Consider the following 114,390-nt stretch of genomic DNA (forward strand, 5'->3'; position numbering starts at 1 on the left):
CGACGCCTTGACCTTGTCGATCAGACCCGAACGGCCGTGCGTGCCCTTGTTCCACGCGTCCATGCCGTCGAGCAGCTCGTCGGACTGATGGATCACCAGCACTGGGCCTTCAGCCAGGATGTTCAGCTCCGAATCCGTCACCACCACGGCCACTTCGATGATGCGATCGTTGTCGGGGCTCAGGCCGGTCATCTCCATGTCGAGCCAGACAAGGTTGTTATCGCTCTTGGCGGCAACGCGGTTGGCGGGCGAGGAGGATGCGACGGACGAAACAGGGGTACTCACTGGGGTGCTCACTCAAGGGCCTTGAGAAAATGACTGAAGGCTATAATTTTCGCATATCTGATAGGTGTTTCCCCACATGCCCGCCTTTACCGCTGTCTTCCTGATCGCCCTTGTATTGATGTCCGCCACGCGCCTGTGGCTAGCCGCGCGGCAAGTCCGTCACGTGGCGCGTCACCGCGATGCCGTGCCTGCGCAGTTCGCCGAGTCGATCACACTGGACATGCACCGCAAGGCCGCGGACTACACCATCGCTCGCACCCGCCTGGCGATGCTGGAAGTGCCGGTTCAGGCCGCCCTGCTGATCGCCCTGACGCTGCTCGGCGGGCTGAACTGGATCAACCAGGCATGGCTGGGCGTGTTTGGCCCCGGTTATGCGTATGGCGTGGCGCTGATCGCATCGGTCATCGCGATCAGCAGCGTGATCGAGTTGCCGTTTTCGCTGTATGGCCAGTTTGTCGTGGAAGAACGATTCGGCTTCAACCGCATGACGTTCAAGCTATGGTTGGCCGACAACCTCAAGGGCTTGGCCATCGGCACCGTGCTGGGCCTGCCGCTGCTGCTGGCGGTGCTCTGGCTGATGGGCAAGATGGGCGCGTACTGGTGGCTTTACACCTGGATCGTATGGATGGCGTTCATGCTGTTTGTTCAGGCGATCTACCCAAACGTCATCGCACCGCTCTACAACAAGTTCACTCCGCTGCAGGACGAGGAAATGCGCTCGCGCATCGAAAGCCTGCTCAAGCGCTGCGGCTTCGCCAGCAAGGGCCTGTTCGTGATGGACGGCAGCCGCCGCAGCGCCCACGGCAACGCTTACTTCAGCGGCTTTGGTGCAACCAAGCGCATCGTCTTCTTCGACACGCTGCTCGCCCGCCTGAATTCGTCCGAAATGGAAGCCGTGCTCGCGCATGAGCTGGGCCATTTCAAGCGCCACCACATCACCAAGCGCATCGCCGTGACGTTCGTTCTGAGCCTCGGTGCACTGGCGCTGCTCGGCTGGCTCATGACGCGCACGTGGTTCTACCTGGGCCTAGGCGTCGCGCCGAACCTGTTCTCCGACAACCACGCGCTGGCACTGATGCTGTTTTTCCTGATGCTGCCGGTATTCACGTTCTTCGTCTCGCCGCTGGCGAGCCTGTCATCGCGCAAGGACGAATACGAAGCAGATGCCTTCGCCGCCGAGCACTCCGATGCCAATCAACTCGTCTCGGCGCTGGTCAAGCTGTTCCAGGACAACGCATCGACGCTCACCCCGGACCCGGTCTACTCAACGTTCTACTATTCGCACCCCACTGCATCGCAGCGTGTGGAGCGCCTTGTACAGGCCCGCACGGCATGACGCGCGGCAAACTGGGCCGCGCCCATAAGCAGGCCGCCACTGGCGAACACGGGCTCGTCATCGCCGCACACGGGCGCCATTACCTGGTAGAACGCGAAGGCGGCGGTTTCCTGCAATGCTTCCCGCGCGGCAAGCGCAGCGAATGCGCTGTCGGCGATCGCGTGGTCTATGAAGCCACCGCCGTCGACCAGGGCGTCGTCGTGCGCGTGGACGAGCGCCGTAACCTGCTCCACCGCTCAGACCAGTTCAAATCGAAGGTGCTGGCAGCGAACCTGGATCAGATCATCATCATGCTCGGCACCGAGCCGAGCTTTTCGGAAGACCTGCTCGGCCGCGCGCTTGTCGCGGCAGAGTCCCTCGGGATCACCCCTCTGATCCTGCTCAACAAGATCGACCTGACCGCGCGGTTGGAGACGGCGCGCTCGCGCTTGGCCCTCTACCGAGAGCTGGGTTACACGATCGTGGAATTGACCGTGCATGGCGCGCCGGACGCCGCGCACGCCGCGCTCGAACCGCACGTGGCTGCGCGCGCTTCGATCCTGATCGGACAGTCGGGCATGGGCAAATCATCGCTGCTGAATCTGCTGATTCCGGGCGTGGACGCGCAAACGCGGGAGATATCCGAGAAGCTGGATTCCGGCAAGCATACGACCACGTTCACGCGGCTCTATCACCTACCCGCTGAATGGGGCCAGGGCGGCGTGCTGATCGACTCGCCGGGCTTCCAGGAATTCGGCCTGCATCACCTGAGCGAAGGCATGTTGGAACGCGCCTTTCCCGAATTCCGCCCCCGCCTGACCGAGTGCCGCTTTTATAACTGCCGACACCTGCAAGAACCCGGCTGTGGCATTCTGGGTGCGATTACCGAAGGCAAGATCGATCCACGGCGGCACCAGCTTTACGCGCAACTGCTGCACGAATCGGAGCAACAGAAGCCTTGGTAGCGGCTTCGTAACACGTTCGGGGAGGCTGAGATGAAGTTGCTGATCAGCAGTTCATCGCTCGGCATGGCAGCACACTGGCAAAACGTGCTGTCTGCCGCCGGCATCCGCACCGAGCTGCGCAACATTTACCTGAGCAGCGTAGCGGGTGACGTTCCTCCGCAGGACTGCGCAGCGCAAGTGTGGCTCGTGAACCCGGCGCAGGAAGCGCAGGCCCGAGCGCTGATCGATCAAGCGCAGCATCCGCCGACCGGTCCGGCATGGCGTTGCGTGCATTGCGGAGAGAGCCACGAGCCGCAGTTCGCCCAGTGCTGGCGCTGCGGCAAAGACCGCGAGGATGCGGCCTGATTGATCGTTCAGCGGCTAGGTGACAGCCGCATCAGCCCAACCACACGGCAATCGACAGCATCGCCAGCAGCAGCATCCACAGCACCACCGCGCGCCACACCAGTCCCACAGCTGACTGCAGCGTGCGTACGTTCGGCTCCTGCCCCACTTCCATTGGATAGGCGCCGTCCTCGTCGGCAATGCTATCGACCGAATCGCGTTGCGGAATGGGCGTGCCAAGGCGCACGCCCAGTGCACCGCCGCCGGCCGCCAGCAGGATGCCATTCACTTCGTCGTTCCACTTGGCAGCGCGGTTGCGCCACGCGTACACGGCATCTTCAAAGTTACCGACGATGGAGAAGCCGATCGCAGTCAGGCGCGCGGGGATGTAGTCGATGACGAAAAATGCCTGACGGGCAAAGAGACCGAGCGCGGGGCTGCGCTCCGTCGACGTATCGCTCCAGTGGCGAGCGAGGTATTCAGCGCCGCGGTACAACACCACACCCGCGGGGCCGATCGGCACCAGGAACCAGAAGAACACGCCAAACACGTGACGATGCGCCGCCACGATCGCGCATTCGAGCGTATGGCGGACGATCTCATTGACAGGCATGTCGGTCGTGTCCTGCCCCGACCATTCGTTGAGGAGCAGGCGCGCAGTGACAACGTCATCGCTGCGCAGCGCCTCGTGGATATCGGTGAAGTAGTGGCTGAACTGGCGGAAACCAAGCGTCAGATAGACCATCAGCACGTTCCATAGGAACGCCAGCCCAAGGCTGATCGACGACAGCAGATAGTGCACCAGCGCCACGACCACCACGGCCGGTAGCGTGACCACACACCAGGCGAGCACGGCGTCGCGACGATGGCCCGTGTCGAACCATTCTTCTGCCCGCGCGGCCAGTGCGCGCACGACGTCGTAGATCGGGTTGTCCCGGCTGAGCGCACGGAACTGTTCAAGAATCAGCGCGCAGAGTACGGAGAAAAAAGTCATTGGAAGGGCGTTGCGAAGGCGTGGATCACGCCGTGGAGGCGATGTGCAAGACGATAGCACACAGCGTGCGCGCAACAGCGCACCTTGGGGCCCATATTCGCGCCGACGCTACGCTGCCAACAGGTGATACAAGTTGCGCAGCATACCCGCCGTCGCACCCCATATGAAGTGATGACCAGAGTCAGACTCTTGGCCAGAGCGCCGATATGGCATCGCATAGAAACGACGCACACGGTCTTCCCACCGCAGTTCGCGCACTTCGTGGTTGGCCGGGTCCATCAAAAAGGCCAGCGGCACTTCAAACACCTCGGCCACTTCACTTGGGTCGGGCTGAAGTGTGAAATCAGGCACCAGCAACCCGACAATCGGGCTCACGTGGAAACCCGTCCCGGTGATGTAGTCAGGCAAGCTACCGATCACCTCGATGTGATCCGCACTGATGCCGACCTCCTCCATCGTTTCGCGCAGCGCCGTGTCGACCATGTCCCGGTCAAAGTCCTCGCGCCCGCCGCCCGGAAAGCTGACTTGGCCAGCATGTTGGCTAAGCGACGCATTGCGTTGCGTCAGCAGCACCGTCAAACCCGCCTCGCGCTGCACCAGCGGCACCAGCACCGCTGCCTCGCGCAACTTGAGCGAAGCGTCGATCAGGCGGGATTCGTCCGTCTGCTCCGGCTGCCAGTCGGGCGGCATTTGCAGCCGTTCACGCACGAACTCGGCGGTCAGCCGCGTGACCCCGAGCGCCGGCAATGATGCCTCGGTCGGCACCACCGGCAACTGCTCAGGATCGAACACAGGACGGCGCATCGGATGGGAATGAATGAGTTGTGGGCGGAAGACACACATGTGGTCAATCTTCCGCCGCAAAAGAGAAAAAAGGCACCCGAAGGTGCCTTTTCGCAACGCGCGCAGATTACTCCGCTGCGGCTTCCTTGCGCTTGAAGGTCAGCTTCTCCTTGATGCGTGCCGACTTGCCCGAGCGTTGGCGCAGGTAGTACAGCTTCGCACGGCGCACATCACCGCGACGCTTCACTTCGATGCTGGCCAGCAGCGGCGAGTACAGCTGGAACGTACGCTCCACGCCTTCGCCCGAAGAGATCTTGCGAACGATGAACGACGAATTCAGGCCACGATTGCGCTTGGCAATCACGACGCCTTCATACGCCTGCACACGCTTGCGGGTGCCTTCAACGACGTTCACGTTGACGATCACGGTGTCACCAGGGGCGAACGGGGGGATCGTCTTGTTGGCCGTCAGGCGCTTGATTTCTTCCTGCTCGATTTGCTCGATGAGATTCATCTTTTTCTCCTAGACCATCATGCCGGCGTTTTGCCTGATCGGTTGACCGCGGCCCCGGTAGAGGATGGGAACTTCACTTGGCCGAACCTTCCGGTATGGAAGTCTCTGACCCCTTTGCCGTTATCGCCGCGGCAGCGAGGAAGACCTCATCGCTGCGGGACAACAAACCCTGCTTGCGCGCTGCCTCGATCAGATCGGGCCGCTTGCGCATCGTATTCAACAGCGCCTGCTGGCGGCGCCACTTCTCGATCTCGGCGTGGTGACCACCCAGCAGCACATCTGGCACACGCACACCTTCGTACTCTTCCGGCCGCGTGTAGTGCGGGCAGTCCAGCAAACCATTGACGAAACTGTCTTGCACTGCCGACTGCGCATCGCCCAGCACGCCGGGCAACTGCCGCACTACGGCGTCGATGATCGCCATCGCTGCAATCTCTCCGCCGGAGAGGACGAAATCGCCAAGGCTGATTTCCTCATCTACTCGACGGTCGACCAGACGTTGATCGATCGCTTCATAGCGCCCGCACAACAACGTGAGCGCCGGCAGCTGCGCCAGCTCCATCACCCGCTTGTGCGTGAGCGGCTTGCCTTGCGGCGACAGCAGCACCACATGCGACGCCGCCGGCGCTTGCGCCTCGTGAATTGCATCCAGCGCAGCTTCCAGCGGCTTGGCCAGCATCACCATGCCTGGACCACCGCCGTAAGGGCGGTCGTCCACGGTACGGTAGTTGTCCGTCGTGAAATCGCGCGGGTTCCAGGTGCGCAACGTGTACACCTGCTGTTTGGCTGCGCGGCTGGTGATCCCCCAGTCCGTCAGCGCCCGGAACATGTCCGGAAACAGCGAGACGACGTCAAACTGCATCGCCGAATTCTCCGGCCGCATGTTCAGTAATCCAGACCCCAGTCGACGACGATGCGCTTGCCTGCGACATCCACCGACTTCACGTAAACCTCGACAAATGGCACGAGCCGCTCGACCTCGCCTTCACCGACGATACGCAGGACTTGATGCGCACCGTTGTCGATCAGGCCGGCCACCGTGCCAAGCGTTTCCTGTTGCTCGTTGACGACCGTGGCGCCGATCAGATCGACCCAGTAGAACTCGTCATCGTCCGGCTCGGGAAAATCGGCCCGGCTGACCCACACGGCATAGCCGCGCAGTGCCTCGGCGACGTTGCGGTCGGGCGCGGCAGGCGAACCCGCCACCACCGTACCGCTATGCTCGCGCGACGTGCCAACGGGAAACACCAGCCAGTCTGCCGACGTTGCCAACGCGCCAGCAGGCGGCTTGAGCCACCACGTGCGGGCATTCAACAGCGCGTCGGCATCGCCGTGCAACTGGACCTTGATCCAACCGCGAATACCGTAGGCCCCACCGACATAACCCACCTCGACGAGATCGTCTGGGAGCGTCGGATTGGTGCCTGCCCCCGGGCGCATGGCTTGCAGCCGTTCAGCAACCTTTTGCGAGGTTACTTGCGTTGCGGCAGCCACAGGACCGGGCCGTGTCGATGCGGCGCGCGTCACAGCAGGAAGTGCTCGGACGGCACCGTCGATCGACGCATGCTAAAACTTAGGCAGCAGCTTTCTTGCCGTTTTGCTTCACCAGACGGGCAACCGTCGGCGAGAGTTGTGCGCCCACGCCTTCCCAGTAGGTCAGGCGGTCTTGCACGATGCGCAGACCTTCTTCGCCTTCACCGGCGAGCGGGTTGTAGAAACCGACGCGCTCGATGAAACGGCCATCACGGCGGTTACGCGAGTCGGTCGCAACGATATTGAAGAACGGGCGCTTCTTGGAGCCACCGCGGGCCAGACGGATCACGACCATGGATCTATTCCTTGAAAAACTGGGTATGCGTACAGAGAAACACGCAAGTATAGCGCAATTTCTCCGACCAAACAAACACTTAGGCGTAGCGAGTGGAGATGCCGGGCGGCACGCGCGGCAAGGACGGTACGTAAAGCCCGCCATTGTGGTCGCAGCTTGGCTTGGTGCAGTGACTGCGGCGCTCGCCAAGCTCCCCATCGAGACACTCCACGTACCGCCCGGCTTCCGTGTCGAGGTGCTGACCGACGCGATGCCGGCCGCACGTGAAATGGCGCTTTCTCCGGGCGGCATTCTTTATGTTGGGAGCCGCGTCGGCAAAGTCTACGCGATGCCATTGCAGACCCCGAATGCGCCGATCCATGTGGTGGCGTCCGGGCTGCAACTCCCTGTTGGCGTGGCATGGCGTGACGGCAACCTTTATGTGTCTGCGGTTTCGCGTGTGGTGCGGCTCGATGGCATCGACAAGCGACTCGGCAATCCACCCGAGCCCGTGGTCATCAACGACAAGCTGCCGACGGAAACGCATCACGGTTGGAAATTCATTGCATTCGGGCCAGACGGAAAACTGTATGTGCCTGTTGGTGCACCCTGCAATATCTGCCGCCCGGATGAAAACCGGTACGCCAACATCATGCGCATGAACGCCGACGGCAGCGGCTTGGAACTGGTGGCGCGAGGCATTCGCAACACGGTCGGCTTCGACTGGCACCCGACCACGCACGAATTGTGGTTCACCGACAACGGCCGTGATCTGATGGGTGACGACGTGCCCGACGACGAGCTGAATCGCATCACCAAACCCAATCCGCACTTCGGCTACCCGTTCTGCCACGCGGGCAACATTCCGGACCCGGAATTCGGGGCCGGACACCCATGCAGCAACTACGTGCCCCCTGTCGCCAAGCTCGGGGCGCATGTGGCGGCATTGGGCATGCGGTTTTATTCAGGGATCAGCTTTCCGGCTGAGTACCGGAACAACATCTTCATTGCCGAGCATGGCTCCTGGAACCGATCGTCGAAAGTGGGCTACCGCGTCATGCGCGTCGCACTGGACGCTGCCGGCAATGTGACGAAGCAGGAACCGTTCGCGCACGGCTGGTTGCAGGGCGAACAGCCGTGGGGACGTCCAGCGGATGTGCTCGTGGCACCCGACGGCAGCCTGCTGGTGTCCGACGACTTGGCCGGCGCTGTGTATCGCATCCGCTACACAGGGAAATGACCTCGGCGCCGCCCTTCGCCATGGCAAAGCGTGCACGAAACATCTCGTTACACGGGTAACGTTCGGACAGTGGATGCCTGCTGAGTGAAGCCTTACATTGACAAGCATGAACACGCGCTGCCGATCTCTGTTGCACATACCAGAAGCACGCGGCGCGTGGCGCTTTCGAATCCTTGCCCGACAGGAGATAGCCATGCCGATTCGCGCATTGCTTCGCCCCTTGGCGGCAGGCGTTCTGATCGTCGCCTCTGCGGGCGCTGTGGCTGCCAACGCATCGGCGCGTCAAGCCGCCGTCGCCTTTGCAAAATCCGCCCTGCCCGTCTGGACGCAAACGGCACAGACGATGCCGCAGGAGCGTCCGTTGGTGGCGCAATTCTTTGCCGACACGCGTAGCGAGCAGGCGGCCCGCATCCGCGCACAAATGGAGCGCATGGAAGCGCGTGCCCGTGCCGATGATCGCCTCAATGGCCGGGTTCAACCTCGGGATGGCGGCGGCCGCGGCGACTGGCAGCAGCAGGAACGCATGCGCCAGGAACGCGGCAACGGCGACCAAGGCAACTGGCGCGGCTCGCGCCGGGGCTAAGGCCCACGCGCCGCCGCATTTCACATCCCGGAACTTGCCGGGGCACGCCTGAGTCGTACTAGGATGCTACGTGCACACGTTTGGCATGCACGCATGCATCACACCAATCACAACGACAACAGGTGCTTCAATGTCATCCCCTCTCCACCGCCATGTGCGGCTTATCCTCGGCCTGATCTGGACCACGGCCTTTATGCTGATGCTCGCTCACCTGCTCTACGGTGAAGTCGGTTCGCGCCATCAAGCACCTCGGCTACAGCAAGACGCGACGGTTTCGATGAGCGTGCCATCGCTGCGTCCGGTTCCGATTTAGTGATCCTGCCTCTCCTGCCGCAAGCGCTCCGCAGCGTTGCGCGCATCCGGCCGAACCGACGGCCTCTTCTTCCAGTTGCTGATGCGTCTTTAGGACGCGCTCCCGGCGCCGCCATTTTGGCTGCGCCGCGGTTGATGTTGGGCGTAGAATGCGCGGCGCTGTCTCTTGCCGTGTGTCCACCGCCCGCTATGCCTACGACCGCTCTCCAGAAAAAATCCAAGCTGTTGACCGTGCTGCTCGCCTTCCTGTTCGGTAGCGTGGGCGCGCATCGCTTCTACCTCAAGGGCGGACGCGACTTCTGGGCGTGGTCGCAAGTGCTTGCCATGATGCTCGGTGCGGTTGGCGTGGCGCTGCTATGGTCGACGCAGCGTGCGAGCATCCCGGGCTGGGTCTGCGCAATAATCGGTGGATCTTCAGTGCTGGCGGGCTATCTGTCTGCGCTGGTCTACGGCCTGCGCCCCGACGAAAAATGGGATGCACAATTCAATGCCGACGGGACGCCCACGCATTCGGGCTGGCCTGTCGTATTGCTCAGCGTCCTCACGCTGATGATCGGCACGGGCCTGCTGATGGCCGGTCTCGCCATTACTTTCCAGACGTATTTCGAAACGCAGGTGCAGGCAGCGAAAGAACTGTCGCAGTAGTCAAAACAAGCTGCCCTGGCGCTCATCGACCGGTTTTCGCGGCTTGGCAGCGCGCGCCGGAGGTTTGAACTGCGAGGTATCAAGCACCAGTTCATTGTAGCGGTGGTAACTGAAGCCGAGCCTGTCGGCGGTCTTGTAGAAACGCTGCCGCAATAAGTCCGCCCAGATGCCGGTGCCGCGCATGCGCGTGGCGAAATCCGCCTTGTAATCCTGCCCGCCGTGCAGATCGCGGATGCGGTTCATCACGCGTTGCGCCCGGTCGGGAAAATGCGCCATCAGCCAATCCTGGAACACCGCGTTCAGCTCATTCGGCAAGCGCAGCACGATGTAGCTCGCGTACGTGGCGCCCGCCTCGTGCACAGCCTCCAAAATCTGCTCCATGTGGTCGTCCGTGATGAAGGGAATCATCGGCGCGACGCTGACTCCCACCGGAATACCCGCCTCGGCCAGCGTACGAATCGTGCGCAGGCGGCGCGACGGCGTGGCGGCGCGAGGCTCCAGCTTGCGCGCCAGATCGGCGTCAAGCGTGGTGATCGTAACGGCCGCTACGACGAGGTTCTTAGCCGCCATCGGGGCAAGCAGATCGATGTCGCGCTCAATCAATGTCGACTTAGTGATGAGCCCGACCGGGTGATCGCAATCGTGCAGCACCTGTAGCACGTCGCGCGTGATGCGCAACTCGCGCTCGATCGGCTGATACGCATCGGTGTTCACGCCCAGCGCAATCGCCTCGCAACGGTAGCCGGGCTTGGCCAGCGTCTCACGCAGCACCTCGGCGGCATTGGCTTTCGCGAACAGCTTGGTCTCAAAATCGAGCCCCGGCGACAACTCCAGATACGCATGCGTGGGCCGCGCAAAGCAATACACGCAACCGTGCTCACACCCGCGATACGGGTTCAGCGACACCCCAAACGGAATATCCGGCGACTGGTTATGGCTCAGGATCGAGCGCGCGCGTTCGATGGAGACGGAGGTCTGGATGCGCGGCGGCGCGTCATCCGGATCGAGGTGCCCGACAAGCGGTTGCCAGCCGTCGTCGACGCGCGTGCGTTCGTCGCGTTCGAAGCGGCCTTGCAGATTGGAAGTGGCGCCGCGTCCCTTGCGGGGGACGTGGCGATCGGACATATCGGACACAGCGGAACAGAATGGATGCGGGGGCTTGCTGATCCTATCGCATCCGCCCCCGCCCCGCTGCGGGTGACACCGGCTACGCCTCGGGATCGAGCTTCACTTCCCAGAGCGATTTGCCGTCTAGATCGTGAAGCGACACGTGCATCGTGCGCGTGGACGGATCAATCTTGGCGCGCCCGTAATACTGCTGCAGCGCCGCTGGCGACTGGTTCTGTGGGTTGTCCTTGGGAATGCTGATGTAACGCAGGTCCGGCCCAAAGGTTTGGTCGACTTCGTTCGGCCCGAACGTGCCCGCGTTGATCGGTCCGCCGACGAATTCCCAGAACGGCTTGAACTCCGTGAACTTCGCGCGCGATGGGTGGTAGTACGTGGCCTGTGCGTAGTGCACATCAGCCGTCACCCACACCACGTTCTGGATGTTCTCCTGCTTGATGAAGCGCAGTATCTCAGCCAGTTCCAGTTCGCGGCCCGACGGCGCGCCATCATCCGCATTGGCCCAGGCTTCGTAGGTGCCCTTGGGCACGTCCGGATTCAGATCGGGCACGACCAGCGAGATCGGCATGTCGCTGGCAATCACCTTCCAAGTCGCCTTCGACTGCTTGAGCGATTGCTTGAGCCATGCCGCTTGCGCCGGGCCGAGGAAGGCCGAATCGGCATCCAGCCAGGTCTGGCGGTTCGGCGAGTTGCGCCCGCGGTAGCTACGCTCGTCCAGCATGAACACGTCGAGCAGCGGCCCGTATTGGAACGCGCGATAGATTTGCTCGGGGTCGATCGGGTTGAAGCGGAACGGGTTGTACTCGAACATCGCCTGCTTCGCGCGCGCCGCCAATAGCGACGCGCTGCGCTCCTGGTAGCGCTTCTCTTCCGGGCCGATCTGCTGGCCGGGATACCAGTTGTTGCGCACTTCGTGGTCGTCCCACTGCACGAGGAACGGCACTTCAGCCGAGAACGCCCGCTTGTTTTTGTCGAGCTGGTTGTAGGCGAAGGCACCCCGATAATCGTCGAGCGTTTGTGCAACGTGCGACTTGGCCTCGGTGACGAGGTTGGTCCACATCGAGCCGTCGGGCAGCTTCACCTCGGCCTGGATCGGGCCATCGGCGTAGATCTGGTCGCCAGAGTGGATGAAGAAGTCGGGCGATTCGCGGCGCATCGCTTCGTACAGCCGATAGCCACCAAAGCGCTCGTTGATGCCCCAGCCTTGGCCGGCTTCATCGCCGGAGAAGACGAAGCAGATCGGGCGATTGGCCGACACGGGTGCCGCGCGAAACCGGCCAGTGACGGGCTCGCTGAAGACTTTGTCGTGCACGAGGTCCTGGAAGCGGACGCGGTAGAACATGTCAGCGCCAGCGGGCAGGCTCGTCAAGTCAACGCGGGCTGTGAGCCCGCCGCTTTCGAGGGCCGCTGGGCCAACGCGGCGCGCGACGTTTTTGAAGGCGGCGTCCGTCGAGTATTCGACGATCATGCGCGCAGGCCGATCGGTGCGGCTCCAGACGATGGCACTGTCGGCGGTGATATCACCGCTCATCACACCGCTAGGCAGTTGGGGGCGCAGGCGCTCGGACGTCACAGCAGCGGGCGCGACGCCCTGTGCCAGCACGTCGCCAATACGCGAGCCGAGCAGCGCGGTGCCGCTGGCGGAAACGAGGCCCTTGGTAAGCGTGCGGCGGGTCGGTTTGAAGATCGGCTGGTCGGACATGCGGGCTCCGGTGTCGGTGATGAAGGTGCCGGCCAGCCTAAGGCGTTTCCGTGACAACGCTACGTCACGCGGCCCCTTCCGTCACATCGATGGCGAGCGTCTCCTTGATCTCTTCCATCACGATGTAACTCTTGGACTGCACGGCGCCAGGCAACTGCAGCAGGATGTCGCCCAGCAAGCGGCGGTATTCGCTCATCTCGCGAATGCGCGCTTTGATGAGGTAATCGAAATCGCCCGACACCAGATGACACTCCAGCACCTCGGGAATGCGCAGCACCTCGCGCCGGAACTGCTCGAACATGTTGCCGGATTTGCTGCCCAGGCTGATCTCCACAAACACCAGCAGCGACGCGCCCAGCATGGCCGGGTTGAGCCGCGCGTAGTAGCCGAGGATGAAGCGTTCGCGCTCCAGCCGTTTAACACGCTCGATGCACGGCGTGATGGTCAGGCCGACCGCCTCGGACAGCTCCTTCATCGACAGCCGTCCGTCCTTTTGCAGCAGGTCGAGGATGCGCCGATCGAGCTTATCGAGGGCCCGGACGGGCTTGCGCTGGGTTCGCATGGTTGAAAACGCCTCGAAATCGAAATAGTTTCTGTTTCCGACAAATATACAGAAACAATTGCTGGTCTTGTACGAATACGATAGCGACATCTATCGCAAATGCATCTCTGGGGAGTATCACCATGCGCGTGCTCGTTCTTGGCAGCGGCGTGATTGGCGTGACCAGCGCCTATTACCTGGCCCGCGCGGGCCATGAAGTCACCGTCGTCGACCGGGAAGCCGGTCCGGCGCTGGAGACGAGCTTTGCCAATGCTGGCCAGATCTCGCCGGGCTACGCGTCGCCGTGGGCCGCCCCGGGCGTGCCGCTCAAAGCCATCAAGTGGATGTTCCAGCAGCACGCGCCGCTCTCCATCCGCCCCGACGGCACGCTCTTCCAACTCAAGTGGATGTGGCAGATGCTGCGCAACTGCGACGCCGCCAGCTATGCGCAAAACAAGGAGCGCATGGTCCGCCTGGCCGAATACAGCCGAGACTGCATCCGCGACCTGCGCGCCGACACCGGCATCGCCTACGAAGGCCGCCAGCAAGGCACGCTGCAAATCTTCCGCACCCAGCAACAGCTCGACGGCGCCGCGAACGACATCGCCGTGCTCGAGCGTGCTGGTGTGCCCTACGAACTGCTTTCACGCGAAGACCTCGTGCGCAGTGAACCAGGCCTGGCCTCGACCCGCCACAAGCTGGCCGGTGGCTTGCGCCTGCCCAATGACGAAACAGGCGATTGCCAACTCTTCACCACGCGCCTCGCCGCGATGGCGGAAGGGCTCGGCGTGCGCTTCCGTTTCAACAGCACGATCAACAGCCTCATCTTCAAGAACGACGCCGTACGCGGCGCGCTGGTCGACGGCCAGCCGATCGACGCCGATCTCGTGGTCGTGGCACTGGGCAGCTACAGCACGCCGTTCCTGAAGAATCTGGTGAACGTGCCGGTCTACCCGCTCAAGGGTTTCTCGATCACCGTACCGATGACCGACGCGGCGAAGAGCCCTGCGTCCACCATCCTGGACGAGACCTACAAAGTGGCCGTGACGCGCTTTGACGACCGCATCCGCGTGGGCGGCATGGCGCAGATCGTCGGCTATGACAAGCGCCTGGACCCGGGCAAGCGCAAGACGCTGGAGTTCGTGGTCAATGATCTGTTCCCGGGTGCCGGGGATGTGTCGCGCGCCTCGTTCTGGACCGGCCTGCGCCCGATGACGCCGGACGGCACGCCCATCGTCGGCCAGACGCCCGTGCGCGGCCTGTGGCTCAACACGGGCCACGGCACGTTGGGTTGGACCATGGCATGCGGCTCGGGCAAGCTGCTGTCGGATCTGGTGTCCGGCCGCTCGCCTGCCATCCGCTCGGATGACCTGTCGGTGTATCGCTACCTGGGCGGCACGCCGATGCCGGCAACCAAGCCTGCGCTGGCCTGATCACCTACGCTGCATGCAATAAAAAGGGAGGCCGAAGCCTCCCTTTTTTGTTCCGCTGATGCCGCTTAGAACTGCACTTCAGGCATCGCGCCGATCGTCTCGCCGCCCGTCAGCACGCTCTGCGCAATACCGGGTGCCTGCGTGAGCAACACGTCAGCGAACACGCGCGCGGTGGCGATCTTCGCGCCATAGAAGTTCGGGTCTTCGCTCTCGCGGTCGAGGGCCACCAGCAGCGCGCGCGCCATCTGCCAACCCGACAGCACGATCCCGCATAGGCGCAAGTAAGGCACACTGCCGGCGAACACGGCGTTCGGCTGCGTCTTGGTCTGGGCCACCACAAAACGCACCACCGATTCCATTGCCTCGCGGCCAGCAGCCAGTCGCGTACGCATCGCCTCGCAATGCGCACCGCCCTTGGCCGCAAGCGCCGCTTCCACCTTGGCGATTTCCGCGCAAATACCGAGTGCCACCGCACCACCGTCACGCACCGTCTTGCGGCCGATCAGATCGTTGGCCTGGATGGCGGTGGTGCCTTCGTAGATCGGGAGAATGCGCGCATCGCGGTAATACTGCGCAGCGCCCGTCTCTTCGATGAAGCCCATGCCGCCATGCACCTGGACACCAAGGCTTGTCACGTCGATCGACATCTCGGTGCTCCAACCCTTCACGATCGGCACCAGGAATTCGTACAGCGCTGCGTTCTGCTTGCGTGCAGCATCATCGGCAGCGTGATGGCCCGCATCGCACGCTGCAGCGGCCACGTAGGCCAGCGCGCGAGCGCCTTCGGTCATGGCACGCATCGTCAGCAGCATGCGCTTGACGTCGGGGTGGTGAATGATGGGCACGGCCTTGGCAGCAGAGCCATCTACCGGGCGGCTCTGCACGCGCTCGCGCGCATAGGCGACGGCCTTCTGATACGCGCGTTCCGACACGCCGATGCCTTGCATGCCCACCGCATAACGCGCCGCGTTCATCATGATGAACATGTATTCCAGGCCGCGATTTTCTTCGCCGACGAGCGTACCGATCGCCCCGCCGTTATCGCCAAATTGCAGCACGGCCGTCGGGCTCGCCTTAATGCCGAGTTTGTGTTCGATCGACACGCAATGCGCATCGTTGCGCGCGCCCAGCGAACCGTCTTCATTGACCATGAACTTCGGCACCACGAAAAGCGAAATCCCCTTCACGCCTTCGGGCGCGCCAGGCGTACGCGCCAGCACAAGGTGGACGATGTTCTCGGCCATGTCGTGCTCGCCCCAGGTGATGAAGATCTTCGTGCCGAAAATCTTGAACGTGCCGTCGCCTACCGGCTCGGCGCGCGTGCGTACGAGTGCCAGGTCGGACCCGGCCTGCGGCTCGGTCAGGTTCATCGTGCCTGTCCATTCGCCCGAGATAAGCTTGGGGACGAAAAGCTGTTTCTGCTCTTCGGTGCCGGCCGTCAACAACGCCTCGATGGCACCATCCGTCAGGAGCGGGCAAAGTGCGAACGACAAATTCGCCGCATTCAGCATTTCGATACACGCCGTGGCGATCAGCTTGGGCAAGCCCTGGCCGCCGTATTCCAACGGGTGCTGCACGCCCTGCCAGCCGCCTTGGCCGAACTGGGCGAAGGCCTCCTTGAAACCCGCGGTGGCCGTGACGACGCCGTCTTTCCAGCTACTCGGGTTGCGGTCGCCTTCCACATTGAGCGGCGCAACCACTTCACCGGTGAAGCGCGCGCTTTCTTCCAGCACGGCCTGGGCCGTATCGGCGGTGGCGTCTTCAAAGCCGGGCAGCTTGGCGACGTTGTCCAGGCCGGCCAGCTCGTTCATCACGAACAGCATGTCCTTGACTGGGGCTTGATAGGTCATGTCTCTCTCCAACTCTTGTTAAGCGCGATCAGGACAGTGCCTCATCGAGTGCGTGACGCACTCTCCTGATGGCGCTCGCGTACAAAAAAAGCCGTTTCCAAACAGGTCGGAAACGGCTTTGCGTCGGGCATTGCTGCGCGCTTCTCTTGATGCGCGCAGCGCGTTGCAATCAGCCCAGTGCGGTCACCAGCTCCGGCACGACGGCGTTCAGGTCGCCCACGAGGCCGTAGTCCGCCACCTGGAAGATCGGCGCTTCCGGATCCTTGTTGATCGCAACGATCACCTTGGAATCCTTCATGCCAGCCAAGTGCTGGATCGCGCCCGAGATACCGACGGCGATGTACAGCTGAGGCGCGACGATCTTGCCGGTCTGGCCGACCTGGTAGTCGTTCGGCACGAAGCCGGCGTCCACTGCGGCACGCGAGGCACCCAGCGCAGCGCCCAGCTTGTCCGCCAGCGGCGTCAGCACCTTGGTGTAGTTCTCACCGGAGCCCACGCCACGACCGCCCGACACGATGATCTTGGCAGCGGTCAGTTCCGGGCGATCGCTCTTCGTCACTTCGCGCGAGACGAATTGCGAGATGCCGGCGTCAGCCACGGCGGTCAGGCTTTCGGTTGCGGCGGAGCCACCGGTGGCGGCAGCGGGGTCGAATGCCGTGCCGCGCACGGTGATCACCTTCACCTTGTCGGCCGATTGCACGGTGGCAATCGCGTTGCCGGCATAGATCGGGCGCTCAAACGTGTCGGGGCTGTCGACCTTGGTGATGTCGGACAGTTGGGCCACGTCGAGCTTGGCGGCCACGCGCGGCAGGATATTTTTGCCGTAAGCGGTGGCGGGCGCCAGGATGTGGCTGTAGTTGCCGGCGATGGCCAGGGCCTGCTCGGCGACGTTTTCGGCCAGGCCATCAGCAAACTGGGGCGCGTCGGCCACCAGCACCTTGGCTACGCCGGCGATCTGCGCAGCGGCTTGTGCAGCGGCGCCGCAGCCAGCGCCGGCTACCAGCACGTGGACGTCACCGCCGCATTGGGCGGCTGCCGTCACGGTGTTCAGCGTCGCGGCCTTGATGGATTGGTTGTCGTGTTCAGCAATAACGAGTGCGGTCATCTTGATCTGCCTGTTCGGTGTGCTTGAAGTTGCGTGCAAATAGCGGATGACCGCTTACAGCACCTTGGCTTCGGTCTTGAGCTTGGCGACCAGCGTGGCCACATCGGGCACCATCACGCCGGCGCTGCGCTTGGCGGGCTCAACCACCTTCAGCGTCTTCAGGCGCGGTGCAACGTCCACGCCCAGGTCTTCCGGCTTGACTGTGTCGAGCTGCTTCTTCTTTGCCTTCATGATGTTCGGCAGCGTCACGTAGCGCGGCTCGTTCAGGCGCAGGTCGGTGGTGACCACGGCCGGCAGCTTGACCGACAGGGTTTCCAGGCCGCCGTCCACTTCGCGCGTGACCGAAGCCTTGCCGTCGGCAATCTGCACCTTCGAGGCAAACGTGGCTTGCGGCAGGCCGGCCAGCGCAGCCAGCATCTGGCCGGTCTGGTTGGCGTCGTCGTCAATCGCCTGCTTGCCGAGGATGATCAGCTGCGGCTGTTCCTTGTCGACCAGCGCCTTGAGCAGCTTGGCGACGGCCAGCGGCTGCAGCTCTTCGGCAGTCTCGACCAGAATGCCACGATCGGCGCCGATGGCCATGGCGGTGCGCAGGGTTTCCTGGCACTGCGTCACGCCGCACGAGACGGCGATCACTTCAGTAGCAATGCCCGCTTCCTTCAGGCGAACCGCCTCTTCCACGGCGATCTCGTCGAACGGGTTCATGCTCATCTTGACGTTGGCCAGATCGACACCGCTGCCGTCCGTCTTCACGCGAACCTTGACGTTGTAATCGATCACGCGCTTGACTGCGACCAGGACTTTCATGCGCTCACTCCACTAATTGATAAGACGATTTTGCAAAACGCCGGCCATTATAAGGGGGGCTGGTCGCTCGCGTAATTTTTCCGAACGGTCGTGCTATTTTAACCGCGAAAATTTGCCGGACGCCAGTCAAACGTCCGGCAATCTGTTCGGTAGAACCCTCTACCGGGTCACCGAGAAATCACAAAGTGATTACCAGGCCACAATCACCGCATCTTTGTACTTCGTCTTGACGAAGGACTTCACGGCGTCCGAATGATACGCCTTCACCAGCTTGGCGACCCAGGGTTGGTCCTTGTCGACAGCGCGGATGGCGATCACGTTGGCATACGGGCCTTTCGGGCTTTCGATGGCAATGCCGTCCTTGGTCGGGTCCAGGTTGGCCTTCTCGGCGTAGTTGCCGTTGATGGCGGCGGCATCCAGATCATCCAGCGAGCGCGGCAGTTGCGCGGCATCCAACTCGACAAACTTCAGCTTCTTCGGGTTCTCGGCCACGTCGCGGGGCGAGGCCTTGAAACCGGCGTTCGGCTTGAGCTTGATCACGCCTTGCGATTGCAGCAGCAGGAGCGCGCGGCCTCCGTTGGTCGGATCGTTCGGCAGGCCGAAGCGCGCACCGTCCTTCAGCTCCTTCAGCGACTTGATCTTCTTCGAGTAGATACCCATCGGGAAGGTGATGGTCTGGCCAACGCTTACGAACTTGTAGCCGCGCGTGGCAATCTGGTCGTCCAGATACGGCTGGTGCTGATAGCTGTTGGCGTCCAGATCGCCGGCAGCGAGGGCCGCGTTCGGCTGGATGTAATCGTTGAACTCGACGATCTGGAGCTTCAGGCCGTCCTTCTCGGCGACCTTCTTCACTTCTTCCATGATCTCTGCGTGCGGGCCGGCGGTCACGCCGATCTTGATCGGCTTGCTCTGCGCCAGGGCGCTGCCTGAGACCAACGCCAGTGCGGCACCAAGGCTCGCGGACCATTGCAGCAGTTGACGGCGATTCATTGTGTTTCCTCGTTGTGTCTGTCGATTGGGTGATTAACGGTGGCTCAGGCGGCGCACGAGCCAATCGCCCGTCGATTGCACTGCCTGCACAAAAACGATCAGGATGACGACAACCGCCAACATGATGTCCGATTCGTAGCGTTGATAGCCGTAGCGAATGCCCAGATCGCCCAGGCCGCCGCCGCCGATGGTGCCGGCCATGGCCGAGTAGCCGACAAGACTGACGAAGGTGATCGTCAGGCCGGCGAGAATGCCCGGCATCGCCTCGGGCAACAGCACCTTGTAGACGAGTTGACCCGTCGTCGCACCCATCGATTGGGCGGCCTCGATCAGGCCGCGGTCCACTTCGCGCAACGCGGTCTCAACCAGGCGTGCAACAAAGGGAATCGCAGCAATCGTCAGCGGCACGATGGCCGCGGCGGTGCCGATGGACGAGCCCGCCAACAAGCGTGTGAACGGAATCACCGCGACCAGCAGGATGATGAACGGCACCGAGCGCACGGCGTTGACGACAAGGCCTGCCACGCGGTTGAACACCGGTGCCGACAGCACGCCGCCCGAAGTCGTCAGATACAGCAGCACGCCCAGCGGCACGCCAAACAGCGCGCCAATGCCGCCCGACACGCCCACCATGGCGAGCGTTTCCCAGAAGGCCGGCAGGAACAGATCGGTCAGGTCAGACCACATGATTGATCTCCTCGACCACCACGCCTTGCTCGCGCAGGAAGTTCATCGCGTTATTGATGTCGGCGGTTTCGCCCGACGCCAGGATCGCCAGCGAGCCAAAGGCCTGGCCCTGAATTTCGTCGATATGGCCGTGCAGGATGTTGAAGTCGAGCCCGTAGTTGCGGATCGCCTGCGCCAGCACCGGCTGGTCTACGCCTGCGCCGGTAAAGGCGAGGCGGAACAGATGATCACGACCACCGTGCTCACGTGCGGTGAGACGGCTTTCCACGCGCGCCAGAACGGAGGCCGGCAATTCCTGCGAGATCACCTCGCCGATGAGAGCGCGCGTCACGTCATGCTCGGGCTTCAGGAACACGTCGATCACGCGGCCCAGTTCCACCACCAGGCCAGCGTCGAGCACCGCCACACGGTCGCACACCTGCTTGATGACTTCCATCTGGTGCGTAATCAGCACGATGGTCAGACCCAGTTCGCGGTTGATCTTGCGCAGCAGGTCAAGAATCGAGCGCGTCGTCTCCGGGTCCAGCGCGGAGGTCGCCTCGTCAGAGAGCAGCACATCCGGCTGGCTGGCCAGCGCGCGGGCGATGCCAACGCGCTGCTTCTGGCCACCAGAAATCTGCGCGGGGTAGCGGTCCTTATGCGCAGACAGGCCCACCAGTTCCAGCAGCGGCAACACGATCTCGCGTATGCGTTCACGCGACGTACCGGCCAACTCCAGCGGCAGGGCCACGTTGTCGTACACGGTGCGTGACGACAGCAAGTTGAAGTGCTGGAAGATCATGCCGATCTTGCGGCGCGCTTGGCGCAGGCCGTCGGCATTGAGTGCGGTGAGTTCCTGCCCCGCCACGGTGACAGTGCCAGACGTTGGGCGGTTCAGGAGATTGATGACGCGGACCAGCGTGCTCTTGCCCGCACCACTGCGGCCGATGATGCCGAAGATTTCTCCCCGGTCGATGGTGAGGTCCACCTCGCGCAGCGCGTGGACGTCATGGCCGCCCGCCCCCCGGAAGTGCTGCGATATCCCCTTGAGTTCGATCATGCGTACAGACAAAAACGGCAACCGCCCTGTGCCTAGGCCGTTGCCGTCTCTTTTTTGTTTGAATGAGGCGCTAGTGTAAGGCAGGCCCTACATGCGAGGAACGATTCTTTAACGATGTCTTTATTACTTTTTCGAATGTCATCGACGATTCGTCATCGTTGAGTGCTCAAAGCTCAGCCAGCGCCTTGACATGTGCCACCACGCTGCGGCCCAGCGCGCTGAGGTTGTAGCCGCCCTCGAGGCAACTGACAATGCGGCCCTTGGCGTGCGTGCGGGCCACTTGCATGAGTTGCTTCGTGATCCACGCGTAGTCGGCCTCGACCAGGCCCATCTGTCCGAGATCGTCTTCGCGGTGCGCATCGAAACCGGCGGAGATGAACAGCATTTCGGGCTGGAACGCATCTAAGCGAGGCACCCAAATGGTCTCCACCACTTCGCGTACGGTCAAACCGTTCGTGTAGGCCGGCAGCGGGATGTTCACCATATTGGCCGCCACCGCCTCCGTGCCGGAATACGGATAGAACGGGTGCTGGAAGATGCTGCACATCAACACGCGCGGCTCATCGATGAACGCCGCTTCAGTGCCGTTGCCGTGGTGCACGTCAAAGTCGACGATCGCCACGCGTTGCAAGCCGTGATGGTCCAGCGCATGACGCGCGGCCACAGCCACGTTGTTGAAGAAGCAGAACCCCATCGCACGGCCCGGTTCCGCATGATGACCAGGTGGGCGCACGCTGCAGAATGCGTTCTCCAGCTCGCCGGCGATAACCTTGTCGGTGGCGTCCACCGCGGCACCTGCGGCCAGTACTGCGGCCATATAAGTGTGCGGGTTCATCGAGGTGTCGGGATCGATCGGCATATAGCCGGCAATCGGCACGCTGGCCACCAACTCGCGCACGTATTCGGTGCGATGGACGCGACACAGCTGCGCCTCGGTGGCGGGCGGCGCCTCGCAGGGAACGAGCAGGTCGTCGATGCGGCTGGCGATGAGCTGGTCTTCGATCGCGCGCAGGCGGTCCGGGCATTCGGGATGGTGCGGTCCCATCTCGTGCCGGAGGAATTCGGGATGCGTGTAGAGGCCGGTCGCCATGTTGTTGTGATCCGGTGTGCTTCAGTGTCTCCAGCCGCTACGTTAGCACGGCTGCGCGACAACGCCGCGCACCCTGGGCGATCCAGCAGAGGCATCCGCTACAATGCCCCGATCCCGTATGAAGCCTGCCCATGAGCCAATCGCCTTCTTCCCGTCGTCCCATATTGCGCGCCCTGGTGGCTGGCGCAGCGCTCTCCGCGCTCTCTTTCCCGGCGCTCTCGCTGGCTGCCAAGAAAGCTGCCAAGTCGCCCAAGCGCCGCGTAGCGGTGCATGAAGAAGAGATCGACCCCGATCGTTATCGCAACAACCCACAAACGCAGGCCTTTATCGGCATGCTGGTCGCGCAGTACAACTTTGACCGGACATCGCTCGATACGCTGTTCGCGGGCACGGCCTATTCCGCAACGGTGGCGCGCCTGATCCTGCCTCCGGCCACGCCCGCGCGTCGCAGTTGGACGGCCTATCGCGGCCGCTTCATCGAGCCGATCCGCATTGGCGCAGGCGTGCGGTTCTGGCAGCAATACGGCGACACACTGCGCCGCGCCGAGAACGAATTCGGCGTGCCAGCCGACGTGATCGTGGGCATCCTGGGCGTCGAGACGATCTACGGCCGAGACATGGGCAATTTCCGCGTGATGGACGCGTTGTCCACGCTGGCCTTCGACTATCCCGACACGCCCAACCGCGAAGACCGCAGCACGATGTTCCGCAACCAACTCAAGGACTTCCTGCTCTGGTGCCGCGACACGGGCGCGGATGCGTTCTCGATCCTTGGCTCATATGCGGGGGCAGTCGGCATTCCGCAATTCATGCCGACCAGCATCCGCGAATACGCCGTCGATTACGACCGCGACGGCCATATCGACCTGCGCAACAGTGCGGTGGATGCCATCGGCAGCGTCGCGCGCTTCCTGCAGATGCACGGCTGGGAGCCGAACCGCCCTGTGATGTGGAACATTGCCGGCGATACCGACAGCCAGGGCATTGCGGCAGCGGCCGCAGACGGCCAGCCGTATCCTGGCATGACGTTGTCCAGGCTCACACGCGCTGGTCTGGCCCTGGCTCCGGGCGTCGATGCCGCCCGTGAGCAGGAAACCGAAGTGCTGATGATCGATCTGCCCACGCCTGGGCAGCCAACCGAATACCGCGTCGGCCTGCGTAACTTCTACGTGCTCACGCGCTACAACCGCAGCTTCTTCTACGCGGCCGCGGTGTATGAGCTGGGCCAGGCCGTACGGCAGGCGATGCAGGGGTGATCCGTCGCCCACGCAAAAAAAAGCGCAGCTTCGGCTGCGCTTTTTTCATGGCGACGCGGCGTGTCGTCAGGCGGGAAAGACACCCGTCGACAAGTAGCGATCGCCTCGGTCGCACACCACGAAAGCGATCGTCGCGTTTTCGACTTCCTCGGCCACGCGCAGCGCCACGCACAAGGCACCCGCCGCAGATATTCCACAGAAGATGCCTTCTTCGCGAGCCATGCGACGCGCCATGTGCTCGGCATCGGACTGACTTACCGGCTCGGTGCGATCGATGTACTTCGGATCGTAGATCTTCGGCATGTACGCCTCGGGCCACTTGCGGATGCCCGGGATGCGTGAGCCTTCTTCCGGCTGTGCGCCCACGATCTGGATGTCGGCGTTCTTCTCTTTCAGGAAGCGCGAGACACCGGTAATCGTGCCCGTCGTGCCCATCGCCGAAACGAAATGCGTGATGCGGCCTTCGGTGTCGCGCCACAGTTCAGGGCCGGTGGTCTCGTAGTGCGCGAGCGGGTTGTCCGGGTTGGCAAACTGATCGAGGATGACGCCCTTACCTTCCTTTTCCATCGCATCGGCCAGATCGCGTGCGTATTCCATGCCGCCCTTGACGGGGGTGAGGATGATCTCCGCGCCATAAGCGGCCATGCTTTGGCGGCGTTCCACCGACAGGTCTTCCGGCATGATCAGCACCATCTTGTAGCCACGCACGGCGGCGGCCATGGCCAGGGCAATGCCTGTGTTGCCCGACGTGGATTCGATCAGCGTGTCGCCCGGCTTGATGCGGCCACGCGCTTCGGCGTGCTTGATCATGGACAGCGCAGGGCGATCCTTGACCGAACCGGCGGGGTTATTGCCCTCGAGTTTGCCGAGGATGACATTGCCGCGGCGCGCGTTGCCTTCGCCGGGAATGCGCTGGAGCTGAACCAGCGGCGTGTTGCCGATGGTGTCTTCAATGGTGAGATAGGCCATGATGCGTGGGGGACGGGAATCAAAGCATTGTAATGCAGCCCAAATCCCTCCCCCGCACATGGCAAAACGCCCCGCTCGGGGCGGGGCGTTGTCGGCAGATGATCGCAGACTTATTTCTTCTTCGCGTCCTTGCCCTCCTTCTTGGCTGTGGCCGGCGCCGGTGCCGGAGCACCGAACGTCAAACCTTCGTTCTCCAGCTTGACGAGCGTCTTGTCGCCAATGCCGGACACGCGAGCCTTGAAGTCGGCGGCGTCCTTGTACGGACCGTTCTTGGTGCGCTCTTCAATGATCGACTTGGAACGCTTGGGACCGATGCCGGACAGCGTCTCGAGCGCAGCATGATCTGCAGTATTCACATCTACCGCGGCCCACGAGACCGACAGCATCGACAGCGACATCAATGCAGTGGCCAACAACTTCTTCAACATGTGCTTCTCCTTGGTATAGGGAACAAAAAAACCGCCACGTGAGCGGCGGTTTCGGCACATCTTAAAGAGCATCTTGGCGATGCTGCAGCGCGCAGACAAAAAGTCACACGCTGTCTTATTGTTGAGGTGCTATGCGATCAGGCCGGCTGCTTCAACAGCCACTCGCAGTAACGTTCGACGCCTTCCTGGACCGTCAGGAACGGCGCCGTGTAGCCCGCCGCGCGCAGGCGCGACTGGTCCGCCTGCGTGAAGCACTGGTACTTGCCGCGCAACGCATCCGGAAATTTCACGTACTCGATCAGGCCTTCCTGTGCCAGTTCTTCGGTGGAAAGCGCCGGTTTGCCTTCCGCTGCGCGCAACGTGTTCACGACCGTCGTGGCGATGTCGTTGAACGGCTGCGCGCGGCCCGTACCGAGGTTGAAGATGCCCGACTTGTCCGGATTGTCGAAGAAGAACAGGTTGACCTTCACCACATCTTCCACGGACACGAAATCGCGCATTTGGCCACCTTGCGGGTAGCCGTTGTACTCGCCGAACAGCTTGACGGTACCTTCTGCGCGGAATTGGTTGAAGTTGTGGAACGCCACAGACGCCATGCGACCCTTGTGCTGCTCGCGCGGACCGTAGACGTTGAAGTAGCGGAAGCCGACGATCTGCGACAGCGCCGTCGGCATGACACGGCGCACGATCTGGTCGAACAGCAGCTTGGAATAGCCGTACACGTTGAGCGGCCGCTCGAACTCGGGCTCTTCGCGGAACGTTTCCGACGCGCCGTATGTGGCTGCCGACGACGCATAGAGGAACTGCACGCCTTGGTCCAGGCACGCGCGCATCACCGCCAGCGAGTAGCGGTAATTGTTGTCCATCATGTAGCGGCCATCGGTCTCCATGGTGTCGGAGCAGGCGCCCTCATGGAAGATCGCGCGGACCTTGCCGAACTCGCCGCGGGCAAAGCGTTCGACAAAATCGGTCTTGTCCAGGTAGTCGCTGATCTGGCAGTCGACGATGTTCTTGAACTTGTCGGCCCGCGTGAGGTTGTCGACGGCGATGATGTCGGTCTCGCCGCGCTCGTTCAGGCCTTTGACGATGTTGGCGCCGATAAAGCCTGCCGCGCCGGTGACGATGATGGTCATGATCCGTTGATCAGGTGATCAGTTGAAGAGTTCTGCGTGGGTGACGACAGCCGTGCCCAGCTTGCCGACCACGATGCCGCCTGCGCGATTCGCGTACTGCACGGCTTCCTTGATGTTGGCGCCCGCGCCCAGCAGCGTGGCCAGTGTGGCGATCACGGTATCGCCGGCGCCGGAGACGTCGAACACTTCGCGCGCCTGCGCCGACACGTGCAGCACCTCGTGCTCCGTGTAGAGCGTCATGCCTTCTTCCGAGCGGGTGAGCAACAGCGCCTCGAGCTGCAACTCGCGACGCAGGTTCTGTGCACGGATGGTGAGGTCCTGCTCCGATTTCCATGAACCCACCACCTGGCGCATCTCGGCACGGTTGGGCGTAATCATGGTGGCACCCTTGTAGCGCGAATAGTCATCGCCCTTCGGGTCGACAAGCACGCGCCGGCCCGCTTGGCGTGCCGTCTCGATCATCTTGCCGACGTGCGTGAGACCGCCCTTACCGTAGTCCGACAGCACCACGACATCGTGCTGCGGCACCAGCGTGGCGAAACGATCGAGCACCGACATCAGCACTTCGTGCGTGGGTGCGTTCTCAAAATCGACGCGGATCAATTGTTGCTGACGTGCCAGCACGCGCAGCTTGATCGTCGTGTTGACCGCCGGGTCACGATGCAGGTGACCCGTAACGTGGCTCTCGCCAAGCAGCGTTTCGATGGTGCGGCCCGGCTCGTCGTCGCCAATCACCCCGAGCATGGTGGCCTGCGCGCCCAGTGCCGCCACGTTGCGCGCCACGTTGGCGGCACCACCCAGGCGTTCTTCCTGACGCTTGATCTGCACGACCGGTACCGGTGCTTCCGGCGAAATCCGATCGACGTCTCCAAACCAGTAGCGGTCGAGCATCATGTCGCCGACCACGAGAATACGGGCGGCGTGGATCTGTTCGGAAGCGAGCGTGGTCATGGGTCTGGGCGCCGGCAGCGGCCGGTGGGTCTCGGTGATTACGATTGGGTGGAGCGCCCGATGGCCTGGTATTCAAAGCCCGCGTCGCGCATGGCTTGCGGCTCGAACAGGTTGCGGCCGTCGAACACCATCGGGGTCTTCAACAGGGCCTTCACGGCGTTGAAATCCGGGCTACGGAACGCCTTCCACTCGGTCACGATGACCAGCGCGTCGGCATTCTTGAGCGCGTCCATCTGACCGGCACAGAACGTCACACGTTCCAGTTGCTCGGCAGAAAGATCGAGTGCCAACGCGTGGCGGGCTTCTTCCATCGCAACCGGGTCATACACTTGCACCCGCGCGCCACGCGCCAGCAGCGCAGCAATCAGGATGCGGCTCGGTGCTTCGCGCATGTCGTCGGTGTTCGGCTTGAAAGCCAAGCCCCAAATGGCGAAGGTGCGGCCGGTCAGATCGGCGCCCATGCGGTCTTCGATCTTGTCGACCAGCACTTCCTTCTGCTTGTCGTTGACCGCTTCAACGGCTTCCAGCACGTGCAGCGTCTGACCGTACTCCTGCGCCGTGCGCACCAGCGCCTGCACATCCTTCGGGAAGCACGAACCGCCGTAACCAGTGCCGGCGTAGAGAAAGCTGTAGCCGATACGCGGGTCTGAGCCGATGCCCAGGCGAACGAGTTCGATATCCGCGCCCACCTTGTCGGCCAGATTGGCCATCTCGTTCATGAACGAGATGCGCGTGGCAAGCATTGAATTGGCGGCGTACTTGGTGAACTCGGCGGAGCGCACGTCCATGTAGAACGTGCGTTCGTGGTTGCGGTTGAACGGCGCGTAGAGGGTGCGCATGATGGCCTTGGCGCGTAGGCCGTCGTTATCGCCATACGTGCCGAGCACGATGCGGTCCGGGCGCATGAAATCGTCCACCGCGGCGCCTTCTTTCAGGAACTCCGGGTTCGACACCACCGAGAAGCCGACGTCCGACTTGCCGCGCGTTGCCAGTACTTCACCAACCGCAGCGCGCACCTTGTCGCCCGTTCCCACCGGCACCGTCGATTTGTCGACGATCACCTTAAAGCCCGTCATGTGCTGGGCGATGTTGCGAGCGGCCGCGAGCACGTACTTCAGGTCGGCCGAACCGTCTTCATCTGGCGGCGTGCCCACAGCAATGAACTGCACGTCGCCGTGCGCCACGCTGGCAGCCACGTCGGTCGAAAACTGGATGCGGCCGGCCGCGCGGTTACGCTCGATCAGCTCCTTCAGACCTGGTTCGTAGATGGGCACGCCGCCGGCGTTGAGCAGATCGATCTTCTTCTGGTCGACGTCGAGGCAGAACACATCGTTGCCCAGCTCTGCCAGACAAGCGCCGGTGACCAGACCGACATAACCGCTACCGATGATGGTGATTTTCATACGAACACTTAAAGATTAAAAAAGCGCCAGCGCGGCCGCTACAAACACGCCACGCCGGACTGAATTACATGCTGGCGCCGCCGCTGCCGCCGAGCGTCTCGGTCCGGCGCGGTGCATACGTTTCCCAGCGGTTGCAGCCGGGGCATTGCCAATAGAACAACCGCGCCCGGAAACCACACTCCTGGCAGGTATAGCGCGCCAGATTGCGCGTACGGCTTTGCAGCAAATCGCGAATGGCACCGAGATCTTGCGCGCGCTGAATGTCGGCATTGCTGCCCGCTTCAACGGGGTCTGCGAGCGCACTTTCGGCGACGTCGGCCGTCGCGGGCGCTTCATGGCCAACCGCCTCAGACGCCCGTGTCGCTTCGGCTTCCACCAGCCGCGTCAACGCCATCAACGAGGGCTGACGACGGATCTGGTCGCGCATCAGCGCCACGGCATCGTCGATACCGTGGACGTCCAGTTCGTATTTGTAGACGGTATCGAGCAGTTCGGGGCCAAGGCGTGCGTCCATCTTGGAGCGCAGCCAAGCGAGTCCCTCGGCGGCACGGCCAATCTGCGTGTACGCCTTCATCAGGCGTTCAGCCACCAGCGGCAAGAACGCCGTGTTTTGTTGTTCAATGCTGCGCCAACGCTTGATGGCGCCTTCAACGTCACCCCGCCCTTGCGCCACATCGCCCAACTGGATGGTAGCGCGCACGTTCTTGGGATTTTCCTGCAGGGCACGTTCCAGCCACTCGACGGCAGTCGGCACGTCCTTGCGCTGCAGCGCTTCCTGCGCGACCTCGCAGCAGAACTGCGCAATCTGCACGGCGTAATCCTTGCCTTGCAGCTTTTGCAATTCGCGCGCTGCGTCAATGGCCTTGCGCCACTCCTTCTCGATTTCGTACAACTCGAGCAGCACGCGCTTGGCCGGCTCGGCAAATGTGCCTTCCATCAGCATCCGCAGGGATTCCTCCGCGCGATCCAGCAGGCCCGCGCGCAGGAAATCCTGTCCCAGTTCAAACAACGCGTGATCGCGCTCATTGGGGGGTAGATCGGGACGGTTGACGAGATTTTGGTGAACGCGGATAGCGCGTTCGGTTTCGCCGCGCCGGCGGAACAGGCTACCGAGCGCAAAGTGCAGCTCCGTGGTCTCCGGGTCGAGACGCGCAACTTCAATGAAAGCGTCGATGGCCTTGTCCGGCTGCTCGTTGAGCAGGAAATTCAGCCCCTTGAAATACGAGCGCGGCAGCGACGATTGTTCGGTGCGCAACTGGCGGGCATCAAGCCGAGCAGCCACCCAGCCCAAGCCAAACACCAGGGGGATGGCCAGCAGCCACCAGAGATCAAAATCCATGCGTCAGACCTTGGGGCCGGGAACGTGATACGGAGAATCGGCGACCACGGGCGTCGGCACCTCGGTCACCTCTTCGGCCTTCTTCATGCGACCGATCTGGCGACGCAAGCGGCTTGCCGTAAAGCGATGCCGCATCACGCGCGGTGCCATCGCCAGCATGGCCAACAAGATGCCGGCAACAAAGAATGCCAAGGCGATCAGGATCAACGGTGCATGCCATACCACGCCAAACGGGAGCACGAGCGAGACTTCCGCCGTGTTGTGCAGTGCCAGCACGAAGAGCAGCACGAACAACAGAATGCGGATGACCCAGACGAGAAATTTCATGCGGATTCGGAAACGGACGGCGGTGAACAGCCGGAAACGGCGCGATTGCCGGGTTGTGCCGCATTGTAGCGGATTCATATGGCGGCCAGCCACGCCGGGCTTGGCGGCAGACAAGCATCGTCGGAATAAAAAACGCCCCGACAAGCGGGGCGTTCTTGAAACTACCAAGTACTACCTAGGCTTAGCGCGACATGGCTAGCGGCACCACCGTGTCTACCGGAAAACCGGCAGTCTGGCGGGTGCTGTCAGTCTGTCGCACAGCCTTTACAGCCGCAAGCGACACGGCAGGCTCGCCCTCCGAAGAAGGCTCGCCTTGTCGCTCCAGGCTGCGGTCAACCCGTTCGCGCAACTCCTTGCCCGCCTTGAAGTGCGGCACCCGCTTCTCGGGTACCAGCACCTTCTCGCCCGACTTGGGATTGCGACCGACACGCGGCGGACGACGATTCAGACCGAAACTTCCGAATCCGCGGATCTCGATGCGGTGGCCGTCCGCCAAGGCGTCGGACATCGCATCCAGGATCGTCTTGACCGCGATATCGGCATCCCGCAGCAGCAGCTGCGGGAAGCGGGCGGCCAGCTTTTCCACGAGTTCGGACTTGGTCATGGGCATCTTGCGCGCGTCCTCGTCGTTCTTTAGGGTCGACCCGGTTGATGCTTACTGATTGGTTTCGTTCAGCTTGGCCTTCAGGAGCGCGCCGAGGTTCGTGGTACCAGCTGCGCCGGTATCCGCCGAGAACTTCTGCATCGCTTCCTGTTGGTCAGCGCTGTCCTTCGCCTTGATGGAGACGTTGATGTTGCGCGACTTGCGATCGATGTTGACGATCATCGCGGTCATCGTTTCGCCTTCCTTCAGCACGTTGCGGGCATCTTCCACGCGGTCGCTCGAGATTTCCGAGGCGCGCAGGTAGCCTTCAACGTCGTCAGCCAGCTGCACCACGGCACCCTTCGGATCAACGGCCTTGATCGTGACCTGCACGATCGAACCCTTGTCATTGGTCGAGATGAAGTTGTTGAACGGGTCGCCCGACAGTTGCTTGATACCCAGCGAGATGCGTTCCTTGTCGACGTCGATGGCCAGCACAACAGCTTCCACTTCGTCGCCCTTCTTGTACTTGCGAACGGCTTCTTCGCCAGTCTCTTGCCACGACAGGTCCGACAGGTGCACCAGGCCGTCAATGCCGCCCGGCAGACCGATGAACACGCCGAAGTCGGTGATCGACTTGATCTGGCCAGCCAGCTTGTCGCCCTTCTTCTGGTTGCGTGCGAAATCGTCCCACGGGTTGGCCTTGCACTGCTTCATGCCCAGGCTGATACGACGCTTGTCTTCGTCGATATCCAGAACCATGACTTCCACTTCGTCGCCCAGTTGGACAACCTTCGACGGGGCCACGTTCTTGTTGGTCCAGTCCATTTCCGACACGTGGACCAGGCCTTCGATACCAGCTTCGATCTCGACGAATGCGCCGTAGTCGGTCAGGTTGGTCACCTTGCCGAACAGACGGGTGCCTTGCGGGTAGCGGCGCGAGATGCCGACCCACGGATCTTCGCCCAGTTGCTTGACGCCCAGCGAAACGCGGTTCTTCTCTTGGTCGAACTTGAGGATCTTGGCGGTGATTTCCTGGCCAACCGACAGCACTTCGCTCGGGTGACGCACACGACGCCATGCCAGGTCGGTGATGTGCAGCAGACCGTCGATGCCACCCAGATCCACGAACGCGCCGTAGTCGGTGATGTTCTTGACGATACCGTTGACGATCGCGCCTTCCTTGAGCGTCTCCATCAGCTTCTGACGCTCTTCGCCCAGCGTGGCTTCAACCACGGCACGGCGCGACAGCACAACGTTGTTGCGCTTGCGGTCCAGCTTGATGACCTTGAATTCGAGGGTCTTGCCTTCGTACGGCGTGGTGTCCTTGATCGGACGCACGTCGACGAGCGAACCCGGCAGGAATGCACGAATACCGTTGACCATGACAGTCAGGCCGCCCTTGACCTTGCCAGTCACCGTACCGGAGATGATCTCGCCAGATTCCAGTGCCTTCTCAAGGTTCAGCCACGAAGCCAGACGCTTGGCCTTGTCGCGCGACAGGATGGTGTCGCCGTAGCCGTTTTCCAGTGCGTCGATCGCGACCGAAACGTAGTCGCCGACTTGCACTTCCAGCTCGCCCTGGTCGTTCAGGAATTCTTCGACCGGAACAAAAGCTTCAGACTTCAGGCCCGCGTTCACAACGACGAAGTTGTGGTCGATACGCACAACTTCCGCAGAGATCACTTCGCCAGCCTTCATATTGGACTTGGCGATCGACTCTTCGAACAGGGCGGCAAAAGATTCGTTAGTTTGGGACATAAAAAATAGGCATCCGCAGAACATGCCTCGCATTGCTTTCGCACAGAATGGGCGAAGACACGCATGCGGGGTTATAAGTTGAACAACCGCCGGCGGCGACATGCCACCGGCACCGATCGAACCGGTTCAGCCGAGTCAGTTCGCCTTGTTGGCGCCCTGCACTTGGCGGTACCAGTCCAGTACCTGCGCGACCACTTCATCGACCGTCATGTCGGACGAATCCAGTTGCCGCGCATCTTGCGCCGGACGCAGCGGCGCGACACTACGGGTGCGATCCCGCAAATCACGCGCCTCCAAGTCCTGCGAAAGACTTTCCACTGTAGCAGAAAAACCCTTTGCAATCAATTGTTTATAGCGCCGCTCGGCGCGTGCCTGCACGCTTGCCGTCAGGAACACTTTGAGCACCGCTTCGGGGAAAACCACCGTGCCCATATCGCGGCCGTCGGCCACGAGACCGGGTGCTTCCAAGAACGCCCGCTGACGTGCGTGCAACGCCTCACGCACCGCGCCATGCACGGCGATCGCCGAAGCCTGGTTGCCAACGGACTCATGGCGCAGCGCCAAACTCACATCCTCGCCCTTGAGCCAGATGTGATCTGCCTTGAAGCGCACATCGAGTTCGCGTGCGATACGCACAAGACTCTCAACGTCGTGGTCGTCGATGTTCTCGCGCATGCTGGCGAGCGCCACCAATCGGTACAGCGAGCCGCTATCTAGCAGGTGAAAACCGAGCAGATCAGCGATCTGGTGAGCGACCGTGCCCTTGCCAGATGCGGTCGGTCCGTCGATGGTGATGACCGGATACGGCATGGAAGCAGCGGTTTCGGACATGATGAACTCTGGCAGTTAATTGCGATTCAAGCGGTGATGCCGCCGAACGCCGTGAAATATTCCGGGAACGTCTTGGCGACGCAGCGCGGGTCATTGATACGCACGGACACTGGGCCGAACGCCGCCAGTGAGAAAGCCATCGCCATGCGGTGGTCATCGTAGGTGTCGATGCCGCCGGCCGGCGGGGTCCATTGCGACGGAGGCGTCACGCGAATGTAGTCGGGACCCTCCTCCACCTCGGCGCCAAGCTTGCGCAGTTCCGTAGCCATGGCGCTCAGCCGGTCGGTCTCCTTGACGCGCCAGCTCGCAATATTGGTCAGCGTGGTCGTGCCGTCGGCAAACAGTGCGGCCACCGCCAGCGTCATTGCCGCATCTGGAATGTGATTGCAATCCAACTCGACGGCGTGCAGCTTGCCGTCGTCCCGCTCGGCGCCCCGCACTTCGATCCAGTTGCCGCCGGCCATGACGTTGGCGCCCATGCGGTTAAGCGCGTCGGCAAAGCGGACGTCGCCCTGGATGCTAGACATGCCCACACCCTCCACACGCACCGGCCCACCACCAAGCGCGCCGGCGGCCAGGAAGTACGACGCGGACGAAGCATCGCCTTCTACAAAGATCTCACCCGGCGCCTTGTAGGCAACGCCGGTCGGCACGGTGAACGACGCCCAACCGTCGCGCACGACCTGCACGCCGAAGCGCGCCATCAGGTTCAGCGTGATCTCGATGTAAGGCTTGGAAATCAACTCGCCAACCACTTCGATGGTGACATTGCCGACAGACTCGACCAGCGGCAGTGCCATCAGCAATGCCGTCAGGAACTGGCTTGACACATCGCCGCGCACGCGGATCGGCGCGTCGATCTTGACCGGCGCGGCGTGGATCGCCAGCGGCGGATAGCCAGCGTTGCCCGTGTAGTCGATGCGCGCGCCAACTTGGCGCAGCCCGTCGACCAAGTCCCCAATCGGCCGCTCGTGCATGCGCGGCACGCCATGCAGCGTGTACTCGCCGCCTTGCAGCGCCAGCGCGGCCGTCAGCGGGCGGATGGCTGTGCCGGCGTTGCCCATGAACAGATCAGCCGACTTGTTCGGAAAGCGGCCGCCAGTGCCGGTGACACGGTATGCGTTGTCGCCCAGGCCCTCGACCGAGACGCCCAGCTTGCCAAGCGCATCGAGCATGACGCGCGTGTCGTCAGAGTCGAGCAGGTCGCGCACCGCGGTTTCACCCTGCGCGAGTGCAGCCAGCAGCAGCACACGGTTGGAGATGCTCTTCGAGCCCGGCAGCTTGATGGTGCCGCGCGCCGTCTTCAGCGGACCGACGTCCAGATATTCCATGAATCCACTCAGTTCAAAACAAACGTTATTCAGGTTGTGCGCCAGTGGCATTTCCTGGTGCCGCACGTTGCGGCCACGCCAAGCGCGCTTCGCTGGCACGGCGGAACACGCGCTCGAGCGCGACACCGTCGCGCTCCGCAATCATCGCCTTCAGACGCCCGATCACCGCTTCGTACGTTGTGAGTTCGCGCAGCAGCGCATCGCGATTCGACAGGCAGATGTCACGCCACATCTCGGGCGATGATGCGGCGATGCGCGTGAAATCGCGGAAGCCGCCACCGGCAAAATCGAGCTTGAGCGCCCCGTCTTCTGCATTGATGATCTGCGCGACCAGCGCATATGACAGCACGTGCGGCAGGTGGCTGACGGCGGCGAACACGGCGTCGTGCTGCACGGCCGACATGATGTGGCAATACGCTCCCGCCGCCTCCCACATCGCCTGCACACGGGCAACGTCGCTGCGCCGATTTTCCTGCAGGGGGCAAAGCACGGTCTTTTTGCCGACATAGAGATCGGGCAGCGCAGCCTCCACGCCGTTCAGCTCGCGGCCGGCAATCGGGTGGGCCGGAACGAACTGGCTGACCTGATCCCCCAGCGCCGTCTTGGCGGCCATGATGACGTCTGACTTGGTACTGCCGGCATCCGTGACGATGGTGTCCGGGCCCAGATGCGGCTGCATGGCGAGCAACAATGGCAGCGTCTGCGCGACGGGCGCGCACAGCACGACCATGTCGGCGCCGCGCACGGCCTCTTCCATCGGCAAGGCTTCGTCGATCACGCCAAGACGGATCGCCGCCTCAAGCGACGCGGCCGATCGCCCGACGCCTACGACGTGCCCAACCACCCCCGCGCGACGCAAACCCAGCGCCAGCGAACCGCCGATCAGACCGACGCCGACAATCACCAACCGGGAACTGGAAAAAGAAGAGGCCACAACACCGCCCTGCCAGAAAAAAGCAAAGCGGCATTGTAGCCCGATGTGCGCGGCGCCCGAGCCTGATACGGGGCGCTGCAGCGGTTGCGATAGAAGTTACGCGGCGGCTTTTTCCTGCGCCAGCGCCACTTCGAGTGCATCGATGAAGGTGGCGTTTTCTTCTGGCAAGCCGATGCTGATGCGCAGCCATTGCGGCAAGCCGTAGTTGCCGACCGGACGCACGATCACACCTTGCTTGAGCAACGCAAGGTTCACGCGCGCACCAGCACCGGTGTCTTCGCCCACGCGAACCAAGACAAAATTGCCCGAGGACGGCACGTACTGAAGGCCCAACCGATCAAACGCGTTCGTCAACTGCACGTAGCCGGCAGCGTTCAGTTCCGCCGATTGCCGCAGGAATTCCGCGTCATTGAGCGCCGCCACAGCAGCGGCCTGCGCTAGGCTATTGACGTTGAACGGCTGGCGGATGCGGTTGAGCAGATCGGTCAATTGCGGCTGCGCGATGCCATAGCCGACACGCAAGCCAGCCAGCCCGTAAGCCTTGGAGAACGTTCGCGACACCAGCAGGTTCGGGTACTGGCGCACCCAGGCAGTGGAGTCGTACTGCTGGTCGGGCTTGAGGAACTCGTTGTACGCCTCGTCCAGCACGACGACGACCGTCGGCGGCACCTTGGCCAGGAACGCCGCAATCTCGTCGGCCGACAGAAACGTGCCGGTAGGGTTGTTCGGATTGGCAATGTAGATCAGACGCGTGTCCGGCGTAATTGCCGCGGCCATCGCATCGAGGTCATGGCCGTACTCGCGAGCCGGCACCTCGATGGCGCGCGCCCCCACCTCCTGGGCTGCCAGCGCATACACGGCAAAAGAGTGCTGCGCATAAATCACAGCCTGCCCCGGCGATACCAGCGCGCGCGCCGCCAGTTCGAGGATGTCATTGCTACCGTTGCCGAGCGTGATCCATGTTTCCGGCACGCCAAACCTGGCATGCAACGCCGCCTTCAGGCTGAAGCCGTTGGCGTCCGGATAGCGCGCCAGCTCGTCAATGGCCGAGGCCATCGCGTTCTTGGCTGACTGCGGCATGCCCAGCGGATTTTCGTTGGACGCCAGCTTGACGATGCGCGCGGCATCCAGACCAAACTCGCGTGCCACTTCGGAAATCGGCTTGCCGGCCACATAAGGGGCGATGGCGCGGACATACTCGGGGCCGAACTGCAAAGACATGGGGTGCTCCTCTGTTATCGACGCTCTGCCCGTGCAGAGCGCCTTGAATCCCTCAATGTGCCGAGGGATAGGACCCCAACACTTTGAAATACGCCGCGTCGTGACGCAGCTTTTCCAGCGCGCGCGCCACCTGCGGGTCACGCTGATGGCCTTCTACGTCGACGTAGAAGTAGTACTCCCACGCGCCGCTGCGCGCCGGACGCGACTCGAAGCGGCACATCGACACGCCGTTCTCTGCCAACGGCGCCAGCAACTTGTAGACAGCGCCGGCCTCGTTCGGCACTGACAGGATCAACGATGTCTGATCGCGTCCGCTCGGCTCCGTCTCGTAGTTGCCGATCACGACAAAGCGCGTGCGGTTGTGCGGATCGTCTTCCACGTTGGCACGCACCACGTGTAGGCCGTAGCGGTTGGCCGCCTGCACGCTTGCCAGCGCCGCAACGGTTTCGTCCTCGCCAGCCATGCGCGCTGCCTCAGCGTTGCTCGACACAGCCTCGCGGGGCAAATTCGGATAGTTCGTGTTCAACCACCGTTGGCACTGGGCCAGCGCCTGCGCATGCGCACGCACCACCTTCACCTGCGACATGTCGCCCGTCTTGTGCAGCAAGTTATGGTGCACCCGCAGCGCGATCTCGCCGCTGATCTTCAGCGACGTCTGCAAGAACAGATCGAGCGTGCGCGACACCACGCCTTCCGTCGAATTCTCGACCGGCACCACACCGCAATCGACCGTGCCGGACTCCGCCGCACGAAACACCTCGTCGATGCTCGGGCACGGCATCGGCTGGATCTCGTGGCCGAAATGCGCGATCACCGCCTGCTCCGAGAACGTGCCCGCCGGGCCGAGGTAGCCGATGCGCAGGGCCTGTTCCAGACCACGGCAGGCGGACATCACCTCGCGCCAGATGGCGGCGATGCTCTCGTCGTGCAGGGGCCCTTGGTTGCCTGACTGCATCTTGCGGATGACCTGCAGCTCGCGGTCCGGCCGGAACGCCGGTGACGAATAGCGCTTCTTCACCTCGCCCACTGCCTGCGCCACCTTGGCACGGTCGGAGAGCAGCGTAAGCAGCTGGTTGTCAATTGCGTCGATCTGCGTGCGCAACGGCGCAAGCTCCGCCGCCAATGCGGCGTCCTTGTTTTGCTTCGTATCGTCTGACTGACTGGTCATTGTAGGAATCTGGTTCGGCAACGGATTGCAAATTGCCGCGCGAAGCGGGCGCTTCGCGCAATGTTCTGCCGTGATCGAGAGTCAGCCTTACGCAGACACTCGTTCAAACTCACGCATGAAGTCGACCAGCGCCTCTACGCCTTCCAGCGGCATCGCGTTGTAGATGCTTGCCCGCATGCCGCCCACGGACTTGTGGCCCTTGAGCTGCACCAACCCGCGCTCGCGCGCCTGCGTGAGGAACGCCTCGTTGCGCGACTCGTCGTTGAGGAAGAAGGGCACGTTCATGCGCGAACGGCACGTCGGATGGATTTCGTTGCGGTAGAAGCTGCTGGCGTCGATGAAGTCGTACAGCATCTTCGACTTGATGATGTTGCGCGTCTCCAGCGCCTCGACCCCGCCCTGGCGCTTGATCCACTGGAACACGAGCCCCGCGATGTAGATGGCGTAAGTGGGCGGCGTGTTGTACATCGAGCCGTTCTCGGCCACGAGGCGCCAATTGAATGCCGAGGGGCACAGCGGGTGGGCGTGCCCCAGAAGGTCCTTGCGGACGATGGCAATCGTCAGGCCGGCAGGGCCGATGTTTTTCTGCGCGCCGCCGTACAGGACCTGATAGCCGCTCCAGTCGATCGGCCGCGAGAGGATGTGGCTCGACACGTCGGACACCACCACACGCCCGTGCGCCTGACCGACGTCTGGCGTCTCCTGATATTCAACGCCAACAATGGTTTCGTTCGTGCACAGGTGCACGTAGGCCGCGTCCGACGACAACTTCCAGCTCGATACATCCGGGATCTTGTGGAAGCGCTCGGCCTCGCTGGTGGCAGCGATGTTCACCTCGCCATACTTGCGCGCTTCTTGCTGTGATTTGACCGACCACGTGCCGGTGACGACGTAGTCAGCCTTCGGCGCATCCGCCGACAGCCGACGCATGAGGTTCAGCGGCACGATGGCGTTTTCGGCGATGGCGCCGCCTTGCAGGAAGAGGATTTCGTAGTTGTCCGGCACCGCAAGCAACTGCCGCAAATCGCCAAACGCGGCTGCCAGGATGCTTTCAAATTCACGGCCGCGATGGCTCATTTCCATCACGCTCATGCCGCTGCCGTGCCAGGAAACCATCTCCTCTTTCGCCTGTTCCAGCACCTCGAGCGGCAACACCGCCGGACCTGCCGAAAAGTTGTACACGCGCGCCTGGCTGGCTTGAAGGGCTCGATCCGCTTGGTTCATAGGGCGAAGGGCAAAAGAAAAATGGCTGTCTGGGCGCAAACCCAAACAGCCATTATCTACCAACTGGCAGGGCGACGGGGATTGCGCCCCGATCGTCCGCCTATGCCGGCTAATTACTTCGCAGCGGCGGCAACTTCCTTGTCAGCCATGTCGCGCATCTTCTTGCCGACTTGCGGACCGTACTTCTGCATCACGTTGCCCCACACTTCCTGCATGGCCTTTCCTTGGTTGGCCATGAACTTCTGGCCGCTCGGCGTCTTCAGGAACGTGGTCAGGTCCTTGATTTCCTGGGTCGAGTAGTACTTGCCCAGCGAGTCATAATGGGCTTGCAGAGCGTCCTTGCGGAAAGCTTCCGTGTCGAAGTCCTTGCCAGCACCGTCGGTCATGCGCTGCACGGCGCCATTCTTCTTCAGCTTGTCGACAGCAGCTTGCTTCTGCTTGTCGTTCAGAGTCTTGTTCTCGACCAGCGCCTGCTCCAGCACTAGCGGGGCTTCCTGCTTAGCGCCATTGGCCAACACTTCACCCTGACCCTTGATGGCTGCATCAACGTTCATCGTCGTCAGCAGATCTTTGATGGCAGCCGTCTTGTCGGCGTCGCCAGCCTGCGCGAACGCAAACAGCGGAGCGAAACCGGCCACCACGATCAGATGTTTGAGTTTGAGACTCTTGTGCATTGTTGCTCCCTTGAGATAAGCGTTGCGTTTAGGCCGGGCGTGTGACGCAAAAGTTCCAAGCCCTTGCCGCGCACAGGTCCGGCATCATGACAGAACTGCGCCTAACGGCAAGCAAAAGATGTTTCTAATTATGTCTCGCTGCTGTCATCCGCCTGTGCATCGGCACCCGGGGCGGCATCCGCCGCATCGGCACCTTCGACGCCATCCACACCTTCAGCATCGGACTCCATCACACGTTGCAGCCCGGACAGCTTGTTGCCCTCACCCACCGAGATGAGCGTGACGCCCTGCGTGGCACGACCCATTTCACGGATCTCGTCCACCCGTGTGCGGATCAGCACGCCGCCCGTCGTGATCAGCATGATCTCGTCTTCAGGCGCCACCAGCGCGGCGGCCACCACCTTGCCGTTACGCTCGGAGGTCTGGATGGCGATCATGCCCTTCGTCCCGCGGCCATGTCGCGTGTATTCCGAGATCGGCGTGCGCTTACCGTAGCCGTTCTCGGTGGCGGTCAGCACGCTGCCAGCGCCCGACTGGGCACCGTCGCCTTCGGTTTCCGCTGGCGCGACCAGCATGGCAATCACTTGCTGGCTCTCTTCCAAGTTCATACCGCGAACGCCGCGCGCCTGACGACCCATCGGCCGCACGTCGTTCTCATCGAAACGCACCGCCTTGCCAGCGTCGGAGAACAGCATCACGTCATGCTGACCATCGGTAATGTCCGCGCCGATCAGGAAATCGCCCTCGTCCAGGTCCACCGCGATGATGCCGGCCTTGCGCGGGTTCGAGAATTCCGTCAACGCCGTCTTCTTGACCGTCCCCTTGGAGGTGGCCATGAACACAAAGTGCTGCTCGTCGAACTGCTTGACCGGCAGGATCACGTTGATCTTCTCGCCCGGTGACAGCGGGAACATATTGACGATCGGACGACCGCGCGAGTTACGGCTGCCTTGCGGCACCTCCCAGACCTTCAGCCAGTACAGACGGCCGCGATTCGAGAAGCAAAGGATGTAGTCATGCGTGTTGGCAACAAATAGCGTGTCGATCCAGTCGTCTTCCTTCGTCGCAGCAGCTTGCTTGCCGCGGCCGCCACGCTTCTGCGCACGGTATTCGGAAATCGGCTGGCTCTTCATATAGCCGCTGTGTGACAACGTCACCACCAGATCCTGCGGCGTAATGAGGTCTTCTGTATCCAACTCGGTCGCATTGTGCTCGATTTGCGAGCGACGCTCATCGCCAAATTCCGCGCGGATCGCGGTAAGTTCATCGACGATGATGGCGGTAATGCGTTCCGGCCGCGCCAGGATGTCCAGCAGATCGGCGATCTGCGCCATCACTTCGCGGTATTCCTGAACGATCTTGTCCTGCTCCAGTCCGGTGAGGCGCTGCAGGCGCATCTGCAGAATTTCCTGCGCTTGCGTATCCGACAGCTTGTACAAGCCGTCGCCTTGCATACCGAATGCAGGCAGCAGACCTTCCGGACGGTAGGCGCCACCGCCGCCTGAGGTTTCACTCTCGGCGCGAACGAGCATGTCGCGCACCAAGCCCGAATCCCAGCTGCGGGTCATCAACTCAGCCTTGGCAACCGGGGGGGTCGGAGCTGCCTTGATGATGGCGATGAATTCGTCGATGTTGGCGAGTGCAACGGCCAGACCTTCCAGGATGTGACCACGCTCGCGCGCCTTGCGCAGGTCAAATACCGTGCGACGCGTCACCACCTCGCGGCGGTGCAGCAGGAAGCACTCGAGCATCTGACGCAGGTTCAGCAGACGCGGCTGGCCGTCGACCAGCGCGACCATGTTCATACCGAACGTGTCCTGCAGCTGCGTATTCTTATAGAGGTTGTTGAGCACAACCTCCGGCACTTCGCCGCGCTTGAGTTCGATCACCACGCGCATACCAGACTTGTCCGACTCGTCGCGAATATCGGAAATGCCTTCGATGCGCTTTTCGGTGACCAGCTCGGCGATACGCTCGAGCAGCGTACGCTTGTTAACTTGATAGGGCAGTTCATCGACGATGATCGCCTGGCGCTGGCCCCGATCGATATCCTCGAAGTGCGTCTTGGCACGCATCACCACGCGCCCGCGGCCGGTGCGATAGCCTTCGCGCACACCCGAAATGCCGTAGATGATGCCGGCCGTCGGGAAATCCGGCGCCGGGATCAGCTCAATCAGTTCATCGACCGTCGCTTCCGGGTTGCGCAACAAATGCAGGCAGCCATCAACGACTTCATTCAGGTTGTGCGGCGGAATGTTCGTCGCCATACCCACCGCGATCCCGGACGACCCATTGATCAGCAAGTTGGGAATGCGGGCCGGCAGGACAGACGGTTCAGTTTCGGAACCGTCGTAGTTCGGCTCGAAATTGACCGTTTCCTTGTCGAGGTCGGCCAGCAGTTCGTGGGCGATCTTCGACAGGCGGATTTCGGTGTAACGCATCGCCGCGGCATTGTCGCCATCGACCGAGCCGAAGTTGCCCTGGCCGTCGACCAGCATGTAGCGCAGAGAGAAGTTCTGCGCCATCCGCACAATGGTGTCGTATACAGCAGTGTCGCCGTGAGGGTGATACTTACCAATCACATCCCCGACAATACGGGCAGACTTCTTATAGGGGCGATTCCAGTCGTTGTTCAGCTCGTGCATCGAGTACAACGCACGACGATGCACCGGCTTGAGACCATCCCGCACATCTGGAAGGGCGCGGCCCACGATCACGCTCATGGCGTAAGCGAGGTACGAGCTGCGCATTTCTTCTTCGAGCGATACCGGGAGTGTCTCTTTGGCGAATTGATCCATTGGGCGAACGGTGAGAGGTCCCCTAGTGAGCACAGTGGTGCCCACAGCGGGACGCTGCGGTTGCGCGAATAACAGAACATTTTACCATGCCGCAAGCCCCTCCCCCTCATACGCGCGAGCGACGCATCGTCAACCCCGGGCACGTTCCCTGCGAGGGAGGACAAAACCGGCGAGCCAGTCCCCATAAGGGTTTGCGAGCCATTTCCTGCCTTGTTGCGTACACACCACAAGGCCGTGGTGCCCCGTTCGAATCGCTTATATTTGCTTTTTAGGAGTGCGTGCTTGTGGCACAATCCCCCAGCGAAGAGGCAGACATTGTTCGAAGTGGAGCCTTCACCACACCGAGAATGTTATACTCCGAAGAATGTATGACTTGTTTTCGTCCCATCTGCTCGCAGTCTTCTGCGGTGATCTCATCCTGAGAGGAGAAATATGAAAAAATTTGCCAAGCTCGCGTTCGCTGCAGCTGCGGTAGCCATGGCTGCGTCCGCTTACGCTCAGTCGGTGCCCTACGAAAAGAAGGCCGTCAACGACAACTGGGGTAACGGCACGAGCGAGTGGGTCTGGAAGAACGGCACGAACGAACTGTGCTGGCGCAATGGCTTCTGGACGCCGGCAACCGCCAACGCTCAGTGCGACGGCGCTCTGGCTCCGGCTGCTGCTCCGACGGCTGCTCCGGCTGCTCCGGCTGCCCCGGTTGTGTCGAGCGAAAAGGTTACGTTCGCTGCTGACACCCTGTTCGATTTCGACAAGGCTGTGCTGAAGCCGGAAGGCAAGGCCAAGCTGGACGACCTGGTCTCGAAGCTGAAGGGCATCAACCTGGAAGTCGTGATCGCCGTTGGCCACACCGACTCGTTCGGCTCGGACAAGTACAACGACCGCCTGTCGGTCCGTCGTGCTGAAGCCGTCAAGGGCTACCTGGTCAGCAAGGGCATCGAAGCCAACCGTGTCTACACGGAAGGCAAGGGCAAGCGCCAGCTGAAGGTTGATCCGAAGTCGTGCAAGGGCACTCGCAAGGCACAAATCGCCTGCCAGCAGCCGAACCGCCGCGTGGACGTCGAAGTGGTCGGCACCCGCAAGGCTCAGTAATTCGGTTCACACCGGGAAAAAGCCCAGCGAAAGCTGGGTTTTTTTTCGCCTATATATCGGCAGATGCCCTCCGCTGGCCTGCTAAGGGAATAGGCACGAAAAAAGCGATGACGCTCAATGCGCCATCGCTTTTTCTATTTGGGGCACCCGATGCCCCTTTCTCATGACCGCCCTTCTTATTGATAGGAAGGCGTCGCCTGGTCGTTAGCAACCATGGCGCGATCGCCAACGCGCAGATTGTTCGGGTTTCGCTGCGTGACGGTCGCGACGCGGCCATCATCCAGGCGCACGGTGATGCGGTACACCGTTTGACCACCCGCTCCCGCGCGCTGTTCGACTTGGTTGCCTGCATAGGCGCCAAGTGCTGCGCCACCAATAGTCGCGACTGTGTTACCCGTACCGCCGCCAACCTGATGGCCTAGAATGCCGCCGGCCACGCCGCCGATGATCGTGCCCAAAATACCCGGACTATTTGCCGGGGCCTGCATCGGCTGGATCGATTCGACCCGGCCATAAAGGGCGCCCGTTTGCTGTGGCTGCCCGCTATAAGCCGGTTGCTGGCCATAGGCCGGTTGTTGAGCATACCCACCGTTATAGCCACCGCCGTAACCCGGCGCGGCGCAGCCCGCCAGAGCCGTCAGGCTCGCAACACCCAGTCCTATCAGAATTTGTTTGGATTTCATTGATCTCTCCTTGAGCGAAGGTGACAGTTGGAGGAATTGCATGCGCGTTTGTTCACTTCTGTTTCAATGTGAAACCTTTTTGCGAACCCCGTGATTTGGTCGGGGCGACGCTTTTTGGTACATTTCCTCACCTAGCAGATATGCCCTGGCGCAGCGCAACATGACGACCACTCACGCGAACGCCGATCCCGGCGAACTCGAAAAATTCAGCGAACTCGCCCACCGCTGGTGGGACCCGAACAGCGAGTTCAGACCCCTGCACGAAATCAATCCGCTGCGCCTTGACTGGATTCAGTCGATTGCACCGCTGGCTGGCAAACGCGTCGTTGACGTCGGCTGCGGCGGCGGCATCCTTTCAGAGAGCATGGCGCGTGCCGGTGCCAACGTCAAAGGCATCGATCTGTCCCGCAAAGCATTGCGTGTCGCCGACCTGCATAGCCTCGAGGCGGGCATTACCGTCGATTACGAGGAGATCGCCGCAGAAGCACTGGCCGCACGCGAGCCAGGTGGCTTCGACGTCGTCACTTGCATGGAGATGCTCGAACATGTGCCGGATCCGGCATCCGTTGTGCGCGCGTGCGCGACGTTGGTGAAGCCGGGCGGTTATGTGTTTTTCTCGACCATCCACCGAAACGCAAAAGCGTATCTGCTGGCAGTCATTGGTGCGGAGTATGTCCTGAACATGCTGCCGCGCGGCACGCATGACTACGCCAAATTCATTCGCCCCTCGGAGCTAAGCGCGTTCGTACGTGGGGCCGGCCTCCAAGCTCAAGAGATGCGCGGGCTGGAATACAACCCCATCACCGGCCGCTACGCCCTCACGCAGGACACCAGTGTCAACTACTTGATGGCGACGCGCCGTCCGGCCGAGGCATGACGGTGCGCCTGTTTCCTGGTCCGCTGGGTGCGGTGCTGTTCGACCTGGACGGCACGCTTGCGGACACGGCCCCCGATCTGGCTGCTGCGGCCAACAAGGTACGCACCGACCGCGGCCTCGAACCGGTGGACTACGAAGCGCTGCGCCCGGTTGCCTCGCATGGTGCTCGCGGGCTGATTGGCGTGGCCTTCGGCGTTGGGCCGGGGGATGCGGAATTCGAATCGCTACGGCTGGCGTTTCTCGCCAACTACGAGGCGGAAATCTGCGTGCGCACGCAGTTGTTTCCGGGCATGGCCGACGTGCTGGTCGAACTGGGCCGCGCGGGCATCCCTTGGGGCATCGTCACCAACAAGTCTGGCCGCCTAACGGTACCGCTGGTTGCACAGCTGCCATTGCCGGTGCCGCCGGCCTGCGTCGTTGCAGGTGACACCACGCCGCACGCCAAGCCCCACCCCGCCCCGCTGCTGCACGCAGCCGAATCCATCGGCGTCGATGCACAGCAGATCGTCTACGTGGGCGATGACCTTCGCGATATCGAAGCGGGCCGCGCTGCCGGCATGCCTACCATTGCAGCCAGTTACGGCTATTGTGGTAATGGACCATCACCCGTGGAATGGCGCGCCGATGCGCTGATCGCCAGCGCTGCCGAGCTGATTCCGCTGCTGCTCGAATCGCAACGCGCTTGACCACGATGCCCGGGTGAACGCCTGGGCCTCGCATCTTTCAGGACCGCCGCCTCCCATCGGGGACTTGGCGGTCGACCGACTGACGAAGTAGGCCACGCCATGGCCGGACCGACACCAGCATGAGCACCTCCCCCGATTCGCGCCCTGATAAGCAATCGAATACCAACGGCTGGCGCGCACGGCTTGACCGCGTGCGCGGTACGGCAGGCTGGCAACGCGCGGCTCAGGTCGGTACATCGCGGCGCACCAAGCGCACCGGGATCGGCGTGCTGATCTTCCTGGTGGTGTTCGGGCTGCTGGGCGCATTCGGCGGCCCCCCGTTGCTGCGCCACCTGGCTCAAACTCAGCTCAGCAAGCTGCTGGAACGGCCGGTTTCGGTCGGCAAGATCAGCATCAACCCATACACGCTGCGGCTTGATGTCGACCGGCTCCACATTGCCGAACGCGACGGCAAAACGCCGTTTGTCGACGTCGGCCATCTGCATGTGAACGCGTCGTGGAGTTCGATCTTCCGCCGCGCGCCCGTCATTGAAGAGCTCAGCATCGAGGCGCCGCAGGTGCGTATCGTGCGCACCGCCGAACAGCGCTTCAACTTCTCCGACATCGTCGATAGGCTAAGCCAGCCGGAAAACCCGCCCAAGCCCAAGTCGGACGAGCCGGCGCGTTTCGTCTTCGCCAATCTGCAGTTGACCAACGGCGCGATCGATTTTGTCGACCAGCCGCTCGGTACGCAGCACAAGGTGGATGGTCTGCAGATCGGTGTACCTTTCCTGGCGAGCCTGCCAGCCGACGTAGACATCTTCGTGCAACCGCTGCTGGCAGCGCGTATCGACGGCGCGCCGTTGCGTTTCGCTGGCAAGACAAAGCCGTTTGCCGATTCGCTCGAATCGAACCTCAACGTCAAGATTGATGGCCTGGATCTGCCCCGCTACCTCGGCTACGTGCCCGGCCCACTGCCGGTGGCGGTGCCGCAAGGCAAGCTGACGACCGACCTGACAATCGAGTTCCAGAAGCCGAAGAGCGGCGCGCCGGTGCTGCGCGTGCACGGCACGACCGGCCTCGACAACCTGGAAGTGGTGGATGCCAAGAAAGCGCCCCTGGTGGCCGCCAAACAGGTGCGCGCAACGTTGAGCGACGTACGCCCGCTCGACAACGTGTTCCACCTCGACGCGCTGACGCTGGATGGCGTGCGCGTCGATGCCACGCGTGGTGCAGATGGAGCGATCAATTTCGCGCAACTCGGCGGCAAACCCGTACCTGCCGAAGCGAATGCTGCCAAGGCAGAGCCAACGCCGACCGCCAAGCCGAAGCCCTTGGATGTGGTGGTCAGCAAGCTGCAGCTGGCGAACAGCACGGTCCATTGGCGAGACGCGACCACGCAGCCGGCTGCCGACCTGACACTGGAAGACCTCCACGGCGACATTGGCGTGCGCACGTTGGGCGGTCCGACCACGCTCGATGTGGGTGCCAAGCTGGCGCAAGGCGGCACGCTTAACGTCAAGGGGAACACATCGCTGGAGAAAAACACCGGCGAGCTGGAACTGAAGCTGGACGGCGTGAAGCTGGCCGGCATCGGCCCGTATCTGCGCCAGGCGGGTGCCCCGCAATTGCAGAACGGCGCGCTGTCGGCCGACGGGAAGGTGGCGCTCGACTTCGGGCCGGACAAATTCAACGTGCGCGCGGAGCCACTGACCGCAAGCCTGGCCGACCTGTCGCTGGCGCCCGCCACGGGCAAAGATACCGCGCTGCGCGCCAAGCTGCTGCGCGCCGATGTAAAGAGCTTCGACCTGAGCACCCGCACCATCGCACTGAACGAAGTGCGTGCCGACGGCCTGCAGATCGACGCGCTACGCAAGAAGGACGGTACGACCACGTTGACCCTGCTCGATGGCCCGCAGCCGGTGGCGGGCACGGCAGCGGGCAAATCGGCGGCGCCGGTCAAACCCAGCACCAAGTCGAACGCCCCGGCCGAAAAACCCTGGGCTGTGACCGTGCAGACGCTGAAGCTGGACAACAGCGCCGTCGGCTTTGAAGACCAATCCAATTCGCGCCTGGTCAAGGTGCGTGTCGAACCGCTGAACGTGGTCGTGCAGAACGCGTCGACCGATCTCGGCAAGCCCGTCAATGTGCAGATTGGTGCGGGGCTGGGCGCCAAAGGCAAGCTCGATGTGCGCGGCGAGGTGGTACCACAGCCGCTGAAGGCCGACCTGCGCGTGAACTCGCAGAACCTGTCGCTGGCGGGCTTCGACCCGTATCTGGACAAGTCTTTGAATGCGGCGATCACGAGCGCGCTGCTGTCGATGGATGGACGCCTTGTGCTGAATCAGGGCAAAGCGCTGACGGTGAACTACCAAGGCAACGCGACGCTGGGCAACGTGCGCCTGCAAGACCGCGTGAGCTCGGATGACTTCTTGCGCTGGCGCTCGCTCGCGCTGAACCGCATCCAGGCGAATTACGACGGCACCACACCGCGCGTGCGGGTGGGCGCCGTTGCGCTTTCGACGTTCTACGCGCGGATCATCATCAACCCGAACGGCCGCCTGAACCTGCAGGATATCCGCGTGCAGCCGACCGAGGAGCGCCGATCGCTGACGCAAAGCGAACCCGCATCGGCATCAGCCGCTGCGGCTTCGGCTCCCGTTGCGGCGCCTGCATCGGCCGTGACCGTAACCGCCTCCGCGCCCGCACCCAAGGCCGGCGGTGCAGACCTGCGCGTCGACGCCATCACGCTGCAAGACGGCAACATCCGCTTCACCGACAACTTCGTCAAACCGAACTACACCGCCAACCTCACGGCCATCGGCGGCTCGATCGGCACGATCAGCACCGCCGCCAACCAGACACCTGCCGACGTGACGTTGCGCGGCAGTGTCGATGGCACAGCACCGGTGGACATCCACGGCAAGGTCAACCCGCTCGCGCCCACGGCCTTTGTGGATCTCACTGCCAAGGCCGACGGCGTGGAGCTGACCAACCTCACGCCCTACTCTGCCAAATACGCCGGCTACCCGATCACCAAGGGCAAGCTCACGATGGATCTGCACTACTTGCTCGACCAGGGCAAGTTGACCGCCGACAACCACATCTTCATCGACCAGCTCACCTTCGGCGATCGCGTAGAAAGCAAAGACGCCACCAATCTGCCGGTGCGCCTGGCGGTGGCGCTGCTGAAGAATTCTCGTGGCGAGATCGACGTGCGCGTGCCAGTGTCGGGTTCGCTCGATGACCCGCAGTTCAGCATCGGCGGCGTCATCCTGCGTGCGTTCGTCAACCTCATTGCGCGCGCCGTGACGGCGCCGTTCTCCTTGCTCGCCAGCGCATTCGGCGGCAGCGGCGGCGAAGAACTCGGCTACATCGAGTTTGATCCGGGCACTTCGGACATCAGCCAAGCGTCCTTTGCCAAGCTTGACAAGCTCGCCACTGCGCTCAAGGACCGCCCGGCGCTCAAGGTCGACATCGTCGGCCGCGTCGACCCGGAGTTTGACCGCGACGGCCTGCGCCGGGAGGCAGTGAACCGTCAGATCCGTGAACAGAAACTCAAGGATGCAGGCGACGCCGCCGAAGCCGATACGACGGTCAAGCCGGAAGAAGAGAACAAGTACCTTGAACGCGCGTATAAAGCCGCAAAATTCCCGAAACCCCGCAACGTGATCGGCCTGGCCAAGTCCTTGCCGCCCGATGAAATGCGCAAGCTGATGGAAACCAATGTGCAAGTGACGGATGCGGATCTGCGGGAGCTTGCCCAGCGTCGGGCCAATGCGGTGCATGTGGCGCTGGCAGAACGTGTGGATCCTGGGCGCCTCTTCGTCGTAGCGCCGAAGCTGACCGCCGAAGGCATCAAGGACAAGGGCAAGACGACGCGGGTTGATTTCTCGCTGAAGTAGCCCATCTATGGGATAATCGACACTTCCTTACTGGGGCCGACCTGGTTTCGACGTGGGTTGCGAAGCAGTGGAGGGCATACCGAGGACCCGTCACCTCGTTAATCAATGGGAATGCAATAACTGCTAACGACGAACGTTACGCACTGGCAGCCTAAGGGCCGCCGTCCTCGCACTGGTTCGCTGACGGGCTAGGGTCGAAAGACTAGCGAGGTCATCTACGTCAGATAAGCTCTAGGTGAGTCACGGGCCTAGAGACGAAAACTTAGTGAATCGCCGTCGTAGAGCGTGTTCGTCCGCGATGCGGCGGTTAAATCAAATGACAGAACTAAGTATGTAGAACTCTCTGTGGAGGGCTTGCGGACGCGGGTTCGATTCCCGCCGGCTCCACCAAAACACCTTCCAAGTTGATCCAAGAAGATCGTGAAACCCGCGGCAGCTAAGCTGTCGCGGGTTTTTCTTTTTCCAGGGTTGCTTATAATATTCCACATGGATCCGGGGGTACTTGGGGGTACATCTCGGGGTACTTCAATGCCCACCTCGCATTGGTACCCCCACGCACCAAGACCCCACCGGGGGGACATCAATTAGAAGAACTCGAGCGATGGCACTGACAGATTTGCAGGTCCGCAATGCAACCGCGAAAGAGAAGCAATATCGACTTGCTGACAGCGGCGGGATGTATCTGGAGGTCAGACCAAACGGTGGGCGCTATTGGCGCCTCAAGTATCGGTTCGGAGGCAAGGAAAAAGCGCTGACGCTTGGCGCGTATCCCGGCATTTCCTTGAGGGAAGCACGAAACAAGCGTGATGCTGCCCGAAAGCAGCTCGCCGACGGAATCGACCCGTCGCTGGCAAAGCAAGCAGCCAAGCGAACGCAGCGCTTCAACGCGGAAAACTCTTTCGAAGCGGTTGCTCGGGAGTGGTGGGCCAAGTTTGCGCCATCCCTATCAGCATCCCACGCGCAACGAAACTTGCGCAGGTTGGAGGTGCACGCTTTTCCATATGTTGGCGGCCAACCCATCGGCCAACTTAGCTCGCCGGACGTTCTAGACGTGCTTCGCAGAATCGAGAAGAAAGGCACGCTGGAAACCGCCCATCGCGTACGTGTGTTGGTCGGGCAAGTCATGCGGTACGCGATCAGTACCGGGCGAGCTGCGCGAGATGTTAGCGCGGACTTACGCGACGCCCTTCCTCCGGCACGCGTTAAGCATCACGCAGCGGTGACAGATCCAACCCAACTCGGCGAGTTATTGCGAGCCCTCGACGGATACGCAGGAACGCCCGTTGTGTCGGCGGCGCTCAAAATTGCCCCACTGCTATTTCAACGGCCCGGAGAACTAAGGCAGGCGGAATGGCGAGAGTTCGATCTCGACGCAGGCATGTGGACTGTACCGGCCGGACGCATGAAGCGGAAAAAGGCCGGCAAGGAGAATGGGCCAGATCACCTGGTTCCACTATCCGGCCAAGTTGTAGAAATCCTGCGAGAGCTGCGCCTACTCACTGGAGAGGGACGCTTTGTTTTCCCAAGCCTACGCGGAGGCGATAGGCCAATGAGTGACATGGCCCTTTCAGCCGCATTCAAGCGCATGGGAATCGACTCGGAGACAGCGCTGCCCCATGGTTGGCGAGCAACAGCTCGTACACTGGCTGTGGAAAAGCTGGGCATACCTCCGGAAATCGTAGAGATGCAGTTAGCACACGAAGTACGCGACAGCCTGGGGCGAGCTTACAACCGCACCCAATGGCTTGATGCTCGAATCGAACTCATGCAGCGCTGGGCCGACTACTTGGATCAAATCAAGCGAGGGGCAACTTAGCTAACGCCAAATGGAGCCCCCAAGCCGGGGGCGAGTCAGTAAAACTCAAACCGAAGAGTTCTGCCGCCAGTCCGAACGCAGCATGCTTTGTAGCTCGCTGACCGAATACGGCGGTGATCGCCGATGGGCGACCGAATGGCAATCAGGGCAAAGCGGCACTAGATCGTTTCCCGGATCGATAACGTATCCTGAACCGAGCTCCGATACCGGGACAACATGGTGAACCTCGATCAAGCCCTCCGCAACTGGCCCATACCACGCAGCCATCTCCGTACCGCATGCCATACACTTGTGCCCGTGAATAGCGAGCGCCGCCGCACGGTTGCGCCGGTCACGCTCGTAGCGATTGACCTCAATCCGCATCCTCGCCCCCTCTGGCAAGCCTTGCGCTTCAGTACTTTCCTCGATCTCCTCTTCGACTGGCAACAGAGCAAGAACCGCAGCAGCTGCGCGAGTAGCCCATTCTTCGATCAGACGCATGTCTGCACTGTCGTTGCCTTCGTTGATCGCGAGCATTCCCTTGCTGATCACAAACTCGAAACTACGCCATGGTTCCACCCATATTGCGTCATCCCGGTGACTTCGAGTCGCACCGTTCACTTTCAAAACAACATCGGCTCCCGCGTTGCGACACGCGTCGAGCACTGAATGGAAAGCAAGGCGGCCAGCTTCGTCGGTGGCTCTCATAGCCGATAGTAGATCTCCCGCGAAATTGCCGAGACGAAATTGCGCGTCGATCCGGCGCCAACCAACTTCGAGGCGGATCACGAAAGTCCTGCTAGGCGGATGTCCCGCCGGCGACAGTTCAAACCAGTCAACACCGTTAGTGCTACGTCCCTCCGAGCCGATGAACCCGAGCCCCGTTTCTGCTGAAACAGCTTTCGCAAGTGCACGCGGGTCAAGCATCTTCATTCGTCCTCACGAATATTGGGGTCGGGCAACGTCTCGACCAGTTTTTCGAGAATACGCGAGATCTCGTAGCGCATGTCTTGGAACATCGCAGCTGTGCCGTCCTGCACCGTCGAGAGCTCCGCTACAGAAAGCGCCCACATTAGCGAGTCGAGACCTTGCATAGTCACGCTACGGCTGAGGTTCGGGACGTAGACCTTGTGGTAATAGGAATGGCTCGTATTGATCTGCACGGCCTTGTGTTGCTCGATGATCGCCGGCTGGAACAGAAGGCCGTTGTTGATGCCGTCGACCGGCTGCACGAAGACTTCACCCGGACGCTTCGCGGAAGCGATCGCTAGCTTCAGACGTGTCTTGCCATATTTGTTGTCGATCTCGGCCACACCTGCGTCCGGATCGACGACGCCAACCTTCGGACCACCAGCTACGGCCTCGCGGTTACGAATGTTGTTGTTCGAGGTATCGTGCGCGCCGTCGCCCTTCTTGGAGATTACTTTTTGCTGTCCTTCTCGAGATCGCCTGTTCGCCTCCCTCCTCGGCGCGGGCAAGAACGACTCTTGTAACCACGTCGCCAAGTCCTCGTTCAGGATGATCTGGGATTTTTTGATATCGAGATGAAAGGCATCGTCCAAGCGGTGATCGAACGAAAACTCGACGCGCAGCAGTGTGAGGTGTGGCTCTTTCTGATATAAGCCCAGCCAGTCGGCGTCGTGAATGAGCCGGTTCTCTCGATAGATGTAGATACCCTGTCGCTCGTTAGTGAGCATCGCCCTTTTAGCTAGTTCGTCCTGCGGGAACTCCTCTCGGCGAGGAAGGATGAAGGCGCGCACAACGAACGAAGCATTCTTGCCACCCTCCATTTGCACCTCCAGCGACTCCTCGGCGACGAGCTCGGATAGCCCTCTCTGGAACGGATCCCAAGCATCGACCGATACACCGTTGAGCTCTATGCTAACGTGCTGGGCGCGTTCATCGTTCCGATCGAGGAACCGCTGATAGACCATCGCAAGGTGCTGACGGAGCGCGTCCTCCTTTACCTTCAGTGCCTTCTGCGCCGGCTTTCCCGACGGGGCCGAGTAGTCCTTGATCAGACGATCGACGTCTTCCCAAAGTACGACGGTGCCGGAGCCGCTAGGAGCAACTTTTTCCAGCAATTCGAGGGACTCTTCATCGCACTCCTCGCGGAGGAGAAGCGCCCATTTGTTCACTTTAGCGACGTGGTACAGGTCCCACGTCGCCATAAGTGCTGGTGTTTCTCCGTCGGGACGAGAGATTACCGACAACCGCTTGCAGAACGCCGTCGAAGCAGTCTTGAGACCAAGACCATACTTGCCAAGGCTCGCCGGGCTCGGGCGCGCCTTCGAGCCGTACCGCATGGCATTGATCAGCCCTTGTCGGTCCATACCATCGCCGTCGTCCGCAATCATCAGTCGGATATTTCCTCTGAAATCGGCAGAAAGGTCGAGTACGACCTTCGTCGCGTTCGCCGCGATCGAGTTGTCCACGATGTCGGCGACAGCGGTGTTGAATTCGTATCCGGTGTCTCGGAGGCCGACGATGACACGCTCCGGGTCCGGTTGTAGTTCGATTTCCTCGAAACTGTTCATTTTTTTCCTTTGGTTCAGATCGGGACGACGCGCCAACCGGTGCCGAGCTTAAGCACGTTCCCGGAGCGCTCCGGCATCCTCCGACTACGATGAGATACCAGATAACGGTCGCCATCCCGCGAGAGGATTAATTCGTCCCCAGCGATGAGCCCTGCCTGCCGGATGTATTTCGTCATCCGCGTCAGTCGGTACTCGTTACGCGTCCCCTTGAAAAGGGCATTGTTGTAATAGATGAAGGCGAACTCCCAGAAGGCACCTCCATCGTCGAGGAAATGCAGGTGGACCCGAGGGTTGTACTGGTCCGCATCCAGCCCTGGGAAAAACGAGAGCAACTCAGGCTCCTTAGGGACGAGGATGCCTGCCTGATGAGCTCCCGTTTCGCCAGTGTCGTTCGCGCTCAGAATCTTCGCTATTCGACGCTCCATATCCTATTTCCTCTCCTGCTTCGACGGCGAGCGGCTGAGCGCCGCGACGATGTCGCCGTAATCTTCGTCCTTCCCCTCGATTCCGACGATCGCGGTACTTGAAAGAGTCCTTTTCCTCGTCAGTCGGTCATTCACGACGTCCTCGACGGTGTCCGCGATAAGCAAACGGTGAACGGTGACTGGCAGCTCTTGGCCGCGCCGATGCGCACGCGCCGACGCCTGATCCTCTAGAGCGGGATTCCACTCGGGGTTGTAATGAATCACGTGATTGGCCGCGACAATGTTGAGACCAGCCCCTCCTGCCTTCGGGTTAAGCACGAGCGCGGCACCGCCCCTTACGGCACCGAACCGGTCGATCATCGGTTGCCGCTCTTCGATTGAAAGGCGCCCGTCAATAACTCCGGCGAAGGTGCCGAAGCGTTTTTCGATATGCAGCGCAATCATGTCCGCCATCGCGGTAAACGATGTGAAGATCAGCACCTTCTCGCCCCGCTCGAATATCTCCTCGACGATCTCGTCGAGCCGCCGGAACTTGGAGAAGGCCATAGGATCGGACGCATCTAATCCTCCGCCCAAGAGGCTCGGGTGCGCGCAGAAACGCCGAAGAGAGGTCAGGGCGACGAGTGTTGCTGCAGAACCGTATTCGGCGTCTATACGTTCGCGCTCGGCGTCGTACGCCGCAGCTTCGGACTCGTCCAGCTCAAGCAATTGGGGAATGTCGATGCGGGGAGGTAAGTCCTGGGCAACCTCTGCGACGCGTCTCCGCAGCATCAAGGGAGAAATCAAGGGCTCAAGCTGGGCCGCGCCATCTGTGTTGTCGAGGAACTGCTTCTCGAAAGATTTTGCGTCTCCGAGGTATCCAGGAAACACGAAATCCATGATCGACCAGATATCAAGCAGCCTGTTCTCGATCGGTGTGCCGGTCACCGCAAGACCCGCATCCCGTTTCAAGCGCTTCACCGCCTTTGTGCGCTGCGCGTCGGGATTTCGGATGAACTGCGCCTCGTCAAGCACAACGACTTTCCAGCGGATCATATTGAGCAGACTATTGTCCCCAACCACGACGTCATACGAGGTAACGACCACGTCGTATTCGGATAGGTCTGCGGGACGGCCGGTCCGGAACGGTCCGTGATGCTTCAGGACTTTCAGATGCGGCGTAAATCTGCCGATCTCGCGGCGCCAGTTTTCGAGCAGCGAGCCCGGAGCGACGATTAACGAAGGCCGGAGTGGACCACCGCCAGCGTCGCTTAACGCCGCGATAATCTGCAGTGTCTTTCCGAGTCCCATTTCGTCGGCGAGCAGCCCTCCGCTCCCCTCCGATAACAGGAACTTCAGCCAACGCCAACCCAAAAGTTGATAAGAGTACAGCGTCGCATCGACGCCGAAAGGCGTGTCGTCGCCGGTCGGAACGAACGCAGAAGGCGATACCGGGTGCCCGGCCGTACGGTCATCAACCGGCCCGCCGGACACAGCCGCCTTGCGAACGCAAAGGAAAAACTTTAGCGAGTGAGCGGGACCAAGTTCACCACCTGCATCGCGTAACAGTTCAACGACCTCGGTACCCGTTGGCGAATCAATCGGATACCACATGCCATCTATAATGACATGGCCTCGCTCCAGATCGGAGAGATCAAGCGGAGAAGACAGACCACGGCTCTTCGCGGCGATTGAATAAATAGGAATCCCATCGCAGTCTTCTTCGACCACCAAGCACGGGATCAGGGGATAGCGTGAAACTCTTAGGCCCTCAACTCTCGTTGGGATCCATTCCTCAGCGGGTCGGCGTTCTACGAGCGCCCCATATGCTTCTTCTACAGAGGTAGCGCGAAGATTCCCTGCCGGATCAATTAGCCGGAGCTCTTTTCCGCTCACCTCCCATTTAGCGGTCTTCAAAAGGGTCTCCATTAACTGTTTTGACGCTGTCGAGCCAGACTAATGAATGCCTCCACGTCCATAAGCCATGCCTGCTGGGTCAGTGTGTAGGTTTGATGCAGGCCGCGCGGCAGAACCAGTTGCACCCGCTTTGCTGCCATTTCATCAGTCTGGTGCGTAGAGATTGCAGTTTCCAGCGTCAACAAATGCTTGTCATCAATCCGATCTGCCTCGGCGAGAACCTGTCGCCAGCGGTCCTTGCAGGTCGATTTCACGCCTAGCATGGTCAGTCTCAGCGAATCGAATGCCGGATTATGGTATTCGGCCACGCCGGGGAACAGAAAGTCTGGCTTGGCCTTGTTCTCTGTTATGGCTGTTCGCGTATAGCGCAGGCCGTTATCCGCAAACAGCAGTTCCAGATGATTTTCTAGGGCAAGGCCGACGCGGCTTTTTCGTCGATTCTGTACCGACAGCGAAAACGAAATGAAACTGTCAACATCGACCCCATTTATTTTTTTGTGGATTCCATTCAATTCTTCGTCTGAGTGAAAGAGGAATCCGGCAGGAGAAATCACCGTCTTTGAGGGGTCAATAAAACCAACCGATAGTCGGTCGGCGATAAGGTAGCGCTCAAGCGTACGGAAAAGGATTTCCTCGCGCTCCATCCACGTCATCAGAACAAGGTCTGGCTGATCCTGTGGGGAAAGGTCTTTGAGGGTTGAGCGTGCATAAGCCGAAAATTCTCGCGTAGTAGGGAAGCGACTGTCGAAGCGACTGAGCATTTCATCAAGATAGGTGTCCTCAGACGTTTCAACCGCAATGCCGATGTTTTCCAGAATAAACCGCGAGGCAAATTCGATGCGGTCCTGCTCTGTTTCCAGTTCGGACTTGACCGAGAAGCCGGGGTGCGCCAGATCAGCAAATCCAAACAACCATTCAATCTGTCGCCCAATGCTTGAACCGTTCTCGGCAATGATAACGAGCAGGTCACCGTCGCGCTTTTTGGCGATAACAAGCAGATCGCCTTCGCTGGCGTTCAGGGATACGTTCGTGGTCGGGAAGTACAGATGGTACTCTGGGGCACGTGGTTTGCCCTTGCGGCAGTTGTATAGCGTCAGGAACGCATCTTCCACAATGGGGTCGGGATCGTCGTCGGTGAGATAGAGGAAACGGGCGGGTATTCTCGTTTTCTCTTCAGGACTACCAAGGAATGCCTGCACCCTCTTTGTGGCGTGGTATTCGTGCTGGTTTGAACGTGTCTCGTCAGCCTCTACCGCACTCAGCCTCTTGGCTGCGACCCCCTCAAAATACTCCGACAGGTACCCTGGCTTCATTCCCTCACCTCGATGCATGGGGTGTCGCTACGAAGCCACTCTGCAAGGCTCTGTGCTACTCCCTCGATATTTTTCCCAGCACCGCGCAGGGCGCATTCCCATACGATGCCAACCCGCCAGCCATTTGCCCGGAGGGCCTCTATAGCCCGGTTGTCGTTTACCTTATTTCGTAGAATCTTCTCGCGCCAGAAGTCCGGGCGGGTTTTAGGCCACTTGAACAGCGGGCAGTCATGCCCATGCCAGAAGCATCCATGCACAAATATTACTGCATGGTAGCGGGGCAGTACGACATCCGGCTTGCCCGGCAGATCGTGAACATAAAGGCGAAACCGGAAACCATGACGGTGCAGCAGGCTGCGAACCACGATTTCCGGCTTGGTATTGCGCCCACGTATGCCGGACATCATCCGGCTACGTGTGACGCTGTCTACAACGTCAACCATCAGGTAAACAATGGCAACGCAAGCGGAGTGCCGTCTCGCTCGTGAGCGATCATCGCCTGCACGTGTGGCGTCATAATGCGGGCGACTTCCCGCATTACCGGCATCACGACACTGTTGCCAAACTGGCGGTAAGCCTGCGTATCGCTAACAGGTATATGGAAAGTGTCAGGGAAGCCCATGAGGCGGGCGCATTCGCGAGGAGTCAGGCGGCGCGGCCGTTTGTTCTTGCCCTGCGACACAAGGATTTCGGACCCATCCTTGTGATACCGGGCGGACAGTGTGCGGGTAACGCTATCGGGATAGGCCATACCGAAGCCGAACCCATTGCCAGCCGCACGGTGCTTTTCTGCATAGGCTTGCAGGTAGGTCCACAGATTTGGCGTCAGCGTGTACCGGGGCTGTACGCACTGCTTGTTGTGATCGAAAAAGCGGTCGCCGTCCCACGGAATGACCGGCTCTGTGCCATCGGTCTTGTGCAGGATTGATGCAAGGCGCGGCCCCTCGGTCGGCAGTTGCAGGTCATCCCATGAGAAGCCGGTCTTTTCGCGGAAACCGACAATGATGATTCGTTCACGGTGCTGCGGTGTGAAATGCTGCCCGTCGATTATCTTGTAATGCACGTCATAACCCAGCTCATCCCTGAGCGTTTGCAGAATCACGTCAAAGGTATTGCCTTTATCGTGCGACAGCAGGTTTTTCACATTTTCCAGAAGGAACGCCTTGGGGCGCTTGGTGGCGATGATGCGGGCCACATCAAAGAACAATGTCCCTTGTGTGGTGCACTCGAAGCCATGCGGGCGGCCCAGCGAATTTTTCTTGCTCACGCCAGCGATGCTGAACGGCTGGCAGGGGAATCCGCCAAGTAGCACGTCATGATCTGGTACGTCCTCGGCTGGGAACGGCACAATGTCGCCGACAAAGGGATGATGGTCGCCGTAGTTCTCGATATAGGTCTTCTTCGAGAAGTCATTCCATTCACTGGTGAAGACACATTCGCCGCCGTGGGCCTCGAAGCCCATTCGGATACCGCCGATGCCTGCGAAAAGGTCAATGAAACGGAAGCTATGGTTGCCGTCAATCGTGCCGGTCGTAGGCTGTTGCAAAAGGTCGCGCAATGCCGGTTCGAGCATCGCCGGACATGGCGTTTCACCTTTCTCCCAGCGCCTCACGGTCTTTGTGTCCTTCCCAACGTGTGCGGCGATTTGTCGCTGCGTGTATCTACTACGAGCCTGCTTAAGCAATTCCAATGGCTGGGCATGTGACATTTTTTGTATTCGCTGGGCAATATTGCGGACATTATGACCTGCTTTAGACCCAGCAGCAAGAATAGTTAGCTCCTATTGCGAGCAATAGGCTTGCTGCGTCGCGACAATTCGGCCAAATCGTCGCCTCCACGCCCTCGATGGATGTGCGTCACCATCCAGTTCGGAAAACGGATGCAGGTTTAGCAGGTCGCGCCCGAACTGCAGCACGATCGCCAGCGTCAGGAAGTACGATGATGGCCGTGCAGAAAAGGAGGATCCGCCAGCACGCCCAAGATGAAGCTCCGGTTGCTGAACAGCGCCATCTCGATGATGGGCACGCGCCCCGTCGTCGACAGCGCCCGCTCATACCTCACGAAGGTGCCGGAACATCAGCAGCGACGGCAGCGGCACTGCCCACGACCACCACGGGCAGCCAACCCGCGGCATTCCATGAACGGCACCATCAGCAGGACCATCGCCCCAGCGCTGGGCCATGCACGTCCGTCCTGCCGCCACCGGCGCCCGCGACTCCGCCACGAAGGCGCGCCACCAGCAGCAAATGCCGGACGCGCCTCTAGGCCGATCCATGACTGCATCCGCAGGCACCGCGACACCGGCCGCGCATGCCTGCATGACGTCATCGCGGCGACCCTGGCGGCCGGAGAATTGCGCGCAGAGCTTGATGCAGAGCAGTTGATCTTCCAGTTCGAGGACTATCGGGCGAACGCCAACGTGGCCATCCAGATGAGCGAGGGCGACATGTTTGGGCGGGCGCGACGCAGCACGCAGGAGCGATCGCCGCTGGCCGAACCACGCCGCCAGCCCGATGCCCTGCGCGCCAGTCGATATCACCGTCGGCTGAGTTTGATTTGTTTAACCGGTTCACGGCCGGGAGCGAACGCGCTGAGGTTGGTTCGAGACGCGCAGCGGTACACGGGCTCGGGAATACCAGTACAACGGCCATCGCAGAGCCAAGATCGGCCGCACAGTAACATTGTGAGCCGGTTCAGGCGTTGTGCAGTACGCGCAGCAGCAGATTCTCCAGCTGCTTGATCTCGGTCTGCGAGAACCCGCGGAGCAGGTGGTTCAGCACGTCGATGATCAAGGGCTGGATTTCCGGGTACAGCGCGCGGCCCTGATCGGTGAGCGTGACCACCACCGAGCGGCGGTCGGCATCGCTCGGGGCGCGCTTGACGATGTTCTTCTTCTCCAGCCTGTCGATCAGCCGCGTCATCGCGCCCGGATCGTAGTGCAGCAGGCGCGAGAGTTCAGCCGGCGTGGTGGCCAAGTCTTCGGCCAGGTAGATGACCACCATCCACTGCGCGGCGGTCAGGTCAATTGACGCCAAGGTGCTGTCAATCTGCGTCACCAATGCATGCCGGACCCGATGCACGAGCCGGCCCACGTTGGTGTCGCGATCCATAGTGTCAAGCTGATAGGCACCTTCGGTCGCGGTGGCGACCTCAGGCGGCGTCTGGACGTCAGTGCTCATGGTCGCGCTCCCCGTTCTGCCGGTGATCCGGCTTTTACGAACCGCCGTCCGCTCCGTAAGCGGATGGCAAGGTTCTAATATGCAGGCTAATCGCCGCTTGCTTGGGCCGTCAAGTCGAGGGGATACGGGCGCGATCGCGAGCCGGGCAGCCAAAGCGCCTTGGAAACCGCTCTAAAATGATTTCGGCTGCCCAAAAGCGGGGTGATTCGTATCATGGTTGAATCATCCGGGGCGATTCCTGCGTCGCCTCTCCTCCATCTTCCTGATTCCAACGCGGTGGACCCCCACCGTCAGAACAAGCTCGCGCTTGTGACCGGCTCCACCAGGGGCGTCGGCACGCCATTGCCGCCGCCTTTGCCGCCGAGGGTACCCGCGTCATCCTCAACCGACGCACCGATGCGTCGGTGGCCGATGCCGCCTGCTGGCCGAGGTGCCCAGCGCCTCCTCGAAGCCTTCGCCGGCGACCTGTCCGGTCCCGCCCAAGCCGCTGCGCTGATCGCGCTCTTCCCGCGTGTCGACATCCTCGTCAACAGACAAGGCATCTTCGACCTCAAGCCGTTCGAGAAGATCGGAATTACCAGTACCCGCACGTCGACCACTCGAGAGGAGGCTCAGCGACGGCTGGCAGCGTGCTAGATCAAACAACCGTTGCCCCGACCCGTTGAACGGCACGCGACAGGCACTCACTTGTCGAGCGACACGGTCTGCACAATGTCCTCGAACTCCGCAAACATGTCAGGCCGATTCTTCGTCAGAAAGCGCACGACCGCGTCGTTGCCGAGCAGCTTGGCGAGATACCCCTTGGCCAGCACAAGGTTAAGCACGTCCTGCCCGTAGGATTGTTCGATCAGTTTGAATTGGCCGTGCACGTTGCCCATCTCACGCTCCATGCGCGCCATCTGCTCGGCCGTGACGCCGGCCATCTTTTTCGGCTTCGCTTCCCCGACCAGCATTTCAGACGGTGTTGCCGCAAGCAGTGCCTGCGCATAAGCCACCGTGATGTTATTGGCGGCAAGCATCAGTTCCACACATTCAATTTGCCGCGTCGGTTTCATTTTGCGAAGTACAGCACTGAGATTCGCGGAAAACTGCTGGTCCTTCAGCAGCTCGGCTGCCTCTTTGCACAGGCCATCGAGCAGATTCATTTTCTTCACGATGTGGCTAACGTCAACGCTGAGCGCTTTGGCCAGCCGCTCGGGCGTCACGCCCCGGTCGACCGCGCGCCGGATCATGAAATGCTCTTGGATCGTGGACAGGCGATTGATCCGGTTGTTATAGGTATAGCTCTCGTCGTCGAGCGCGACGAAGCACGGCGCATCAACAAACTCGAGCTGCCGGAGTGCGAGCATGCGGATATGTCCGTCGAGCAGGACGTGCTGGCCGGATTTCGGGTCAGCCTTGCTGACGGTCAGCGGCTCGATCAAGCCCACTTCCTCCACCGAGGACAGTATCGTCTTATATTTCTTCGATTCGAGGACGCCATCGGGTGCCCTTCGCGACGGCAGGATCCTGTCGAGCAGGACGGTGATTGGTTCGGGAATGAACCCAAGAGGTGGCTGGCTCATACGACATGGCTCCCGTCCCAGACACGCTCACCCAAAAATTTCGGAAGCGTTTCCAGACCCTCTGCGCGCAGCAGGTTGGTGAAATTCTCATCCGCAAGCAACTGGCGCAGCGCCTCGACGATGAACAGCAACCGCTGTTGGGTCATCTCCGCCTTCTTGATCATCAGGCGCTGGCGCTCAACTTCCTGCTGGTAATTTCGCACCAGGCTCGACGACGTCACCTCCGCCTTTTTGCGAGGCGTGCCGCGAGCCAGCGATCTGCCTTGCGTGCGGCGCCGCTCGATTACGCGACGTGCTTGGATGAGCTGGCTTCCCCGCAAAGTCCCCGATTCGTACGCATCCTGTAGCGCGGCCTGAATTGCCTTGTCATCACTGCCGGCACCGGCGATCGTGATCGCGGCATTCAACGGGATGCGGCCACGTTCGACAGCAACCAGCAACCGCTCTTCGCCATTCTTCAGGAGATATAAGATGCCTTGCACATATTCGACGCTCAGGCCGGTTTTGTCGGCGATCGCCTTCTTGTCGTACCCTTGGTCGCGCAGGCGCTCGATGCCGGCGAGCAGTTCGAGCGGACGATATTGGCGCCGGGCGATGTTCTCCGACAGGCTCATGATGAAGGCCTGCTCATCGTTGACGTAATCGACGAGTGCCGGAATATGCGTTTCGCCGAGCGCCCGGAACGCCTTTAAACGTCCCTCCCCGCAAATCAACAGATAGCGTTTCGAACCGCCGCCCCCGTTTCGAGGCGTTACCCGGATCGGTTTCTTCAAACCGACGGCCTTAATATTCGCGATGATTTCGTTGAATACCCGGCTGTTTCGTTCTCGCGGATTCAGCACGTCGATCAAGTCGACTGCAATCATCTGCAATTCGATCGAGGGGTGTTCCTTGGTCATGCGGCCCTCCGGAGTCGGCTGCGCTCGGCCATGCCGTACAGATAGTCCAAGTTGTCGAAGCGATAGCTTTCGAACTCGATTCCGTTGTGATCGGCAAGACAGATGCGCGGCTGCGCGAAATCGAGGCGCGGCAACAGGTAATAATCGAGCGCAACCTGGTTGGTCTCGTCGAGCCGGACGGCGACCGTGATGTCGGGCAGCAGGCTGGTGTCGAACCGGACCTTCCAGCGCCGCCGGCCGTTTTCCAGAACGTGGCAGCGTGATAGCACCATCGACACGCTGAATTCGCGGTTCACGTCGAGCAGGTCGGTGGCCGGATCTCGGACAACGGAGCCTCCAAGGTCGGCGATCATGCGTTCGGTATGGCCGACGATCTCGGGATGCAGGCGACGCAAGAACTGGTTAATCTCCAGAAACTGGTAATCGCGATCCGGCGTGAATCCAACGGCCTGATAGGCGCGAAGCAAACTTCCGAAGCGATGAATGTACGCCGCAGTGGAGGGCATGCCTTCCGCTTCGTCGATGATGAGCCCCGATAGGAAGCCACGCTGCCGGTACAGGTTGCGCAGCTTCTCGAGAAGCTCCTCGTTGCTGAACCGGTGCGCCCGCGCTCGCAGAATTCCTTGGGCCGTATAGAAGATATCGGCAGGAACAATGGGTTCGAACGCGCCATCTTTCCGGATCCACATTTCGGGCTGGTTGATCACCCGGTGCTTCTTAAGCTTGTACGAGATCCGGTTATAGACGTTGTTGCCGATGTACTTTTCGTTGCTGAGCACCTGGCGCACGGTCGCGCGCGTCCAGTCCCGACCAAGGTCCGTGCAGATGCACTGGGCGTTGAGCCGGGAAGCGATTTCCGACTCGGTCAACCCGTCGTTGACGAACCAGCGATAGATCTGGTTGACGGTCGCCACCTCAGGCTCAGGGCCCGGCATCAGGATCACGCGGTCGGTCTGCAGGCTCTTGTGCTCGCCGCGCACCAACTCGCCCTTGAACGCGCCGCTTTGATCAATGAGTATGCGCCGCAGACCAAAGCCAGCGGGACCGCCCTGGCGATACCCCAACTCGATCAGGCGACACTGTCCTGCAAAAACCTTGGCCGAAAGCTCACGACTGTATTCGCCGGCCATCGCGCGCTTCACGCCTTTGACGATGGTGGAAACGGGCGAGCCATCGTTCTCGAACTGTTCTGCGCAGTACGTGACCTGAATGCCAGCCCGTCGGCAGATGTATTCGTAATAGGCACTCTCATCGGCATCCTGGAAGCGCCCCCATCGACTGACGTCGTAGACCAGGATCATGTTGAAATCGGTATGACCGGACTCGACATCGCGGATCAACTGCTGCAGCGCTTGCCGCCCGTCAATACTGAGGCCGCTCTTGCCTTCGTCCGCATAGGTTCGGACGATCTGGATGCCCCGAAGCGTGGCATATTCCCGGATCTTGTCCGCCTGGTTTTCGGTCGAGTACTGCTGATGCTCGGTGGACATCCGGACATATTCCGCCGCCCGATAGGTAACGGTCGTGGATGAGGCATCGCTCGAGTCTTCTTCTTGCCGCATGGCTGCCGATCGCCTGGTTGAAAGGTTGGCGCTCTCGGATTCCCGTTACCAGGCGGCATGACGGACATTGCTGCCCGTCATGGCGTCCCCCCGCTCAATCTCTATCCATACAGGGTGCTCGAGAGATCATTCGACAAACGGTAAGTTCTTGATTCCTATATGTCGATCACGTCCTCTCTTTGCACACGTCCTTTTTACAAGGACACCCCACGCAAACAGGTTCGATCGTGACGAGCCAGGAAACCCGATCCTCGCGCCAGGGCGTGGTTGCCGGGCGAATCCGGTACAGGCCAGGCGCGATTGGCGACACGTCCATCTTTGCAAAACCATCTACAGAGATGAGAGCCTTTTCTTGGTTCCGTGTGCGATTGCGCGCCCCGTAATCAGGGCGGTCACTTCGGTACTGGCGCCAGTAATCCGGGTGACGCTTCAGCCACGCCCTCTGCGCGTCACGCTGGTTATTGCGGTAGTCCGGGTCGTTGCGGAGCTTGTCCTGCTGCCATCGGCGCTTTCGGGCCCGCTGGCATGCCTGTGATGAGCAATAAGCCTGATGCGGAATCTGTGGACGTGGATCGAATAACTTGCCACAGCAGGCACAGAGTTTTTGTGGCATCCAGATCTCCCGTCGGAACGCGACCGGAGAGACTGTGTACGGATTTGGCGGCCCACGGGTAGCCACTCCAATGAACGAAATCCAGCTCGAGTTCTCAGACTGCCTGCGAGATCTGCCCAGATAGCTGTCAATCCCGGATGTCCATGCCTAGCTACGCCCACGGTGTCGCACGCTCAACCGATCCATGCATTGATGACGTAGTAGCTGCGTAATGCAGGGCGCCCCAACCCAGGTAACGCGCATGCTCCTTCGTCATGGCTACGCGGAGCCCGTGGTCTGCTGGGATTGGTCTGCGATCCATGCCAAGACATCGGCAACTCGCCATACATTCATGCGACTGGACAATTTTATCGGGCGGGGGAAAGTTCCGTCCCCGCAGCGCTTGTAAATGGTTGACTTCTTCATTCCGACCAATGCCTCGACGTTTGAAAGTCGCAGCAACCCCGCGCTCTGTAATAGCTGAAGAACTAGTGGTGAAGATTCAGTCGTAGACGATCGCTTCTCTGGATAAAAGGTGTTTTCCAACTTTGATCTCCTTAGAACAGATGGCGCCATAGTCGGTCAACATCTCGAATCAGACAATCCCCCTAGTTCTGCGAACTACGGCGCAAAATCCCGACTCAACCCCCTGTTGATCCGTAATAGGTAGACAAAAGAGAGGCCGGCGATTCTATCCCACCGGAAACGATATCGGGAGTGATGATGAGCTGTATGACACCATCAGAGTCGCAGAACGGGGGGATTTGCGCGAAGGCGGTGCACGTGGAAACTATTGTCCATCGTGTAATCTATGTCTCCAAAGATGAGGAATAAAAGCCTTCGCTTGATTTTCGGATCAATCCCTTACCGAAAGGAATTAATGCCTTACGCGGGCTCAATTGCGGCCTGCATACTCATGCAGCAGCTGGAGTACTGGTTCGATAGGCATCCGGACGGTTTCTACAAATTCCTCGAGCCAGCCCCACGCAATCAGCTTTATCGCGCAGGGGATAGCTGGCATGAAGAATTGGCGATGACCTGCGATGAGTTCCGTACAGCTTTCGACAAAATCGGACGACGGCACAAGTCAAAACGACAGTTCGATAGCAGTAAGGACAAGTTTGGCGAGAAACTTTACTGCTCATACTTTGACCGCCAAATCGGTTTGACGCGGTACTTCCGCAACCACCAAAAAGTCGACAGTATTCTCGACGAAATCGTTGTATCTGTTCAACAGTCCTTCCCAAAATCGAAGCCGCGACCTCTTCCCGCCGCATGCACTGAGTCTCAACGTACCGTAGACGGGACATCACAAGCCCGGGAAGCGGGGATGCCAGCTACGCTGGAAAGCGGGATTGCTGCTTTACATATATCAGAGACTACCGATTCTTCAGAAACGACACAGAGATCACCACTACCCCATCCTTCCCCCCTCTCAACGGCGACGACCGACTCAAACGAAATACGTGGTGGTGGTAGTCGACATGTTCGAATCGAACTGCTCGCACTTGCAGAGCAAGATCGTCATCTAATCGAGCAAGTGGTCGATCAGCATCAGTTGTCCATGCAGGCCGCCCAGGATCTAGCTGACGAGTACTGCGCGCGGCGCCAAGACGAAGTCAATGGCATCGGTGTGCGAATCAATTTGCCCGGTCGATGGTTACGAGACCTTGCGCGTAGGGCGAAACGCGGCGAGTCGATCCTGGACTGCGGACGCGCAGTCCAGGAGCGTCGCGACGCAGCGAGGCAAGCTGTACGCGCAGCAGAATCACAGCGCGTCTCGACGGCTGAACTGCATGCGCGTGCGAATGCGAACCAAGAGGCGTGGGTAGTGCAATTAAAAACGACCTCCATGAATGACCGAGAGCAAATCGCAAATCTCGCAAAGAAGTATTTGCTGCTCCCGGTTCACGGTCCGCAAGTTGTCGCGGCCATCATGAGTGCAGAGATCTCCGATCTAAGCGCACCAATGCGAATCGCCGCCCTTCAGGCTATCAAGCGCTGGGCGCACGCAGAAGGTGGCAGCAATCCAATGTATCAACTTACCTTGGGCGATGCCGAATTCGCCAGCCAGCATGATTCGGCTTCTATTTGCGTGGGCGATAGCACGTGACTGGCCAGTCTTATCGAAATCGTCTTTGGCGTGCTCAGCAATCAGATTCGAGCGCCTGCGTGGCGCCCACGTTGAGCTGGCCTCCCATTGCGCGCCGCCCGGTAGTTGCGGCGAAGTGCTGTTTTGGCTGCCGCCAAAGCCAGCCGGCGGGCGGGCACGCTATACGGCCGGAGTGCCGCTTTCGTGCCGTGCCGGCTATGCAGCCGGAACCTCTATTTGTGTCGTCACCCGTGACGACACACTTTCCAGCCGTGGAACCCATGAGATGCCAATGCGGTCCCTTTATGTTGTCGCTGCTCGCCAGAGGCTCGGCACCTCCTCATCGCCGCGGGGAACCCTACCTATCCGAAGACTCAATGAGCACTGAACACTGCGCAATGCGTAGTGCTCAATGCGCATTACACAGTGCACACTGATTGAGGTCGAATAGCATGCTCTACCCGAATACACTAGTTTTCCTACAGCGGCTCCAACAAGCTGCCACGCACGGCAATTACCACTACACATCCGGTGAAACTGATCCTGCGGGTTACAAGCGATTAGCCGAGAAATTCTCTGCAGCATATGAGACCGGGCTCAGCCGCCAAACAAAGCTCAGGCGACGGCGTGCGGGCGAAGCATCCAGCGCGCTGTATGCTGTGCGCACGTCCGTACGCACGGATCAAGACGGCAATGTTCGAGTCTATTGGGTGCTGGTGGCGAGTAGCGGCATGGGCCGTGTTCACGAGCGAGAAAAATTGCTTGATATGCGAGAGCGGAAGACTAGGCTCTCTGCGAGCAATGGGCGCTATGAACTCGTACACGACGGCCGCAGCTGGAGTTGGCGTCTGTCGCACAACGCCTATAGCAAATACGTTGAACGAATCCACCGGATCGCCTCCCTGCCGCCCAGTCGGCGTCGCACAATAGAGGTCGATGGCGTACTACGTGATCCCGACGCGGAGAAACTGCTCGACGACCTCTACTGCCAACCTGGATTCCGGCTGTTACGCCGGCAAATTGGCAAGCTGGTCGGCGACCTCCGGCATCAATGGAAGCGACTGCGCCCCGCGATTGGTCCCAAGCTTTCGGAACGGACATTCCTTCCGTATATACGATTCTTGCCGAATGAGCGCCGCAGCAATTCCATCGCCCTACCGGATTTATCGTCGCAGGCGGATAGACAGGAACTATTTCGGATCGCGTTTCGCTGTGACTAAGAGCTCCGGTAACGCCGAAGTATTCCTAAGCGCGTACGCCTTGTTGAGTTGCAAATTATGTTTCTCTGTTACGCATTACCCTTGGCGAGAACAACTCATGAGGAGACTTGCGTATGTACGACCGCGTTGTCCAACCCAACTTTGAACAGTACGATGTGACGCTGAAATCGATCCCATCCAAGAACACTGCTGTTTTCCTGATCAACAACAACGAATACACAGTGACGAGCATATTTCCTTTAAAGCAGAGTGCGCTGGGCATGACAGGCATCTTGCAGACGTATCTAAAACTGGGACAAATCGGCGATTGCTACCTGTTTCACCCATACAAGGTTCAGTCATTGCGCCGCTCCACGGTACACGACAGACCCGGAGAGTGGGCGTGGCGCTGCCAAGCTACCGGCGACATCGAGTGGCGTGCCAACGGCGTACCGCCCGAACACTGGATTCCAGTAATCTAACTTTGAGGCCGCCGGTTACTAGCTGGCGGCCTTTTTCCGTTTGGAACTTAGACCGTGCGTACTTCCAGACTTCGTAAAACGGCGGCAGGAATACGATACGGCGTTAAGCCTCATTCTTTCGGGGAGTGTGCCGTCATTACGATCGATGTATGCCCCATCTGTGCCGATACAGCCACGACGTCCACCCCTGACTCAATCAGTGCGGGTATAGACACCGCCACCCGGGATAAGCCAGGCAGGGACAAGGAAAAACCGCCGGGTGAACTACCCCGGCGGTCGTTGCGCTCGAACTGGAGCGACTTTGGCCATCTGGCCGTTGATCAAGTTTTGCACATCATTGTTTCTCCGTGAAAAGAGGGGAAGCGGCCAAGCCTCCCCGTTTGTTTCAGAACACACTCACAAACACTTCTTCATACCGCCCCCAGCTTTCGCTCCGCGTGGACAACCGTCAGGTCTGCCCTTGCCTCATAGCTACTTGCTGAGTCTCCCTCACCTGTGCCGCTGCCGGTGCCACCCGGAATTAATTGGCCGTCGGTGATTCCCACGTTAGTCCCATGTGTCAACTTGACACGCCGCCGCGCTCCACTATCAACGCATAGCCCTGAGGGCCTACCCCGCATGCGCGGGTTTCAGGGGGTCGAGGTTCCAGAGCACCTCCCCTACTACGTTGACGCTTCATCACGCCCTGACTAACCGACTCGCCTCCCAGCGAGCCGGCCAGCGGCTTGCCACGCCTAACCCAGCTGCCTGTTCGTGACAGGCACTTTATGGCTTAAGCTATCCAGCGATCTCACCAGCTTGCGCCTGTGAGTACCAGGTGATCCAGATTTCTCCTCACACCCCTGGCGCATTCCTGCGCCCTCAGCAGCCCACCACCTGGGGCACCGTCCGACCCTCACGAGCCGGCCGTTGCCGGGATTTCCACCCGTTCACACATGACAGGGTTACTCCAGTCGCCTGGAGGCCCGTTTCCGTGTCGCCCAACCACGTTGGTTCATAAGATTGGGTCGAAAGGAGCATTGCAGCTCCTAGCGCCCTGCGTAACGTGGCGAGCCCAATTACGGGCACCACGCTTCAGCGGTTACCTCTGCTCGATTGGCAGTCGGGCAAAGGCGAAGTGTTGCGAATGCGTCTGGGGTTGGCGGCCCCGGCACATTCAGTGGAGTGTGTGTGGACGCCATCCCTTTCACGGATCGCACAAGAATGTTATCAGCTCTTTGAAAATTCGCCTTGTAGATACGTGTTATCGATATGAGCTCTCGAACTCGATTAGATTGGTTCCACCGTTGGAGATATGGTTCGGATCAGGGCTGCGCCACTGCTCATATGAGTTATCGGCGAAAAGTCCCGAAAAAGAATCATCATCGAAAAATCTGGTGGAAAACGAAGAAAAATCGACGTCTGGTGACTCGGCGGGAGGTGACAAACAACGGTCACTCGACCTCTGACCGATATCGCCCCACAAGGCAACCCACAACGGCGACATCAGCAGTGCACCTAAAGCGAATAGCCAAAGGCGATGGTCTAGCCCGAGAATTATCGTAGCGACGACAATCGCTACTCCGCCCAATGTCATCAAGCATTTGGCACGCGGCCCCATCTTCTACCTCCAACAATCCAGCCATGCTGGTGGTTCGTCAACACTCGCGTTCCAGTCAAGCAACTCTGTAAGCGTCGGACATTCATCACTCAGTTCTGACGCTTTGAGACATTGCACAGCGAACCCAAACTCACCAAACAGAATGTGTGAGACGGCATCGTGTATGCACCTCACACGTCGGGAAATCGCCATCCTGGCAATCTCGGCGTGCAAATCTGCGAGCCCCTCAACATCGAGCCAGTCATCAAGTTCGCTACGTGGGTAGGCAGCGGCGTCCCCAGAACTAGCAAGCCATAGCGGCGGAACTCGACTTCCCAGGTCCTCTTGCAACCCTGAGAGAGGAGAGAATCGGTCGATCGATGCGATCGACGCCCACATAGCCTGGATTGCTCTACGAAAATCGAGGGTTATCACGTGATAGGCGGCGAGCTGGCGATATCGCTCACTGACCGACAGAGTGCCATCATCAGCAAGGCGCATGTGTTCCTGAGCGAGCCCTCCGGCCGCACTGACCCGAGCACCGCTTCCACGGGCTAAGCGGTAGATCGCATGACGCTGTTCGTACATCGCTGCACTCACCTTAGTATCCTTCCACATGATTCCAACGCTCCTATCAGCGTTGGCCTCGTAACTCTTCGCTGCGCAAGGCTCTCACGTTGGCACGCCCCTACCAAGCCTATCGGTATGCATTTCGGAGAAATGTTGCCGTATCACCGCGCGAACAGACCTTTCAGATCTGGAGGGCACGTACTTACTGATCTTCTGCGAGGCTCGCTTATAGTCGTTCTCCGTAGGCATCCCGCAGGAAATGAGATAGCGGGCAAACCTCTTAATTAGATTATTTATATAGACATCAATAATCTCCCCGACCTTTCTCTCATTTCCGGCGCCACCATTCATGCAAATCAACAACTGCTCCACCAAGGCATCTGGATCAATAACCTGCAAAGGAATCTGCTCCTCGTCGCTTTCCACCCAATCCGGAACCAATTTACTCGCCAAAGCGTGCATATGAAGCACGTGATGATCCTCAGCATAGTGCTTGAGCAATGCACTATCTCTACCGCGCACGTTTCCAGCACTGTGGCCCACTACCATCGGGTGCCGAGAAAAGTGCCATGCCTCTGACGCCATCTCGCAGCGCCTTACAGCTTCGTCGATTTGAACTGATAGGAAACCTCTCTCCTCCTCCCTGCCCCCGATCCTAACTATTTTCGAGCCAAAAATATCGACACAAAAATATGCGTACGCCAGCAAGGCTTCATAGGGAGTTGATTGAAGCTCCCGATTTACCCTGCTATTTCCGATATCTTCCGTCGCTGATGACCAGCTATCAAATAGACCCAGTAGCACCATAACTCCGCCATCGCTTTCCATGTAGCCTGCTGGCGTGGTCAATTTGAGATTTTCAGATGTACTCTTCAGAACACCGGCAGCGATTTGCTGTCTTGAAAGCTCCGCCCCGCGCCTCGACTCTTCCTCGATGAGGTGATGGACTCGCATTGCCAACTCCGTGGCTCGCAACTCCATAGCACCGCCCCAACCACACAACTCCAAGCTCTTGAAGATCTTTCTTTGGAGATTACGGCAGAAAACAACAATCTCGCTAGCGCACTCCAATTGAGCACCACGCAAGAAAGGGAGAACATGAGCTGTCAATTTATTCTTACGGCACCCCGACTGGCGAACGCCAGCCGGATGTACACGTCGCAAGTTTGCCGTTTCCGGCACGTCGCCCTCTGGAGATCAGGCTACCTTTAGCGCAAAATTTTCATGCGCCGTTTATAAATACTAGGCAACGATATCAATTGTCGTCAACAATTATTTAAAAATTAATTCTCGTTCTTCCACTGGAACAAATAGGTTCTCACTTGTTAATCCGGAAAAAGTAAGTCGCCCACGCCAAATAGCTGCCATCCGCATCATTGCGCCAGATTAATTGAACGCTTGGTGTCTTCGCGAGCGAGTTTCGCGAGCCGAGAAGAGGATGGCGAGCTCGCTAGGCAGGTTGATGGGACAGGTAAATCCACGTTTGATGCGTACCTTTGCCGCTGCGCGCAAGATTTGGCCGTCACGGCTGCCAGTTCGACGAGCAGGACATGATCCGGTACCGAAGGACAGGCAACGCCATCGTGAGTTGCTTAATCAGCACATGGCATGGGCGATAGATTTCGCGTCCCATTTGGACACCGTAGCGAAGCATCACGCAAAGTGTTCTGCGGCAGAGGTGCAGATTTGGGGGTACATCTGGGGGTACTAACTGCAAAATCATTCTATACAGCATTGTTTTTGCTAAAATTTTTTCATATATGAGGTTGACGCCGGCTCCACCAATATCAGAACCCCGACCCATTCCGGTCGGGGTTTTTTCTTGCGTGCTTCCATCGGCGGAACCTGCGCGGCCTCCCTCCCCCGAGGCGCATGCAACCGGCCCATCCCGTAGTGGTGGCAGACCACCGCCACGGTTCTGAAATCGCTTCCAGCAGTGCTTCGAAACAAGGTTGCAATGTGGCCGCGTGTCCGGATGGACTGCGAAGCCCACGGTGCCGCGCAAAGATGCACGGCCATAGCAGCCCGGGATTTATCAAACCACCTTGGGCTGGCTACTCGTAACTCATCACAAAAGTGACAGAACTGTTTGCCGTGCCCGGCCCAACCGCCGATTCGGTTTGACGGTAGGCCGCCTTCAGCGGAAGGTTGAAATTGCCGCCCAGTTTGCTGTATCCGCCGAATTGGATATTCGTCTTCAGCGGCAGCGGGTTGCCTGCATTGGTCAGCAACTGCAAGCCGACACCTTTGGCGGTGGAATCGGCATCAAGGGCGATGACCGAGCGCGCAGCATCGAGGATTTGCGTGTTGGGTACTAGCTGGTATGACACCTTGCTGATGCCCGCCGGACACTCATTGAGGGCAATCGAGAAGTTGACCGGTGCCAGCGTTGTGCCAGCGCCCTGGAACAAGCTCAAATAATTCTTATCGCCCATCTTTACCGTGACGCCGGGCGTTTTGCAGGTGAGCGCTGAAACAGAGACTGTATTGCCTGCCTTGATCGTATAGATCGCAATGTCTCCGCCCGCGCTCAGACTCCCGAGAACGCCCTGCTGAATGCTTGCCCCGGCTTTAATAGGACCGATCGCTACGATTTTGATGCTGAAACTCGGCGTGCCCGGCATCACATAACTATTATTTGGCTTCGATATCCCGTAAGCAATATCATTGTAAGTTTCGAAAACCCACGCCAAGCCGGTATTACCAATGGGAAGATAAGACGGGGTCGCTGCGTTTGCCGTGGCACCAACAGCGTTCACCATTCCAAGCATCCAGTATGTATTACATCCCCATTTCTGGGTGCTTGGCACAGTTTGCAGCGGTGACGTCCAAATAACCGTGCCAATCGTCGCATTACGCGGCACAACCAGGTTAGAAGGAAGCGTATAAGTCATGACCCCAGTGGAATAGCCTGAATCGAAAGAGCAGAGGGCGCGTGCTGGTGCCACAGAACCGATCAACAACGATAGTGCTAACGCCGTGCGCGTATGTCTCAACAGGGAATTGAACAGCATTATCAAAAGACTCGGGGTTTTACCCTTCATAGCCAAACTCCATATTCCTTCTTTATCGAAACACCCCTACCGCTTCTATCGAATTCCGCTAAGGCATAGCACATCACGAACTGTGCGTTGCCACTTGCTGTTCCTAGCTTGAGAAGCGATCTCGCTTATTGGCATCCCTCGTCGAAGAAGCCTTGCCGCTATTACCCTGCCAGGCGCCTCAGCAGGGTCAATGAGCGACTCCTACCCAGTCTTTCTGCGGGTGGGTGTTTCGAAACAGTGGTGCCCGCGTCCGCTGTTAGCCGCCCCCCTTTTTTGTAGTTGTCGTGGTGGTGGCGGTACTGCGTCATTCGACGCCATGGAGCGTGCCCCACGTTGATGTACGCGAAGCCCTCTTATGGAACGATCACAGCCCTCGCTAGCGGGCGAAGATAGATCGCGCTGTTTCATGAAGAGCTACGACGTTACTTGTAGTACATATCGATCAACACAGCCGCATTGAAGGGACCAGCCACGGGCTTCTTGCGCCAGATCAGTTGCGTGTTGAGATCGATCGAGGCCGGGGTCGATCCGCTCATGTCCGTCAACTTGAACCAATCGTTGAAGGCCAGCTTCTCCTGAGTCTCTGAGCGCAAGATCGAAATCCCGATGGAGTCGTTTTTTTCCGGGACCAACAGGCCGTCCACGACAGTTCCGGCCGTGGGCGTGAAACGCGCGTTGACCGTGTAAGGTGTCGTACAGGCGCGTTGCAGATTCAGGTTGACCCGCTTGCTCGCCGCGACCCCGCCCACTGTTGCACCCAGCACAAATACCTCACCAAAATCCACCGTGCCTGGTGAAATCGAAAGTTGGGGCGAACACGGAACAAAACGTACGTTATCCAAGCCAGTGAGTACGTAGTTGAGATTGCTGTCCTGTACATTGTTCAGCCCCCCAGAGCCGTCCAGCTGGAAGGTCCGATAGCTTGTGGCGGTTGTTGCCTGCCCTGTTGAGGGGGTCGCGCCATACTTCTGCACAAACACCGAGAAGGTCAGCGAAAACCGTGCTTCTCGCCAGCCCGTGCAGTTCGCCCAGGTGCATCCTTCCCACGTGTTATGGCCTGTAAAGTACCGCCCGGTCTCCAATGTAATCGGGACACCCTTGTAACGGATTCCCACGCGAATTCCGGTTCCAACGCTCACTTTGGCCGGGTTGACATAGAAATAGACCCCCTCCTGCCCGACGTCGAGGTTGTCGGAACAAATGACGTTGATGGTTCGGGTAGGCGACTCCCATATGATGGTTCCGTCGGGTGCGTCGGCCGGCACCGCCAAAACCACGCCGATCGGCTCCGTGATGGTGACGCTTTTCGCGCTGTCGTCCGCCTTACACATCAAGGCGAAACTCGTGGCAGGCAGCCATGTGAGCGAAAACACTAGAAGGAAAAGGATTCTGAACATATTCGTCGCAATTTCTCGTTGGGGGAATCGCGTTTAGTGAAGGTCAATTTCGTGTGGCACTTGCAGACCGACATCGTTGATCTCGACAAAGCGCAGGTTCTTGCGCCCTATCGCGCGCGGTAGCGTTACGTCAAACCGTTTGGTCGCGCCGGGTTGAAGCAACACATAGTCAGACACGAGCAGGTGCCCGTCTTGCCACTGCACGTCCAGATCGATCAATGACACATGAAACGGACTCGCGTTGACGACTTCGAGGCGGTCCCGATCGATCTGCCAACGCAGTGCGGCAACAGCGTCGGACACAGTGCCGTGCAGTGCCTTGGGGCGATAGAACAGTTTCAGTCGTTGCTTGATTGCGAACTGAACGGCGTTTTGCATTGCCGGTTTCACAGGAATCCCCACGATGTTCAGAAAGAACATCGACTCCCTGTCCGGCGGCATCCCGTCACCCGCGTAGAAGATGCGCACACCACTGCTTCGACCCGGCTCGATCTTGACCAACGGTTCGGCAATTGCGAACGGAATCGCGGGATGGGCCTCGTCACGCGCGTCGGTCATCCAGCTTTGCATCAGCACCGGCTCTTCGTCGTGATTACTCACTGACACGGTGACGCTTTTGTATGCTTCCGGATAGATGACCCGAGTCCCCCCAATCACAAGCGTGGCATGGGCCGGGACGATCAAGCCAAATCCCAGCGCAGGGATCAGGACCAACAGCGAAGATGTAGTCCGTCGCAGTGCGTGCAGCAAACGACCAAAGGCGCCGTGCGTTAGCTTGGTGGCGAGCATGCGTGGGCAAGCCGGCTTGTTGTCGGCCAACAAAACCGATCTGAGTTCCGACCGGTACGCGCTAATACCGTATCGTTTTCTAAACCTTCTCGACTCATGCATCTTCTTTGACTCCTATTCAGGCAGTGCGAGTACAAGGCGGTGTCTGAACAGAAACGCCCGCTGGCGCAATCGACGAAGCACTGCGATGTCCGGATGCCGGCACCGGTCCTGTGGATCGCTAGCGGCAATGCAGCGTTTGTCGCTGATAGTTCTGCCCCGCCTGCGCCTCGGACAACGCGTAGGGCGCCTGACACTGGCCGTCTTTCCACTTCACGGTCAACGTGCCTTTTTCCTCTTGCAGAAGGACGAATGCCTTGCCGGCGGGGTCTGCGATGCCAAGCTGCTTACCCGTTTGCGCGTCTTCCACGTTGGCGCCGAATGGCACCGGCTTGCCATCCGCCAGTTGCAGCGCGAACTGGGCACGTCGTCCGCTGACCCCGCGGAAGGTCGCCTGCACGATGGCACCACGGCGTGGCACCACCTGTTTGACCGTATCTTCGAGCTCGACGTCGGCACCCAGGTTATGCGTGTCAGGACGCAGTGCGTTCAAGCGGTATGGCTGCGCAAAAGTCACCACCGCGTAGCCATTGCGACTGACTGGAATACCGCCTTCGGTACGAACGTCCGTGCCCTTGATGCCCTCCATCTTCATCAGCGCAAAGGTGTCCCCAACAGTACGGCTCAGGTTGACGCCGCCGCCATGCACCACTACCGCGCCCATGGCACTCATGCTGGCGGACTGGTAGTCCTGTGCCACGTTGACGTTGGCCGAAAGCTGCCCCGCATCGGCGTCGTGGGTGATGCTTGCCCCGCCCGTAGCGCCGCGCCCACCGTTTGTGTAACCGGCCTGCACGGCGTACGACGTTTTGTCCGTCACGAAGCCATTGAGGCCGCTCTGAATGTTCGTGCTGCCGTTGCTGTCATGGCTGACGTTGGTATAGGCGCGCGGGGAGTAAAGCTTGCCGCCGAGCGGAACCGACATCGTGAGCATGACCTGCGTGTTGTTGCCGTAACCACCAAAGCGCGTGTCCTTGGTCTGGCTCAGGCTCAGGTTGTAGCTCAGCTGCTTCCAGGTGTTTCCGTAGCCCACACTGACACTGCGGCTGGATCCCGGCTGATTCCAATAGGTTTGCTGGCTGACGTTCAGGTAGACGCTGCCGTACTTGCGCTCGGGGCCGCCAAGATCCTGGCTGGTCGTCAAGTCAATGCGGGAGCGGCTACGGCCGGACTGGATGCCCCCAGCGTTGTTCACATCGTTGACGTGGTCGTTGAACGTGCGATAGCCCGAGGTCGAGTAGCGATAGGCGGCGAGCGTGAAATTGGTGTTGGTGCGTGTGAAGGTCTTGGCATACAGGATACGTACGCTCTGCCCTGTGTCGCGCTTGCCCTGCGCACGGCTGCTTGATTGTGTGATGTCCAACGACAGCGCGCCGATCGGGGTGTTTGTACCAACGCCCACGTTGACGGCCTGGAAGTCACGCGCGACCTGCAAGCCTCCCGCCACCGTGCTGTTGTCGGTCAGGCCATAGACCAGTGATCCACTGACCAGATTGGGCGACGTGTCTTGCTCACCATCGTACCGACCCGCAGCAAAGCTGTACTTCAGGCGCCCCTTGCGGAGCATCAGGGGCAAGCTGGAGAACGCCTGGTGGGTGACGCGCTTGGTGCCATCGGCCTCAATGACGGTGATTTCCAGATCGCCGTTGGAGCCGGACGGAAAAATGTCAGTCAGTTGAAACGGGCCCGGCGGTACGTTGGCACGGTAGAGCACGTAGCCACTCTGACGCACTTCCACAACGGCGTTGGTCGCCGCCTGCCCGCGAACAACCGGTGCATAACCGCGTTCGCTATCGGGCAGCATGGCGTCGTCTGAGCTGACTTGCACGCCGCGAAATCGCACACTGTCGAACAGGGTGGAATCGGAGTACTGCTCACCGAGCGTCAGTTGGCCCTTGATAGCGTCAAGGTCACGCTGCACCAGCGTGCGGTTGCTCTGGAAACGTGTCTGACCGTCGTTGCTGCCGCTCAGCGTCGATTCATTGCGCAGGCGCCAGCGGCCAATGTTCACGCCGTTCTGCAACCCCAAGTAATAACTGCTGCTGTCCTTGCCGATGCGCCCATGGCCGTAGGTTCCGCTGAACTGGTAGTTGACGTAGCCAGCGGTAACACCCTCGTCCCACAAGGCCGGATCCACATAGCCACGCGCTGCACGTGACAGGAATGCCTGCGGAATGCTCAGGTTAAGCCGCAATCGGCCCGAGTCGAAATCGACGGCCGCTTGATCCATTAGCCGAGGCAAGTCGATACACGCTTGGCTCTGCACATCCAGTGGCGGCGTGATGGCACCGAGATTGACGCCCACATCGTGCAGCATCCGGGCGGTTAGGCACGGACGGACCTTTCCGCCGTCCTGATGGAAATCGATGTCGCGGCGGCCGACGAGGTCGCCATTCACCTGCACCTCGACGCGGTATGTGCCAGGCGGCACGCTGTTGCCTGAAGACAGCACAGCGCTCAAGTCGGCCGGGCGGCCTTCGCCATGCAAGAAGTTGGTGTTGAACGCAAGGAGCGTCGGGTCTGCCTGCGCCACCAGCATGTCGCCTTCAGCCGCGTGCGCACTGTTGAACAATGCCAAACACAACGCCAGATACATCGGCGTCGCAATGGGGCGAGCCGCGAGCGCTTTTCCGCCGGTCTTTCTGGGAAAACGTTTGGTGGTCGGGCGTTTAGACATCGCAATGCTCGCTTCGGGCTTTGAGAATCGGAGGTGTCACATAGGCAAGCTCCGCTACGAAAGGGTGCGGGCTACACCAACCCATGCGGGTTGGCTGATCGAACCCACCGGCTCAATCAGTTACCGGCGGGAACCGGTTTGCTCAACTGGTTGCCGTGCAGGACGACGCGGAAGCTTTCACGGCCGCCGTAGTCGTTGATGATTTCGTAGTGCAGTTCCGGTGCGGCCGTCTGGCCACCGGGCAGCGTGATCGGCAGCGCCAGTGTCGAACCGGGCGCGATCATGTTGGCGTCCACAACGGTATGCTCCGCGCCGCCAACGCGCAGCTTGGCGTCCACCACCGTCACGTGATAGAGACTCGGATTGCTCAGACGGAGCGTGGCTTTACCTGCGTCCTGATTCAGTTGCCACTGCAGGCTTGCAGGTGCCTTCTGAGGGTCGCCCGCCAATCCAGCCGGTCGATAGAACACCTTGATGCGCTGGCGCACGGCAAGCTGCAACACGTTGTCGTTGTTGGCTGCCTGGGGAATCTCTTGCACGTTCAGCCAGAACGCAGACTCGCGATCAGACGGCATACCCACGCCCTCGTACAGCACACGCAGCAGTTGCTGCTGCTTCGCGCCCACCTTGGCCAGCGGCGGGGTGATGGCGAACGGCAATTGCGCATTGGCAGCATCATCGAGTGGGTCCAGCCAGGATTGAATGAGCGCTTCGCCGCCATCATTGCTGACCACCACGGAGCTTTCTTTGTTTTTGCCCTCGAAGATCACCCGTGTGGCATTCAAGGAAACGGCGGCGTGGCTCGCGGACGCTGCCAGCGCGCACGCCAACGCCGCGCCAGCGGCGAATCGTTTTGCTTTCATATCCGGAAGTGCCCGTGAAGAGAAAGAGGCGGCAGCGGCTAAAGCTCCGCTGCCGATTGATGCCAGCCAGATCGGCCGGCGTTTGGCTTACTCGTAGCTCAGCGTGAACGGCAGGCTTGCGTTGGCAATGCCGGGCTTGATCAGGGCAGCGTCCGGGGCCACGTATGCCGCAGCGAAACGCACGTTGATTGCACCGCCTTCTGCGGGCAGGGCGGTCTGTGCCAGGAGATTGCCGCTGCTCAGGTCGAACGCGGTTGCGCTGGCGCCCGTACCTTCGTACACGGCAATGCCCACGCCCTGGGCGAAGCCAGCAGAGGTGTTGCCGTTGTTCACGCGCAGCGTCTTCTTGTCGGCGCTCAATTCAGCCGTCTTGCCGGCAAACTTCATGCTGACCTTGGCGCCCGTCTTGCACACCACGTCGAAGTTTGCCGAGCCGGCACCGCTCGCCAGGCGCTTCGGTGCCGCCACCGTACCGATGTCGTCAGCGGCAATGGTGCCCATGTCCACGTTGATGGTGCCCGCGTCACCCGTTGCCGACGACACCTTGCAGGTGTCACTGACAATCGTGCCTTGGAAGTTGATGACGCCATCCACCGACGTGGGCGTCGTCTGTGCCATTGCAGCGGCCGACAGAGCAGACATGGCGACGCCAGCCAGGAACAGTTTTGCTTTCATTGACTTACCCTTTGATTGAATCCGGGGCACGAACGTGCCGGATTGGTCGAGAACAAATGCCTATCGAAGAAGGCAGGCGCAAGTATTCCAGCGCGATTCGCGGTGCCATATCAGACTGCTCTGAAAAGCGGTGCGAGATGGACGCAGATGTTTCGCGCGTCCTCCGCCTTGGGCATCTGACGTGCAGAGGCGATCTCGCTATGAACGCAGCGGGTCAACCGGCCAAGCCGCCGAGATGGAGACCTTGAGGCGGGACAAGGCGCCACGCTGCCGCAAGAGAGTCGGGCAGCGCATGTGGGGGGCGTCGGATCAGGACGAGGCTGCTCGCCCCCGGGAGGGAGATCAAGCGTTGGGAGTATCCGCCCCGTGCAAGGATTGGATTTCCGCCAAGAGGGCCTGCATGTCTGCGGTGATGTCGCCGGGCGAGTCCGAAAGACGCCGCTCCAACTCACTTGCCAAGCTGCGCGTCTGCAGATCGTCCACAACGGCGGCAGCACCGGAAATTCGATGAGCCGCTCGACGTGCCTGCTCAATGTTGCGATTGGCGAGGCCCTGAGCAAGCATCTCAAGATCGGTCTTCATGGTCTGCCGATAGATCGCAAGCACGTCAACCGCCGGCGCCACGTCGTGTTCCATTGACTCCGCGTTGGAGCCGGAATCGCCATGAGCACACCAGAGCTCGATCAGTTCCCGTAACGCGGCCAGACGCAATGGCTTGCCCAGAACACCGTCCATGCCGCTGTCGAAACACCGCACTCGGTGCGCGTCGTCTGTTGCAGCGGAGATGGCGACAATCGGCGTGCGCTCGCCTCCGCGCTGGCGCTCGATTTCTCGCATGCGTTGCGCGACGGTATATCCGTCAATGCCTGGCAGGTTGCAGTCGAGCAGCACCATGTCAAACGCTGCTGACGCAAACTGTTCGAGCGCCGCCTCGCCGGTGCCGGCAATGGCAGACCGGCAAGCCAGTGCGTCCAGCTGATGCTGAATCGCATGTTGCACCGCCTCGTGATCATCGACCACGAGGACAAGCGGGCCCTCTTTCGATTCCGGCGACTGCGGCTTTTGCGCCCTGGGAGACGATATCGCTGGGGCCACAGACGCCAACGACTTTCCTGCAGTCTTCGCCAACGCCGCCTCTGTATGCGCCTCGCGTGTCGGCAACATGACGGTGAACACCGTGCCGACCTCTGGGCTGCTGCTGACGGTGATCACGCCCTCCATCAGCTCGACCAGTTCGCGGCAGATCGACAAGCCCAGCCCACTGCCGCTGGCACCGCGATTGCCCGGGCTTTCCACGCGTGAATAAGGTTCGAAAATGTTCCGCTGGCGCTCCGGAGGAATGCCCATCCCCGTGTCTCTTACCTCGAGTACGAGCGTTCCGGTACCGCGTCGTTTTCCGGGCAGATAGTCGACGCGGAAAACAACCTTGCCGGCCGTGGTGAATTTGATCGCGTTCACCAGCAGATTCAAAACGATCTGCCGCACGCGCATGGCATCGATGTCCACGCTGAAGTCGGGTGCACAGGCAAGATCGAGTGACAGCGCCAGCGCCTTGTCTTCGGAGCGCCAACGCACCATGCCAAGCGTCTGCTCCGCCCAGGGTCCGATCATCGTTGGCCGGAGCGCGAGTGTCACGGTGCGGGACTCCAGGCGCGAGTATTCGAGGACATCGTCGAGCAGAGCCAAGAGTGTTTCCGATGCCGAGACGGCGGCGTCCGCACGGCTGGCTTGCTGACCGGTCAACTGCGAGCGCTGCAGCAGCTCCAGCGAAGCAAGAATGGTGTGCATCGGCGTGCGGATTTCGTGGCTGATGAACGCAAGGAACATCGCCTTGTCGCGCTCGCTGCGCACGGCAGCAATACGCGCGCGCCATAGCACATACGCCAGCACCGCAAAGGCCAGAACGACGCCCGCAACGAGGGCGACCTGCCGCCAGCGGTAATGCAGGATCGACGCGAGCGACGGCGCGCCGTAGTCGGTTGTCTCTTGCCATCGCTGCCTGATCGCGTCAGCATCGGACGCCGAAATGGCGGTCAGCGATTTATCGAGAATCGATGCAAGCACGGGATTGTCATCGCGCGTGACCATCGTCAACGCATAGGGCCGGTCCCAGATGCTGCCTGAGAGGAACAGCTGGCCCTTGAACTGCCGGTGCAGTTGCGGAACGATCGATGCGTCCGTCCCGAGTGCGGCGTCGGCATCGCCATCAACAACCGCCTGCAACGCCTCGGACTCGTTTTGAAACGTCACCAACTTCACCGGGACAGTGCTGCGGAGGATAGCGAGTTCAAGTCCGCCGCCGCCCTTGATCGCGACCCGTTTGCCGGACAATTGCGAAAAACTGGCAAACAGGTTTTCCTGCTCCGCTGTAACGATTGCGATTGTCCCGACATAGTACGGCGTACTCGCGATGAAGCCGTCCCGGTACGGTGCTACGGTTTCGTCCTTGCTCCAGTCCGGCAGCATGTCAACTTGGCCCAGCTTCAATGCAGCCATCGAGCCGTTCCAGCACGCACCGTCCACATATTCGAAACGCAGCCCGCTCAGATGGGCAACCGCGTCGAGGAACGATGGAACCATGCCGGCCGCCTTGCCGGCTTTGACAAACTCGAACGGACGCCAGTGCGCGTCGACGCACGTACGTACCACCGGATGCGCGGCAATCCAGGCATGCTCTTCCGGTGTGAATAGCGAAGTCTCGGCCGCGTGGCTGCCGGCGGACATCAAGCCAAGCCATACGCCCAAGATCAGCGCGCGCACCGCCACCGCTACATTGTTCACATCATCCCCAGTTTCCATATCGGAATCGATTGCATCGGCGCGTCGCGCTCGCGATGTTGCCGATCTTGCCAATTCAGAAGCTTAAAGCACGTCGACGGATAGGGCGCTCAGACGGATGCCCGGCACTCAATGCAAAGCAATAGCGCGCCGGCCGCCAACCCGGCCAGATGCGCAGCGGCAAGCGGCGGCGCTCCCAACCATGGCATCGCATCGGCGTTGCCAGTGTCGAGCCACTGCCAGAGCGCCCGTGCCACGAGCGCAAATAGCACGACGGCCGCAATCGGCTCATCAGGCACACGTGGCAGCAACGCGACCACGGCGAGACCGTATGCGATGCCCGAGAACCCGGCATAGTGCTGCAGCCCGGGCAGCGCGAGAAAAAGCACGAGACCGATCGACGCCGCAAGCCACAGGCAGCAGCGCCACACGCATAGCGACGCGGGAAGGATGACCGCCAGCACGATGAGACCACCGACATTGAGCAGGCAATGCGCCCAGTTGAAATGGACGAAGTGGCCGGAGATCAGCCGCCAGACTTCACCAGACGCGATAGCGGCGCGCTCGTAGCGCAGCGTGTCCGCGATCGTGACACCGCCGGCCTGCAAGGCGAGCATCAACAGCGCCGCCGCAAGGAAGCCGGGATGCACTCGCCCGCGCAACCACCACGCTGGACGGCGAAGTGTCGGGATGCTCAGGCGCGCCACGCGCGACGCCACACCAGGGCCACCACACCGCCCCCCAGCACGAGCCCGATCAGCGGATCTACCGCACCGGCGCCCGATTCCCCGGCACTGCCAGGGCCGCTACCCGTAGCAACATCGTTTTCGGGGGCAGTGCCGCCACCTGCAGCCTCCGTATTGAGCGCGAGGTCGACCAGCACCGGATCGTGATCCGACGAGCGATACGCGTCCGGCGCGTAGAAGGTCTGTTGCTGCTCGGCGCTCTTGTATGCGAATGCGTATTCCAACGCAATCGGTTCGTCGGCGTTGATGTGCCACTCGTGCACGGCGCGTACACGCTCGGCCAGGCCGGAGGTGGCAAGCGCATGGTCGATGTAGCCGGATTCGCCGCCGTAGACATAGCTGTAGGCATCCCTGCCAATGAACTTCTCCACCATGTCGGCGTATCCCCTGTCGGCAAGCAGCAAGACTGGATCTTCCTTGGCATAGCTGTTGAGGTCGCCGATGAGAAGCTTGCCTACGTCAGCCACACCGGTTGGCGAGGTCGCCAGCCAGTCGGCGATCAGACCGGCAGCACGCACCCGGGTGGGGTTCCAGCAGCTCTGGCCGTCGCCCTGGTCGGCGTCCTTACCGGTTGTGCCGGTGCAGCCCTTGGACTTCAGGTGATTGACGACCACGGTGAAGTTCTGCGCGCCGCCGATGCGTCGGAAGCTGCGCGCCAGCGGCTGGCGGTTCTTGTTGTCGATGGCAAGCGTGGCCGGCACCCCTACAGGCTCCACGGTGCGGCTGTTGTAGACGATCGCCACCGTAATCGCATCGCTGCCCAGCTTCGGCACGCCAGGATCGACATAGCGCCAGTCGGCGCCGAGCTGGCTCGTCAGGCGGCGGATGGCGCCGAGTTCACCGTAGCCGTCATTCTCGATTTCCATCAGGCCGACCACATCGGCATTGATGGCGCGGATAGCGGCGACGATCTTGGCTTCCTGGCGTTCGAACTCGGCCTGTGTCTTGGCGCCGCGGTTGGTCGGCCCATCGAAGCCGGCACCTTTGCCGTCACCGTTGAAGTAGTTCAGTACGTTGAACGAGGCGACGCGCACATCAGCTTGGGCATGGCGTGCAGGTGCACCCGCACGCGGGTTCGTGGCGGCATTGAAAGCCGGTGCGGCCGCGCCCGGCACAGGCTGCAGGCGCCAGGCGTTGTAGCGCATTTCCAGCACGCCCTGCACACCGCTCACGGTATAGCCGGCGCGCACGGAATTCGCCGCAGACAGGCCCGGCGCCGGGTAGCGCACGCTGGCAGGATTCTGCTGATTGGAACCGTCGTCAAGCACGATGCGGTTCAGGGCATTGCTTGCAGCCTGGGCCACAGCGCCGGTCCCGGGTGGGGCCACGTTGGTGGGCAATGGCAGGCGCCCGTTGCTGAGGAGCAGACTGCCATAGCGTCCGAGTTCGTACGTTTCGCTCACCGTCAGCGTCTGCGGCAGGCGCACGAGCATCCCTTCATACGCCGAGAGCGCCGTGGCATCGGCCACGGGCAGTGTCACGTCGACCGGCGTCACGCTGTTGCCGCTGGCGCAGCTTGCGATGCCGTTGGTGACCAGCGTCAATTGCGTCTGGCCGTACTTCTCCTCCACCTTGCCGACAAGGTGGAGGAGGTCACCTGCACGGGCGGTGACGCCGGGCGCGTAGACGAACAGCCCTTCCGACACGCCGGGCAGCCTTCGGCGCTGCGCGTCGGGCTGTTGCACGAAGAAGCCGTTGAACCCGTTGGTGCCGCTGTAGTCGGCCGTCACGACCGCTTCGACCTCGACGTTCTGGCCGGCCAGCGGCGAAGTTGTGCCAGCGCCCTGCACATCCGCAAGATGCGTTGCAGCGGCACCGCACACGGCAGCGGCGGGTGGCGGCGTGGCGGTGCCCTGCCCGTTGTACAGACCAAGGTCGGAGAAGTCGTCAACGTTGAACGCATCCCATTGCACGGATGGATCGAAGGCAGCGGTAGTGTTCGTGTCGCCCGCCTTCACCGTGCCTTTGCGGCGCAGCGTGTGGTCCTTGGTGCCGGCGCTGGCCGCACCCCAAAAGCCGGACGGCGGTTGATAGCCGACCTGCCCAATGCGATCGACAACGACGCCGGAACGCGTGAGCGTCAGCGCGTCGTCGCCGTTGAAGGAGAACGCCGCGGTCTGGTTGACGCGGGTGCCCAGCGCACTGGCCAGCGTGCTGTGGGCCATCACATGCACAGAGCCCGGCGCCAGCTTGCCCGAAAGCGCAAACGATGCGGTGGGCGTGCTGGCGCCATTGTTGTACTGCTCGATCTTGTAGACCGACAGATCGGCTTCTGCCCCATCAGGGTTGTAGATTTCGATGGCCTTGTTGTTCGAGCTGCCTTCTACGTACTCGCTGATAAGAACCTCAGCATGTGCAGGCAACGCCATGAACAGCACGGCGGGAAAGAGGAAATGCAGGCGCATGGGGACCAGGGGATGGGGGGGAGGAATGATCTCGGCATACCTTCAACAACGCCGATGACACACACATGGCGCGCGGTCGCCGATGGTTCAGCATTCTGTAAGCTGTCCCCTCCCCCCAGCCTGCCCGCACCAAAAAATGAAAAACCCGCGATGGCTTCCAGGCATGCGCCGCATGCGTTATCCAATGGTCGCGGTTGGCTCTCCTTGGAGGACCAATACAGAATTGCCGAAATTTGCGATTTTCTGTACCTGTCGGGCGGTTGGCGACGGGTGCTAGCCTGCAAGCTCTTCGTCCTTGCCGCTGACATCGAGCCCGCTATGCCTACCCTCACCAACCTGCTCACCTTTGCCCTGGTTGCTCTCGGCATGGTGCTGACGCCCGGCCCGAACATGATCTACCTGATCTCGCGTTCGATCTGTCAGGGGCGTAACGCCGGGTTGGTGTCGCTGGCGGGCATCGCCACCGGCTTTGTCTTCTACATGCTGTGCGCGGCGTTCGGCATCACAGCCTTGCTGATGGCCGTGCCGTTTGCCTACGATGCCCTGCGCTTTGGCGGCGCGATCTACCTGCTGTATCTGGCGTGGCAAGCCGTGCGCCCGGGTGGCCGCGCGCCATTTCAGGTGCGGGAGCTGCCGGTGGACAGCCCGCGCAAGCTGTACACGATGGGCTTGCTGACCAGCATGCTCAATCCCAAGGTGGCAGTGTTGTACCTGTCGCTGCTGCCGCAGTTCATCGAGCCGGCGCACGGCAGCGTGCTGGTGCAGTCGGTGTGCCTGGGGCTTACGCAGATCTGCGTAAGCTTGACCGTCAATTCGATGATCGCGGCCACGGCGGGCAGCATCGCTGCATTCCTCTCTCGCAAGCCGAGCTGGTTGTCGGTTCAGCGCTACCTGATGGGCACCGTGCTGACCAGCCTGGCGCTGCGCATGGCTATGGAAGCGCGCAAGTAAGCCACGCCCATTCGCGAAACGATCCGCAGCCAATGAAAACGGGGCGATCCGGCCAAACCGGATCGCCCCGTTTTCATTGAACGCGCTACCCGATCAGCGGCGGCGCATGTAGAACGTGAACACTTTGTCCTGCTCGCTGTGCTCCAGCAGCTCGTTGCCGGTTTGCTTGGCGAATGCCTGGAAGTCCCGCGTGGCGCCGGGGTCGGTAGCAAGAATCTTGAGCACGTCGCCGCTTTGCATGTCGGCAAGGGCCTTCTTCGTGCGCAGGATGGGCAGCGGGCAATTCAGGCCGCGCGCGTCGATTTCCTTCTGAAACTCCATGTCTTCCTCAGTGGTACGGGCAAGCGGCGCAGCGCCGCTCGCATCAGTTATTCCGTGATTGTAACGAGCCGTGTCGGCTGCCACTGGCGCGGCGGCGGCTCGGCGGGTTCGCCGGTGCGGATGTCGATGTAGCTGACAGGCAAGCCGCGCGCACTCAGGAAATCAGCGACGGCATAACCGGTGCCGGCCGTCCAGGGACGGACTTTCTCAAACGGCTTCAGACGGTACTCGACGAGTTCTTCCGACAGCGCGATTTCGCCATCGGCCACCACGTGGTACGCAATGATCAGCTCATTCTTGCGGATGAACTCATACACGCCGATCAGCGAGATCGACTGTGCATCGAGGTTCGTCTCTTCCTTCAGCTCGCGGGCAATGCCTTCTTCAGGCGTTTCATCTCGCTCCAGAAAGCCGGTGACGAGGGCAAACATGCCTTCGGGCCATAGCGCATTGCGCGCCAGAAACATCTGCCCGCGATACTCGACCACCGCCGCCAAGACCGGCAGCGGATTGTTCCAGTGGACGAAGCCGCAGTCCGGCACCGGACATGAGATGCGCAGGCGGCCGGCGTTGTGCTGCTCGACGAGCGGCGTGGCGCATTGGGGGCAGAAGCGGTAGTCGAAGCTCATGGCAGAGAGATGCGTTAGACAGCTTGCTCACAGGCCGTGCGGATGTCGGCGGCGAAGGCTTCCACCGTCTCGGGCTCCACATCCCACGAGCACATCAGGCGGCAGCCGCCGGCACCAATGAACGTGTAGAAACGCCAGCCGCGTGCACGCAGCGCCTCGATGGCGGGCACCGGCAACTCGGCAAACACGGCGTTCGATTCGGTCGGAAACATGATGCGCACGCCCGGCACATCGGCAATGCGCGCATGCAGAAGCTGCGCCATCGCATTGCCGTGACGCGCGTTACGCAGCCACACGTCGTTTTCAAGCAAACCCAGCCAAGGTGCCGAGATGAATCGCATCTTCGAGGCCAACTGCCCTGCCTGCTTGACGCGATAGGCAAAGTCTTCCGCCAGGCGACGATCGAAGAAGACCACGGCCTCGCCGACCGGCAGGCCGTTCTTCGTGCCGCCAAAGCACAGCACGTCCACGCCAGCGCGCCACGTGATCTCGGACGGATGCACGCCGAGCGACGCCACCGCGTTGGCAAAACGCGCGCCGTCCATGTGCACGCGCAACTGGCGACGCTTGGCAATCGCGGCAATGGCCCGCACCTCGTCCACGGTGTAGACGGTGCCGACTTCCGTCGACTGCGTCAGCGAAACGACCTTCGGCTTCGGGTAGTGGATATCCGAGCGCCGCGTAACGAGCGCTTCCACCGCGTCCGGCGTGAGCTTGCCGTTCTCGCCCTTGGCGGTCAGCAGCTTTGAGCCGTTGGAGAAAAACTCGGGGCCACCGCATTCGTCCGTTTCGATATGCGCCAGCTCGTGACAGATCACCGAGTGATACGACTGACACAGCGACGACAGCGCCAGCGAATTGGCTGCCGTGCCGTTGAAGACGAAGAAGACTTCGCAATCGGTCTCGAACAGATCGCGGATGCGGTCGCACACGCGCTGCGTCCAGGAATCATCGCCATAGGCCGGCTCATGGCCGCTGCCGTTGGCCTCCAGGAAATACTTCAGAGACTCCGGGCAGAAGCCCGCGTAGTTGTCTGAGGCGAAATGCTGCTTGGGCTGCATGGCGGGCCGGCAAATGTGAGTGGAAGACGGGTTACTTCTGTTCGGACCACAGCACGCCGCCGGTGGCCCAGTTCTCGCGCTTGATGTCGGTGATGATGATGTCGACGGCGCCCGGCGCGCAGCCCAGCGATTCGCAGGTGACGCGCGTTACCTCTTCGACGAGCTTCCGCTTCTGCTCAACGCTGCGGCCCTCGAACATCTCGATATGGAAAGTCGGCATGGGGTGTCTCCGTTTTGATGAGTGGCTTGGACCAGTCTCGTCAGTTGTGTCAGTCGCGATACGAAGCGTCGATTTTATCCAGTTTGCGCAAGAGCGCCGGCCACTCGATCACGCCTTCAATCGCGCCGCCATCTTCGAGATGTTCCGCCGCGCGATCGGCCACTTGCGGCGCGGGCAAGACGACCTCGCCGCCGGCCAGCGCCTGGATCTGGATCTCGCATGCCTTGATGAGTGTGGCCATCAGCACGTGCGCCTCGGCCACGGTACGGCCGACGGTGAGCGTGCCGTGATTGCGCAGCAACATGGCGAAATGGCTGCCGAGCGATGCGGTAAGGCGGCCGCCCTCTTCCGGCGTAAAGGCAAGCCCTTCGTAATCGTGATACGCAATGCGCCGGTGAAACCGCAGCGCATGCTGTGACAACGGCAGCAGCCCGTGCTTTTGCGCCGACACGGCAATGCCGGCCGTGTTATGCAGATGGATCACGCACTGCGCGTCGGGCCGGGCGGCGTGCACGGCGGCGTGCAATGCGAAGCCCGTCACGTTGACGGACGGACGCGTAGCTGCGTCGGGCCAATCGCCGACAAGCTGGCCGCGGCCATTGATCTTGACCAGGTTGGATGCGGTGATCTCGTCGAACGCGAGGCCGAACGCGTTGATCAGGAAGTGATCAGGCTCGCCCGGCACGGTGGCCGACAGGTGGGTGTAGACAAGGTCGTCCCAACCGTTGAGCGCGGCCAGGCGATATGCGGCGGCAAGATCGACGCGCACCGCGCGCTCGGCCTGGCTCATTTCGCCGCCAGACGTGACGGCATCGGGGCGCAGGGCAAAAGACATGGGGCTCCTCCAATGGAGGAGGCATTCTAGAACGGGTGCGCTGAGCGCGTTGTACACGCCTTCACATGCCGCGCATCACGCACGCGCCGGTGCCACGCGCTTCACCACAAGAAAGGTCGCCACGCCCGCCACGAGCGACACCGCTGCCACGGCCAGTGATGCATTGAAGCCGCCCGTGGCCGCAAACAGCCGGTTCGCAAGCGGCGGCCCGACGATCTGGCCGATGCCATACGCGGCCGTCATGAGCCCCATCAGACGCGGCACGGCATGCGGCCAGAGCCGGCGCGCCTCGCGCATGGCGAACAGCGTGATCGCCGTGAACGGCAGGCCGAGCAGCGTGCTGGAAAGCGCCAGCCCCGCCACCGTTGGCCACACGATGCTGGTAGTCACAGCAAGCGCCTGCATGGCGTAGGCCGTGGCCAGCAGCGAGCGGTTGTCGCGCGCCAGGCTGATCCGTGTGGAAAGGAACGCCCCGAGCGCCACTCCCGCACCGAACATCGGCCAGAACAGATCGGGCCAGACCGAACCCGCCGGCAGCACCTTGCGCGCGATCACGGGCAGGAACGTGGCGGTGATGATGTAGCCAAAGCCGGCCAGGCCGTAGGCGAGCGTCAGCGCGCTGGTGGGCGCATCCAGGCCGGGTGCCGTCCCGGATACAGCCGGCGCCGGAGCAGCATGCGCATGCGCTTCCGGCCGGATGGTCGACCACACCGCCGCCGAGAGCAGCGCCGACAGCACGCCAAACGCAATCCATGCCGACGTTGCGTGCCAACCCAGCGCCACCATCCCGCTGGCCGCCAAGCCCGGTATGGCGATGCCAAGACCCGGCCCGCAGAAAATGATGCCGCCGAGCGCCGCATGGCCCAGCTCGGTCAGCCGATGGAGGCACCAGCCCGCCGTAAAAACAAACACCAGCGCGCTGGCCATGCCGGCTGCAAAGCGCAGGAGAAGCCACGCCGGCTGTCCTTGCAGGACGCCCATTCCGGCGGTCAGCAGCACTGTCGCAACCAGGCCGATGCGGATGAGCCGTGCCGCGTCGCCGCGCACCGCCATGCAGGCCAGCGCGCCAACGAAATAGCCCAGGTAGTTGCCGGTGGCCAGCCAACTGCCCTGCGCCAACGTCAGGCTGCCGTCGTGAAGCATCATCGGCAGGATCGGCGTGAAGGCGAAGCGGCCGATGCCCATCGCCACGGACAGCGCCACCATGCCCGCAATCGCCACGCGCCATGCGGTGGCCCGCTGAGAACGCGCGGCGGACAAGGTAGAGGTAGACGACAGCGTGTGCTCCATGGAAAGGCCCGGATGAGGAAATCGGCACTTCATCGTACGCAAGGCCGTCCATTCTGAAAAATGAATTATATTGAACAAACCCATTAGCATTTGAGATACATCATGGATCTGCCCTCGCTTGAGATCTTTCGGACGGTGGTGCGGGAAGGCGGCGTCACGCGGGCGGCCCAGCAGTTGAATCGCGTGCAGTCGAATGTGACGACACGCATCCGCCAGCTCGAGACCTCGCTGGGCGTGCAACTGTTCGTGCGCGAGAGCAAGCGCATGGTGCTCACGCCCGCCGGTCAGACCTTGCTGACCTACGCCGACGACATCCTCCGCCTGGCCGCAGAAGCACGCCAAGCCGTGCAGCCGCGCGAGCCGCACGGGCGCCTGCGCATCGCCTCGATGGAAAGCACGGCGGCAAGCCGGCTTCCGGCCCTGCTGGCCACGCTGCATCAGCGCTGGCCGCGCGTGCAACTCGAACTGGTAACGATGACCACGCGCCAGTCCCTCCAGGCGCTGTCCAACTTTGAAGTCGATTGCGCGTTCGTTGCCGAAACGGCGTGCCTGAACAACACGCGCGCCGCCATGACGACGCTGCCGGCCTTTGCGGAAGAGCTGGTGCTGATTGCGCACCGCGCCCATCCGCCAATCCGCCGCGCTGTGGACGTGCAGACCGCCGGCATGCTCGCGTTCGAACCCGGCTGCGCCTATCGGCAATTGATCGAAGACTGGTTCGCCGCAGATGGCATGGTGCCGTCCCGGGTGCTGGAGCTTGGCTCGTATCACGCCATCATCGCGTGCGCGGCGGCCGGCATTGGCGTGGCGCTGGTGCCCCGCTCGGTGCTTGAGCTGTATACGAATGCCCCGGAAATCAGCATCCACGCGCTGGGTAAGCCTGGCCGTGTCGACACGCTGCTCGCCTGGCACCGCGACATGGCAGGGCCCGCCCTACAGGCGCTGGTTCAGTTGCTGAGCGAGCCAAAACCAGCGCCAAGCGCACCCACGCGCGAGGCCATTGCCGCCTAAACTGAAAGCGGATATCGGGACCGTGCCGCAGGTCTGATCAGGCAAAAACCGCGGCAATCACGGACGGAGGCGCGAATGCGGCCGTCGTTGCGGATGCGGCGTTGGATAGGATGGTTGGCAGCGGTCATCGCCGCGGTCTGGACCAGCCTTGCCGTGGCAGCCGCGCCGGTCGTGGTGTTGCCGGTCACCGGTGCCATCGGGCCAGCCAGCGCAGCCTATGTGATCCGCGGCCTGCAACAGGCGCGCGATCAAGGTGCGCAGCTTGTTGTGCTGCAAATGGATACGCCCGGCGGCCTCGATGCGTCGATGCGCCAGATCATTCAGGCCATCCTTGCGTCGCCCGTGCCGGTGGCAGGCTACGTGGCCCCCGGCGGCGCGCGGGCAGCGAGCGCGGGCACCTACATCCTCTATGCATGCCACGTTGCGGCGATGGCGCCCGCCACGAACCTGGGTGCGGCGTCTCCCGTGGCGATCGGCATGGGCGGCCACGCTCCCGGCCCCGGCGACAGTGCCAAACCGGCCAGCGCGCCAATCGTCTCTTCCAGCAACGAAGACACCCTCGCCCGCAAGCAGATGCACGACGCGGCGGCGTACATCCGCGGGCTGGCGCAACTGCGTGGTCGCAATGCGGAATGGGCCGAGCGCGCCGTGCGTGAAGCCGTGAGCCTCGACGCGCCCGAAGCCGCGAGCCAGCACGTGATCGATCTTGTTGCGGCAAACCTCCCTGATCTGCTCAAGCAAGTCGACGGCCGCGCGGTGCGCACGTCCGCCGGCGTGGTCACGCTGCATACGGCAGAGGCCACGATCGTCACGCTGGAGCCGGACTGGCGCAACCACTTCCTCGGTGTCATTACCGATCCAAGCCTGGCGCTGTTGCTGCTGACGGTGGGCGTGTACGCACTCATCTTCGAGTTCTCGACGCCGGGCATGGTTGTGCCGGGCATCCTCGGCGCAGTGTGCATCGTGGTGGCGCTCTACGGGTTGCAGATGCTGCCGATCAACTACGCGGGGCTTGCCCTCATCGCACTCGGCCTAGGTTGCATGGTTGCTGAAGCATTCCTGCCGACGTTCGGCGCGCTCGGCGTGGGCGGCATCGTTGCGTTCGTGCTGGGCGCGGTGATGCTGATCGACACGCAAACGCCGGGCTTTGGCGTACCGCTGCCCTTGATCGTATCGATGGCGTTCGTGAGCCTGGCGGTGATCCTGCTGCTCTCGAGCATGGCTCTGCGGGCACGGCGGCGCCCGAACGTGGCCGGTGGCGACATCCTCATCGGCATGACCGGCGAATTGCTGGAGCTGGACCCGACCGACCCAAACGACCCGGCCGCCGGCTGGGCACAAGTGCATGGCGAGCGCTGGCGCGTGCACTGCGACGGGCCCCTCGCACGCGGCGACCGTGTGCGCGTGACGGCGCGGCACGGCCTGACGCTGAACGTCGTCCCGGCGTCATTCTGAGGAGAAGAATATGGTCTACGGATTTTTCAGTGCAGGCGGCCTGATCTTCCTGGCCGTGCTGCTGGTCATCTCGTCGTTTCGGGTGCTGCGCGAATACGAGCGCGGCGTGGTGTTCCTGCTCGGCCGCTTCTGGCGCGTGAAGGGGCCAGGGCTGGTGCTCATCGTGCCGGCCATCCAGCAGATGGTGCGCGTGGACTTGCGCACGGTGGTGATGGACGTACCACCCCAGGATGTGATCTCGCACGACAACGTATCGGTCAAGGTCAATGCGGTGGTGTATTTCCGTGTAGTCGATCCGGAGCGCGCCATCATTCAGGTGGCCAACTATCTTGAAGCGACAAGCCAGCTCGCGCAGACCACGCTGCGCGCCATCCTCGGCAAACACGAGCTGGATGAGATGCTGGCCGAGCGCGAAAAGCTCAACCTCGACATCCAGAAGGTGCTCGACATCCAGACCGACCCGTGGGGCATCAAGATCGCGAACGTGGAGATCAAGCACGTCGACCTGAACGAATCGATGATCCGCGCCATCGCCCGCCAGGCCGAGGCCGAACGCGAACGCCGCGCCAAGGTCATCCACGCGGAAGGCGAGCTGCAGGCATCGGAAAAGCTGCTGGAAGCCGCGCGCATGCTGGCCCAGCAACCCGAGGCAATCCAGTTGCGCTACCTGCAGACGCTCACGCAGATCGCCGGTGACAGAAGTTCGACGATTGTCTTTCCGCTGCCGATGGATGTGCTGGGCGCAGTGAAGAAAGCCGCCGGCGGCTGACACGCATCACAGATCGATCTTCATGCCGAGCTTGAAGAGCCGTGGCGCGCCCATCGACAGACGGTTGTTGCCGGCGCCCGCCCAGTAGCGCTTGTCGGTCAGGTTGTCGACATTGAACTGCAGCGTTGCCCGCTTGCCCGAGACGCGCGTCACGTAACGCACGCCTGCACTGAAGAGCGTCGTGCCGCCCAGCTCTGCCTGGTTGGCATCATTCACAGGGCGCGGGCCAAGGTAATAGGCGCCTGCATTGAACGAGACCGAACGCAGCATCGGTAGCGTGTATTCCGCAAAGACGCTGGAGGTGCTGCGCGGCGTGTTCTCCGGCGTTTTTCCGTCGAGGCCGTTACCGACACCGCGGAACTTCGCGTCCGTCCAGCCTGCGGAGGCCAGCAGCGACAGGTCCTTGGTGACGCGGCCTTGGGCGGTCAGCTCGATACCGCGAATGCGCTCGCGCCCATCCTGCACGAAGACGTTCGCGTCGTTGGTGTAGCTCGCGGCGCGGTCGATGTCGTACACGGCAGCGGCGAGCTGTGTGCCGGCTGGCGTCTCGTAGCGCACGCCCACCTCCTTCTGTTCCGACAGCGCAGGCGGCATGGCCACATTGGCGTTGGCGGCCGTGTTGGGCGCGCGCGCACCGGCTTCCAGGCCCTGCGCGTACGACGCGTATGCCGACAGCGCCGGCGTGAACTTGTAGATGACCGCGCCCAGCGGCGTGGTCTTGCTGGCCTCGTACCGGTTGGGCGCCTGCTCGCTGGTGTAGCGCGTGTAGCGCAGGCCCGCGATCACCTGCCAGTGCTGCGACAGCGTCATGCGATCCAGCGCGTAGACCCCCGTATCCACGGCGCGCTGCTCTGCGGTGACGCCCGTGCCGGTGGTGGGCAACCAGCCGAGATCCACGGGGTTGTACAGATTCTGCGCGCCTGAAAAACGGTCCGAGTACACGGCCGCCTGGCGCATGTCGGATCGCGCAATGCCGAAGGTCAGGTCATGCGTGATCCAACCCGTTTTCCCGGTACCGGAGATGTCGGCACGCACGTGGCTGGTGTTCCAGCGGCCGCTCTGGCGCTGGCCAGAGACTGTGCCGGCGCCCGTCACCGCGTTGGTCAGGCGAAATTCCGAGAACGCCCGCGTGCGCGCCGTCTCCGACATGCCGCCTTCCACCGTCAGCAGCCACGTATCGGCGAGCGCGTAATCGGCACGCAGCAACGCATTGGTGTTGTTGCCGTCAAAGTCGGCCCACCCCGGCGCAATGCGTTTGGCCGGGTCGGGCATGGCCGGCAAGGTGATGACGCCGTTCTTGGCGGCGGGCAGCGTCACCACCGATTGTTCGGTGATGACCTTGCGCGAGTATTCCACGTCGGCCTTCAGGCTCAGGCGGCTGTTGACCTTCCAGTCGAAAGCCACGGCGGCAAGCTGGCGCGTACCGTCAATGCCGCTTGTTGGCGACTGCAGCGAGCCGCCCGCCGCATTGAAGCGCAGGCCGTACTGATTGTTTTCACCAAAGCGGCGCCCCACGTCGAGCGTGCCGACCACGGTGCCATTGCTGTCGAACTGCATGCCCAGCGTAGTGACCGGCGTGTTGCCCGCCCGCTTGGTGACGAGGTTCACTACCCCGCCCGGAGTCGTATAGCCGTAATACAGCGCCGACACGCCCTTGAGCACCTCCACGCGCTCCTTGTCCTCAAGCGGGATGGCCGTGAGCGCCGGAAGCGGCATCGAGCCGTTGAAGCGGAAATTGGTGCGGTTCTCCAGCGTCACGCCGCGAATGGCGAGGTTATCGAACGTCTCGCCCGAAAGCTGCTGGCGCGTCACGCCGGCCGTGTTGCGCAGGGCGTCGTACAGCGACGTGTCCTGCTGCGCGTCGAGCGCCTCGCGCGTGACCACGTTCACGGTGGCAGGGATATCGCGCAACGCCATGCCCCGAAACGCGCCGACCTGCGCCGTGCTGGCCGCAAAGCCGCGCTGACTGCCCGCAGTGACGGTCGTCTCATTCAGGTCGACCGTGGCGGCACCTGTGGCCGGCGGGCTCTCTTCGGCATGCGCCCATGTGGAAACGGCAAGAGGAATGGCGGCGAGCGCGCAGGAGAATGCGCGGGCCGCGAGATGACGGTTCATCGCAGGCAACAGGGTCGATCAGGATTAGCGAAACCGGACGCGCGGACATGCGCTGAGAGAAGAGAAAACGCGCCGCAAAACATCACGCGGCGCGTCGATCCGTTGGCTGGCAGGTGGCAACCCGCTGGCTCGCCCGGCAAGAGCGATGGTCAGCGGTCAGGCAAGTTACCCGTCGCCACCCATCAAATGAGAATGATTCGCATTATATAGATTGAAATGTGATGTCAGCAACTGTTAATTCGCCGGTACCCCCTGCTTCCACTGCGGCCAGTGCTGCACGATGTCGTCCAGCAACGGCTTGGCCGCATTGACGAGATTGTGCGTGGCCGGCACGAAACCGCCCTGCTGCGCGTAGTTGATGAGCCCGTCGGAGGCGCTCTGGCCATCGTAGGGGCGATCGAAGTCGGACCCGGCACGCAGCAATGCCACGCGGCTGAGGTCGACCTTGCCGGCACGGGCGCCGCGCGTGAGCACTTCCAGTGTGGCGTTGTCCTCCTGCGCGGTCGTGCAGTACGTGCCCTTGTTGTCGGTCATCGTCTTCACCCAGTCACGCGCCCGCTGGCCAAGGTTGCGGCCGGCCCACCACGTATCTGCGGAAGCCACGTCGCACTGGATGACAGCGGGTGGCTGGTTGGCCGGCGCATAAGGGTAGTTCTTGCGGAAGGCGATGGCCTCGGGGCTGTCTTCCAGCGTCGCCGATTTCGACAGCGTGTAGGCCCGCTGCAGCAGCGTCTCGTTGAGCTGGAACACTTCGGTGCGGTAGTCCATCGGCGGCTTCTCGCCTGGGCCCTTGGTGCCGATGCCGAAGTAGCCGTATGGCCAGCCTGCCGGCATCTCGCGCGCATCGATCTCGTGCGAGAGGCCGTAATCGACCGCATACCGCGCCCACGCCGCCGAGCCCACCGTCCCCTGCGCCGGATCGATGCCCGCAATGCCGGCAATCACAAAGTAGGTGTGCGAGAGGTCCAGCTTGCTGCGATAGAGCAACGCGGAAATCGTCGATGCGGCATTCGCATAGCCCATGCCCGTGGTGACCTGGCAGATGCCGTCGTAGTTGCACAGCATGTTGGGCGCGCCGGACGACAAGCCGGAGATGTAGACCTTCTCCTTCAGGTCGTAGCGGTCGATGAACGGCTGTGCCTCGCCCTGGAACATGTTGATGACGATGACCTTGACGCCATCGAACGCACAGCTGTTCAAGGTCAGCGCTGCGGCACCAACCGCACAGAGCTTGGCGATGGATCGCATGGGGGTCTTGAGTCGGGAATCGATCATGGCGAGGGCACTCCGTGTTTCCACACGCTCCAGCGCGTGACGATCTCATTGACCAGCGGACCGCCCGCCAGATACAGGTTGTTGAGCGACGGCACGAACCCGCCCGAGTTGCTGTTGACCAGCGAGTCATACGGCGTCTGCCCCGGATACGGCCGGTCGAAGTTCGATGCAGTGCGCAGCACGGCCACACGCTGCAGGTCGAGCAGGCCTGCCTTGGAGCCACGCGTGAGCGCCTCGAACGTGGCGTTGTCTTCCTGCTGCGTTGTGCAGTACGTGCCCTGCCCGTCCGTCAGCAGCTTGACCCATGCCGCTTCGCGCTCGCCCAGCTTGGCGCCGTGCCAGTACGTGTTGCCCGCAGCGGTGTCGCATTGCACGACGGATGGCGGCTGGTTGGCCGGTGCGCTCGGGTAGTTGGCGCGATAGGCGCGTGCAGTTGCGTTGTCGTCCAACACCGCGCCCTTGGAAAGCGCCAGTGCCTTCTGTAGCAGCGCCTCGTTCACGCGGAAGACTTCGGTCTTGTAATCCAGCGGCGGCTTCTGCCCCGGGCCCTGTGTGTTGATGCCGATGAAGCCGTTGGGCCAGTTGGCGGGCACCTCGCGCGCATCGATCTCCCACGCGATGTCGCTGTCGACCAGGAAGCGCGCCCACGCAGCGCTGCCAAGCGTGCCCTGCGACGGGTCGATCCCGGCAATGCCCGCCACAAGGAAGTACGTGCGCTGCAGATCAAACTTGCCGCTGTAGATCAGCGCCGACACCGACGACGCGGCATTCGCCTTGCCCATGCCCGTGGTGAGCTGGCAGACGTCGCTGGCGTTGCAATGCACGTTCGGGTAATCGATCGACAGGCCCGGCACCGGCACGTCTTGCGTCAGGCCAAGCTTGTCGATCCACGGCTGCGCCTCGGGCGCGAACATGCTGATGATCAGCACCTTGACCTTGCGCGCGTGCGACTCCGGCGCAAGTTGCGCAACCGGCTGTGTCGATGCACCGACGCCGGCCGCCAGCAAAGCGCCAACCGCGACGGCACGCGCCAATCGTTTGCCTTTGCGCCCGAGCAGCCGGTGCGGCGGCTGCGGTGGCGGGGCGTCGACCTTGTCAGATAGGACGCTCATGGTTCTCCTCGGATTTGGGGATAGGGATGGGATCAACCCGTGCTGTGGGGAACAGCACGCGCCACCGATGCAAATTGCCTGCCAAGCGGCACACAATCCCTACGCAATCGGCAACGTTTTCCCGGTATAGGCCATGGCGGGGCCTGTCTCCAGCCGGGCCGCGTTCCCGAGCTTGTTCTCACGGCGCAGACAAGCCCCAACGCGGGGCGCGCCGTGCCCTGAAAGCCGCGCGGCCTGCCCCACGGCAATCCGTTGCTCAGGTTTGTGAGGCGCCGCTCAGGGTCTCCGTAAGTTGTGCGTGATGTACTGCACACCGCCCCACCCGGACCGGATCGGGGCGTTCTGTCTGTCATCCAAGCCGATCGGCCCGCCACCTTCCGGGCCGCATCCAGCAAACCGGAAACCTCGCACCATGCAGGAACCCACACGCCCTGGACGGCGGAGCGCACACACGCCCGCCGCGACCACGCACGTGCGTGACTTCACAGCAAATCCTGCCCTGCTCGCCTCAGGTGGGGTGATCGCACCCGCGGCCCCATCAGTGCGCGCGTGGCCATGGCAAGCGTTGCGCAAATGGCTTCTCGTCGCGTTGATCGCCTGCGCCTACCTGCTGCCCGGCACCCTCGGCCACGACCCATGGAAGCAGGACGAAACCTATACGTTCGGCATCGTCCAGCACATGGTGGAAACCGGCGACGCGATCGTGCCGGTCAGCGCCGGCCAACCCTTTGTCGAGAAGCCACCGCTCTATGCGTGGACGGCCAGCGCGCTGGTCTGGCTGCTGGCGGACGTGCTGCCCGCGCATGACGCCGCGCGGCTCGCGAGCGCGCTGTTTGCCGGACTGGCCCTTGCGTTCACCGCGCGGCTCGCGCGGGCGACGACAGGTGCATCTTCATGGACAGACGCGCGCGTGCTGGGCACAGTGGCGCTGTGCGCAGGCTCGCTGATCGTCGTCAAGCACGCGCACGAGATGATCACCGACGTGGCGTTGCTGGCTGGCACTGCCATCGGCTTCTGCGGGTTGTTCGAATGCGCGCTGCCGGCAACGCGTTCACGCGGCTCCGCATGGCTGCTTGGCATCGGTATGGGAATGGCGTTGCTGGCCAAGGGCGTATTCATCCCGCTGGTGTTCTGCATCACCATCGCCAGCGCGTGCGTGCTGCTTCCCGCGTGCCGCAGTCGCGCGTTCGCAAAACAACTCGGCACCGCGGCACTCGTCTTCCTTCCATTCGCCACGATCTGGCCGACGCTCCTCTACCTACGCGCGCCGGACCTCTTCCATGTCTGGTTCTGGGACAACAACATCGGCCGCTTCCTGGGCTTTTCCGTACCCGTGCTGGGCGCGGAGAACGACGATCCGTTCTACGTCTGGCATTCATTGCTGACCATCGGGTTTCCAGCCGGCCCACTCGCGCTCGTCGCACTGGTTGGCGGCGCGTGGCGTGATTGGCGTACACCGCGTGTGGCGCTGCCATTGGCGTTCGCGGCCGTGGGGCTGCTTGCACTCCAGGTCTCGGCGACAGCCCGCCCGCTGTATCTGCTGCCGTTCATCGTACCGCTGGCGATGCTGGGCCAGCAGGCGATCGCACGGCTGCCGACGCGCCCGCACGCCGTGTGGGACTACTTCAGCCGCGCGCTGTTCGGCAGCATCGTGCTGCTTGCGTGGCTGCTATGGGCCGTCATGACGGAAAGCGCATCGCGTGCAGGCCTGCTCTGGCTCGACCGCTGGTTACCGGTCGACTGGATCTTGCCGATTCACCCCACGCTGGTGGCCGCAGCACTCGCCCTGACAGGGGGATGGATCTGGCTGCTGCCACGGCTGAAACAAGCCGGCGCATGGCGCGGTGCACTGTCGTGGGCAGCCGGCGCCCTGGTCGGCTGGGGGTTGATCGGTACCCTCCTGCTGCCCTGGTTGGACGAGGCCAAGAGCTATCGCTCCGTGTTCGACAGTCTCAGTGCCAAGCTGGCGCCGGCATGGCGCACCGATGATTGCATGGCGAGCCTGCATCTGGGCGAATCGGAAGCGCCCATGCTGCGCTACTTCACCGGCATCCTCCACCAGCCCGTTGCGCAATCCACCGCGCACAATTGCCGATGGCTGATCGTCCAGGACAGCCATTCGCACGCGCGAACGCCCGGAGATGAGTGGACCTTGTTCTGGTCGGGCGCGCGCCATGGCGATCGGAATGAACGGCTGCGCGTCTTCCGGCTGGAAACTACGCCGCCTCGCTGATCGCCCCAAAACAAAACGGCGCGCGCCCCGTTGCCGGGAACGCGCGCCGTTCAGCGCATCCGATGCGAAGGCGTTACATCAGACCTTCTGCTGCACCCAGGCTGCCACACCGGCCAGCGCCTGCGGCAGGTTGTCCGGCTCCGTGCCGCCGGCCTGCGCCATGTCCGGGCGGCCGCCGCCCTTGCCGCCGACCTGCTGGGCGACAAAGTTGACCAGTTCGCCAGCCTTGACCTTGCCCGTGGCGTCAGCCGTCACGCCGGCGATCAGCGCGACCTTGCCGTCAGTCACGCTGCCCAGCACGATGGCCGCGGTCTGCAGCTTGTCCTTGAGCTTGTCCATGGTCTCGCGCAGCGTCTTGGCATCGGCGCCATCCAGCTTTGCGGCCAGCACCTTGATGCCGGCAACGTCCACCGCCTGGCTCACCAGTTCGTCGCCCTGGCTTGCGGCCAGCTTCGACTTCAGGCGCTCCAGCTCCTTCTCCAGCGTCTTGACCTGATCCTGCACCTGGCCGATACGCTGCGTCAGTTCCGACGGCTGCGCACGCAGTGCGGCGGCCGCTTCGTTGATGCGCGTATCGAGCGTCTGCAGGTAATGCAGCACGTTGTCGCCGGTGATCGCTTCCACGCGGCGGATGCCGGCTGCAACGCCCGATTCGCTCACGATCTTGAACAGGCCGATGTCGCCCGTGCGCGCCACGTGCGTGCCGCCACACAGTTCCCTCGACGAACCAATCGACAGCACGCGCACTTCATCGCCGTACTTCTCGCCAAACAGGGCCATCGCGCCATTCTTGACCGCATCGTCAAAGCCCATGAGCTGGGCGCTCGTCGCAGCGTTGGCGAAGATTTCTGCGTTCACGCGGGCTTCCACTTCGCGAATCTGCAGCGGCGTCATCGGCGCGTTGTGCGAGAAGTCGAAGCGTGTCTTTTCCGCATCGACCAGCGAGCCCTTCTGCTGCACGTGGCTGCCCAGCACTTCACGCAGGGCTTTGTGCATCAGGTGGGTGGCCGAGTGGTTGCGCATGGTGCGCGCACGGCGCACGGCGTCCACTTCCGCCGCCACGGCATCGCCAACCTTCAGCACGCCGGTGCGCAGCTCGCCGTGGTGGCCGAACACTTCCGGCTGCACCTTGAGCGTGTCGGCCACGTCAAACCAGACGGTCGCGGCCTTGAGCGTGCCCTGGTCGCCAACCTGGCCGCCCGATTCCGCATAGAACGGGGTGTGGTCCAGCACCACCACGCCGGTCTGGCCCGGGTGCATTTCCTGCACCGACGCACCGTCCACAAACAGCGCCGTCACACGCGCGGTTTCGCGCACGAGCTGGTCGTAGCCGTGGAAGGTGGTCTTGTCGCCGGTGTAGTCGAGCGTGCCGGCGACCATCTTGAACTTGCCGGCCGCGCGTGCCTGCTCGCGCTGGCGGTTCATGGCGGCGTCAAAGGCGGCTTCGTCGACGATCACGTCGTTCTCGCGGCAGACGTCTTGCGTCAGGTCCAGCGGGAAACCGAAGGTGTCGTGCAGCTTGAAGGCGAGTTCGCCGTCGAGCATCCGCTCTTTCCCATCCTGGCCCGACGTCTTCAGCTCACCCAGCGCAGCGTCGAGGATCGACATGCCGTGCTCGATGGTCTCGAAGAAGCGGGCTTCTTCCGTGCGTAGCACCTCGACCACGCGGTCGCGCGCCTCGCGCAGTTCCGGATAGGCTTCGCCCATCTGCGCCACAAGATCGTCCACGAGCTTGTGGAAGAACGCAGCGCGGCAGCCCAGCTTGTAGCCGTGGCGGATGGCGCGGCGGATGATCCGGCGCAGCACGTAGCCGCGGCCTTCATTGCCCGGGATCACGCCGTCGACGATCAGGAACGAGCACGCGCGAATGTGGTCGGCAATCACGCGCAGCGAGTTGTTGGCCAGATCCTTGGTGTTGGTCTCGCGCGCAGCCGCTGCGATGAGCGCCTGGAACAGATCGATCTCGTAGTTGCTGTGAACGTGCTGCAGGATTGCAGCCAGACGCTCCATGCCCATGCCGGTGTCGACGCACGGTGCGGGCAGCGGGGTCAGCGTGTATTCGCCGGTCGCCGGATCGAGCTGGCGATCGAACTGCATGAACACGTTGTTCCAGATTTCGATGTAGCGGTCGCCGTCGGCTTCCGGGCTTCCCGGGGGGCCGCCCCATACGTCCGGGCCATGGTCGTAGAAGATTTCCGAGCAGGGGCCGCACGGGCCGGTTTCGGCCATCTGCCAGAAGTTGTCGGAGGCGTACGGTGCGCCCTTGTTGTCGCCGATGCGCACGACGCGCTCCGGCGGCAGGCCGATCACCTTGGTCCAGATGTCGTAGGCCTCATCGTCGGTCTGGTAGACGGTGGCCCACAGCTTGTCGGCCGGCAGCTTGTATTCCTGGGTCAGCAACTCCCACGCCCACACGAGTGCATCGCGCTTGAAGTAGTCGCCAAACGACCAGTTGCCCAGCATTTCGAAGAACGTATGGTGACGCGCCGTATAGCCGACGTTTTCCAGGTCGTTGTGCTTGCCGCCGGCGCGCAGGCAGCGCTGCACGGAAGCCGCACGCACGTACGGGCGCTTGTCGGTACCAAGGAAGACGTCTTTGAACTGCACCATGCCGGAGTTGGTGAACAGCAGCGTCGGGTCGTTGCCCGGCACCAGCGGCGAGGAGCGCACCACGGTGTGGCCCTTGCCCTCAAAGAAGGTCAGGAATTTTTGGCGGATATCGGAGGCTTTCATGTCGCGGGGTGCCGGAGTCAGCATTGCGCCTCGGAGCATCCGCTCCTGAGCGCCTTGGATTAGTGCAAACCGTTGATTATACGGGGTTCGCAACCCGGTCGCGTCCATTCTGCGCCGCATTTTCCCCGGTTGGTCGCATGGGGCTGCGGCCCTGCCGGGGCGTGGTGTAGAGTGCACCCGTTCCAATCGTGTCGATTCGTCAATCCATGGGCGCTCTGAGCCATCTCCGTGTTCTCGACCTGACCCGCGTGCTTGCCGGCCCCTGGTGCGCGCAGAATCTTGCCGATTTCGGCGCCGACGTCATCAAGGTCGAACGCCCCGGCGCCGGCGACGACACGCGCACATGGGGCCCGCCGTGGCTCAAGGACGAAGCGGGCAACAACACCGCCGAAGCCGCTTATTACCTCGCGGCCAATCGAAACAAGCGCTCGATCACCGTCGATATCAGCACGCCCGAGGGCCAGGACATCGTCCGCAAGCTCGCGGCACATGCAGACGTGGTGCTCGAAAACTACAAGGTCGGCCAACTCAAGAAATACGGGCTCGACTACGCATCGCTCAAGGCGGTAAAGCCGGACCTTGTCTACTGCTCCATCACGGGCTTCGGCCAGACCGGCCCTTACGCCGCGCGCGCCGGCTACGACTTCATCGTGCAAGGCATGGGCGGCTTCATGAGCCTGACCGGCGAGCGCGACGACCTGCCCGGCGGCGGCCCGCAGAAGGCCGGCGTGGCCATTTCGGATTTGATGACCGGCATGTACGCCACCGTGGCCGTGCTGGCCGCCCTTGCCCATCGTGACCGCACCGGCGAGGGCCAGTACATCGACATGGCGTTGCTCGACGTGCAGGTCGCGATGCTGGCGAACATGAACACGAACTATCTGGCCAGCGGTCAGGCACCCAAGCGCTGGGGCAACGCGCACCCGAACATCGTGCCGTATCAGACGTTCCAGGCCGCCAACGGCTGGATCATCGTGGCAGTCGGCAATGACGGCCAGTTTCGCCGCTTTGTCGAAGCCGGCGGCATGCCCGAACTGGCCGACGACCCGCGCTTTGCCACCAACCCGCAGCGCGTAGCCAACCGCGACGTGCTGGTGCCGATCCTGGCCGAGATGGTCAAACGCTTCGGCAAAGGCGAATGGATCGACAAGCTCGAAGCCGCCGGCGTACCGTGCGGCCCGATCAACTCGCTCGACGAGGTGTTCGACAACGAGCAGGTGCAGGCGCGCGGACTGCGCGTCGACCTGCCTCACCCGAGCGCCGGTAACGTCAAGCTGGTCGGCAGCCCGGTCAAGATGAGTGCCACGCCACCCAAGGCCGCTAGCCACCCGCCGCTGCTGGGCGAACACACCGAAACCGTGCTGCGCGACGTGCTCGACTTCTCACCCGAGCAGGTCGAAGCACTGCGCGCGCAAGGCGTCATCTAATCGCAACTTCTTCCACCCAAGACGAGGTCCTCATGTGGCTTGATGCGTTGCTGGCTTACCTGCATTACATCTCGATCTTCACGCTGATCGTCTTTCTCACCGCCGAGGCCGTGGTGCTGCGCCCGGACATGACGCCCGAGACGCGCAAGCGCCTGGCGCGTTATGACGCCGTGTTCGGCTTTGCCGCGCTCGCGGTACTGATAACAGGGTTGCTGCGCGTGGTCTACGGCGCCAAAGGCTACGCGTTCTACGTCCACAACCCGGTATTCCACGTCAAGGTTGGCCTGTTCGTCCTGATCGGGCTGATGTCGATCATTCCGACCGTCAACATCCTGCGCTGGAAGAAGCAAGGCAAGACCTTGCCCGACTTCGTGCCCACACCTGCGGAAATTGCGAAAACGCGGCGTTGGGTCATGATCGAGTCGCACCTGATCATCTTCATTCCGCTGGCGGCTGTGTTGATGGCGCGCGGTATCGGCATGTAAATGCACAGGGCCGCGCAACCGCATTGCTCGGCCCCAAGTTTTCCCCCAGGCAACGCTAGGGACAAACCCTGAACCGTTTGCCTAGGCGCCGCGCGAGGCCATGAGAACGCCCGCCTTCCCCTCCGCAAGGTGCTTGAAAGCCGGTCTGCTTAGCGTGCAAACTTGGCCGGCTTACAAGGCATAAGTCGGCCTGCCATAACCGGCGCTGCACGCCACCCCGAGGAGACCAGACTTGCAGAACGATCCACAAGGTCGTCCGGTGATCCGCAGTCACCAGGACTTTGCATCCGGCGTCATGTTCATCGTCGCCGGTGCGGCGTTTGCCATTCTGGCGCGCAGCTACCGCATGGGTACGGCCAGCAGCATGGGCCCGGGCTATTTCCCGTTCTGGCTGGGCGTTGTGCTCGTCCTGCTGGGCGTGGTGCTGGTCGTGCAATCCCTCTCGCGCAAGGGCGTGGTCGATCGCATTCCGCGCTGGGACGTCAAAACGCTGCTGTGGGTTCTCGGCTCCGTGGTGCTGTTCGGGCTGCTGCTGCAACCGCTTGGGCTGGTGCTCTCGATTGTGGTGCTCGTGCTGGTCTCCAGCATGGCTAGCCACGAGTTCACGCTCAAGGGCGCCGCCGGCACCGCCATCGTGATGGTGGTGATGAGCCTCGCGGCCTTCGTCTACGGGCTCAAGCTGCAGTTTCCGGTGTGGCCTGCCTTCATCGGCAATTGAGCGGGACGCGGACGACACCATGGACCTCTTTGCCAATCTCGCGCTCGGCTTCTCCACCGCGCTCTCCATACAGAACCTGATCTACGCGTTCATTGGCTGCGTGCTCGGTACGCTGATCGGCGTGCTGCCGGGCCTTGGCCCCATCGCCACGATTGCGATGCTGCTGCCCGCCACATACGCGCTGCCTCCGGTGGCCGCGCTGATCATGCTGGCCGGCATCTACTACGGTGCGCAGTACGGCGGCTCCACCACAGCCATCCTCGTCAACCTGCCGGGCGAATCTTCGTCTGTCGTCACGACCATCGACGGCTACCAGATGGCACGACGGGGGCGCGCAGGCGTGGCGCTGGCCACGGCGGGCCTCGGCTCGTTCTTCGCAGGCTGCGTGGCAACGCTGGTACTGGCAGCGTTTGCCACGCCGCTGTCGGAATTCGCTTTCAACTTTGGGCCGGCGGAGTATTTCTCGCTGATGGTGCTGGGCCTGATCGGGGCGGTGGTGCTGGCCTCGGGCTCGCTGATCAAGGCAATTGCGATGATCGTGCTGGGCTTGCTGCTCGGTCTGGTCGGCACCGATGTGAACTCAGGCACCGCGCGTTATTCGTTTGACGTGCCGGAGTTGGCCGACGGGCTGAACTTCGTGTCGGTGGCGATGGGCGTGTTCGGCTTTGCCGAGATCATCGCCAACCTCGAGCAGAAGGAGCACCGCGAAACCTTTGTCGAGCACGTGCGCAACCTCTGGCCCAGCCGCGAAGACTTCAAGCGCATGATCCCGGCCGTGCTGCGTGGCACGGCGCTCGGCTCGCTGCTGGGCATCCTGCCCGGCGGTGGCGCGACGCTGGCGTCGTTCGCGTCGTACTCGCTGGAGAAGAAGACGTCGAAGTATTCACACGAGTTCGGCAAGGGCGCCATCGAGGGTGTGGCTGGTCCGGAATCGGCCAACAACGCTGCCGCGCAGACATCCTTCATTCCGTTGCTCACGCTGGGCATTCCTCCCAATGCGGTGATGGCGCTAATGGTGGGCGCGATGACCATCCACAACATCCAGCCCGGCCCCCAGGTGATGACCAGCAACCCCGCGCTGTTCTGGGGCCTGATCGCCTCGATGTGGATCGGCAACCTGATGCTCATCGTGCTGAACCTGCCGATGATCGGCGTGTGGGTGCGTCTGTTGAAGGTGCCCTATCGCTTCCTGTATCCGGCCATCCTGGTGTTCTGCTGCATCGGCGTGTATTCGGTCTCGAATACGACGTTCGATATCTTCCAGACGGCGCTCTTCGGATTGATCGGCTACATGTTCGTGAAGCTGCGCTGCGAACCGGCGCCAATGCTGCTCGGCTTCGTGCTCGGGCCGATGATGGAAGAGAACTTTCGCCGTGCGCTGCTGCTCTCGCGCGGGGATTTCTCTACCTTCGTCACGCGGCCGCTGTCGCTGGGGCTGCTGATTGCGGCGAGCATCCTGGTCTTGCTGGTGGCGCTGCCGGCCATCAACAGAAAACGCGAGGAAGCGTTTCAAGAAGAATAAGAACGGCGACGTTGCTGCATCGCACCCTACGAAACCGGGGGCCCGCCCTCCGGTTTTTGTTTGCGCACGCGGCAACGCAGCATTAGAGCCAAACCTCCACTCCAGTTGACGTTGGACGCGGCGCTTCGGATAACGGAGGGCGATCGGCCCGTAGAGGTCGACCACCAATCCAATGTCCAGGAGACAACCGAATGTCACAGACTTCCCTGCTCCATGCTGTCTATGGATCAGCGCGCAGCTTCCTGCGCACGCACGCTGCAGCCGCCGTCTTGGCCACATCCGCCCTCACTTTGGTTGCGGCCGCGCCCGCTCAAGCCGCCAGCACGTATGCCGCCACCAAGTACCCGATCGTGCTGGTGCATGGTCTCTCGGGCACCAGCAAGTTCCTCGGCGTGGTCGATTACTGGTACCAGATCCCCGAAGACCTGCGCGCCAACGGCGCCAATGTCTATGTGGCCGATGTATCTGCTTTCAACGATGAAACCGTGCGCGGCGAACAGCTCGTCAGCCAGATCCGCAGCGTGCTGGCCACCACGGGCGCCGCCAAGGTCAACCTCATTGGACACAGCCAGGGCGGACTGACATCGCGCTATGCAGCCGCCGTGGTACCGAACCTCGTGGCCTCCGTCACCACCATCGGCACGCCCCACAAGGGGTCAGAGTTTGCGGACTTTGTGGAGTCGACACCCGCTCCGTTCCAAGCGCTCGTGAACCTCGGCGCGGACGTATTCGGCTCGGTGCTCGGCTGGTTCAACGGCAACAGCAATCCGCAGAATGGTTTTGCGGCGCTGCATATCCTGTCGACGTCGGGCGCCGCCGATTTCAACAAGGCATTCCCGAGCGCGGGCCTGGCCAGCGGGTGCAACACCGGCAGCGCCACCGACGTGCGCAACGGCAACGTGCAGAAGCTGTATTCGTGGACGGGCCGCTCCACCGCCACCAACCTTCTCGACGTGTTTGATCCGGTGCTGGTGTTCAGCGGCGGCGTCATGCAGGCGCGCGGCTCGGGAACAAACGATGGGCTCGTCTCCGTGTGCAGCGCGAAGTTCGGGCAGGTCTTGTCGACGGATTACGCGTGGAATCACCTCGATGAGGTCAACCAGTTGCTTGGGCTGATCGGCTGGGGCGCAGCGGACCCCGTTGCGGTGATTCGTACACAAGCCAATCGACTGAAGACGGCAGGCCTCTAACCCTCCACGCGCTGAACGCCACGATGAAGCCCCAATCGCCATCGATACAACCCATGACGTTTGTTGTTGCCGTGCTGGTGGCGGTGTCGGTCGCGGGCGGGGTCTACTGGTGGCACACGTCAGATGCGCCGCAGACCCCTGCGGCATCGCAGCCGCAGGCGGCCAAGGGCGCATTCATCGGCAGTGTGGGCGGCGAACCGTTGACGGCGGGCGCGCCGGCACCCGAGCTGGCCGACACACAGGCGCCGGACGGCCTGCACGTCGATGCACACGGCCACCTCATCGTCGAAGCCGCCAACCGCGCGGTGTTCGACTACTTCCTCGACGTGCCCGCGTCGCTGCCCGAAGCGCAGCGTGTGTCGATGGCTGAGGCGCATCTGCGCGCCAAGCTGGTCACGCCGGCGCTGGCGGAGGCGCAATCGCTGCTGCAGCACTACCTCGCCTATCGCAAGGCAGCGGCAGAACACGGCGGCGCAAGCCGCAACAAGCCGAGCGTAGAACAAGTCCAGCAGCGCCCCGAGCTGATCGCCACGCTGCGCCAGCAGTTGAGCGAGCGCACCGCGCAGCGCCGCCAATACCTGGGGGCGGACGTCGCCCAGGCCTGGTACGGCGATGACGACGCGATGGACGCCGCCGCGCTGGACCGCCTGGCCGTGATGGCCGACCCGTCGCTCACGCCGGAACAGCGCGCGGCCAGGATCGCCGCCATCGATGCCAACCTGCCGCCCTCGGTGCAGCAGGCGCGCCGCGATGCCTCTGCTCCCCTCAAGCTCGCCAGCGACATGGAAACGTGGACGAAGCAAGGCATGAGCGAGGCCGAGATGCGCCAGCGCCTGTCAGCCCGGGGCGTGGACAGCCTCGTGGCCGACCGCCTGATCCAGGGCAACCGCGAAGAAGCCGACTGGCGCAGCCGCTACGACACCTACACCCACGAACGCGATCGAATCAACGCCTTTACTGGCCTGTCGGAAGCCGATCGCGCAGCGCAAATCGCGCAACTGCGTCAGCAGACGTTCACCGCCTCGAATGAGCTGTTGCGCGCACAGGCGCTCGACGGTCTGGCCCAGCGCAAATAGCGTCCAGGGGCGTAGACCGCCGGGCACGGTAAAATCACGGGATTGCCGAATCACGCACTCCCATGAGCCAAGACAACGCCGCCGCCCCCACGTCCAACTTCCTGCGCCAGATCATTGACGGCGACCTCGCGCAAGGCACCTACGCCAATCGCCAGGACGCCACGGGTCAGCCGATCCCGCCGGTGGTCACGCGCTTTCCGCCGGAGCCCAATGGCTACCTGCACATCGGTCACGCCAAGAGCATCTGGGTGAACTTCGGCATGGCCAAGGATTACAACGGCCGCTGCCACCTGCGCTTTGACGACACCAACCCCGTCAAGGAAGACACCGAATACGTCGATTCCATCATCGACGCCGTGCACTGGCTCGGCTATTCGTGGAACGACGCCGGCGGCGAGCATCTCTATTACGCCAGCGACTATTTCGAGCAGCTCTACGGTTTTGCTGAAGTGCTGATCCAGCGCGGCGCGGCCTACGTCGACAGCCAAAGCGCCGAGCAGATCGCCGCCAACCGGGGCGACTTCACCCGCCCGGGCACGCCATCGCCTTTCCGTGATCGCTCGGTGGACGAAAACCTGGCGCTGTTCCGCGATATGCGCGCGGGCAAGTACAAGGATGGCGAACTGGTGCTGCGCGCCAAGATCGACATGGCCGCGCCCAATATCGTGATGCGCGATCCGGTGCTGTACCGCATCCGCCATGCGCATCACCACCGCACCGGCGACGCGTGGTGCATCTACCCGATGTACGACTTCACGCATTGCATTTCCGATGCGCTGGAGAACATCACCCATTCGCTGTGTACGCTCGAATTCGAGAACAACCGCCCGCTGTACGACTGGGTGCTCGACCACCTGCGCGACGCCGGCGTGCTGCCCGCGCCGTTGCCGCATCAATACGAATTCGCGCGCCTGCACCTGACGTATGCCATCACCAGCAAGCGCAAGCTGCTGCAACTGGTGACGGAAAACCGCGTCGACGGCTGGGACGACCCGCGCATGCCGACGCTCGTTGGCATCCGCCGCCGCGGCTATACGCCGGAATCGATCCAGCTCTTCTGCGAACGCGTTGGCGTGTCGAAGGCTGACAGCTGGATCGACATGAGCATCCTGGAAGGCGCCGTGCGCGACGACCTCGATGCCCGTGCGCCGCGCTCGGTGGCCGTGCTGGACCCGGTCAAGCTGGTGCTCGACAACGTGCCGGCCGATTTCAATGAGCCGTGCTCCGCACCCGTGCATCCGAAGCAGCCCGAACTCGGCCGCCGCGAATTTCCGCTCACACGTGAGCTGTGGATCGAGCGTGAGGACTTTACCGAGACGCCGCCCAAGGGCTACTTCCGCCTCTTCCCGGGCAACAAGGTGCGCCTGCGATACGGCTATGTGATCGAATGCACCGGCTGCGACAAGGATGCCGCCGGCAACATCACCGCCGTGCACGCCAACATCATTCCGGACACGAAGAGTGGCACGCCGGGTGCTGACAGCGTGAAGGTGAAGGGCAACATCCACTGGGTGAGCGTCGCACATGCGCTGGAAGCTGAAGTGCGCCTGTACGACCGCCTGTTCAGCGACCCGCAACCGGATTCGGGCGACAAGAACTTCCTGGATGCGCTCAACCTGGACTCCAAGAAGATCGTCACGGCCTACCTGGAGCCGACGCTGGCAACGGCCAAGGCGGAAGACCGCTTCCAGTTCGAGCGCCATGGCTACTTTGTGGCTGACCGCACCGACTCGCAACCGGGCAAGCCCGTGTTCAACCGCGTGGTCGGCCTGAAAGACAGCTGGGGCAAGTAAACACGGGCCCATGCGCGCCATGGGCCTCTGATATCGGAGGCATCATGCGTGCATGGATCCTATTGCTGGCCGGGTTGTTCACCACTCCCGCCTTCGCCACGTCATTTGCGCCAGACCTGACGCACACATCGGTTTACTTCGGCGCATCGCACTTCGATCGCAGCACAATGCGCGGCCGCTTCGACAAGATCGACGGCGCCATCAACTTCGATGAAGCCACCAACCAGGGCGGCATCGATTTCACCGTCGATGCTGCATCCGTCAACACGGGCCTGCGAGTGCTGGACGGTGTGCTGAAATCCGAGCAGTTTCTCGACGCGGCGCAGTATCCGGTCATCCGCCTGCGCAGCGACCGCTTTGTCGTGGAAGGCGGCAAGCTTGCCGCCATCGAGGCCAAGCTGACGCTGCACGGCGTGACGCAGCCTGTGCGGCTGGAGGCGCTCCGCTTCAGTTGTGGCGACGAGAAGATGCCCGGCAGCACACGCCACGTCTGCGGGGGCGATTTCCACCTCTCCATTGCCCGTAGCGCCTTCGGCATGACGCGCTTTCTGCCCGACGTGGGCGACCGCGTCGACCTCGACATCAGCGTGGAAGCCACGCCTCAATAAACCTCGCAATCCATCCATGCCCAATATTGATTTCGCCCTGACCACCGAATACATCGAGCTGCACAAGCTGCTCAAGCTCACCGGCGTGGTGGACAGCGGCGGCGCCGGCAAGGCTGTGGTCGCCGATGGCGCGGTCACGGTCGACGGCCAACCGGAGCTGCGCAAGACGGCCAAGATTCGCGCAGGCCAGGTAGTCATGCTCGGGGATGTGCGCATTGCCGTGCAGGGTGTCGACTAGCGCCTCAGGTGTTTGAAAACGCACCTTATGCTAGGGTGCGGCACCCTCACAACCATCCACATCCAGGAGACTGACCATGCCGATCGCCCTCTGGTGCGTTCTGGTGGCAGCGGTGTTGCCGATCGTGTGCGTCGGCATCGCCAAGGCCAAAGGCCCGCGGTACGACAACCGCAATCCGCGCGCGTGGCTTGCACAGCAAACCGGCGCAGCGGGCCGTGCCGCAGCCGCACAGCAGAATCACTTTGAAGCGTTTCCGTTCTTTGCGGTGGCTGTGCTGGTGGCCATCCTGGGCGGCGGCGTCATCGACCGCATCAACCTGCTGGCCATCGCGTTCATCGTGGTACGCGTGCTGTACACGGTGTGCTATCTCGCCAACTGGGCACCGCTGCGTTCGCTGATGTGGTTTGCGGGCTTTGCCTTGTGCGTTGCGCTGTTCGTTCAACCCGCCTTCGCGCACTGAACATCCGCTCTGCCAACAAAAA

102 protein-coding genes and 1 other RNA gene (1 of these 103 running past the window's edge) are annotated in these 114,390 nt (G+C 61.7%); 35 read left to right on the plus strand and 68 right to left on the minus strand.

The window, feature by feature from the left end; all coding sequences use genetic code 11:
* Window positions 1–297: the 5' end (the start) of an oligoribonuclease gene (gene orn / locus DOD19_RS10505; protein ID WP_024976236.1), read on the minus strand. It extends 360 nt beyond the left edge of the window; only the first 297 of its 657 coding nucleotides appear in the window; its start codon is at window positions 295–297; the stop codon falls past the left edge of the window.
* Between the two features lie 64 nt (window positions 298–361).
* Here orn and DOD19_RS10510 point away from each other — a divergent pair, with 64 nt between their 5' ends.
* From DOD19_RS10510 to DOD19_RS10520, 3 genes are read left to right on the plus strand one after another with little or no spacing between them, the layout of a single operon-like run.
* Window positions 362–1,621, plus strand: coding sequence for a M48 family metallopeptidase (locus DOD19_RS10510; RefSeq protein ID WP_112185379.1), 1,260 nt, complete (start codon window positions 362–364; stop codon window positions 1,619–1,621).
* Window positions 1,618–2,565: a ribosome small subunit-dependent GTPase A gene (gene rsgA / locus DOD19_RS10515; protein WP_112185380.1), complete on the plus strand. Its 948-nt coding sequence runs from the start codon at window positions 1,618–1,620 to the stop codon at window positions 2,563–2,565. The genes DOD19_RS10510 and rsgA overlap by 4 nt, the downstream gene beginning before the upstream one ends.
* 30 nt (window positions 2,566–2,595) lie before the next feature.
* The gene (locus DOD19_RS10520; RefSeq protein ID WP_024976239.1) at window positions 2,596–2,910 is read left to right on the plus strand and encodes a hypothetical protein; all 315 of its coding nucleotides are present in this window, start codon (window positions 2,596–2,598) and stop codon (window positions 2,908–2,910) included.
* Window positions 2,911–2,941: 31 nt separating this feature from the next.
* On the opposite strand, the gene DOD19_RS10525 is transcribed toward DOD19_RS10520, so the two are convergent.
* From DOD19_RS10525 to rpsP, 6 genes are all read right to left on the minus strand, one after another.
* Window positions 2,942–3,883, minus strand: a complete 942-nt coding sequence (locus DOD19_RS10525; RefSeq protein WP_112185382.1) for a CobD/CbiB family protein — start codon at window positions 3,881–3,883, stop codon at window positions 2,942–2,944.
* Window positions 3,884–3,991: 108 nt separating this feature from the next.
* Window positions 3,992–4,687: a CoA pyrophosphatase gene (locus DOD19_RS10530; RefSeq protein WP_112185384.1), complete on the minus strand. Its 696-nt coding sequence runs from the start codon at window positions 4,685–4,687 to the stop codon at window positions 3,992–3,994.
* A gap of 106 nt (window positions 4,688–4,793) precedes the next feature.
* Window positions 4,794–5,180 carry a 50S ribosomal protein L19 gene (gene rplS, locus DOD19_RS10535; protein ID WP_004629138.1) on the minus strand — a complete coding sequence of 129 codons (387 nt, stop codon included), beginning with the start codon at window positions 5,178–5,180 and terminating at the stop codon, window positions 4,794–4,796.
* A 73-nt stretch (window positions 5,181–5,253) separates the two neighbouring features.
* Window positions 5,254–6,042 carry a tRNA (guanosine(37)-N1)-methyltransferase TrmD gene (gene trmD / locus DOD19_RS10540; RefSeq protein WP_024976242.1) on the minus strand — a complete coding sequence of 263 codons (789 nt, stop codon included), beginning with the start codon at window positions 6,040–6,042 and terminating at the stop codon, window positions 5,254–5,256.
* A 23-nt stretch (window positions 6,043–6,065) separates the two neighbouring features.
* Window positions 6,066–6,620: a ribosome maturation factor RimM gene (gene rimM / locus DOD19_RS10545; RefSeq protein WP_024976243.1), complete on the minus strand. Its 555-nt coding sequence runs from the start codon at window positions 6,618–6,620 to the stop codon at window positions 6,066–6,068.
* A gap of 133 nt (window positions 6,621–6,753) precedes the next feature.
* Window positions 6,754–7,008 carry a 30S ribosomal protein S16 gene (gene rpsP / locus DOD19_RS10550; protein WP_024976244.1) on the minus strand — a complete coding sequence of 85 codons (255 nt, stop codon included), beginning with the start codon at window positions 7,006–7,008 and terminating at the stop codon, window positions 6,754–6,756.
* A gap of 145 nt (window positions 7,009–7,153) precedes the next feature.
* Between rpsP and DOD19_RS10555 the strand changes: the two genes are divergently transcribed.
* The 4 genes from DOD19_RS10555 to DOD19_RS10570 all read left to right on the plus strand — a co-directional run bounded on the left by DOD19_RS10555 (window position 7,154) and on the right by DOD19_RS10570 (window position 9,767).
* Window positions 7,154–8,227, plus strand: a complete 1,074-nt coding sequence (locus tag DOD19_RS10555; RefSeq protein ID WP_112185386.1) for a sorbosone dehydrogenase family protein — start codon at window positions 7,154–7,156, stop codon at window positions 8,225–8,227.
* Between the two features lie 193 nt (window positions 8,228–8,420).
* Window positions 8,421–8,810: a hypothetical protein gene (locus tag DOD19_RS10560; RefSeq protein ID WP_024976245.1), complete on the plus strand. Its 390-nt coding sequence runs from the start codon at window positions 8,421–8,423 to the stop codon at window positions 8,808–8,810.
* A 130-nt stretch (window positions 8,811–8,940) separates the two neighbouring features.
* Window positions 8,941–9,123, plus strand: a complete 183-nt coding sequence (locus tag DOD19_RS10565; RefSeq protein WP_024976246.1) for a hypothetical protein — start codon at window positions 8,941–8,943, stop codon at window positions 9,121–9,123.
* A 188-nt stretch (window positions 9,124–9,311) separates the two neighbouring features.
* Entirely contained in the window at window positions 9,312–9,767 is a 456-nt protein-coding gene (locus DOD19_RS10570; RefSeq protein WP_024976247.1) for a TM2 domain-containing protein, read from the plus strand.
* Here the strand turns inward: DOD19_RS10570 and DOD19_RS10575 are convergent, their stop codons facing one another.
* The 3 genes from DOD19_RS10575 to DOD19_RS10585 all read right to left on the minus strand — a co-directional run bounded on the left by DOD19_RS10575 (window position 9,768) and on the right by DOD19_RS10585 (window position 13,156).
* Window positions 9,768–10,892, minus strand: a complete 1,125-nt coding sequence (locus DOD19_RS10575) for a PA0069 family radical SAM protein (RefSeq protein WP_024976248.1) — start codon at window positions 10,890–10,892, stop codon at window positions 9,768–9,770.
* A gap of 82 nt (window positions 10,893–10,974) precedes the next feature.
* Complete coding sequence (locus tag DOD19_RS10580) at window positions 10,975–12,594, minus strand: alkaline phosphatase D family protein (RefSeq protein WP_112185388.1); 1,620 nt, start codon at window positions 12,592–12,594, stop codon at window positions 10,975–10,977.
* Between the two features lie 64 nt (window positions 12,595–12,658).
* Window positions 12,659–13,156, minus strand: a complete 498-nt coding sequence (locus tag DOD19_RS10585; protein ID WP_024976250.1) for an Lrp/AsnC ligand binding domain-containing protein — start codon at window positions 13,154–13,156, stop codon at window positions 12,659–12,661.
* 122 nt (window positions 13,157–13,278) lie between these two features.
* Between DOD19_RS10585 and DOD19_RS10590 the strand changes: the two genes are divergently transcribed.
* Window positions 13,279–14,568, plus strand: a complete 1,290-nt coding sequence (locus tag DOD19_RS10590; RefSeq protein ID WP_112185390.1) for a D-amino acid dehydrogenase — start codon at window positions 13,279–13,281, stop codon at window positions 14,566–14,568.
* Window positions 14,569–14,633: 65 nt separating this feature from the next.
* Here the strand turns inward: DOD19_RS10590 and DOD19_RS10595 are convergent, their stop codons facing one another.
* The 7 genes from DOD19_RS10595 to DOD19_RS10625 form a co-directional block, all read right to left on the minus strand.
* Window positions 14,634–16,418 (minus strand): acyl-CoA dehydrogenase, encoded by a 1,785-nt coding sequence (locus DOD19_RS10595; protein WP_112185391.1) that lies wholly within the window; start codon window positions 16,416–16,418, stop codon window positions 14,634–14,636.
* Between the two features lie 169 nt (window positions 16,419–16,587).
* A complete protein-coding gene (locus DOD19_RS10600) occupies window positions 16,588–17,523 on the minus strand; it encodes an FAD-binding protein (RefSeq protein ID WP_112185393.1) in 936 nt (311 codons plus the stop codon).
* Between the two features lie 54 nt (window positions 17,524–17,577).
* A complete protein-coding gene (locus tag DOD19_RS10605) occupies window positions 17,578–18,327 on the minus strand; it encodes an electron transfer flavoprotein subunit beta/FixA family protein (RefSeq protein ID WP_112185395.1) in 750 nt (249 codons plus the stop codon).
* Window positions 18,328–18,516: 189 nt separating this feature from the next.
* Window positions 18,517–19,317 (minus strand): MetQ/NlpA family ABC transporter substrate-binding protein, encoded by an 801-nt coding sequence (locus tag DOD19_RS10610; protein WP_024976255.1) that lies wholly within the window; start codon window positions 19,315–19,317, stop codon window positions 18,517–18,519.
* Window positions 19,318–19,350: 33 nt separating this feature from the next.
* Complete coding sequence (locus DOD19_RS10615) at window positions 19,351–20,004, minus strand: methionine ABC transporter permease (protein ID WP_012761567.1); 654 nt, start codon at window positions 20,002–20,004, stop codon at window positions 19,351–19,353.
* Window positions 19,994–21,043, minus strand: a complete 1,050-nt coding sequence (locus tag DOD19_RS10620; RefSeq protein ID WP_024976257.1) for a methionine ABC transporter ATP-binding protein — start codon at window positions 21,041–21,043, stop codon at window positions 19,994–19,996. Before DOD19_RS10620 ends, DOD19_RS10615 begins: the two co-directional genes overlap by 11 nt.
* A gap of 166 nt (window positions 21,044–21,209) precedes the next feature.
* Window positions 21,210–22,133, minus strand: a complete 924-nt coding sequence (locus DOD19_RS10625; RefSeq protein WP_112185397.1) for a histone deacetylase family protein — start codon at window positions 22,131–22,133, stop codon at window positions 21,210–21,212.
* 131 nt (window positions 22,134–22,264) lie between these two features.
* Between DOD19_RS10625 and mltB the strand changes: the two genes are divergently transcribed.
* Window positions 22,265–23,389, plus strand: a complete 1,125-nt coding sequence (gene mltB, locus DOD19_RS10630) for a lytic murein transglycosylase B (protein WP_112185399.1) — start codon at window positions 22,265–22,267, stop codon at window positions 23,387–23,389.
* 66 nt (window positions 23,390–23,455) lie between these two features.
* On the opposite strand, the gene cysM is transcribed toward mltB, so the two are convergent.
* The 17 genes from cysM to gyrA form a co-directional block, all read right to left on the minus strand.
* Entirely contained in the window at window positions 23,456–24,358 is a 903-nt protein-coding gene (gene cysM, locus DOD19_RS10635) for a cysteine synthase CysM (RefSeq protein WP_024976260.1), read from the minus strand.
* 110 nt (window positions 24,359–24,468) lie between these two features.
* The gene (locus DOD19_RS10640) at window positions 24,469–24,786 is read right to left on the minus strand and encodes a helix-hairpin-helix domain-containing protein (protein ID WP_112185401.1); all 318 of its coding nucleotides are present in this window, start codon (window positions 24,784–24,786) and stop codon (window positions 24,469–24,471) included.
* Between the two features lie 137 nt (window positions 24,787–24,923).
* Window positions 24,924–25,919 carry an ADP-glyceromanno-heptose 6-epimerase gene (gene rfaD, locus DOD19_RS10645; RefSeq protein ID WP_024976262.1) on the minus strand — a complete coding sequence of 332 codons (996 nt, stop codon included), beginning with the start codon at window positions 25,917–25,919 and terminating at the stop codon, window positions 24,924–24,926.
* Between the two features lie 18 nt (window positions 25,920–25,937).
* A complete protein-coding gene (gene rfaE1, locus DOD19_RS10650) occupies window positions 25,938–26,870 on the minus strand; it encodes a D-glycero-beta-D-manno-heptose-7-phosphate kinase (RefSeq protein WP_112185403.1) in 933 nt (310 codons plus the stop codon).
* A 38-nt stretch (window positions 26,871–26,908) separates the two neighbouring features.
* Complete coding sequence (locus DOD19_RS10655; protein WP_024976264.1) at window positions 26,909–28,273, minus strand: UDP-glucose/GDP-mannose dehydrogenase family protein; 1,365 nt, start codon at window positions 28,271–28,273, stop codon at window positions 26,909–26,911.
* A 64-nt stretch (window positions 28,274–28,337) separates the two neighbouring features.
* Complete coding sequence (lapB, locus tag DOD19_RS10660) at window positions 28,338–29,612, minus strand: lipopolysaccharide assembly protein LapB (RefSeq protein WP_112185404.1); 1,275 nt, start codon at window positions 29,610–29,612, stop codon at window positions 28,338–28,340.
* A 3-nt stretch (window positions 29,613–29,615) separates the two neighbouring features.
* Window positions 29,616–29,939 (minus strand): lipopolysaccharide assembly protein LapA domain-containing protein, encoded by a 324-nt coding sequence (locus DOD19_RS10665; protein WP_004629192.1) that lies wholly within the window; start codon window positions 29,937–29,939, stop codon window positions 29,616–29,618.
* A 181-nt stretch (window positions 29,940–30,120) separates the two neighbouring features.
* Complete coding sequence (locus DOD19_RS10670; RefSeq protein WP_024976266.1) at window positions 30,121–30,549, minus strand: integration host factor subunit beta; 429 nt, start codon at window positions 30,547–30,549, stop codon at window positions 30,121–30,123.
* A 45-nt stretch (window positions 30,550–30,594) separates the two neighbouring features.
* Window positions 30,595–32,283, minus strand: coding sequence for a 30S ribosomal protein S1 (gene rpsA, locus DOD19_RS10675; RefSeq protein WP_004629196.1), 1,689 nt, complete (start codon window positions 32,281–32,283; stop codon window positions 30,595–30,597).
* A gap of 135 nt (window positions 32,284–32,418) precedes the next feature.
* The gene (gene cmk / locus DOD19_RS10680) at window positions 32,419–33,114 is read right to left on the minus strand and encodes a (d)CMP kinase (RefSeq protein ID WP_024976267.1); all 696 of its coding nucleotides are present in this window, start codon (window positions 33,112–33,114) and stop codon (window positions 32,419–32,421) included.
* A gap of 26 nt (window positions 33,115–33,140) precedes the next feature.
* Window positions 33,141–34,445 carry a 3-phosphoshikimate 1-carboxyvinyltransferase gene (gene aroA, locus DOD19_RS10685; protein ID WP_112185406.1) on the minus strand — a complete coding sequence of 435 codons (1,305 nt, stop codon included), beginning with the start codon at window positions 34,443–34,445 and terminating at the stop codon, window positions 33,141–33,143.
* Window positions 34,446–34,470: 25 nt separating this feature from the next.
* The gene (locus DOD19_RS10690) at window positions 34,471–35,379 is read right to left on the minus strand and encodes a prephenate dehydrogenase (RefSeq protein ID WP_024976269.1); all 909 of its coding nucleotides are present in this window, start codon (window positions 35,377–35,379) and stop codon (window positions 34,471–34,473) included.
* Window positions 35,380–35,475: 96 nt separating this feature from the next.
* Window positions 35,476–36,600 (minus strand): histidinol-phosphate transaminase, encoded by a 1,125-nt coding sequence (gene hisC, locus DOD19_RS10695; protein WP_112185408.1) that lies wholly within the window; start codon window positions 36,598–36,600, stop codon window positions 35,476–35,478.
* Between the two features lie 52 nt (window positions 36,601–36,652).
* Complete coding sequence (gene pheA, locus DOD19_RS10700; RefSeq protein WP_024976271.1) at window positions 36,653–37,768, minus strand: prephenate dehydratase; 1,116 nt, start codon at window positions 37,766–37,768, stop codon at window positions 36,653–36,655.
* An 87-nt stretch (window positions 37,769–37,855) separates the two neighbouring features.
* Window positions 37,856–38,992: a 3-phosphoserine/phosphohydroxythreonine transaminase gene (serC, locus tag DOD19_RS10705; RefSeq protein ID WP_024976272.1), complete on the minus strand. Its 1,137-nt coding sequence runs from the start codon at window positions 38,990–38,992 to the stop codon at window positions 37,856–37,858.
* 113 nt (window positions 38,993–39,105) lie between these two features.
* A complete protein-coding gene (locus tag DOD19_RS10710) occupies window positions 39,106–39,666 on the minus strand; it encodes a DUF2059 domain-containing protein (protein ID WP_012761551.1) in 561 nt (186 codons plus the stop codon).
* Between the two features lie 128 nt (window positions 39,667–39,794).
* Window positions 39,795–42,464, minus strand: a complete 2,670-nt coding sequence (gene gyrA, locus DOD19_RS10715) for a DNA gyrase subunit A (protein ID WP_112185410.1) — start codon at window positions 42,462–42,464, stop codon at window positions 39,795–39,797.
* 432 nt (window positions 42,465–42,896) lie between these two features.
* On the opposite strand from gyrA, the gene ompA reads away from it, so the two are divergent.
* Complete coding sequence (gene ompA, locus DOD19_RS10720) at window positions 42,897–43,553, plus strand: outer membrane protein OmpA (RefSeq protein WP_024976274.1); 657 nt, start codon at window positions 42,897–42,899, stop codon at window positions 43,551–43,553.
* A gap of 176 nt (window positions 43,554–43,729) precedes the next feature.
* On the opposite strand, the gene DOD19_RS10725 is transcribed toward ompA, so the two are convergent.
* Window positions 43,730–44,236, minus strand: a complete 507-nt coding sequence (locus DOD19_RS10725; RefSeq protein ID WP_112185411.1) for a glycine zipper 2TM domain-containing protein — start codon at window positions 44,234–44,236, stop codon at window positions 43,730–43,732.
* 160 nt (window positions 44,237–44,396) lie between these two features.
* Between DOD19_RS10725 and ubiG the strand changes: the two genes are divergently transcribed.
* The 5 genes from ubiG to DOD19_RS10750 all read left to right on the plus strand — a co-directional run bounded on the left by ubiG (window position 44,397) and on the right by DOD19_RS10750 (window position 51,499).
* Window positions 44,397–45,113, plus strand: a complete 717-nt coding sequence (ubiG, locus tag DOD19_RS10730) for a bifunctional 2-polyprenyl-6-hydroxyphenol methylase/3-demethylubiquinol 3-O-methyltransferase UbiG (RefSeq protein WP_112185413.1) — start codon at window positions 44,397–44,399, stop codon at window positions 45,111–45,113.
* On the plus strand, window positions 45,110–45,799 hold the full coding sequence (locus DOD19_RS10735) for an HAD-IA family hydrolase (protein ID WP_112185415.1): 690 nt from the start codon (window positions 45,110–45,112) through the stop codon (window positions 45,797–45,799). Before ubiG ends, DOD19_RS10735 begins: the two co-directional genes overlap by 4 nt.
* Window positions 45,800–45,918: 119 nt before the next feature.
* Window positions 45,919–49,683: a DUF748 domain-containing protein gene (locus DOD19_RS10740; RefSeq protein ID WP_112185417.1), complete on the plus strand. Its 3,765-nt coding sequence runs from the start codon at window positions 45,919–45,921 to the stop codon at window positions 49,681–49,683.
* A gap of 32 nt (window positions 49,684–49,715) precedes the next feature.
* Window positions 49,716–50,073, plus strand: a transfer-messenger RNA (tmRNA) gene (ssrA, locus tag DOD19_RS10745).
* Between the two features lie 211 nt (window positions 50,074–50,284).
* The gene (locus DOD19_RS10750; RefSeq protein ID WP_112185419.1) at window positions 50,285–51,499 is read left to right on the plus strand and encodes an integrase arm-type DNA-binding domain-containing protein; all 1,215 of its coding nucleotides are present in this window, start codon (window positions 50,285–50,287) and stop codon (window positions 51,497–51,499) included.
* Window positions 51,500–51,544: 45 nt separating this feature from the next.
* Here DOD19_RS10750 and DOD19_RS10755 read toward each other — a convergent pair whose 3' ends face one another.
* The 9 genes from DOD19_RS10755 to DOD19_RS10795 form a co-directional block, all read right to left on the minus strand.
* A complete protein-coding gene (locus tag DOD19_RS10755; protein ID WP_204360049.1) occupies window positions 51,545–52,411 on the minus strand; it encodes an HNH endonuclease in 867 nt (288 codons plus the stop codon).
* A complete protein-coding gene (locus DOD19_RS10760; RefSeq protein ID WP_112185422.1) occupies window positions 52,408–54,015 on the minus strand; it encodes an ATP-binding protein in 1,608 nt (535 codons plus the stop codon). The genes DOD19_RS10755 and DOD19_RS10760 overlap by 4 nt, the downstream gene beginning before the upstream one ends.
* A 14-nt stretch (window positions 54,016–54,029) precedes the next feature.
* Complete coding sequence (locus DOD19_RS10765; RefSeq protein ID WP_112185424.1) at window positions 54,030–54,440, minus strand: EcoRII N-terminal effector-binding domain-containing protein; 411 nt, start codon at window positions 54,438–54,440, stop codon at window positions 54,030–54,032.
* A 3-nt stretch (window positions 54,441–54,443) separates the two neighbouring features.
* Window positions 54,444–56,150, minus strand: a complete 1,707-nt coding sequence (locus tag DOD19_RS10770) for a DEAD/DEAH box helicase (RefSeq protein WP_239498005.1) — start codon at window positions 56,148–56,150, stop codon at window positions 54,444–54,446.
* Window positions 56,151–56,347: 197 nt separating this feature from the next.
* The gene (locus DOD19_RS10775; protein ID WP_112185428.1) at window positions 56,348–57,649 is read right to left on the minus strand and encodes a type II restriction endonuclease; all 1,302 of its coding nucleotides are present in this window, start codon (window positions 57,647–57,649) and stop codon (window positions 56,348–56,350) included.
* Window positions 57,646–58,092: a DNA mismatch endonuclease Vsr gene (gene vsr, locus DOD19_RS10780; protein WP_112185430.1), complete on the minus strand. Its 447-nt coding sequence runs from the start codon at window positions 58,090–58,092 to the stop codon at window positions 57,646–57,648. Before vsr ends, DOD19_RS10775 begins: the two co-directional genes overlap by 4 nt.
* Entirely contained in the window at window positions 58,092–59,357 is a 1,266-nt protein-coding gene (gene dcm / locus DOD19_RS10785; protein ID WP_112185432.1) for a DNA (cytosine-5-)-methyltransferase, read from the minus strand. Before dcm ends, vsr begins: the two co-directional genes overlap by 1 nt.
* Window positions 59,358–59,699: 342 nt before the next feature.
* Entirely contained in the window at window positions 59,700–60,188 is a 489-nt protein-coding gene (locus DOD19_RS27880) for a hypothetical protein (RefSeq protein ID WP_239497981.1), read from the minus strand.
* Between the two features lie 154 nt (window positions 60,189–60,342).
* On the minus strand, window positions 60,343–60,828 hold the full coding sequence (locus DOD19_RS10795) for a MarR family transcriptional regulator (protein ID WP_112185434.1): 486 nt from the start codon (window positions 60,826–60,828) through the stop codon (window positions 60,343–60,345).
* 213 nt (window positions 60,829–61,041) lie between these two features.
* On the opposite strand from DOD19_RS10795, the gene DOD19_RS10800 reads away from it, so the two are divergent.
* Window positions 61,042–61,464, plus strand: a complete 423-nt coding sequence (locus tag DOD19_RS10800; RefSeq protein ID WP_239497982.1) for a hypothetical protein — start codon at window positions 61,042–61,044, stop codon at window positions 61,462–61,464.
* 47 nt (window positions 61,465–61,511) lie between these two features.
* Here the strand turns inward: DOD19_RS10800 and DOD19_RS10805 are convergent, their stop codons facing one another.
* From DOD19_RS10805 to DOD19_RS10815, 3 genes are read right to left on the minus strand one after another with little or no spacing between them, the layout of a single operon-like run.
* Window positions 61,512–62,393: a plasmid partitioning protein RepB C-terminal domain-containing protein gene (locus DOD19_RS10805; RefSeq protein WP_112185436.1), complete on the minus strand. Its 882-nt coding sequence runs from the start codon at window positions 62,391–62,393 to the stop codon at window positions 61,512–61,514.
* Window positions 62,390–63,292 (minus strand): plasmid partitioning protein RepB C-terminal domain-containing protein, encoded by a 903-nt coding sequence (locus DOD19_RS10810; RefSeq protein WP_112185438.1) that lies wholly within the window; start codon window positions 63,290–63,292, stop codon window positions 62,390–62,392. The genes DOD19_RS10805 and DOD19_RS10810 overlap by 4 nt, the downstream gene beginning before the upstream one ends.
* Entirely contained in the window at window positions 63,289–64,854 is a 1,566-nt protein-coding gene (locus tag DOD19_RS10815; protein ID WP_112185440.1) for a recombinase family protein, read from the minus strand. The genes DOD19_RS10810 and DOD19_RS10815 overlap by 4 nt, the downstream gene beginning before the upstream one ends.
* A 1,508-nt stretch (window positions 64,855–66,362) precedes the next feature.
* On the opposite strand from DOD19_RS10815, the gene DOD19_RS10830 reads away from it, so the two are divergent.
* The 3 genes from DOD19_RS10830 (at window position 66,363) to DOD19_RS10840 (ending at window position 69,219) form a co-directional block, all read left to right on the plus strand.
* Complete coding sequence (locus DOD19_RS10830) at window positions 66,363–67,559, plus strand: hypothetical protein (protein WP_162634361.1); 1,197 nt, start codon at window positions 66,363–66,365, stop codon at window positions 67,557–67,559.
* Between the two features lie 431 nt (window positions 67,560–67,990).
* A complete protein-coding gene (locus DOD19_RS27500; protein ID WP_162634362.1) occupies window positions 67,991–68,758 on the plus strand; it encodes a hypothetical protein in 768 nt (255 codons plus the stop codon).
* A 113-nt stretch (window positions 68,759–68,871) separates the two neighbouring features.
* A complete protein-coding gene (locus tag DOD19_RS10840) occupies window positions 68,872–69,219 on the plus strand; it encodes a hypothetical protein (RefSeq protein WP_112185450.1) in 348 nt (115 codons plus the stop codon).
* A gap of 1,603 nt (window positions 69,220–70,822) precedes the next feature.
* Here DOD19_RS10840 and DOD19_RS10845 read toward each other — a convergent pair.
* From DOD19_RS10845 to DOD19_RS10875, 7 genes are all read right to left on the minus strand, one after another.
* A complete protein-coding gene (locus tag DOD19_RS10845) occupies window positions 70,823–71,416 on the minus strand; it encodes a hypothetical protein (protein WP_239497983.1) in 594 nt (197 codons plus the stop codon).
* 54 nt (window positions 71,417–71,470) lie between these two features.
* Entirely contained in the window at window positions 71,471–72,322 is an 852-nt protein-coding gene (locus DOD19_RS10850) for a hypothetical protein (RefSeq protein WP_162634363.1), read from the minus strand.
* Between the two features lie 1,100 nt (window positions 72,323–73,422).
* Complete coding sequence (locus DOD19_RS10855) at window positions 73,423–74,412, minus strand: fimbrial protein (protein WP_239497984.1); 990 nt, start codon at window positions 74,410–74,412, stop codon at window positions 73,423–73,425.
* A gap of 422 nt (window positions 74,413–74,834) precedes the next feature.
* Complete coding sequence (locus DOD19_RS10860) at window positions 74,835–75,809, minus strand: fimbrial protein (RefSeq protein ID WP_024976280.1); 975 nt, start codon at window positions 75,807–75,809, stop codon at window positions 74,835–74,837.
* Between the two features lie 33 nt (window positions 75,810–75,842).
* A complete protein-coding gene (locus tag DOD19_RS10865; RefSeq protein ID WP_162634364.1) occupies window positions 75,843–76,598 on the minus strand; it encodes a molecular chaperone in 756 nt (251 codons plus the stop codon).
* A 220-nt stretch (window positions 76,599–76,818) separates the two neighbouring features.
* Entirely contained in the window at window positions 76,819–79,275 is a 2,457-nt protein-coding gene (locus tag DOD19_RS10870) for a fimbria/pilus outer membrane usher protein (protein ID WP_239497985.1), read from the minus strand.
* Window positions 79,276–79,490: 215 nt separating this feature from the next.
* Window positions 79,491–80,111 carry a fimbria/pilus periplasmic chaperone gene (locus tag DOD19_RS10875; protein ID WP_239497986.1) on the minus strand — a complete coding sequence of 207 codons (621 nt, stop codon included), beginning with the start codon at window positions 80,109–80,111 and terminating at the stop codon, window positions 79,491–79,493.
* Between DOD19_RS10875 and DOD19_RS27885 the strand changes: the two genes are divergently transcribed.
* On the plus strand, window positions 80,098–80,334 hold the full coding sequence (locus tag DOD19_RS27885) for a hypothetical protein (RefSeq protein WP_235193170.1): 237 nt from the start codon (window positions 80,098–80,100) through the stop codon (window positions 80,332–80,334). The two genes, DOD19_RS10875 and DOD19_RS27885, sit on opposite strands and share 14 nt — an antisense overlap.
* On the opposite strand, the gene DOD19_RS10880 is transcribed toward DOD19_RS27885, so the two are convergent.
* The 4 genes from DOD19_RS10880 to DOD19_RS10895 form a co-directional block, all read right to left on the minus strand.
* Complete coding sequence (locus tag DOD19_RS10880) at window positions 80,325–80,912, minus strand: fimbrial protein (protein ID WP_112185457.1); 588 nt, start codon at window positions 80,910–80,912, stop codon at window positions 80,325–80,327. The genes DOD19_RS27885 and DOD19_RS10880 overlap by 10 nt on opposite strands.
* Before the next feature lie 342 nt (window positions 80,913–81,254).
* Window positions 81,255–83,711: an ATP-binding protein gene (locus DOD19_RS10885; RefSeq protein WP_204360052.1), complete on the minus strand. Its 2,457-nt coding sequence runs from the start codon at window positions 83,709–83,711 to the stop codon at window positions 81,255–81,257.
* An 89-nt stretch (window positions 83,712–83,800) separates the two neighbouring features.
* Window positions 83,801–84,397, minus strand: a complete 597-nt coding sequence (gene rrtA, locus DOD19_RS10890; protein WP_239497987.1) for a rhombosortase — start codon at window positions 84,395–84,397, stop codon at window positions 83,801–83,803.
* Entirely contained in the window at window positions 84,385–86,841 is a 2,457-nt protein-coding gene (locus DOD19_RS10895; protein WP_112185459.1) for an ExeM/NucH family extracellular endonuclease, read from the minus strand. The genes rrtA and DOD19_RS10895 overlap by 13 nt, the downstream gene beginning before the upstream one ends.
* Window positions 86,842–87,159: 318 nt before the next feature.
* On the opposite strand from DOD19_RS10895, the gene DOD19_RS10900 reads away from it, so the two are divergent.
* Entirely contained in the window at window positions 87,160–87,792 is a 633-nt protein-coding gene (locus DOD19_RS10900; RefSeq protein WP_112185461.1) for a LysE family translocator, read from the plus strand.
* Window positions 87,793–87,885: 93 nt separating this feature from the next.
* Here DOD19_RS10900 and DOD19_RS10905 read toward each other — a convergent pair whose 3' ends face one another.
* From DOD19_RS10905 to DOD19_RS10930, 6 genes are all read right to left on the minus strand, one after another.
* Window positions 87,886–88,113: a sulfurtransferase TusA family protein gene (locus tag DOD19_RS10905; RefSeq protein ID WP_024976289.1), complete on the minus strand. Its 228-nt coding sequence runs from the start codon at window positions 88,111–88,113 to the stop codon at window positions 87,886–87,888.
* 47 nt (window positions 88,114–88,160) lie between these two features.
* Complete coding sequence (locus DOD19_RS10910) at window positions 88,161–88,742, minus strand: NUDIX hydrolase (protein ID WP_024976290.1); 582 nt, start codon at window positions 88,740–88,742, stop codon at window positions 88,161–88,163.
* A 14-nt stretch (window positions 88,743–88,756) separates the two neighbouring features.
* Window positions 88,757–89,803 (minus strand): low specificity L-threonine aldolase, encoded by a 1,047-nt coding sequence (locus DOD19_RS10915; RefSeq protein WP_024976291.1) that lies wholly within the window; start codon window positions 89,801–89,803, stop codon window positions 88,757–88,759.
* 31 nt (window positions 89,804–89,834) lie between these two features.
* Window positions 89,835–90,023: a 4-oxalocrotonate tautomerase gene (locus DOD19_RS10920; protein ID WP_004629375.1), complete on the minus strand. Its 189-nt coding sequence runs from the start codon at window positions 90,021–90,023 to the stop codon at window positions 89,835–89,837.
* A 49-nt stretch (window positions 90,024–90,072) separates the two neighbouring features.
* Window positions 90,073–90,858 carry a class II aldolase/adducin family protein gene (locus DOD19_RS10925; RefSeq protein WP_112185463.1) on the minus strand — a complete coding sequence of 262 codons (786 nt, stop codon included), beginning with the start codon at window positions 90,856–90,858 and terminating at the stop codon, window positions 90,073–90,075.
* Between the two features lie 75 nt (window positions 90,859–90,933).
* On the minus strand, window positions 90,934–92,148 hold the full coding sequence (locus tag DOD19_RS10930; protein WP_024976293.1) for a YbfB/YjiJ family MFS transporter: 1,215 nt from the start codon (window positions 92,146–92,148) through the stop codon (window positions 90,934–90,936).
* 102 nt (window positions 92,149–92,250) lie between these two features.
* On the opposite strand from DOD19_RS10930, the gene DOD19_RS10935 reads away from it, so the two are divergent.
* The 3 genes from DOD19_RS10935 to DOD19_RS10945 all read left to right on the plus strand — a co-directional run bounded on the left by DOD19_RS10935 (window position 92,251) and on the right by DOD19_RS10945 (window position 95,383).
* Window positions 92,251–93,159: a LysR substrate-binding domain-containing protein gene (locus DOD19_RS10935; protein ID WP_112185465.1), complete on the plus strand. Its 909-nt coding sequence runs from the start codon at window positions 92,251–92,253 to the stop codon at window positions 93,157–93,159.
* Between the two features lie 75 nt (window positions 93,160–93,234).
* Complete coding sequence (locus DOD19_RS10940) at window positions 93,235–94,614, plus strand: nodulation protein NfeD (protein ID WP_112185467.1); 1,380 nt, start codon at window positions 93,235–93,237, stop codon at window positions 94,612–94,614.
* Window positions 94,615–94,624: 10 nt separating this feature from the next.
* Window positions 94,625–95,383, plus strand: coding sequence for a slipin family protein (locus tag DOD19_RS10945; protein WP_112185469.1), 759 nt, complete (start codon window positions 94,625–94,627; stop codon window positions 95,381–95,383).
* A gap of 6 nt (window positions 95,384–95,389) precedes the next feature.
* Here the strand turns inward: DOD19_RS10945 and DOD19_RS10950 are convergent, their stop codons facing one another.
* From DOD19_RS10950 to DOD19_RS10960, 3 genes are all read right to left on the minus strand, one after another.
* A complete protein-coding gene (locus DOD19_RS10950; RefSeq protein ID WP_112185471.1) occupies window positions 95,390–97,498 on the minus strand; it encodes a TonB-dependent siderophore receptor in 2,109 nt (702 codons plus the stop codon).
* A 234-nt stretch (window positions 97,499–97,732) separates the two neighbouring features.
* Complete coding sequence (locus tag DOD19_RS10955) at window positions 97,733–98,773, minus strand: purine nucleoside permease (protein WP_112185473.1); 1,041 nt, start codon at window positions 98,771–98,773, stop codon at window positions 97,733–97,735.
* Entirely contained in the window at window positions 98,770–99,885 is a 1,116-nt protein-coding gene (locus DOD19_RS10960; RefSeq protein WP_024976299.1) for a hypothetical protein, read from the minus strand. Before DOD19_RS10960 ends, DOD19_RS10955 begins: the two co-directional genes overlap by 4 nt.
* Before the next feature lie 412 nt (window positions 99,886–100,297).
* Between DOD19_RS10960 and DOD19_RS10965 the strand changes: the two genes are divergently transcribed.
* Entirely contained in the window at window positions 100,298–102,118 is a 1,821-nt protein-coding gene (locus DOD19_RS10965) for a glycosyl transferase (protein ID WP_112185475.1), read from the plus strand.
* A gap of 78 nt (window positions 102,119–102,196) precedes the next feature.
* Here DOD19_RS10965 and alaS read toward each other — a convergent pair whose 3' ends face one another.
* Window positions 102,197–104,851, minus strand: coding sequence for an alanine--tRNA ligase (gene alaS, locus DOD19_RS10970; protein ID WP_024976301.1), 2,655 nt, complete (start codon window positions 104,849–104,851; stop codon window positions 102,197–102,199).
* 206 nt (window positions 104,852–105,057) lie between these two features.
* Here alaS and DOD19_RS10975 point away from each other — a divergent pair, with 206 nt between their 5' ends.
* From DOD19_RS10975 to DOD19_RS11020, 10 genes are all read left to right on the plus strand, one after another.
* Window positions 105,058–106,278 (plus strand): CaiB/BaiF CoA-transferase family protein, encoded by a 1,221-nt coding sequence (locus DOD19_RS10975; protein ID WP_024976302.1) that lies wholly within the window; start codon window positions 105,058–105,060, stop codon window positions 106,276–106,278.
* Window positions 106,279–106,310: 32 nt separating this feature from the next.
* Window positions 106,311–106,763 (plus strand): DUF2214 family protein, encoded by a 453-nt coding sequence (locus tag DOD19_RS10980; RefSeq protein ID WP_112185477.1) that lies wholly within the window; start codon window positions 106,311–106,313, stop codon window positions 106,761–106,763.
* 295 nt (window positions 106,764–107,058) lie between these two features.
* A complete protein-coding gene (locus tag DOD19_RS10985) occupies window positions 107,059–107,481 on the plus strand; it encodes a tripartite tricarboxylate transporter TctB family protein (protein ID WP_239498006.1) in 423 nt (140 codons plus the stop codon).
* Between the two features lie 19 nt (window positions 107,482–107,500).
* Window positions 107,501–109,003: a tripartite tricarboxylate transporter permease gene (locus DOD19_RS10990; protein WP_112185479.1), complete on the plus strand. Its 1,503-nt coding sequence runs from the start codon at window positions 107,501–107,503 to the stop codon at window positions 109,001–109,003.
* Between the two features lie 191 nt (window positions 109,004–109,194).
* Complete coding sequence (locus DOD19_RS10995; protein ID WP_024976306.1) at window positions 109,195–110,193, plus strand: triacylglycerol lipase; 999 nt, start codon at window positions 109,195–109,197, stop codon at window positions 110,191–110,193.
* Between the two features lie 53 nt (window positions 110,194–110,246).
* On the plus strand, window positions 110,247–111,269 hold the full coding sequence (locus tag DOD19_RS11000) for a lipase secretion chaperone (RefSeq protein ID WP_235193172.1): 1,023 nt from the start codon (window positions 110,247–110,249) through the stop codon (window positions 111,267–111,269).
* A 62-nt stretch (window positions 111,270–111,331) separates the two neighbouring features.
* Window positions 111,332–113,062 (plus strand): glutamine--tRNA ligase/YqeY domain fusion protein, encoded by a 1,731-nt coding sequence (locus DOD19_RS11005; protein WP_112185480.1) that lies wholly within the window; start codon window positions 111,332–111,334, stop codon window positions 113,060–113,062.
* Between the two features lie 44 nt (window positions 113,063–113,106).
* The gene (locus tag DOD19_RS11010; protein WP_024976309.1) at window positions 113,107–113,670 is read left to right on the plus strand and encodes a YceI family protein; all 564 of its coding nucleotides are present in this window, start codon (window positions 113,107–113,109) and stop codon (window positions 113,668–113,670) included.
* 16 nt (window positions 113,671–113,686) lie between these two features.
* The gene (locus DOD19_RS11015) at window positions 113,687–113,908 is read left to right on the plus strand and encodes an RNA-binding S4 domain-containing protein (protein ID WP_024976310.1); all 222 of its coding nucleotides are present in this window, start codon (window positions 113,687–113,689) and stop codon (window positions 113,906–113,908) included.
* Window positions 113,909–113,984: 76 nt separating this feature from the next.
* A complete protein-coding gene (locus DOD19_RS11020) occupies window positions 113,985–114,368 on the plus strand; it encodes an MAPEG family protein (RefSeq protein ID WP_024976311.1) in 384 nt (127 codons plus the stop codon).
* Window positions 114,369–114,390: the final 22 nt, after the last annotated feature.

The organism is Ralstonia sp. GX3-BWBA, from assembly GCF_003290055.1.
In the GTDB taxonomy this organism is placed as follows: domain Bacteria; phylum Pseudomonadota; class Gammaproteobacteria; order Burkholderiales; family Burkholderiaceae; genus Ralstonia; species Ralstonia holmesii.

What these genes read in the sequence shown, in the direction of transcription:
- trmD (WP_024976242.1), bottom strand. Translation starts at nt 6,042, where the DNA reads ATGCAGTTTGACGTCGTCTCGCTGTTTCCGGACATGTTCCGGGCGCTG.
- rfaD (WP_024976262.1), bottom strand. Translation starts at nt 25,919, where the DNA reads ATGACCATCATCGTCACCGGCGCGGCAGGCTTTATCGGCGCCAACATC.
- DOD19_RS10840 (WP_112185450.1), top strand. Translation starts at nt 68,872, where the DNA reads ATGTACGACCGCGTTGTCCAACCCAACTTTGAACAGTACGATGTGACG.
- DOD19_RS10620 (WP_024976257.1), bottom strand. Translation starts at nt 21,043, where the DNA reads ATGATCGAACTCAAGGGGATATCGCAGCACTTCCGGGGGGCGGGCGGC.
- mltB (WP_112185399.1), top strand. Translation starts at nt 22,265, where the DNA reads ATGAGCCAATCGCCTTCTTCCCGTCGTCCCATATTGCGCGCCCTGGTG.
- ubiG (WP_112185413.1), top strand. Translation starts at nt 44,397, where the DNA reads ATGACGACCACTCACGCGAACGCCGATCCCGGCGAACTCGAAAAATTC.
- cysM (WP_024976260.1), bottom strand. Translation starts at nt 24,358, where the DNA reads ATGGCCTATCTCACCATTGAAGACACCATCGGCAACACGCCGCTGGTT.
- DOD19_RS10755 (WP_204360049.1), bottom strand. Translation starts at nt 52,411, where the DNA reads ATGAAGATGCTTGACCCGCGTGCACTTGCGAAAGCTGTTTCAGCAGAA.
- DOD19_RS10810 (WP_112185438.1), bottom strand. Translation starts at nt 63,292, where the DNA reads ATGACCAAGGAACACCCCTCGATCGAATTGCAGATGATTGCAGTCGAC.
- DOD19_RS10915 (WP_024976291.1), bottom strand. Translation starts at nt 89,803, where the DNA reads ATGCAGCCCAAGCAGCATTTCGCCTCAGACAACTACGCGGGCTTCTGC.
- lapB (WP_112185404.1), bottom strand. Translation starts at nt 29,612, where the DNA reads ATGGATTTTGATCTCTGGTGGCTGCTGGCCATCCCCCTGGTGTTTGGC.
- DOD19_RS10795 (WP_112185434.1), bottom strand. Translation starts at nt 60,828, where the DNA reads ATGAGCACTGACGTCCAGACGCCGCCTGAGGTCGCCACCGCGACCGAA.
- DOD19_RS10865 (WP_162634364.1), bottom strand. Translation starts at nt 76,598, where the DNA reads ATGCTCGCCACCAAGCTAACGCACGGCGCCTTTGGTCGTTTGCTGCAC.
- DOD19_RS10980 (WP_112185477.1), top strand. Translation starts at nt 106,311, where the DNA reads ATGTGGCTTGATGCGTTGCTGGCTTACCTGCATTACATCTCGATCTTC.
- DOD19_RS10805 (WP_112185436.1), bottom strand. Translation starts at nt 62,393, where the DNA reads ATGAGCCAGCCACCTCTTGGGTTCATTCCCGAACCAATCACCGTCCTG.
- DOD19_RS10670 (WP_024976266.1), bottom strand. Translation starts at nt 30,549, where the DNA reads ATGCCCATGACCAAGTCCGAACTCGTGGAAAAGCTGGCCGCCCGCTTC.
- DOD19_RS10855 (WP_239497984.1), bottom strand. Translation starts at nt 74,412, where the DNA reads ATGAAGGGTAAAACCCCGAGTCTTTTGATAATGCTGTTCAATTCCCTG.
- DOD19_RS10945 (WP_112185469.1), top strand. Translation starts at nt 94,625, where the DNA reads ATGGTCTACGGATTTTTCAGTGCAGGCGGCCTGATCTTCCTGGCCGTG.
- DOD19_RS10910 (WP_024976290.1), bottom strand. Translation starts at nt 88,742, where the DNA reads ATGAGCTTCGACTACCGCTTCTGCCCCCAATGCGCCACGCCGCTCGTC.
- DOD19_RS10520 (WP_024976239.1), top strand. Translation starts at nt 2,596, where the DNA reads ATGAAGTTGCTGATCAGCAGTTCATCGCTCGGCATGGCAGCACACTGG.
- DOD19_RS10845 (WP_239497983.1), bottom strand. Translation starts at nt 71,416, where the DNA reads ATGTGGAAGGATACTAAGGTGAGTGCAGCGATGTACGAACAGCGTCAT.
- rsgA (WP_112185380.1), top strand. Translation starts at nt 1,618, where the DNA reads ATGACGCGCGGCAAACTGGGCCGCGCCCATAAGCAGGCCGCCACTGGC.
- DOD19_RS10895 (WP_112185459.1), bottom strand. Translation starts at nt 86,841, where the DNA reads ATGCGCCTGCATTTCCTCTTTCCCGCCGTGCTGTTCATGGCGTTGCCT.
- DOD19_RS10740 (WP_112185417.1), top strand. Translation starts at nt 45,919, where the DNA reads ATGAGCACCTCCCCCGATTCGCGCCCTGATAAGCAATCGAATACCAAC.
- DOD19_RS10575 (WP_024976248.1), bottom strand. Translation starts at nt 10,892, where the DNA reads ATGTCCGATCGCCACGTCCCCCGCAAGGGACGCGGCGCCACTTCCAAT.
- DOD19_RS11010 (WP_024976309.1), top strand. Translation starts at nt 113,107, where the DNA reads ATGCGTGCATGGATCCTATTGCTGGCCGGGTTGTTCACCACTCCCGCC.
- DOD19_RS10595 (WP_112185391.1), bottom strand. Translation starts at nt 16,418, where the DNA reads ATGACCTATCAAGCCCCAGTCAAGGACATGCTGTTCGTGATGAACGAG.
- DOD19_RS10955 (WP_112185473.1), bottom strand. Translation starts at nt 98,773, where the DNA reads ATGATCGATTCCCGACTCAAGACCCCCATGCGATCCATCGCCAAGCTC.
- vsr (WP_112185430.1), bottom strand. Translation starts at nt 58,092, where the DNA reads ATGGTTGACGTTGTAGACAGCGTCACACGTAGCCGGATGATGTCCGGC.
- DOD19_RS10655 (WP_024976264.1), bottom strand. Translation starts at nt 28,273, where the DNA reads ATGAAAATCACCATCATCGGTAGCGGTTATGTCGGTCTGGTCACCGGC.
- DOD19_RS10530 (WP_112185384.1), bottom strand. Translation starts at nt 4,687, where the DNA reads ATGCGCCGTCCTGTGTTCGATCCTGAGCAGTTGCCGGTGGTGCCGACC.
- DOD19_RS10935 (WP_112185465.1), top strand. Translation starts at nt 92,251, where the DNA reads ATGGATCTGCCCTCGCTTGAGATCTTTCGGACGGTGGTGCGGGAAGGC.
- DOD19_RS10610 (WP_024976255.1), bottom strand. Translation starts at nt 19,317, where the DNA reads ATGAATCGCCGTCAACTGCTGCAATGGTCCGCGAGCCTTGGTGCCGCA.
- aroA (WP_112185406.1), bottom strand. Translation starts at nt 34,445, where the DNA reads ATGGAATATCTGGACGTCGGTCCGCTGAAGACGGCGCGCGGCACCATC.
- rimM (WP_024976243.1), bottom strand. Translation starts at nt 6,620, where the DNA reads ATGCGCCCGGGGGCAGGCACCAATCCGACGCTCCCAGACGATCTCGTC.
- DOD19_RS10900 (WP_112185461.1), top strand. Translation starts at nt 87,160, where the DNA reads ATGCCTACCCTCACCAACCTGCTCACCTTTGCCCTGGTTGCTCTCGGC.
- DOD19_RS10950 (WP_112185471.1), bottom strand. Translation starts at nt 97,498, where the DNA reads ATGAACCGTCATCTCGCGGCCCGCGCATTCTCCTGCGCGCTCGCCGCC.
- DOD19_RS10800 (WP_239497982.1), top strand. Translation starts at nt 61,042, where the DNA reads ATGGTTGAATCATCCGGGGCGATTCCTGCGTCGCCTCTCCTCCATCTT.
- DOD19_RS10615 (WP_012761567.1), bottom strand. Translation starts at nt 20,004, where the DNA reads ATGTGGTCTGACCTGACCGATCTGTTCCTGCCGGCCTTCTGGGAAACG.
- DOD19_RS10600 (WP_112185393.1), bottom strand. Translation starts at nt 17,523, where the DNA reads ATGACCGCACTCGTTATTGCTGAACACGACAACCAATCCATCAAGGCC.
- ompA (WP_024976274.1), top strand. Translation starts at nt 42,897, where the DNA reads ATGAAAAAATTTGCCAAGCTCGCGTTCGCTGCAGCTGCGGTAGCCATG.
- pheA (WP_024976271.1), bottom strand. Translation starts at nt 37,768, where the DNA reads ATGACCAGTCAGTCAGACGATACGAAGCAAAACAAGGACGCCGCATTG.
- DOD19_RS10930 (WP_024976293.1), bottom strand. Translation starts at nt 92,148, where the DNA reads ATGGAGCACACGCTGTCGTCTACCTCTACCTTGTCCGCCGCGCGTTCT.
- DOD19_RS10560 (WP_024976245.1), top strand. Translation starts at nt 8,421, where the DNA reads ATGCCGATTCGCGCATTGCTTCGCCCCTTGGCGGCAGGCGTTCTGATC.
- DOD19_RS10640 (WP_112185401.1), bottom strand. Translation starts at nt 24,786, where the DNA reads ATGTTGAAGAAGTTGTTGGCCACTGCATTGATGTCGCTGTCGATGCTG.
- DOD19_RS10940 (WP_112185467.1), top strand. Translation starts at nt 93,235, where the DNA reads ATGCGGCCGTCGTTGCGGATGCGGCGTTGGATAGGATGGTTGGCAGCG.
- DOD19_RS10565 (WP_024976246.1), top strand. Translation starts at nt 8,941, where the DNA reads ATGTCATCCCCTCTCCACCGCCATGTGCGGCTTATCCTCGGCCTGATC.
- DOD19_RS10830 (WP_162634361.1), top strand. Translation starts at nt 66,363, where the DNA reads ATGCAGCAGCTGGAGTACTGGTTCGATAGGCATCCGGACGGTTTCTAC.
- DOD19_RS10585 (WP_024976250.1), bottom strand. Translation starts at nt 13,156, where the DNA reads ATGCGAACCCAGCGCAAGCCCGTCCGGGCCCTCGATAAGCTCGATCGG.
- DOD19_RS10580 (WP_112185388.1), bottom strand. Translation starts at nt 12,594, where the DNA reads ATGTCCGACCAGCCGATCTTCAAACCGACCCGCCGCACGCTTACCAAG.
- DOD19_RS10570 (WP_024976247.1), top strand. Translation starts at nt 9,312, where the DNA reads ATGCCTACGACCGCTCTCCAGAAAAAATCCAAGCTGTTGACCGTGCTG.
- DOD19_RS10605 (WP_112185395.1), bottom strand. Translation starts at nt 18,327, where the DNA reads ATGAAAGTCCTGGTCGCAGTCAAGCGCGTGATCGATTACAACGTCAAG.
- gyrA (WP_112185410.1), bottom strand. Translation starts at nt 42,464, where the DNA reads ATGGATCAATTCGCCAAAGAGACACTCCCGGTATCGCTCGAAGAAGAA.
- DOD19_RS10965 (WP_112185475.1), top strand. Translation starts at nt 100,298, where the DNA reads ATGCAGGAACCCACACGCCCTGGACGGCGGAGCGCACACACGCCCGCC.
- DOD19_RS10850 (WP_162634363.1), bottom strand. Translation starts at nt 72,322, where the DNA reads ATGCGAGTCCATCACCTCATCGAGGAAGAGTCGAGGCGCGGGGCGGAG.
- DOD19_RS10765 (WP_112185424.1), bottom strand. Translation starts at nt 54,440, where the DNA reads ATGGAGCGTCGAATAGCGAAGATTCTGAGCGCGAACGACACTGGCGAA.
- DOD19_RS10665 (WP_004629192.1), bottom strand. Translation starts at nt 29,939, where the DNA reads ATGAAATTTCTCGTCTGGGTCATCCGCATTCTGTTGTTCGTGCTGCTC.
- DOD19_RS11005 (WP_112185480.1), top strand. Translation starts at nt 111,332, where the DNA reads ATGAGCCAAGACAACGCCGCCGCCCCCACGTCCAACTTCCTGCGCCAG.
- DOD19_RS10975 (WP_024976302.1), top strand. Translation starts at nt 105,058, where the DNA reads ATGGGCGCTCTGAGCCATCTCCGTGTTCTCGACCTGACCCGCGTGCTT.
- DOD19_RS10905 (WP_024976289.1), bottom strand. Translation starts at nt 88,113, where the DNA reads ATGGAGTTTCAGAAGGAAATCGACGCGCGCGGCCTGAATTGCCCGCTG.
- DOD19_RS10710 (WP_012761551.1), bottom strand. Translation starts at nt 39,666, where the DNA reads ATGCACAAGAGTCTCAAACTCAAACATCTGATCGTGGTGGCCGGTTTC.
- DOD19_RS11000 (WP_235193172.1), top strand. Translation starts at nt 110,247, where the DNA reads ATGACGTTTGTTGTTGCCGTGCTGGTGGCGGTGTCGGTCGCGGGCGGG.
- DOD19_RS10775 (WP_112185428.1), bottom strand. Translation starts at nt 57,649, where the DNA reads ATGAAGCCAGGGTACCTGTCGGAGTATTTTGAGGGGGTCGCAGCCAAG.
- DOD19_RS10860 (WP_024976280.1), bottom strand. Translation starts at nt 75,809, where the DNA reads ATGTTCAGAATCCTTTTCCTTCTAGTGTTTTCGCTCACATGGCTGCCT.
- DOD19_RS10920 (WP_004629375.1), bottom strand. Translation starts at nt 90,023, where the DNA reads ATGCCGACTTTCCATATCGAGATGTTCGAGGGCCGCAGCGTTGAGCAG.
- hisC (WP_112185408.1), bottom strand. Translation starts at nt 36,600, where the DNA reads ATGTCTTTGCAGTTCGGCCCCGAGTATGTCCGCGCCATCGCCCCTTAT.
- DOD19_RS10885 (WP_204360052.1), bottom strand. Translation starts at nt 83,711, where the DNA reads ATGGAAACTGGGGATGATGTGAACAATGTAGCGGTGGCGGTGCGCGCG.
- DOD19_RS10725 (WP_112185411.1), bottom strand. Translation starts at nt 44,236, where the DNA reads ATGAAATCCAAACAAATTCTGATAGGACTGGGTGTTGCGAGCCTGACG.
- DOD19_RS10985 (WP_239498006.1), top strand. Translation starts at nt 107,059, where the DNA reads ATGTTCATCGTCGCCGGTGCGGCGTTTGCCATTCTGGCGCGCAGCTAC.
- DOD19_RS11015 (WP_024976310.1), top strand. Translation starts at nt 113,687, where the DNA reads ATGCCCAATATTGATTTCGCCCTGACCACCGAATACATCGAGCTGCAC.
- DOD19_RS10925 (WP_112185463.1), bottom strand. Translation starts at nt 90,858, where the DNA reads ATGTCTTTTGCCCTGCGCCCCGATGCCGTCACGTCTGGCGGCGAAATG.
- rpsA (WP_004629196.1), bottom strand. Translation starts at nt 32,283, where the DNA reads ATGTCCCAAACTAACGAATCTTTTGCCGCCCTGTTCGAAGAGTCGATC.
- DOD19_RS10510 (WP_112185379.1), top strand. Translation starts at nt 362, where the DNA reads ATGCCCGCCTTTACCGCTGTCTTCCTGATCGCCCTTGTATTGATGTCC.
- serC (WP_024976272.1), bottom strand. Translation starts at nt 38,992, where the DNA reads ATGAACCAAGCGGATCGAGCCCTTCAAGCCAGCCAGGCGCGCGTGTAC.
- dcm (WP_112185432.1), bottom strand. Translation starts at nt 59,357, where the DNA reads ATGTCACATGCCCAGCCATTGGAATTGCTTAAGCAGGCTCGTAGTAGA.
- DOD19_RS10815 (WP_112185440.1), bottom strand. Translation starts at nt 64,854, where the DNA reads ATGCGGCAAGAAGAAGACTCGAGCGATGCCTCATCCACGACCGTTACC.
- DOD19_RS10525 (WP_112185382.1), bottom strand. Translation starts at nt 3,883, where the DNA reads ATGACTTTTTTCTCCGTACTCTGCGCGCTGATTCTTGAACAGTTCCGT.
- DOD19_RS10760 (WP_112185422.1), bottom strand. Translation starts at nt 54,015, where the DNA reads ATGAACAGTTTCGAGGAAATCGAACTACAACCGGACCCGGAGCGTGTC.
- alaS (WP_024976301.1), bottom strand. Translation starts at nt 104,851, where the DNA reads ATGAAAGCCTCCGATATCCGCCAAAAATTCCTGACCTTCTTTGAGGGC.
- DOD19_RS10625 (WP_112185397.1), bottom strand. Translation starts at nt 22,133, where the DNA reads ATGGCGACCGGCCTCTACACGCATCCCGAATTCCTCCGGCACGAGATG.
- DOD19_RS10880 (WP_112185457.1), bottom strand. Translation starts at nt 80,912, where the DNA reads ATGAAAGCAAAACTGTTCCTGGCTGGCGTCGCCATGTCTGCTCTGTCG.
- rpsP (WP_024976244.1), bottom strand. Translation starts at nt 7,008, where the DNA reads ATGGTCGTGATCCGTCTGGCCCGCGGTGGCTCCAAGAAGCGCCCGTTC.
- DOD19_RS27500 (WP_162634362.1), top strand. Translation starts at nt 67,991, where the DNA reads ATGCTCTACCCGAATACACTAGTTTTCCTACAGCGGCTCCAACAAGCT.
- DOD19_RS10990 (WP_112185479.1), top strand. Translation starts at nt 107,501, where the DNA reads ATGGACCTCTTTGCCAATCTCGCGCTCGGCTTCTCCACCGCGCTCTCC.
- DOD19_RS10750 (WP_112185419.1), top strand. Translation starts at nt 50,285, where the DNA reads ATGGCACTGACAGATTTGCAGGTCCGCAATGCAACCGCGAAAGAGAAG.
- rplS (WP_004629138.1), bottom strand. Translation starts at nt 5,180, where the DNA reads ATGAATCTCATCGAGCAAATCGAGCAGGAAGAAATCAAGCGCCTGACG.
- cmk (WP_024976267.1), bottom strand. Translation starts at nt 33,114, where the DNA reads ATGTCCGAAACCGCTGCTTCCATGCCGTATCCGGTCATCACCATCGAC.
- DOD19_RS11020 (WP_024976311.1), top strand. Translation starts at nt 113,985, where the DNA reads ATGCCGATCGCCCTCTGGTGCGTTCTGGTGGCAGCGGTGTTGCCGATC.
- DOD19_RS10960 (WP_024976299.1), bottom strand. Translation starts at nt 99,885, where the DNA reads ATGAGCGTCCTATCTGACAAGGTCGACGCCCCGCCACCGCAGCCGCCG.
- rfaE1 (WP_112185403.1), bottom strand. Translation starts at nt 26,870, where the DNA reads ATGACCACGCTCGCTTCCGAACAGATCCACGCCGCCCGTATTCTCGTG.
- DOD19_RS10735 (WP_112185415.1), top strand. Translation starts at nt 45,110, where the DNA reads ATGACGGTGCGCCTGTTTCCTGGTCCGCTGGGTGCGGTGCTGTTCGAC.
- DOD19_RS10995 (WP_024976306.1), top strand. Translation starts at nt 109,195, where the DNA reads ATGTCACAGACTTCCCTGCTCCATGCTGTCTATGGATCAGCGCGCAGC.
- DOD19_RS10590 (WP_112185390.1), top strand. Translation starts at nt 13,279, where the DNA reads ATGCGCGTGCTCGTTCTTGGCAGCGGCGTGATTGGCGTGACCAGCGCC.